Origin of the sequence: Clostridium phoceensis, from assembly GCF_001244495.1 — a bacterium.
In the GTDB taxonomy this organism is placed as follows: Bacteria; Bacillota; Clostridia; order Oscillospirales; family Oscillospiraceae; genus Lawsonibacter; species Lawsonibacter asaccharolyticus.
Genome location: NZ_LN866274.1, coordinates 1,568,619 through 1,683,961, shown reverse-complemented (window position 1 = coordinate 1,683,961; position 115,343 = coordinate 1,568,619). Strand labels below are relative to the sequence as shown.

Sequence of the window (115,343 nt, the reverse complement as noted above, 5' to 3'; positions counted from 1 at the left end):
GCCACCGGCCTCTACTGCGGATATGTAGACTTTATCGCCTGGGACATCCGGGCGGCTCTGGATAAGGCGAAAACCTTCTTCGGGGACAGTGACATCCCCTGGGCCAGCTTCCACACCTTCCGCCGGGAGGCTGGTACTGTGAGCCTGAAAACACCGCCCGAGGAGGAACCGGACGCTGAGGAGCAAGAGGATGAGCTGGACGAGGCGCTGACGGGCATGGACTATATCCCTTACACCCCGCAGAACGAAGAAGCATTTTTCCAGCAGCTGGAGCAGTGGAACGACGAGGACGAGTACACCCGCTGCATCCAGGCATTGAATGCCATCCCGGAGGACTGGCGGAACTACCGCACTTCCTACGCTCTGGCACGGGCGTTGGAGAACTATGCCATCATTGGGGACCACGACGAGGGTACTCCTAACTATAAGGGAGATAAGGCCCTGCGCCGAGCCATCGAAGTGCTGGAGTCTGTCCGGGAAGAGGGCCAGGACAAGGCGGAATGGAACATGCGCATTGCCTATGGCTATCAGTATCTCTATGGTCAGGAGGAAAAGGCCATCCCCTACGCCCAGCGGTGGGCGGAGCTGGACCCACAGGACGAGAACGCCCTGGCGGTGATTCAGGAGTGCCAGGAGGAGATCGCAAAGCGGGCCGAGGCAGAGGCCGAGGACGAGAGTGACCACACAGGCGTCTTCACCGGCTTTGTGCTGCTGTCCAAGGGAGAATGGGACAAAGAGCAGTTCATCCGGGACATGAAGGAAAAATGGGACATCACCGTGGATGAATACGACGCCAGTGAGGAGAAGGATGACGACGCACTGGTATTCGAGGTAGGTGATATACTCGCCGCTGTCAGTCTGGCGGCCTATCCCATTCCCAACGGCGAAGCGGAACTGAACGCAGAAAACAATTATATGTGGGAGGATGCGGTCCAAGTTGCCAAGGAACACCGCGCCCATATCATGGTGGCTATTCTGGGCAAAGAGGAAAAGATTCTGGAGAAGGGTAAGCTCTTCACCAAGCTGGTGGCCGCCTGCTGCCGCCAGAAATACGCCACTGGCATCTACACCAGCGGTGTGGTATTTGAGCCTCGTTTCTATGAGGGCTTTGCCGATATGCTCAAAGAGGACGAACTGCCCATCTTCAACTGGGTCTGGTTCGGCCTGTACCGGAGCGAGGGCGGCTTGAACGGCTACACCTACGGTATGGATGTGTTCGGCAAGGAGGAAATGGAGGTGCTGAACACCGACGCCGAGCCGGAGGAACTGCGGGACTTTTTGGCAAGCCTTGCCTCCTATGTGCTGGCGTGTGATGTGATGCTGAAGGATGGCGAGACTATCGGCTTTTCTGCAGACGATAAGCACACCATCACCCGCAGCCCCGGTGTCAGTCTGCCGGAGGAGCAGATGACCCTGAAGATCTCCTGGGCGTCATCGGACGGTGACCCTGACGATGACCCGGACGATGAAGCACCCGAGGATGAAGAAACCGGTGTTCCCGAGGTCTACACCGAGGAGGAGATGGAGGCCGTCGAGGGGCACATTGATCAGTATTTCGGCAATGTTGAGAATGTGTTCCACGAGCTGGTTTCCCCCGACATCCATGTGGACATCTGCGTTGTTCCGCCTTCGGAGGAACGGGACTACTACACTCTGGTCACCATGGGTATGGGCGCCCACCGGATGAATGTGCCGGAGGAACTGGCGGAATATAAGCTGGAGCGGGCGGAGCTTACCATCGCTCTGCCTGCGGACTGGAAGCTGGATCAGGAGTCCATGAAAGACGAAAAGTGGTACTGGCCCATCCGCCTGCTGAAATCCCTGGCCCGTCTGCCCATCAACTGTGACAGCTGGTTGGGGCATGGTCATACAGTGGAGAACCGGGAACCCTTTGCAGAAAACACTAAACTGTGCACTGCTATCCTGATCGATCCCCAGGGTACGGAGGACGGCAGCGAGTTCTGCACCCTGCCGGGCGGCGGGGAGGTCAACTTCTATCAGGTCATTCCTCTTTATGTGGATGAATTGGACTATAAACTGGAACATGATGCAGACGCTCTGCTGAACAAGATGAGGGGGATCAGTTTTGTCGTAAACCCCACTCGCCAGAATGCTATCACCCGTGGCACCCTTTCCAATGATGATTTTGACGGTGAGATGGACGACGCTTCCTATCACCTTGAGAGCATTGAGGAGAAGGAACTGCCTATTGACCCCATCAATGCTTATAACCACATGGCCATCTACCTGCGCTGGTGTATGGAGCACGACCTGATGGGCGAAGAATTCCTTGCCGAGTACAGTGATGTGGTAGAAAAGGTCAAGGCTGATCCGGCTGGCGTAGATCTGCGGGAGTTTATCCGGGATGAACTGGACGGGCAGTTGATAGGTCCGCTGTTCAATAAGATTGGCCGAGCATTTGCTTCCTACTATTATGGTGCATATTCCAATGGTCATGAAAGTCCATTCTTCCCCAGAGATATTGATGATTATGCCTTGGAATACTTCGGCTCAGAAAAATATCACTCCGATGAGTTCCAGGATGAAGCCTACCTGTTCATTCCCTTTGACGAGGACTACTATCAGGCTATGGCAGAGGTGATCGAAGAACGCTTCACCAACTGGCAGGGACAGGACTTCGATGAGGACACGCTGGAGCCTTCCCAGGCAGCTCAGGCCATCATGGAGTATCTGGACTGCGAGTGTACCTATTTCCCATCCATGGCAGATGATGACCCCATTATGTCGGCATACAGCTATGCCAAACGGGAAAGTGTCAAAGAAGGCTTTGTGCCGGTGCTCATCAAGGCGGATGATGAAACGCTGTTGGAGTGCCTGGTAATGAACGCCGACCCGGAGAATGATGCGGACTGCTATGAATTTGACCCCAAAGCTGTGGAGGAGTACCGGAAGAAGATGCTCTCCACCTCCGTCAAAGACGGAAAGGCGGTTTTGGAGGAATTGACCGGCCAGCGCAGGGAAGAAGCCGAGGACGACGATTTGGACTGGGAGGAGGAAGTCCTGGGCGAGATGGAGGGCGGCTATGACAATGACCGCTTCTCCTGCTATTGGGATTCGGACAGCCACATGACCTACCCCCTCATTTTGGCCAAGATCCCGGTAAAGAACCCCTGGGAGATCTTCGCCTACCTGCCCTTCGGCAACTGGAACGAGTGTCCTGACACCCCGGCCCTGATGGCAGTGGCGAAACACTGGTTCGAGCAGTATGGCGCCATCCCTGCCGCTATGAGCCACGATGAGCTGGAGTTCCTGCTCCCGGCTCCCGTTCTTGAGGAGAGGGCCATGGAAGCTGCCACAGAACAGTACGGCTTCTGTCCGGACATTGTGGATCAGGAGCAGGATGACCCCACTGTGGGCAATCTGGCGGATGTCCTGCGGCAGTCCACCGTCTGGTACTTCTGGTGGGATTGATGGGCTGTATTGGAATGACGGAACAGCAACGATAGGAGGAACGTTATGAAAAACTTGCAGATACTGATGATGTGCTGTTTCCTGGTACTGCTGACTGCCTGCGGGCGGGAGGGCGGCACGGCCCAAACCCCTGTTGCTTCAGAGGAGATCACAGAGAGCATCACGCAAATGCCGGATGAACAGGAGAGTGAAGCCATGCCGGAAAATATGGAATTGGGGCTGACAGTGAACGGTGTTTATTATCCAATCCCGATTTCTTTGAAGCAGTTGACCGACGATGGTTGGAAAATCAGCGGGCAGACGCCCTATTTCCTGGAGCCGTTCGTGGGTGAAGAGTATTACGAAACGCGGGCAGATTGGTCCCTATCCAAAGATGGGCAGGAGATTCTGCCGGGTGGGTCCATCATCCGGCTCCTGGAAAAAGACGGGGTGTTGTTAGAGGTGACCATTACAAACCAGGTGTCCACAGGGTCGGATACGCCATCTCAAAAAATCGAAGATGGTGTGGTAGATTCCATGGTGGTTTTTTATGATGAGAAACACACCAGCATCAAATTGGATAATCAGGAACTGAACCATGTAACCCAGGATTATTTGATTGAGAGGTATCCTTCCAGTGATGGTTGGACTCATCTTCCCAACACATACAGCGATCATCCAGAGTTTGGGATTTCCACAGAATATACCATCGAAAATGATCTGGATCAGTACAGCAGAAGTATCACGATCGATTTTGATCTGGAGAACAAACCGTTCAAAGTAAGTGTATGTAATGAGACTCCTCTGGACCGTGCGGAACCCTCCCCACAGACTTGATGAGCGGACTTGCGTTTCCCAGAAACAGTCCGCCGTCTGGTACTTCTGGTGGGATTGATGGGAGATTTTGACCATGAACGAATACCTGAAGCAATATATTGAACTCCAAAAGCAGTTTCGAGAGACAGAAGGAAATCCGGACAGTGTCCGCGCCCTCTATGCCTTCAAGGAGGACCTGGAACACGCCGAGGACCGGCAGGCCAAGGAAGTGCTGGTGGATGTGTATGATCTGCTGGACTTTAAGAAGGACGCCTACGAACTGCTCTGCCAAATTGGAAATCGTTCCGATAAAAAGACCCTCAAGCGGCTGGGTACGCTGAAGGACTATGCGGAGAACTGGGGCAACCACTATGCCCTCCCCAGGCCAAAAACGCCGGAGGAAAAACAGAAAGAGAAGGAGCGGCAGGCCCAGCTGGGCCTGCCCACCTTCCGGTATCACCCCACCCCTCTGGAAACCGGCGCTTTTGAGGAGTCCCCAGATGGCGTTGTCTGCGACTGCTGCGGCAAGACGACTCATATTTTCTATACAGCCCCCTTTTACGCTGTGAAGGACATTGAGCATCTGTGCCCGGAGTGTATCTCCAGCGGCGAGGCGGCCCGGAAATATGACGGCAGCTTCCAGGACGATTTCTCTGTGGATGATGGTGTGGACGATTCTGAAAAGCTGGACGAGCTCATCCACCGCACTCCCGGCTACTCCGGCTGGCAGCAGGAATACTGGCGCGCCCACTGCGGCGATTACTGCGCCTATCTGGGCCCTGTGGGTTCCAGAGAACTGCGGGCGCTGGGTGTGATGGAAGATGTGCTGGAAGATCCTATGTGGGACGAGGAGCAGAAGGAAATGATTCGGGAATCTGTCAATGGCGGGCACCTGCAATGCTATCTGTTCCAGTGTCTCCACTGCGGAAAACACCTGCTTTGGATGGATTTTGATTGAGAAGTTTTTAAAAGGTGGGATACAAACGATGACAACCAAAACACTGACCATTCAATTCAATGATGAACAACTGCCCATCCTACCGTTAGAACCGAAAGCCCACCTCTCCTTTGCCACCCATGATGATGGAAATGAATTGGAATTAACGGGAAACCGGGCGGGGCTGCTTCTATTGGCGAAAGCCGCTTTGGGTATGGCAGAAACCGTGCGTGAGGACGGATTCCACATCCATCTGGACGACTTGTATAGCATCAACGCCGAGGGAAAAAGCATCCTGATCCGAAAGGAGGAAAGGTCGAAGCCATGATTGAAAAAACCTTCCTCAACCCCGCCACAAATAAGAAGTGGCGGATCGAAATTGACGGACATATCATCCGAACCTGCTTGAATGGCGGGAAGGTCAAGGAGATCCTGTNCCCCCACAGCGGGGACGATGGGAAAACAAACACGGCAGGGGAAAAAACCACCCGGACCAAAAAGGAGAAAAGTCAGAGGCTATGGTAAAAAAACCCTCCCCCACCCCCGCCACAAATAAGAAGTGGCGGATCGAAATTGACGGACATATCATCCGAACCTGCTTGAATGGCGGGAAGGTCAAGGAGATCCTGTGTGACTCCGCCTTCCAGGTCAAGAGCAAGGCGGCCAGCGCCATGATGGGCCAGATGCGGAAAGGATTTGTCTATCAGAATCCGGATGCCGCCGTCGGGCAGGCGCGGTGCCACCGGTTTGTTGGAAAGGACAGCAACGGTTTTATGCCCCTGGCTGCCGCCCTCACACGGGACGACTTCTTCCTGACGAGGGTGGCCGGAGATTTTGAGGACGAGATCCTCTATTACTTCAATGGCAGCGGGGAGATCTTTGAAACGGTCTCTCTGGGTGCCAGGCGGATGACCTATGAGCAGGTCCTCTGCCCCAATGATACTCTGCTGCTGAACAACAGCTATCTTTTGGAGCAGTTTTCCCTCCGCACCCATGAAATCACGCCCTTTGCCAACAAGAAAAACAGCATGAAGGCCATGCTGGATGCCAGTGGTGACCTGGCCCTGTGGTACACAGGCGATGAGATTGTCGTCTTTGACTTTGTCAGCAACACGGAGGTGTGGCGGGAAACGGTAAAATGCAAGAAGTCAAAAGACCCGAATTTTGCCTATTACTGCTTCGGGATGCTCTCTCCCCGGCAGAGCAAAGCGGCCTACCGCGTCACCGAGGGTGAGTATGTGCTGGTCGATTTGAAGTCCGCCCAAAAAACAGTGATCTCCAATGAGGGCTGGCATCCCTTTTTCTCCCCGGATGACCAGTTTTTCTCGGTGGGCGGCAAGTTCTATCTGACCCAGACCGGAGAGGAGATAGCCAATCCTTTCCCGTTTTCTGTCCGACAGGGGCTGAATTTTTCAGATACCTGCGCGGTGAAGACAAGGGACAGCCTGATGGCTGTTCAGCAGGATCGTGGCAGCTCTCCCATAGAGCTGTGGGATACCAGCAGCGGCCAACTGCTGGCTGCCATTGACGACCCCTTTGTGGTGCGGCAGGTGAATTTTGCCTTTACCCAAAGCGGGCTTGTCCTGCACACCGATTACGGGGTCATGAGCATCTATTCCTGCGACCTCTGAAACGGAGAAATGAACTATATTTATTTTTCCCGTAAAAAATGGAGGGGGCACAATGAACTTTAACGAAGCAATGCAAATGCTTGGAAACAAGTTGCAAGGAAAGTACGGGCATTTAGGCTTTAAGTATAAAAAATCCGACAAAACACTTACGAGGCACAGTAAAAATTTCACATATATGATTGCGTTTTCCTCATTTGGCGGGAACACAAAGGATAGCATAAGCATAGAGGTTTGCTATATAATCAACACCCGTCCATACGACCCTTATGGTTACGCCAAACCGGACATCAACACACAACCACTGTTTTGCAGTTTAAGAGACAATGAAATATATCTTGATATAGGAAATGAAGAAAAAATTGACAATACCTTTGAGATTGTTTGTCAGTGGATGGATAAATTACTGATTCCAAAAATGAATGAGCTTTGTGCTTCCGAGTAATGTGGACGAGGATTTTATTCATTACACTTATATCAATGATGATGGCGAAGCCATAGAATCACAAGTATCGTGACAGCTGAGAAAGAGGGTATGTACCTATGAACAAAGAATCATTGACAGTAAAACTCTTGGACCTGGCCGAGGGGCGTGAAACGCCCGAAACCTGGCGGAGCTGGTGGGACAAGCATGAGTCCGAACTGGAAACCCTGCTCAATCGCGGTGAATTTCTGAAACTGAAACCTTGCCGGCATGACTTTCAGTGGGTCCCGGTGCTTACCAGCCAAAAGGGAGCCATCGCCATTCTGGAAAAGAGCGGCACAGCATTTAAGGCCAGTGATCTCTACCAGGAGCGGTATCTGGCGGAGCTGGATGCGTTCTGCGAGGAGCAGAAGCGAGAGCAGCGGAAAAAGCAAACGGAATTCAAGGCCAGTCACCCGGAGTGGTTTCATCGTTACCCCAAGTTCTCCAAGGCATTGGCAAAGGTGCTTAACCTCTTTGATGAGATCAAGCCCGCCGCCACAGAGGAGCAAATCGCAGGACGAGAAAGGGTGCTGGATTTCACGCTTCCGGCCCAGGTGCGGGAGTTCTTCCTGCTGACCGCAGGCATCAATGTATCCACAGGTGTAATCGTTGAACTCTCTGGAACATTTCATCTGACCATCCATGGAGAGCGGTATTGTGTGCTGGGCGAGTTCTGGAAAGAAGCGGACGGCGACCAGCTCCTGCTCCGTCCCGGAGAGGAAACCATCTGGTACTACGCCCATGAGCAGGATAAGGTAAAGCGCCTCTGCAATGATATGACGGAACTGCTGGAGAAGAAATTGGCGAGGTATCTCAATGAGCAATGAAAATATATTCAGGAGGAACCACCATGTCACAGATTGCGTCCTTTTATCTGATAAAAAATAACCAGCGGCAGGAGTTGTCCGACGGCGACTGCGAAGTCATCCAGTTCTTCCGGGGGTATCTTGAAAGCAACCTGTAAAAGACAGCGAAAGCCTATATGGAAAGGAATGAAAAGCTATGCGTACACCGCTTTCCTTTACACAAGCCGACCACATCCTGGCTAAATCCCGTCAGATGCCATTTCTGGAAGAGCTGAAAGAAGAAATGGATAATGAACTTCATCTTGTGATTCTGGGCGCAGCCATAGGGGAGGAAACAGCTTGTAACGATTCAGCCGAGAACCCGATTTTGGCAGAAATACTTGAGCAATGCAAACCTATTTTTCCCGATTCACACCAGAGATTTGATATAGTATTTGAGAACTATATCATCTACCAGGTTCGGAATGAATCGTATTGTGCTTTTTCTGAGATAGAAAAACGAATCGGAACCTATCTGTTGGAATACGAAAAATCCAGTCTCCTAAGCTATCTTTCCCTTGTCACAGATGCTTGCAGGCATGAAGATGGATCTTTCTATCCGGCACCCTGGAAGCATTATGGGATAAATACACAAAACCATATTGTGGACATCATCGCAATGGATGAGCCGAAAGTTTTCTATAGCGGCGATATAGACTAATCACAAGGAGGAACCACTATGTCACAGATCGCATCCTTTTATCTTCTCAAAGACAGTCAGCGACAGGAATTGTCCAACGGCGACTGCTCCGGCGCGGTCTATATGGCCATCTGGGACTGGTGTGAGAGCGAGCTGGATCTGGATGTCCGTTTTCCTGCTCCCCAGACGGAGGATACTCTGGACTGCACTCTGCTGGAGGGAGAGCTGGCGTCTAAACTGCTGGCAGCTCTGCGGGAGCAGGACCTCCCGGAGCTGGCCGCTGAAATTGCCCCAGACTGGGATCTGCCCACCGAGGCGGTGCAAAGCGGACTGGAAACGCTGCGCTCCCATCTGGAACTGGTGCAGGGCGACGCTGCCCTGCTGTATGAGATGACTTGACGGGGCCATGCCCCATAGAATATTGCGAGGAAATTATGATCGAAATTAAAGGAAAATACAATGAGGCCAAGATCTTCACCGATGTGGTGGACAGCGCCTCCATCGGACAGGTGCAAGCGCTGTGCAACCAGGAATTTACGGCGGGCAGCCGCATCCGCCTGATGCCCGACATCCACGCCGGGGCGGGCTGTACCATCGGCACCACCATGACCATCACCGACAAGGTGGTGCCCAATCTGGTGGGTGTGGACATCGGGTGCGGCATGGAGACCACCCGTATCCGGGAGAGACGGCTGGAGCTTCAAAAGCTGGACAAGCTGATCTATGAGAAAATCCCCTCCGGCTTCTCCATCCGGGATAAGGCCCACCGCTACCTCAATGAGATCGACCTGAGCGAACTGTGCTGTGCCCGCCATGTGGATCTCCTCCGGGCAGAAAAAAGCATCGGCACCCTGGGCGGCGGAAACCACTTCATCGAGGTGGACAAGGACGATGAGGGAAACCTCTACATTGTGGTCCACTCCGGCAGCCGTCATCTGGGCGTAGAGGTGGCCAGCTACTATCAGGAGGCAGGCTATAAGGTGCTCAACCGCACCGACGATGCCTCTCTCCATGCCCTGGTGGCCCAGATGAAGGCGGAGGGCCGGGAGAAGGAGATCCAGAAAGAGCTGAAGAAGCTGAAAAACCTCAAGCAGACCAGTATCCCCAAGGCCCTGGCCTATGTGTCCGGGGAACTGTTTGAGCAGTATATCCACGACATGAAGATCGTCCAGCACTTCGCCATGCTCAACCGGCAGGCCATGATGGATGAGATCGTCAAAGGCATGAAGCTCCATGTGGAGGAGCAGTTTACCACTATCCATAACTACATCGACACCGACGCCATGATCCTGCGGAAAGGGGCTGTGTCCGCCAAAGAGGGCGAGCAGCTGCTCATCCCCATCAATATGCGGGACGGGAGCCTGCTCTGCGTGGGTAAGGGAAACGAGGATTGGAACTGCTCCGCCCCCCACGGCGCCGGGCGGCTCATGAGCCGAGCGGACGCCAAGCAGTCTTTCACGGTGTCTGAATTCAAAAAGCAGATGGCAGAGGTCTACACCACCTCGGTGAGCAAGGCCACCCTGGACGAGTGCCCCATGGCCTACAAGGGGATGCAGGACATTCTGGACAATATCGGCCCCACAGCGGATGTGGTAAAGGTCATCCGCCCCATCTACAACTTCAAGGCCGGGGACGAGGAGTAAGAAACGGAGCAGAATACCATGGTGAGAGATGGACTTGTGTTCAAAGATGAGGATGGTCAGGTCATCTTCAACCAGTACAGCTTCTGCGAATTAGTGAAGCACCTGCTGGTGGAGCTGGTGGGGATCTCCTATGAGGAAGCCTCCCAGATAGTGGAACGCTCACCGCTGGCAGAGCCAGTGGCCGATGCCATGGGAGTGGCGATATTCAGCCATGACCTGCCTTATTACTGGGCTATGTTTTTCTACTATGGGAACGGTTATTGGCAAAAGGGTATTCCAGCGCAGCCAGAGGATATGGATGCCTATGAAGCCTTGGAAAATAAGATTATGGAGAAATATGACTTAAAAGAGCCCTTTGAGTGGTAATCTTGGAGGTGTACAATGCTGGCGAAGTATTTTGAAACCATGTTACATAATCTTGGCCTGGAGCGCCTGGAACACCCTCTGTTCTACCATGCGCCAGTCGCCATCCGGTTTGAGATTGGCGGGGAGGAACCAATCTATCTGGACAGGCGTGCGGCGAAGCTGAAAACCAACCCCGCTTATATTCAGGGGGCGCTGGACCGGGCCGCCGCGATCTATCGGGGCCTTCCGACGGTGCCGGAACTTCTGCGGATCGACGGGTATCCCGATGAAGAACCCGCCGAGTCCCTGCTGACCGTTATCCGGCAACGAGTGGGACTCCCAGTTCCCGATGAGCAACTTTCGGCCACAGAGCTGGATGAAGATGGGGATACCCATGCACAAGTGCAGTTTTACTGGGATCTCAGCAAGAGCTGCTTTCAACCAGAGCTGCTTCTTCGGGAAATCATTCTGGGGGACATCGGCGGCTGGAACGGCTTTGTGTCCAGCGTCTATCTGGCCGGGCCAGGGCCGTTTCTCTACCACCTGTATGATGACCGTGGGCTGGATGTGCTGGGCGGCTCACAGAAGCTGCTATTGCCGCTCTATCATCAATTTCATGACTGGATCTTGGAATACGATCTGGAGAAGATCGACCAGATGTTCGCTCCAGCAAAAGAATGACCACATAACAGAAAAGGAGGCATTGCTATGGGACTTGACATTTACGCCGGGACGCTGACCCGGTACTATTCTCACAACTGGAAAACCGCTGTTCAGCAGTGGGCGGAGGAAAACGGATACACCTTTAACCGGATCACGCCGGATGGAGAAGCTGCTGATAACGAGGAAGAAATGTCCCCAGCTGAAATCCAGGCGGCGGTGGAGAACTGGCGGGATCAGATCTTGAGCGCCATTTCTCAGCCGGGCCAGCTCCCCTGCACCCCCTGGCCTGAAGATAATGAGAAACCCTACTACACCGACAAGCCCGATTGGGACGCCTTCGGCGCTATGCTGCTGGTGGCCGCCTGCCATACGTACGATGAGCCGGTGCCCCCCACCGTGGAGAAGGACTGGAACTTCGGGGAGCATCCTCTGGTCGCCCGCCTTGCATCAGATGAGGAGCGGGTGTGGTCCCTGTTCCGGGGGACCACTTGGTGGCTCCCGCTGGAAGCCCCCCTCCTATTCAAGGCTCCCCTGCCCACCGACGATCCGGCTTTGATTGCCACTTTGGGCGGACTGCGGAAGGAGCTGGAGAAACTGAACCAGCTGGCGTGGCAGGCCGATGAGGACACCATCCTTGATTGGGCAGACACGGAGGGATACCCGGTAGACGGGACCGTGGGCCCGAATGGACAGTACAGCAAGGCGGACATCCCGGAGCACACCCAGTATGATACGGAATCTCTTGCCAAGTTCGCCTTCTCCATATTCTGGCGGGCTATGCGGTTTGCCGAGGAACAGCAGGTGCCCATTTTACTGGATTACTAAGGAGGAAGTGTATGGGATACGATGTGAGTTTTCACCCGATTTCGCCGGAAGAAATGCAGAAATGGTATTTTACCCCACTTACCTGGGTACAGCAGGGGCAGGAGGAAAAGGTGCTGGCCCTTGCCGCACAGCATGGGATAGAGGATTTCTATGCGGAAAAATATCTGGATACCCTGCGGGTCGGGGCAGGGACAGCACCAGACGAGCTGTTTGATAAGAGCCATGGCTTTTACATTGCGGTGATCCAGGGCTTTTTCCGGGATTACTATTACACCCGGGGGAGCGCATTTTCCTTTCTGGTGGAGGAGAAGCCGGAATATGCCCGGTATTTCACCCCGTGGGCACAGGTGGCACCAGCAGCCTTTCCCAATCCGGCAAAAAATCAGATTGTTGAAAACTACTGTGCCGGTGTGTACCTGTCTCCGAAGCAGGTGGTACAGCTTCTCCGGGATCTGGAGCAGGACCCAAAGGTGCTGGAGGATCTGGAGGGACTTTGGAGCAACGGACAGCTTGCTGTGCTGAAAAAGGCCCTCACTGCCGCGGCGGAGCTTGGTGCCGGCCTGCTGGAAGCCACTGAGGTGGTGGAGCCCAATCCCATCCACCCCAATGGGAGTACCAGCTATTCCAACCTGTACCACTGCGACCGGGACGGAGTGTATCTCTACATAGACACGGTTAGCGGTCAATTAGCAGATGCGATCAGGAACAGCGAGGCACAGACATAAGCAGTGGGGGAGGGGGATAGCTATGGAACAAAAACGCCCGGCGGACATCTTTGCGGAGGCTCTGGACTACCTATGGAACGGCCTGGGCCTGGAGAAAAAGGGCTGGAAACGGCTGGAAAAGGGCGACTTCAAAAAGAAAATGAAAAACGGGCTGACCTATCAGATCTGGTTTGAGCGGAGCCGCTACAACTACATAGACTACGAAATCGGCCATGGAAATGTGGAGGTAGGTTTCAGCTGTATCATTAAGCAGGGAGATGACTACCTCTACTCTTTCAGAATAGAATCGACAACAGGCGGTTCGTTCTTTCGGATGCTCACAGAAGATTTGCTGCTGAACACCGGGCTGCTGGACACCTTCCTGCCCCTGATTAAAGCCCACTACCTCGACTTTATCGACCGCTTTGAGGCGGACCCGGCAGAGGCGCTCCAGCCGGTCTGCACCCCCTTTACCCAGCCGGAGGACTACAGCTGGTGCATCTATGTGCGGGAGCAGATGGTGGAACGGTACGGAACGGCGGAACAGCTGGCGGAGTACCGCCGTCAGGCGGAATTGCGCGGAACGCCAGAACACAAGGCAAAGAACTGGATGGGTTCGATGTTGTTCCACCTCTCCTATACCAATGATGTGGATCACGCCTGGGCCTCAAGCCGCACCAGGGAGGAACTGGATCGGGTGGTGGAACCCTTTGTGCAGGCCAAGCGGCAGACAGGACAGTGGTCGCAGGAGGATGAGGCGGGCTATCAGCTCTACCGGCAGGAGACAGACCCGGAGAAGCGCACCTTTCGGGTATGGTATCTCATCGCCAACCCCCGGGGCCTGCCGAAAGAGTTTGTCCAGAAAGAACTGGAGTTCCGGTGGAAGCTGTTCGCTAACAGACCGAAAGAACGAAAATGAAGGAAATGAACGGTATAATTATTCTGATTTGCGGTTTTCTGCTTCTCATGGCCATAAAACTGCTGATAGAGCGTAATTTTATTGGACTGATTCTGTTTTGCGTGGCTCTTTTTTTAGTTTTTGGAGTAACTCCACACACAAAGCAGTGATTGTCCATTGCCGCATGATCTACTGCTATAAGGAGGAAATCGAATGAGCAATCAAGTGTTCCAGCAGAACCTGGATGACAAAAAAGGCCCCCAGCCCGGCGGCCCCTATCTCATTCAGATGCTGTTCAAAGAGCCGGTGGATATGCCGGACAAGGATGAGATGACCGCTGTGATGGAAAAGCACATCGGCGCCGTAGAGTGTTTCTGCCGTGATAAAAAGATGGCCGGCTTTGCCGCCCTGGGTCATATCGCGGAATTTCAGGATGGCAAATGCCCGGTGCAGCTGATGGTGATGAAATGCGACAAGTTCAAGGGCAAAGGCTTTGACGCCTTCCTGATGAGCCAGATGTGGGACTGCCAGGAGGACCGGGAGCGGATCTTCCGGGAATGCCGGTATCAGGTGGTAGCCACCGATATGCTGGCTGCGGCGCTTCCGGCTCTGGAGCGGGCCAACCTGGATGCCGACTTTCTGGAGGCTCTGGCGGAGCTGTATCCCACCTGTGAGGCGTTCTATTTCCAGAACTGCGGCAAACTGTTTCTGGCGGAGGATGTGCGTTCTCACCAGATCGAGGGGCCGGACCGTTTCATCCGCTTTGGGGTCAATGTCCGTTTCTTCAATATCCAAGGCACCGAGGATATGCTCATCGACACAGTGGGCATGAGCACCCTGTTCCTGCCGGACCTCCAGTACCACTTCCACGGAATGGACCCCAACTGGGTAGTGAACCACGCCTACAATGCGGCTTCCTACATTCTGGAGCATGACAACTCCATTCAGGACGGGGAAACCATAGACGGCATAGAGGACGGCCAGCTGAGCCGTCAGATCCAGTGGACGTGCCGGTATGAGGATGCCCTGATCCAGCCGCCCAGAGGGGTGCTGGACATACACATGGGCAAGTATGCTTCCGGAAAACGCTGATCAGATCCAAAACCGCCGGCAGAAGTGAAAGGCAGCTCTCTTCCGTGTGCATATCATGCATGAGAGGTAGGAGCTGCCTTGAAAATCCATTATCCATTCGAAAATAGGCCGCCGCCGTACGCTTATGACGCGTTGGGACCGTATATACATGAAAAGAGGATGCACCTGCGTTTCGTTGAGAAGCAAATAAAGATCGTCTTATATCCCGCTCATATGGGCATACTTAGTCCATTCCTCAAAGGAGGGCTGTAACATGCGTATGTCGGGACAAAAAGGTTTTGAGGGCTGGTATTTTAAGCATCAAAAAGGGGATGACATGGTAGCATTCATTCCCGGCCGGGCAGTGAGCGGCGATTTTATCCAACTGATCTCTCGAGAAGGTGCCCGACAATTTCAGGTGTCGGATCTGACCGTCTGTAACGGTATGATACAGGCGGACCGATGTTGGTTTTCGAGCCAGGGCTGCCATATTGAGCTGCCCGGCATCAGCGGTGAGATCGTGTACGGACCGCTTGCGCCGCTCTGTTCCGATATCATGGGGCCATTCCGTTTTTTCCCCATGGAGTGCCGGCACGGCGTTCTCAGCATGGCCCACACACTCCAAGGCAGCGTCCGAATGGATGGATATGTGCATAGCTTCGAAGGTGGTCTCGGCTATGTAGAGAAGGACAGCGGAACCTCTTTTCCCCGCTCCTACCTGTGGATGCAGTGCAACGATTTCCCGAGCGCATGTTCTATCATGATCTCGATCGCCCATATCCCCTTTTGCGGAAGTTCCTTCCGCGGATGCATCTGCGCGATCGTGTACCAAGGCAGGGAGTATCGTTTGGCAACCTACAAAGGCGTCAAAGTTCAAGCATTTACCCCGGAACATATCTGTCTGTCTCAAGGCAGCCTCCTGCTGGAGTTGGATATAACATCCCCACATACGGGCCACCCTCTTCGTGCGCCACAGTGCGGAAAGATGTCCAGCACCATTCGGGAAAGCTGTAATGTGCATTTGCAGGCAAGGCTGTGGGAAAGAGGAAAAGCAATATTTTCCCTTCAAAGCGACCATGCCGCCTATGAATTTGTACCAAATCATGGGACGTAAAAGAAAAGACATACTTTTCTCCTTTTAGACCACACTATCATCAGAATCATCATGGGGAGAAGTATATGAGATCACTACGGGAGCAAACTCGGAATCAGCCTAATTTTCAATCTTAGGAAAGAGATCGGAACACAAAGTAGTGAGCATCGGCAGCGGTGGCCCCGCAATGGGGGATCTGAAAAACTGAGGTGAGGATTTGAGCAATCATCTGAAATATCAGACAAGCCCATACCTTCTCCAGCATGCGGAAAACCCGGTAGACTGGTATCCCTGGGGCGAGGAAGCTTTTTGCAAAGCAAGAGCAGAGGATAAACCCATCTTTTTGAGCATTGGCTACAGCACCTGCCACTGGTGCCATGTAATGGCCCGTGAAAGCTTTGAGGATCTTGAAATCGCTGATATCTTAAACAAGTACTACGTGTCGGTCAAAGTAGATAAAGAAGAGCGCCCCGACATTGACAGCATTTATATGGCAGTCTGTCAGGCTTTCACCGGGAGGGGCGGCTGGCCTGTCAGCATCTTTATGACCGCAGAGCAGAAACCATTCTTCGCTGGGACCTATTTTCCTAAGACTGCCCGATACGGGGCCATAGGACTCAAAGAACTGCTGCTCATTATTCAGCAGAAATGGAAGAGCGAGCGGGACGCCCTTCTTCGCTCCGCAAACAAAATCACGGAGGCTCTCCATCAGCATCGTACTCCTGCGTCACAAGCAGATAAAACTTTACCGGACACTGCCCTGCAATGGTATCAGCAGAACTTTGATGCGTCATTTGGCGGTTTCGGCGGCGCACCGAAATTTCCAGCCCCCCACAATCTTCTGTTTCTGATGCAGCAATACGAAAAGCACGGGAACAGCCGCGCCTTAAACATGGCGGAAATAACCCTGCAAAAGATGTATGCAGGCGGACTGTTTGATCATATTGGGTACGGATTTTGCCGATATTCCACAGACCGGTATTATCTTGTTCCGCATTTTGAGAAGATGCTCTATGATAACGCTCTGCTGATCCTCGCCTACTGCAAAGCCTATGATCTCACGGATCAGTCATTTTATCTGGGAGTTGCAGAAAAGACAGCCTCTTATATTCTCAATGAAATGACCTCTCCCAGCGGCGGCTTTTACAGCGCCCAGGATGCGGACAGCGATGGCGAGGAGGGAAAATACTATGTATTCACTCCGCAGGAGATCATCGAGCTCCTGGGGCAAGCCGACGGCTCCGCCTTTTGTGAACGGTTCAGTATTACAAAAGCGGGGAACTTTGAGGGTAAGAGCATTCCCAATCTTCTCCACACAAAAAATTTGACAGATGCGCGTTTTGACCCTTTTCTGCCCACATTGCAGGAATACAGGCGGAGGCGCACCCGCCTGCATACAGATGACAAGGTTTTGACGGCATGGAATTCCCTTATGATCGCGGCGCTGTGCCGGCTGTACCGGTGCAGTCGGGATCCCAGATATCTGGACGCCGCAAAAAGGGCGCAAGGTTTTCTTGAGAACAGCCTGTGCGATCAGGATACGCTTTATGTAAGCATTCGGGGCGGCAAACTGGGAGCGCGCGGTTTTCTGGATGATTATGCAAGCTATATTTTTGCTCTGCTTTCTCTGTATGATGCCACACTGGAACGCACATTTCTTCGCCGTGCGGTACAGCTTATCAGGGAAACTGTCGCCCAGTATCACGATTCGCTCCATGGCGGCTTTTATCTCAGCGGCACAGAGAACGAAGCGCTGCTTTTTCACCCGAAAGAGTGCTATGACGGGGCGATCCCCAGTGGAAACTCCCTCCTAGCATATGTGCTTGTACGTGTGAATGCATTGCTGCCGGATCAGGGTATTGAGAACATTCTGAACAAACAGCTTGCCTATATGTCAGGAGAAGCGGAACGATATCCTGCCGGATATTCCATGTTTTTAATGGCTCTGTCAGATTTTTGGGAGCCGCCGCTTTTGATCACCGCAGTCCCGAACGGAGAGCACTTGAACGACCTTCCATTTGTGCTGCCATCTGATGCCATAGTCAAGGTTTTGGAACATCCATCGGAAGAATATAAGCTGTTGAACGAAGAAACCACGTTCTATGTGTGCCGGAATCACTCCTGTCTGCCACCGATGAACAAACGGCAGCTAATGACAGAGATACGAAAACAATATCAAACTTAGGAGGTATTTCTATGGATACCAAAAATGGTTTTACCATTACTAACCGGGACCATGTGCTCAGGGCCTGGCAAAATTCAACTGAACTTGTACGGGACTATCAGGCCTATGCCCATGAACTCGAGGAGGATAGCTCGGCGCTTGCCAAACTGTTTTCCGAGTTTGCGGAAGATGAAGCGGAACATGCCGCAGAACTGCTTGATCTTCTGCGCAGGTATGAAAAATAGGCATTTGGAAACTGTATAAATGGAGAACCCCATTGATAACCCGACTTCGGAGTTACAAATGGGGTTCTCCTCATAAATATGATTTTTATAAGGTTCAAAGCTCTTTATGTATGAGCCGCTTCCGTCTCTGCGATAAACTGCACATGGCCGGCATAGTACAAAAGATAGGTCCCGTCTTTGTGGTCATCATGATATCCTTACATCTGGCAAAGCTCCAATCGCCGCTGCTGTCTACCTGAGCCTTCGTCAGCGGCTCCTCCTACAGCCTGATGAAAACATCAGGCCGCCTCTTCGATCCGCATCCAGACAGCTCGATGATCTTGGTCCTCCATAGCCCGCTTTCTTTCCGGCCCTGAGCCTGTAAAAGTACCTTTCACCTGATAAGCACGATTTCTGCCCCTGCATATTGCGGACCATTTCGAATTTTATCGCACGTACCGGAAAACACAGCGCCATGCCGCAGGGCGGGGACTTCGTTCCCGTCCTTGTACTTTTCCTCCATTTCGTTTATAATAGCCGTACCCACGCTCAATGGACGATTTTCCCATTGGGACCAGTAGGTCCTCCCCTCCTTTTGTCATTCTTCAACCCGAGGTGCGTCATGGAGCTCCTTGTCTTCTCTCTGTTCGCAGCGGCGCTGCTGGTGTGCGTCATCTTCCATATCTCCCTCCTGTTCGCCCTGCTGCTGGGATATGTCATTTTTGCCCTGTACGCCATCCGAAAGGGCTTTTCTCTCCCGGAGGTGCTGGGTATGTCCGCTCAGGGGGTCCGGGCCGCTAAAAATATCCTGACTACCTTTGTCCTCATCGGCATCCTCACCTCTCTCTGGCGGGCGGGGGGCACCATCCCGGCCATTGTGTGCTATTCCGTCCGGGTAATGGAGCCCCGTCTGTTCCTGGTGTGCTCCTTTCTGCTCAACTGCCTGGTCTCCTTCCTCACTGGCACTGCTTTCGGCTCGGCGGCCACCATGGGCGCCGTCTGCATGACCATGGCCGCCGCCCTGGGGGCCGACCCGTTGATGACCGGTGGTGCCATCCTGTCCGGGGTCTACTTTGGAGACCGGTGTTCCCCCGTCTCCACCAGCGCCCTGCTGGTGGCCGACCTCACCGGGACCGACCTGTTTGGGAACATCCGGCAGATGCTGCGGACCTGCCTGGTCCCCTTCGCCCTCGCCGCCGGGCTGTATCTGCTCTTCGGCCTGTCTTCCCCCGCCGCCGGTCAGGCGGCGGACATCGCCCCCCTCTTCGCCCTGGAGTTCCGTCTGGGTCCCCTCCCCCTCATCCCGGCGGCTCTGATTTTGGTGCTCTCCGCCCTGCGGGTGCGGGTGAAGGCAGCCATGCTGGCCAGCATCGCCGCTGCCGCGGTGCTCTGCCTCGTCTATCAGGGCGCCGCCCCCCTGACCCTTTTGAAGGACGCCGTCCTGGGTTTCTCCGCCCAAAGCCCGGAGCTGGCCACCATGATCGACGGGGGCGGCATTGTCTCCATGCTCCAGGTGGGGGCCATCGTCTGCCTCTCCTCCTCCTACTCCGGCATTTTCCAGAGGACCGGGCTGCTGGAGCCCATCCGGAGACGCATCGAGGCGTGGGGTGCGGTCCTGTCCCCCTACGCCGCAGTGCTGGTCACCTCCGTCCTCGCCAGCGCCATCGCCTGCAACCAGACTCTGTCCATCATGCTCACCCACCAGTTGTGCGGCGGTCTGGAGAAAAGCCGGGAAAAGCTGGCCATCTATCTGGAAAACAGCGCCGTGGTGGTGGCCCCCCTCATCCCCTGGTCCATTGCCGGGGGTGTCCCCCTGGCCTCCGCCGGGGCCCCCGCCGCCTCCCTGCTGACGGCATTCTTCCTCTTTCTGCTCCCCCTCTGGCAGCTGGTCACCGCAGGCCGGGGCAGGCGCGCTACAGTGTAGTCTTCCCCTGTATCTGCTGTCCTTCGGCGCCTTTCACTTCAGCCAGACCATCGGCCTGAAGATCAAAAGATAGTCGGAGGCCGGATTTATCCGTCTGATTTGGCTGGCCAGCACCGCCCCCGGCGTGCCCTGCGGCACGCCGGGGGCCACTTGCGTGTGTCGGGCCTCATGCCGCACATCACCTCTCCCTTCTTTTTGGGGAAAGGAATTGAATTTTTCCCATTTCTGTGATACCTTGTTATTGAAATAGGCCCAAAGCGTGCAATGACAAGGTACGGTACAGCCAGATCAAAAGGAGGCACGGCATGCCATCAGAGGACTATCACAAGGCGATGCGCCAGGGACTCAAAGAGGTCAAAGCCGCCCAGGCCCTGGGGGAGGAGACGGGCCCCCGCACCCTGCCGGATGCCCCGGAGAAGCTGGCGGTGCGGCGGGAATCCCTGGGTCTGGCGGAGATCCCCGTGGAGCAGATCGACGGCACCTGCAACCACCTTCGGGGGGACGCTTTCTCCCGAGGGTTCTACCCTATCCTCCCGGCGGACACCGAGTTCGCCGCCAAGTGGAGCGCCCTGTGCCGCATCCACCTGGAGGAGGGCATCCGGGACCCTGTCAAGGTGGTGGAGTACCTCAACCACTTCTATGTGATGGAGGGCCACAAGCGGGTCAGCGTGCTGAAGTATTTCGGCGCTATTACTATCCCGGCCACTGTCACCCGCCTGCTGCCCAAGCCGTCTGACGACCCGGAGGTGGCCGCCTATTACGAGTTTCTGGACTTTTACAAGATGACGGGTTTGAACTTCATCGTCTTCCGCCAGCCCGGCGAGTACCCGGAACTGCTGGAAGCACTGGGCCGCTCCGACAGCGATGCCTGGAGTGCGGAAGACATCTACTCCTTCCGGGCCTTCTTTTATATGTTCCGGGACGCCTACCTCCGGGGGGATTGGGACTACACAGGCATCTCCCTGGCCTTTTTGACCTACATCAAGATCTTCGGCTATCAGGAGTCCTGCGGCAAGATGCCCTCCCAGATCTGTGAGGAGCTGTCCCGCATCCGGCCGGAGATCCAGAACCGGCTGGAAAATGCGGGGACTGCCCTGCTGCTGGAAGATGACGTGAAAAAGCCCCGCTTCTCCTTCTATACCCCGGGCCGGGTCTGCGCCGCCTTCATCCACGACAGCAGCGCCGCCGCCTCCAAATGGGTGTACAGCCACGAGTATGGCCGGCACATTCTGGAGAACTTCACCGACGGTCAGGTGCGCACCCTCTCCTACGAGAACGTCCGCACCGATGGGGAGGTAGACCAAGCCGTGGAGGATGCAGTGCGCAGGGGCGCCAACGTCATCTTCACCACCACCCCAAAGCTGCTGCTCTCCAGCGTCCGGCAGGCCGCTCTCCACCCGGATGTGAAGATCCTGAACTGCTCCCTGAACACCTCCTACCCCTCGGTGCGCACCTATTACCCCCGGCTGTACGGGGCCAAGTTTATCAAGGGGGCCATTGCCGGCACTCTGACCCGGGACGGCTGCATCGGCTATGTAGCCGACTACCCTACCTACGGCAGCATCGCCAGCATCAATGCCTTCGCCCAGGGAGCCCGGATGGTGAACGCCAACGCCCGCATCTATCTGGACTGGGCCCATCTCCGGGACGGCGGCGCGGTGGGACGTCTCCAGGCCCAGGGGATCGTCTATATCGACTACCTGGACCGGCTGGCCGCCAGCACGGGCACCCAGATGGGCAACCGGCATAACCTGGCCCTGATCCAGACCCACTGGGGCCGGCTGTACCAGAGCCTGGTCCGCCGGGTGATGGAAGGCAGCTGGAAGCAGGAGGACCAGGGCAGCAGTGCGGTCAACTACTGGTGGGGGATGGAGCAGGGCGTAGTCAGCGTGCTGTGCTCCCGACGGCTGCCCACCGGGCCCCGGCGGCTGGCCGGTGTACTGCGGGAGGCCCTGAAGGCTGACCGGCTGGACCCCTTCTACGGCGTACTGATGGATCAGAGCGGCCGGGTGGTCTATGGCGACGACGCCCCCATGCCCGCCGACCGCATTCTGTCCATGAACTGGCTGCTCACCTCGGTGGAGGGCCGCATCCCCCAATTTGAAGAATTTACAGAAAAAGCTCAGGAGCTCATCAAGCTCCAGGGTGTGGAGCGGCAGAGCGAGCCATGAAGATCTTAGCTATTTCTGACTGTGAATCCCGGGCACTCTGGGACTTCTATACCCCCGGCAAGCTGGAGGGACTGGACCTGATCCTCTCCTGCGGCGACCTGGACCCCCGCTATCTCTCCTTCCTGGCCACCTTCGCCAGCTGTCCCATCCTGTATGTCCACGGGAATCACGACGGCAAGTATCGGGAAACTCCACCCGCCGGCTGCTTGTGTGTGGAGGACCGCCTGTACGAGTATCAGGGGGTACGCATCCTGGGGCTGGGCGGCTCCATGCGGTACAGCAGGGGGCCCCACCAATATACTGAGCGTGAGATGTGTATGCGGGCTCTGAAGCTGGCCCCGAAGCTGCTCTGGAACCGGGGGTTCGACATCCTGCTGACCCACTCCCCAGGCTTTGGCATGGTGGACTGCCGGGATCTGGCCCATACCGGCTTTCAGACCTTCAACCGCCTGCTGGACCTCTTCCACCCAGCCCTGTTCCTTCATGGACACACCCACCTCTCCTACAACAGAGGCATCCGGCGGGAGGAGCAGTATGGGAGTACCCGGGTGGTCAATTGCTACGAGCGTTACCTTGTGGAGCTGTGAGACGGACAAGCCTGCGGGCATAGATAAAAACAGGAGCGCCTGGGGTCCCACAGCCCCAGGCGCTCCTGTTTTTTCGTGTATTCAGCCCCGCTCCTGCTTGATGGCGTTGATCAGCACAGGGACCATCTGCTTTTTCCGGCTGATCACCCCCGGCAGGACCGCCATCCCGTCCGTCACGGTGGTGTCAAAGGCCTTCTCCACCAGGGATTCAGCGCCCTTGCCCGCCATCAGCAGCTCAGTACTGGAGTTGCGCACATCGGTGAACATGTAGAAAATGTAGTCCAGCCCCTGCTTTTCCAGTGCGGTCTGGAGGTAGGGACCGATCAGGGCCTCGCTGGCCTTCCGGTTCTTCTCGGTCAAGTAGCTGCCCTGGCCCACGCCGAAGCGGACCTCCCCGCTGTTGAAGATCTTGTAGTCGGTGTTGAATACCTCCTCTGCGGTCCGGCCGGTGACGTCGCCTCCCGCCTCAAACATAGCATTGGCGTACTGTTCCAGGTCCACCCCGGTCAGTTTGGCCAGCTCCCGGCCCGCCTGCTCATCCAGGGGGGTGCAGGTGGGACTGCGGAACATGAGGGTGTCCGAAAGGATGGCGGAGAGCAGCAGCCCGGCGGTGGACCGGTCCAGCTCCACCCCGTTCTCCCGGTACATCTGATAGATGATGGTGCAGGTGCACCCAACCGGCACATTGCGGAAATAGACCGGGCCGTCTGTCTCCATGGAGCCGATGCGGTGGTGGTCGATGATCTCCAGGATCTCCGCCTGGTCGATCCCCTCCACCGCCTGGCCCTTTTCGTTGTGGTCCACCAGGATCAGCTGCTTTTTATGCAGGTTCATCATGTTTCTGCGGGAGACTACGCCGATGTAGTGCCCGTCGTCATCCAGCACCGGGAAGTAGCGGAATCGGACGGAGGCCATCACCTTGGTGGCGGACTCCACGGAGCTGTTCAGATTGAAGGTGAGCAGATCGTCCCGCACCATGTAGTGGCGGATGGGGGCGGCCTGGCTGATCATCTGTCCGGAGACATAGGTGCTGTTAGGGGTGCTGATGATCATACACCCCTGCTCCTCAGCCAGCATGCAGATGGTCCGGGACACCTTGCAGCCCGCGCACACCACCACGCAGCCCGCCCCCATCTCGATGGCGGTGAGCTGGCTCTCACTGCGGTTGGCCACGATGACGATGTCCCCTTTGGAGATGGACCGCTCCATCTGTTCCGCGCTTCCCGAGCCGATGACGATGCGCCCCTCCACCTTCTTGCCGGTGATGTCTCCCACCAGCACCTTGGCGTCCAGGATGTCCACGATGTTCTGATAGCTGGTCTCTGACTCCGCCAGGATGTAGGTGTCCAACACGTCCATGTTCGCCGTGGCCACGTCCTTCACGGTGATCAGGCCCTTCAGGTTCCGCTCCTTGTCCACCACGCACAGGGTGTCGATCTGCTGGTCCCGCATGGTGATCCAAGCCCGGCGCAGGCTCATCTCCCCATCCACGCCCTCCATCCGCCGGATGTCCACATCCCGGATCTGAGGGCTCACGTCCGTGTAGAGCTGGGGGTCTGGGACCTGAAAATAGTTCAGCACAAACTCCGTCTCCCGGTTCAGCAGTCCCGCCCGGCAGGGCTTGCAGGGGTGCTCTGGGTCCAGGGTGTTCTTCAGGCGGCTGTATGCAATGGCGGAACAGACCGAGTCCGTGTCCGGGTTCCGGTGTCCGATGACCTTGATAAAATGGGTATTCAGCTCTTGGTTATCCACAACTTACCTCACTTTCCTCCGCTCCGCTCCTCACGGATGTGGGCGGCTCTTGTCGTCTCTGGTCCCCATTATACCATATCCTGTCTCCGGGTGACAGGGGAAATTGTGATTTTTTCTGCCGCTCTCCCACCGGCATCTCCTGAATCTTCTAACAGCAAGGGCCGCGGAACCTCAGTTCCGCGGCCCTGCGCCTTTGTTATAGGGTGCCTCCTCCCCTCAGCGGTGCTGTCCACTTCTGTCTGTGTAGCAGGTATGGAGCAGCTGGTGGGCCCGCTGACTGCCGGGCTGGTCCAGATAGTGCTCATAGACCTCCTGGATCAGCGGGCTCTTGTGGCTCTTCCGCAGGGGCATCTCCTGGTCCTCCTGGTACAGGGCGCCGGCCCGCATAGCGGACACACTGCGGAAATTGCGGATCACAGAGGGCTGGAGGGGCTGGCCGCCGCCGTTCACGCACCCGCCTGGGCAGGCCATGATCTCGATGAAGTCATAGGCCCGCTTTCCACTTCGGATGTCCTCCAGCACCTGGCCCGCGTTGGCCGTTCCGCTGAGGACGCACACCCGGACAGTCCTGCCTGCGATCTCATAGGCCGCCTCCTTGATGCCGTGGGCGCCCCGCACCTCCTGGAACTCCACCTTCTCCAGCTCCTTGCCGGTGAGCAGCTCGCTGGCCGTGCGCAGTGCCGCTTCCATCACGCCGCCGGAGGCGCCGAAGATATGCCCCGCTCCGGTTGCGATGCCCAGGGCCGGGTCGAACTCCTCCTCCGGCAGCTCCGCGAACAGCAGTCCGGCCCGCTGGATCATCTGTCCCAGCTCCCGGGTGGTCAGGGCAACATCCACGTCCGGGATGCCCGCGCCGGCGCCGCACTCCCCCTCCCGGGTGATCTCGAACTTTTTCGCTGTGCAGGGCATCACCGACACCACAAAGATATCCTCCGGCCGCAGTCCCATCTTTTCGGCGTAATAGCTCTTGGCCATAGCGCCGAACATCTGCTGAGGGCTTTTGCAGGTGGACAGGTTGGGGATGAAGTCCGGGTGGAAGGTCTCACAGTACTTTACCCAGCCGGGGCAGCAGCTGGTGATCAGGGGCAGCGTGCCCCCGGACTGGACCCTGCGCAGGAATTCGGTGGCCTCCTCCATGATGGTCAGGTCGGCCGCGAAATCAGTGTCAAACACGCCGTCGAAACCCAGCCGCCGGAGGGCCGCCGCCAGCTTCCCCTCCACATTCGTCCCGATGGGCAGGCTGAACATCTCTCCCAGCCCCGCCCGGACACTGGGGGCCGTCTGTACCACCACATGCTTCTGGGGGTCACCCAGGGCGTTCCACACCAGGCCCGTGTTGTCCTTCTCATAGAGGGCACCGGTGGGGCAGGCGATGATGCACTGTCCGCAGTGGATGCACGCGGTCTCGCTCAGCGGGCTGTCAAAGCTGGGGCCGATGTGGGTGGCGAAGCCCCGGCCCGATGTGCCGATGCAGGCCACCCCCTGAGCCAGGCTGCACACAGCCTCGCACCGGCGGCACATGATGCATTTGGAGTTGTCTCGGACCATATGCACCGCGCTCGTGTCCGGCTCGTAGCAGATCTTCTCCCCCTCGAAGGCCATCTGGTTGTCCACCCCGTATTCCCGGCACAGGCGCTGGAGCTCACAGAGTCCGCTTCGGCTGCACGTCAGGCAGGTCTGATTGTGGATGGACAGGATCAGCTTCAGGTTGGTCCGCCGTGCCGCCTGGACCCGCTCGGTATTGGTGTACACCTCCATCCCATCGGCGATGGGATAGACGCAGGCAGGCACCAGGTTCTTGGCCCCCTTCACCTCCACCACGCAGATCCGGCAGGCGCCGATGGCGTTCAGCTCCTTCAGATAACACAGCGTAGGGATGGCGATCCCCGCTCCGTGGGCCGCCTCCAGGACGGTGGCGCCGGCGGGGGCGCGGCAGGCGATCCCGTTGATCTTGAGGTTCACCACATCCACTGTATTCACACTCACATGTTCCATTTTCACACTCCCCCTCATCCCCGGATCACCGCGCCGAACCGGCATTTTTCATAGCAGCTGCCGCACTTGATGCACTTGCTGGTGTCAATCTTGTGGGGATTCTTCACGCTCCCCTTGATGGCGTCGGCCGGACAGTTCTGAGCACAGATGGTACAGCCCCGGCACTTGACAGGATCAATGGAGTAGGTCAGCAGGTCCTTGCACACCCCGGCGGGGCAGCGCTTCTCCAGGATATGCTCCCGGTACTCCTCCCGGAAGTAGCGCAGGGTGGACAGCACTGGGTTGGGCGCCGTCTGCCCCAGGCCGCACAGGCTGTTGCTCTTAATGAAGGCCGCCAGCTCCTCGATCCGGTCCAGATCCTCCATGGTGCCCCGCCCCTCAGTGATCTTAGTCAGCAGCTCCAACAGGCGCTTGGTTCCCACCCGGCAGGGGGTGCACTTTCCGCAGCTCTCGTCCACCGTGAATTCCAGGAAGAATTTCGCGATGTCCACCATGCAGGTGTCCTCATCCATCACGATCAGGCCCCCGGAGCCCATCATGGTCCCGATGGCGGCCAGATTGTCGTAGTCGATAGGGGTGTCGATGTGCTCCGCGGGGATGCATCCGCCGGAGGGGCCGCCGGTCTGGGCGGCCTTGAATTTCTCCCCGTGGGGGATGCCGCCCCCGATCTCCTCCACGATAGTGCGCAGGGTGGTGCCCATGGGCACCTCCACCAGTCCGGTGTTCTGGATACGCCCGCCCAGGGCAAATACCTTGGTCCCCTTGCTCTTCTCGCTGCCGATGGAGGAGAACCACTCCGCCCCCCGCAGAATGATGGGGCAGATGTTGGCGTAGGTCTCCACGTTGTTTAGGATAGTGGGCCGCTGGAACAAGCCCTTCACCGCCGGGAAGGGCGGCCGGGGCCGGGGCTCTCCCCGTTTCCCTTCGATGGAGGTCATCAGGGCGGTCTCTTCCCCGCATACGAAAGCCCCCGCCCCCAGCTTGATCTCCAGGTCGAAGGAGAAGCCCGTCCCGAAGATATCCTCCCCCAGCAGTCCGTAGCTCCTGGCCTGCTCCAGAGCGATCTGGAGGTGCTTCACCGCGATGGGGTACTCCGCCCGGACGTAGATATAGCCCTGGCTGGCCCCGATGGCATAGCCCGCGATGGCCATGGCCTCGATGATACTGTGGGGGTCGCCCTCCAGCACGCTCCGGTCCATGAAGGCCCCGGGGTCGCCCTCGTCCGCGTTGCAGCAGACATATTTCTGTACCTGGCCCCGTTCCCCGCTGGCAAAGCGCCACTTCAGTCCGGTGGGGAAGCCTGCTCCGCCCCGGCCCCGCAGGCCGGAGTCCAGCACGATCTGGATCACCTCGTCCGGCGTCAGTTCGGTCAGGCACTTCTCCAGTGCCGCATAGCCGTCCCGGGCAATGTACTCGTCAATGTTCTGGGGGTCGATGACGCCGCAGTTGCGCAGGGCAATGCGCAGCTGCTTCTTGTAGAACTCTGTCTCCTCCAGGCTGCGGACTGTGCTGGTGGCCTCGTTCTCGTTGTAGAGCAGGCGGTCCACCCGGCCGCCCTTGAGCAGATGCTCACTGACGATCTCCGCCACGTCCTCCACATGGACATGGCTGTAGATCGTGCCCTCCGGGAACACTGCCACGTTGGGCCCGCTGGAGCACAGCCCCAGACAGCCGCCCCGCATCACCTGGACCTCTTTACGCAGACCTGCCAGCTTCAGCTGGACCTCGAATTCCTCCGCCAGCTTCTCCTGCCTGCCCGCCAGCAGGGTGCAGTTGGGCCCCCCGCATATCATCACATAGCTACGATACATCCCCTTCACCTCCCGCTTCTCACGGCCCCGATGGTGTACTCCGCCAGCGGGTTGCCGCCCCGAATGTGCTGCTGCACCACCCGCACGCCCTGCTCCGGCGTCATGTGCACATAGGTGGTGCGCACGCCTCCGGGCTGGTACACCTCCACCACAGGCTCAAACTGACAGATCCCTACACAGCCTACCGGCTCCAGGATCACGTCCTCCAGCCCCAGTCGGCGGATCTCCTCCGCCATGGCTTCATAGACCTGCCTGGCCCCCGCGGCTAGGCCGCAGGTGCCCATGCCCACCACGATCCGGGCTCCCCGCTCCACCTCCAGGAGGGGCCTGGTCCGTTCCCGGATGGCCTCCAGGTCCTTCCGGCTGCGGATCTTAATGTTTTTGTGTTCCGTCTGCCCCACGCTCAGTCCCTCCTTACTCATATTTCGCCAGAATGGCGTCCAGCTCGTCGCCGGTCAGGCTGCCGTACACGTCCTCGTTCACCATCATCACCGGCGCCATCCCGCAGCACCCCAGGCAGCGGCAGGCATCCAGGCTGAAGCGGCCGTCCTCGGTGCATCCCCCGTCTCCAATGCCCAGTTTCTCCTGGAGCAGCTGATAGATCCGCCCGCCGCCTTTGATGTAGCACGCGGTCCCCAGACACACGCTGATCCGGTTGCGCCCCTTGGGTTCCAGATTGAACTGGGAGTAAAAGGTGGACACCCCATAGATCTCCGTCAGCGGCTTGTGCAGGGCGTCCGCGATCAGCTGCTGGACCTCCCGGGGGACATAGCCGTATATCTCCTGCGCCTTCTGGAGGGCAGGCAGCGCCGCCCCCGGCTTCTCCCCGTTCTCCTTCAGCCATGCCTTCAGCTGCCTGGCCTGCGCCGCCGTCCCGGGCAGCGCCCCCTGTTTTGTCTCCTTCATCCGTTTGCTCCTCCTGTCTTGTCCCGCGGCAGTCCGCGTTTTTGCAAGTTTCCCTGCTTTTTTGAAGTGACGCATTTCCTGCATCCTCTGTTAAAAAATCTACACTTCCCCAAATAACACAGAAAGCGGTCCTGGTCCCTTTTCTGAACCAGCCCGCTTTCTGTATTTTCACCAATCCAGGCGAAATACGACACAGTTTATATGTTGATATTACCATATTCCATTGTCGATTGCAATCTCTTTTTTGTCCACTCCCGGCCCCCCCTTTTCCTCCAGGAAAAACAGCATCAGACTCAGGCAGAGCAGATCCGCGCACCCGCCCGGCTTCCGCGTGGCGGACATCTCATAGAGCAGGTCCTGCACCCCCAGGGCACCGCAAAGTGGGCGTTTAAGCTGCCCACACCGCTGCCGGTCAGCAACGGGGGCAGTGCGAATTGAAGCCGCTGGAGCGGCCCGGCCCATCTTCCGCGGAAAATCGATACAGCAAGGCCAGACTTTTTTGTTTCTGCGGTCGTAGACCTGTTTCGAATACAGGAGGGGCCCAGACTATGTAAAAACACAGTCTGGGCCCCTCCCCTTGTCTTACCTCTGTCCCTCCGCTTTTCCCGCGTTCCGGCACAGAACTTTTCTTTTTCTGCGGGTCTGCCCCTCCCGCTCCCTCCGGCAGGGAGCGTTTTTCTCCTTGAAAAAGCGGTCCAGCTGGCCCACCGCCCAGAATCCGACGGTCCAGACAAGCAGCGTCCCGCCCACCAGTACCAGAGCTTCCACAAGATCACTTCCTTAAAAAGGATTCTACTACAAGCCCTGTTTGTGTGAGATTTGCAAATCATCCGCCGTATTAAAATTGTATTAGGAGCCAATTGTCCTTCTTTCTTTTTATCTTTTTTATTTCTTTTTCTTAATGCAAGTTTAATTCTCCTGTGAATACGTTAACCGCCTGCTAATCCCCTGCGTGCTATAATACGTCCGTTCCGGAAACAGAACTTTGGAAAGGATGGTTTCTATGAAAGACGTCATCATGATCGCGGTCTTATTGGTCTGCTTCGGATCAGTAAAGCTGCTGGCTGACTGGTGTGAGCATCAGTTCCACGAGGAATGAGAGAAGGTATTGAGTATGGGTATGATTTTATTAGGTGCGATCATCGTGCTGATGGGCGGCTATCTGGTTTACGCCCTGGTACACCCTGAACGTTTCTGACCCCAAATGTGTCATTTGTAAAGCGAGTTTCGCACAGGAGGAACAACACATATGTTACAGCTTGTCCTAACAGTGATCATCTTCATGATCATTGTCATCCCAATCGGGAACTATCTGTATCATATTGCTTCCGGCCAGCGCACCTTCGCCGATCCGGTGTTCGACCGGGTGGACGGCGGGATCTTCAAGGTGTGCGGCATTCATCCCGACAAGGGCATGAACTGGAAGCAGTATGCGCTGGCTCTTCTGCTGACCAACGCCGTGATGGTGTTTGTCGGCTATCTGGTCCTGAGAATTCAGTTTCTTCCCATCTTCAACCCCAACGGCATCGGCGCGATGGAGGAGACCCTGTCCTTCAACACGATCATCTCCTTCATGACCAACACCAACTTACAGCACTACTCCGGTGAGTCCGGCCTGTCCTATCTCAGCCAGATGCTGGTCATCACTTACATGATGTTCGTGTCCGCCGCCACTGGCTACGCCGCCTGCATCGCCTTTGTCCGCGGACTGGCTGGCAAGAGCAAGGACAACGTGGGCAACTTCTATGCTGATTTGGTCAAGGTGACCACCCGCGTTCTGATCCCTCTTTCCATCATCGGCGGCATGCTCCTGATCTGGCAGGGCGTCCCCCAGAATTTCGATCCCAACGTGACGGTGACCACCATTGAGGGGACTCAGCAGGATATCGCCATGGGCCCCGTGGCCGCGCTGGAGATCATCAAGCACATCGGCACCAACGGCGGCGGCTTCCTGGGTGCCAACTCCTCTACTCCCATTGAGAACCCCACCATCATCAGCGATCTGGTGGAGCTCTACTCCATGATGATCCTGCCCGGCGCCTGCGTGATCATGTTCGGCAAGATGGTCAAAGACCGCCGCCGTAAGACCGCCAGCTCCAGTGAGCACAGCGCCACCACCCAGGATCTGGTCAAGACCAGCGAACTGGTGAGCAAGCCCAGCTTCACCGCGAAGCTCTACGGCTCCGAGGGCCGCACCATCTTCTTCGCCATGGGCATCATCTTCCTCATCGGCCTGAGTGTCTGCTACTGGTCTGAGAGCCAGGGCAACCCGGCCTTGGCCAAACTGGGGCTGGATCAGTCCATGGGCAGCATGGAGGGCAAGGAAGTCCGCTTCGGTATTGCCCAGTCCGCCATGTTCACCACCACTACCACCTCTTTTACTACCGGCACGGTCAACAACATGCATGATACTCTGACTCCCCTGGGCGGCATGATTCCCCTGCTGCACATGATGCTCAATGTGGTGTTCGGCGGCAAGGGCGTGGGCCTGATGAACATGATCATGTATGCTATTCTCGGCGTGTTCATCTTTGGCCTGATGATCGGCCGTACCCCGGAGTACCTGGGCAAGAAGATCGAGGGCCGGGAGATGAAGCTCACCGCTCTGTGCATCATTATCCACCCCTTCCTGATCCTGGCCTTCTCTGCCTTGGCGGTCTCTACCGAAGGCGGTCTGGCCGGCATCACCAACCCCGGCTTCCATGGCCTGTCCCAGGTCCTGTATGAGTACGCCTCTTCCGCTGCCAACAACGGTTCCGGCTTCGAGGGTCTGGCGGACAACTCCTACTTCTGGAACATCACCGCCGGTCTGGCCATGTTCTTCGGCCGCTATCTGTCCATCGTGATCCAGCTGGCCATTGCCGGTTCCCTGATGCGCAAGCAGTTCGTCAACGATTCCATTGGCACTCTGCGGACCGACAGCGCCACCTTCACCATCGGCCTGGTGTGCGTTGTTTACATCTTCGCTGCGCTGACCTTCTTCCCGGCGCTGGCGCTGGGCCCCATTGCAGAGCATCTGACTCTGTGGGCTTAAGGAGGGCTTTTGAACCATGAGTAAAAAGCAGAATACAAAATTTATCACCCCTGATATCCTGAAGGGTGCGGTGAAGGGTGCGTTTATCAAGCTGAACCCCCGCTACATGATGAAAAACCCGGTCATGTTCGTAGTGGAGATCGGATTCTTCATCACCCTGCTGCTCTCCTTCGTACCAGGTTTGTTCGGCGATGCCAATGCCGAGCAGCTGCGGATCTATGATATCATTGTCTGTGCGATCCTATTTGTCACTGTTCTGTTTGCCAACTTCGCGGAGGCCGTGGCTGAAGGCCGGGGCAAGGCCCAGGCGGCCTCTCTGAAAAAGACCCAGAAGGATACCCAGGCACACCTGCTCCACGAGGATGGCACTCAGACCATCGTCTCCTCCAGCGAGCTGAAGAAGGGCGATGTGGTCCTGGTCAGCGCCGGCGAGATCATTCCCAACGACGGCGAGGTCATTGAGGGCATCGCCTCGGTGGATGAGTCCGCCATCACCGGCGAGTCCGCCCCCGTGGTCCGTGAGAGCGGCGGCGACTTCTGCTCCGTCACCGGCGGCACCACCGTTGTGTCTGACTGGCTGAAGATCCGCATCACCTCTGAGCCGGGCAACAGCTTTCTGGACCGCATGATCGCTCTGGTAGAGGGTGCCTCCCGGAAGAAAACCCCCAACGAGATCGCTCTGAACACCCTTCTGGTGTCCCTGACCATCATCTTCCTGATCGTGGTGGTCACCATGTATCCCTTTGCGGTGTACAACAATGTTCAGATCCCCATCTCCACTTTGATTGCCCTGCTGGTCTGCCTGATCCCTACTACCATCGGCGGCCTGCTGTCCGCCATCGGTATCGCCGGCATGGACCGTGTCACCCGCTTCAATGTCATCGCCATGTCCGGTAAGGCGGTGGAAGCCTGCGGCGACGTGGACACTATGATCCTGGACAAGACGGGCACGATCACTTACGGCAACCGCCTGGCTGCTGATTTTTACCCCGTGGGCGGCGCCAGCAAGGAGGAGCTGATCCGCTGCGCGGTCCTCACCTCCCTGCGGGACGGCACTCCCGAGGGCAAGTCCACTGTAGAGCTGGGCCGTAAGCTGGGCTGCCAGGTGGAGGACGATCCCAAGTCCAGCTTCATTGAGTTCTCGGCGCAGACCCGCATGAGCGGTGTGGATCTCCCCGACGGCACCATCATCCGCAAAGGCGCGGCCGACGCCATCGAGAAGTACGTCACCGCCCAGGGCGGCAAAATTCCTGCCGAACTGCGCAAACGGGTGGACGAAGTCTCCTCTCTGGGCGGCACCCCCCTGACTGTTTGTGAAGGCAGCCGCATTCTGGGTGTCATCTATCTGAAGGATACCGTAAAGCCCGGCATGGTGGAACGCTTTGAGCGCCTGCGCGCCATCGGGATCAAGACCATCATGTGCACCGGCGACAACCCCCTGACTGCTGCCACCATCGCCAAGGAGGCCGGCGTGGACGGCTTCATTGCGGAGTGTAAGCCTGAGGACAAGATCACCGTCATCAAGCAGGAACAGGCCGAGGGCAAGATCGTCGCTATGACCGGCGACGGCACCAACGACGCCCCCGCTCTGGCCCAGGCCAACGTAGGTCTGGCGATGAACTCCGGCACCACCGCCGCCAAGGAAGCTGCCAATATGGTGGATCTGGATTCCGACCCCACCAAGATCCTGGAGGTGGTGGAGATCGGCAAACAGCTGCTGATCACCCGCGGATCTCTGACCACATTCTCCATTGCCAACGACATCGCCAAGTACTTCGCCATCATCCCGGCCATGTTCATGCTGGCCATTCCTGAGATGGGCGTGTTGAACATCATGGGACTGGCCTCGCCCACCAGCGCGATCCTGTCCGCTCTGATCTTCAACGCCATCATCATCCCCTGCCTGATCCCTCTGGCCATGAAAGGCGTCAAGTACCGTCCCATGTCCTCCAGCAAAATGCTGGTCCGTAACCTGATGATCTACGGCGTCGGCGGTATCATCACTCCCTTTGTCGGCATCAAGATCATCGACCTGATCATCAGTCCTCTGCTGGAAATGATCGGCTTCATCGGCTTCTAAGGAGGTTCTTCAATATGAGTACAAGCAAAGGCTCTGCGGCGGGCAGCATCCGCCAGGCAGTAGTGACCACTCTGGTCCTGCTGCTGATCTGCGGATTCCTCTTTCCTGTCCTGATGACCGGCCTGGGCAGCCTTATCTTCCCCTCACAGGCAGGAGGCAACTTGATCTATGTGGACGGTCAGCCGGTAGGCTCCCGCTTTGTGGGTCAGGAGTTCACCGATCCCCGGTTTATGAGGGGACGTCCCTCCCAGTACCACTACAATACCTACTATGTGGGTGAGGATGGCGTGAGCTACTACAATGACGGCAGCGAGTACGCCGGCCTGAGCTCTGGCTCCGCTAACTATGCCAACAGCAATCCCGCCCTGGCGGAGCGCGTGGAGGGCGACATCAACAATTTCCTGTCCGGCCACCCCAGCCTGACCGTAGGGGACATCCCCGGCGATCTGCTGACCGCCTCCGGCTCCGGCCTGGACCCCCACATCAGCCCCGCCTCTGCGGCGGTCCAGATCCCCGCGCTCGCTGAGAATACCGGTCTGAGCGAGGAGCGCCTGGAAGAGATCGTGGAAGCCAACACCACCCACAAGGTGCTGGGCATCTTCGGCGAGGAGGCTGTCAATGTTCTAGGCGTCAATCTGGCCATCGCCCAGGAGCTGGGCCTCATCGGCGAGGTCAGCAAATAACGAAGTACTCTGAGACAGGCGAGCTCTGCCGGCATCCACCCGGCCGGGGCTCGCCTGCCCGGGTATCAAAAGCTTGACAGCCTGCCTCTGCATACGCTGCAAATAGGAAGGAAAAAGGAGGAACATGACATGCTGTACCCCTATCAGACTGCGGAAGAACACCGCGCCCCGTTGCAGGAGCGCGCTCTGCTCCGTCAGCCGGCGGGACTTTTGGCACTGGAGCTGGTCTGCACCATCAACGATCTTTTTACTGCGGCCCCCTCTCTGCTGTATCAGGAGGGGACAAAAGGTCTCCTCCTGCTCTACCGGGACTCTGCATGTGATACCAGCTACCTGGAGGAGGAGTGCCGTGAGCTGATGGCCTGTCTCTCCTCCCATTGGGAGACCGCTCTGTATGGCACCGCCCCCGGCGGCGAGACCGGGGAGCTCACCTTCCATCTGGAGGAGGGGAACAGAATTCTCTGCCGTACCCGCTGTGTGTCGGGCAGGCCCTTTGACCAGCTCTCCGGCCTCTGTGTAAAGCTGGAGGCGGATTCGTCAGAACATGCAGCCCGCCTCAGAGATGTGCTCGGCCAGATCCGCTATAACGCCCGCTGCTGTGCTGTGGACCGCCGTGCCGGAGCTTTTCTGGACGAAAATGAGATTCTGGAGGATCAGGACGGTAGTCTGTACCGCTACCTCACCCTGGAGGGAGACCCCAGCCCCATCGACTATCTCCAGGCCCTCTCTTTAGAGCAGAAGCAGCATCTCTGGCGCATTTTTCTTCGGGACGGCGAACAGCCCATGGAGTTTGCCTGGCTCCACGAGTTTGCCCAGGAGGGAGCGGGATTCTGCATGATGGAGTGGGAGCTCACCCTTCAGCAGGTGCTGGATGAGCTGGAATTCCAAATCATCAACCAGCCGGGGCAGTTTTATATCCTGGACCCCTCCGGAAAACAGATCACTTTTGACTTTATCCGGGGCGGCCCTGCGGAAAAGGTATTTCTGAAGATCCTGTTTCCTGTTGTGATCCCTCACGGGAGGTGAGATGGTCTTGGAAGAACATCGACCAACTCCGGAAGAAATTCTGAAAAAAATTCGAATGATCGACCCCGACGAAACGCGGGTCCGGCAGGGCAGGCTCAAGATCTTTTTCGGCTATGCGGCTGGCGTGGGGAAAACCTATGCCATGCTGGAGATGGCCCACCAGATGAAAGATATGGGCGTGGACGTAGTGGCCGGGTATATTGAGCCCCATATCAGACCCGCCACCATGAAACTGGTGGAAGGTCTGGAGTGCCTTCCTCCCCTGGTCGTATCCTACAAGGGCATCACCCTGCGGGAATTCGATCTGGACGCCGCTCTGGCCCGCAAGCCCCAGCTCATCCTGGTAGATGAGCTGGCCCATTCCAATGCACAGGGTTGCCGCCATGTCAAGCGCTATCAGGACATTGAAGAGCTGCTGCGCGCCGGGATCGATGTGTACACCACCGTCAATGTTCAGCATCTGGAGAGCCTAAACGACCTCGTTTCCAGCTTGACCGGTGTAACGGTCAACGAGCGGATCCCAGACTGGGTATTTGACTCCGCCGACCAAGTCGAGGTGGTGGATGTGGAGCCGGACGACCTGATCGCCCGGCTCGAGGAGGGCAAGGTCTACCGGGCCGCCCAGGCTCAGCAAGCCCTGGGCCACTTCTTTTCCAAGCAGAACCTTGCCGCTTTGCGGGAGATCGCTCTGCGCCGGACCGCTGACCGCCTCAACCGCACCGCCCGAAAGCAACATCCGGAGGGCTTTCTCAACCCCAGCGACCATATCCTGGTCTGTCTGTCCAGCGCCCCCTCCAATGCAAAAGTCATCCGTACCGCCGCCCGAATGGCCGAGGCCTTTCAAGGAGATTTTACCGCTCTCTTCGTGGAGACTCCGGATACCAGGGAGCTCAGCGGTGAAAATCGGAAGCGCCTGAGGACCAATCTGAAGCTGGCGGAAGATCTGGGGGCGCGGATCGCCACAGTATATGGTGATGACCCCGCCGCCCAGATCGCAGACTACAGCAGGACCAGCGGCGTGACCAAAATCGTGCTCGGCCGCACCAACCACCGCCGGCGGCGCGGCTGGTGGAACAAGAAAGCCCTGGTAGACCGGCTCACCGAGCTGGCACCAAATCTGGATGTCTACATTATCCCGGACCGACAGCCTGCCTACCGCCCCAAATGGAAGATAGCCCCCTCGGAGCTCTCCTTCTCCTGGAAAGACACCGGAAAAATGCTGGGCATTTTGGCCGCAGCCACCCTTCTGGGGGAGCTGTTTTCCCGTCTGGGCTTCGGAGAGACCAATATTGTCACCGTCTATATTCTGGGGGTGCTTCTCACCGCCACCTGGACAGAGGGCCGCCTCTATGGCATTCTCTCCTCGTTGCTCAGTGTGCTTACCTTCAACTTTTTCTTTACGGAGCCCTATTTCAGCTTGGATGCTCATCCCAGCTATGTGATCACCTTTTTTATCATGTTCCTCTCCAGCTTTCTTACCAGCTCTCTGACCATCCGGATCAAGACGCAGGCCAGGATGGCGGTACAGAAAAACTACAGCACCGAGGTCCTTTTGGAGGCCACCCAGCTGCTCCAGCAGGCATCTGGCGAACATGAGGTGCTCGCCATCGCGGTCTCTCAGCTTGGAAAGCTGCTCGACAGGCCGATCCTCTACTACCCCATGGACCCGGACGGCCAGCTGATGCAGGCCCGCATTTATCCGGAAACAGAGTCCAATCTCCTCTCCCGCTATACGGGTGGGCAGGAGAAGGCGGTGGCCGACTGGGTGTGTAAAAACAACAAGCACGCCGGGGCAGGGACCCACACCCTGCCCAATTCCAGATGCCTTTACCTGGCAGTACGAAGCCATGGCGGGCCTCAGGCTGTTGTAGGCATCCCCTGCGATGACTATCCTCTCCCCGAGGCATTTGAGCAGAATCTGATCCGCGGGATCCTGAATCAGGCCGGCATCGTCCTGGAACAGCGCCTGTCTGACCTCCGGCGAGCGGATACACCGTCCCAGGGGGACAGCCTCTAGACAAGCGTCAGAATCATCAAAATACGACCGCATGACGCCGTGGCGCCATGCGGTCGTATTTTGCCGTCCCGCTCTCCACCTCATCCCCGGACAGGGACACACGCAGAGGGAGAAGTTTTTTATTTTGTCACAGTTCCGAAAACACTGGAAGCAGGGAGCTTTTGTGGGAACTCCCCTCCGCTGCGGACCAACAGAACTCCGGGGCCGGACCGGCCTCCCTGCCGCGTTCGGTATCGCTTGTCAGACATGCAGGAATCTCTGGATGTCCCGGTCATCCCCCAGGATCAGCAGGGTCTCATCCGACTGAAAGGTGTGATTGGGGCCTGGGAGGGGCTCCAGTGTGCCGCTGCGCTTGATGGCCAGAATGTTGATGCGGTACTTCTGCCTCACCGCCAGCTGGACCACAGTCCTTCCTACCCAGGATTCCGGCACCGCCGTCTCATAGATGGAATGGTCCGGTGTCAGCTTGATGTAGTCAAACACATGGTCAGAGCTGTACCGGACCGCGGCCCAAGAGGCCGTCTGCTTCTCCGGATAGATCACATCGTCCGCACCGTTGCGCAGCAGGAATTTGGCGTGGACGTCCCGGGCAGCCCGGGAGAGCACAAAAGGAGCGCCGTATTCCTTGAGCAGAGCGGTGGTCTCCAGGGAGCTCTGAAAGTCATCTCCAATCGCTACCACGCACAGGTCAAAGTTACTGACCCCCAGAGATGCAATGAACTGCTCACTGGTGCTGTCCCCGATCTGTGCGTTGGTCACAAAGGGCAGGGCGTCGTTGATCCGCTCTTCATTCCGGTCCACCGCCATTACCTCATGGTGCAGTTCCCGGAGCTTCTGGGCCATATGGCGGCCGAACCGTCCCAGCCCGATCAAAAGCACTGACTTCATGATTTGTTCCTCTCCGATCTCATCCTATGGTGACCCGCTCCTGGGGGAATTGGGACAGCTCCGGTGCGCCTTTGGCCGTGACCGCATAGATCATGGTCAGGCCGCCCACACGCCCGAAATACATCAAAAAAATCAGGATCATCCTGGACGCCCCGGAGAGCTCCGGCGTGATCCCAAGCGACAGGCCAACGGTACCAATGGCGGACGCCGCCTCAAACAGCGCCGCCATCAGGGGTACGCCATCTATGCAGCAGATCAGGATGCCCCCTGTCAGGAACAGGAGCAGATAAAGCAGGAAGATGGCAGAGGCGTTTCGGATCGACTCATCTGCGATGCGCCTTCCAAAGCACTGGGGCCGCTCCTTATGGCGGAAAACTGCCCGGATCCCCAGCAGCATCACCGCCAGCGTAGTGGTTTTGAAGCCGCCTGCTGTGGAACCCGGTGAACCGCCCACCAGCATCAGCAGGATGATCAGCAGCTGGGCGGGCTGGCTCAGGCCAGTCAGATCCACTGTGTTGAAGCCTGCGGTGCGCGGTGTCACGGACTGAAAAAACGCGGCGTTGATCCGCTCCCACAGGGACATGTCCACCCACTGCCCCTGTTCGAACTCATACAGCAGAAAGAACAGGAGCCCTGTCAGGATCAGGGCCAGCGTGGTGGTCAGGATCAGCTTGCTCTGCAGCCGGTAGCGTCGAAAGTGGAGCTTGTGCTCCCTGATGTCATTCCAGGTGAGGAAGCCGACGCCGCCAATTATGATCAGAAAAGCGATCACATTGCTCACCAAAGGATCGCCTACGTAGTCTGTGAGGGAAGAAAACGGGGAGTTTACTCCCATAAGATCAAAGCCCGCATTGCAGAACGCGGACACTGAGTGAAACACCGCGTACCAAAGTCCTCTTCCAAGACCAAATTGCGGGCAGAACCGCAGGGCCAGAAGCAGGGCCCCGACCCCTTCGATCAAAAAGGCGGTTTTTAGGATAAACCCCGTCATCCGCACGATGCCGCCCACCTGAGGGGCGGAAATGGACTCCTGCATCACCCACCGTTGCTTCAACCCGATCCGTTTGCCCGCAAACATGAAAATCGCCACCGCGATGGTGACCACTCCCATTCCGCCCACCTGGATCAGCAGAAGAATGACCAGCTGCCCAAAGGGTGACCAGTAAAGCGCCGTATCGTGGAGCACCAGTCCGGTCACACAGGTGGCGGAAGTGGCGGTGAACAGCGCATCCCCAAATGAGGCCCCTCCGGGCTCCTGGGTGGAAAAGGGCAGCATCAGCAGCACTGCCCCAGTAAAGATCAGCAGCAGGAATCCTAAAATAATGATTTGTGCCGGTGTGACACGGTCATGTTTGAAAGACGGCACAGAATCCCCCCGCAGCATGCATCATGCTCCTGTTCCCTTCTGATATGTTCCTATGCGGCTGTTCATCCAGGGCCCGGCTGTCCGCAGGGCGGGCAGCCGGGCCACGCGCTGTCCCGCATTTATTTTTTATTATATCACATCGGACATTAGCGCCAGATTAAGAGAATTTTCCGTGCATAAATACTGTATTAATAAAGATTCCTTAATGTAATCTTTACACCCCGTCAAAAATGCCAATGTTATGCTGATACCACCTGTGTTATACTATAATATACAAACGACCCAAGCAAGAGACGAGGTGATACCTTGCGTTCTGATCCTCAGCCCCGCCCTGACGGGCTGACTCCTGGGGACCACACTTTGGAACAGGAGTCCTCCGGCCGACTGAAGATCTTTTTTGGCTACGCCGCCGGAGTGGGGAAGACCTACGCTATGCTGGACGCCGCCCTCCGCGCAAAAGAGGCGGGCACGGACGTTGTGCTGGGCTTTCTGGCACCCGCCGCCTATCCTGATACCCTGGCACTGGCCGGAGGATTGGAACGGCTCCCGCCCCTCATCCCTCCCGGTGGAGGGCAGGGCGAATTTGACCTGGACGGCGCCCTCCGCCGCCGTCCCCAGCTGATCCTAGTGGATGAGCTGGCCCACTCCAACAATAAGGGAGCCCGCCACGCCAAGCGCTACCAGGATATTGCCGAGCTGCTTCGCGCGGGCATTGACGTCTATTCCACCATGGATGTGCAGCAGCTGGAAAGCCTGAGCGATGTGGTCTCCTCCATCACCGGCTTCTCCGCCCCGGAACGCGTCCCGGACCAGGTCTTTGACTCTGCTGACCAGGTGGAGATCGTCGATCTGGAGCCCTCCGACCTTCTGGCGCGCCTGCGGGCCGGGACCATCGGCGGAGGGGAAGGGCACCTTTTGACCGAGCAGACCTTGGCCGCCCTGCGGGAGCTCTCCCTGCGCAGGACCGCTGACCGCCTGGAGCGGAAGCCCTCCGGTGGGGACAGATATCCCCCCAGGGCCCGGGAACACATTCTCATCTGCCTGTCCGGCTCTCCCTCCAACGAGAAGGTCATCCGCACTGCTGCCAGGATGGCAGAGGCATTTCACGGCGCCTTTACCGCGCTTTTCGTGGAGACTCCTTCCTTTCAGGGCCAGAGCGACAAGGGACGCCGGCAGCTACGGAACAATCTGCATCTTGCAGAGGAGCTGGGCGCCCGGATCAGCACGGTCTACGGGGATGACCCCGCCATTCAGATCGCGGAATACGCTAAAGTCAGCGGGATCTCCAAGATCGTGCTGGGCCGCAGTCCCCAGAAACGCGGCCCCCTCCTGGGCGCCAAGAGTCTGATGGACCGTCTGGGAGAGCTGGCTCCTGACCTGGATATCTACATCATCCCGGACCAGGTCCAGCGGCCCGCCCGCCACTCCTGGCAGCCCTATCTTCTCCAGGAGCGCTTCTCCGTCCGGGATCTTTTCAAGGCCCTCCTGATCCTGGCTGCCTGCACCGCCGTGGGCTTTCTCTTCCAGCGAGCGGACTTTTCCACTGAAAATGTGATCATGGTCTATATCTTGGGCGTCCTCACCATCTCCATGGCCACCACGGGGCACAGCTACAGCCTGCTGGCATCCCTGTGCTCCGTCTTCATCTTCAATTACTTTTTTACCTACCCCTATTTTACTTTGATGAGCGACCCCAGCTATATCGCCACCTTTGCCGTCATGCTGACCGTAGCACTGCTGGGCAGCTCTCTTACCACCCGTGTCAAACGGCAGGCCATCCAGAGCGCCCAAAAGGCATACCGCACTGAGATCCTGCTGGAGACCAGCCAGAAGCTCCAGAAGGCGGAGGGGAGCCGGGAGATCCTGGCGGTCACGGCCACCCAGTTGAAAAAGCTGCTGGAGCGGGACGTCCTGATCTATTCCGCCGACGAGGACGGACTGGAGCAGGAGGCCATGCTGTTCCCTGTTTCCAAAGGCGGGGATATGTCTGCATATCTCACTTCCTCAGAGCGGGCGGTGGCGGAGTGGGTCTGGAACAACAACAAGCACGCCGGCGCTACCACCCACACCCTTCCCAGCTCCAAATGCCTCTACATTGCGGTCCGCGGCTCTGACAAGGTGCTGGCGGTGGTTGGCATTGCCATCCCCAATGCTCAGAAGGTGGACTCCTTTGAAAAAAATCTGACAGTAGCCATCCTGGACGAGTGCGGACTGGCGCTGGAAAAGGAGCTGACGGCGCGCGCCAAGCAGCAGATCGAGGAGCTGGCCCATCAGGAGACCCTGCGCGCCAATCTGCTGCGGGCCATCTCCCACGACCTGCGCACCCCACTGACCAGTATATCCGGGAACGCCGGCATCCTGATGGAGAACGGGGCCGTGCTGGATGAGGAGAAGCGGCGCTACCTGTACCGCTCCATCTACGATGACTCTATGTGGCTCATCAACCTGGTGGAAAATCTGCTCTCCCTCACCCGGATGGGCAACGGCTCTGTTTCTCTGAACATCCGCCCGGAGCTTCTGGATGAGGTCTTTCATGAAGCCCTGTCCCATCTGGACCGCAATGCGGAGCAGCACCATATCTCTGTAGAACTGGAGGACGATTTGTTGATGGCGGATATGGACGCCCGGCTCATCGTCCAGGTGGTCATCAATCTGGTCAACAACGCCATCAAGTACACCCCTGCCGGTTCCCACATCTCCTTGTCCGCTGTCCGGGCCGGTCCTTTTGTGCAGGTCGAGGTCTCCGATGACGGTCCAGGTATTGCGGACAGCGCCAAGCAGAAAATATTTGATATGTTTTATACCGCGGACAACTCCCGCGGAGATGGCCGGCGGGGGCTGGGCCTGGGGCTCTCCCTGTGCAGGTCCATCATCACCGCTCACGGCGGTGAGATATCAGTTCAGGATCATCAGCCCCACGGGTCAGTATTTCGTTTCACCCTGAGGGCCTCGGAGGTAAAAATGTATGAATAAGCCGCACATTCTTATGGTAGAAGACGACGCAGCGGTGGGAAACCTCATCGCCACCACTCTGGAGACCCAGAACTATCAGTTCCATCGGGCCAAGACAGGGGCCAGTGCTCTGGTGGACGCCCTCTCTTACCGCCCGGACGTCATGCTGCTGGACCTGGGCCTGCCCGACATGGACGGGGTAGACATCATCAAAAAGGTCCGCACCTGGAGCAACCTGCCCATCATCGTCATCTCCGCCCGGAGCGAGGACAGCGACAAGGTGGCCGCGCTGGACGCCGGCGCCGATGACTATCTGACTAAACCTTTCTCCGTGGACGAGCTCCTGGCCCGGCTCCGGGTCGCCCTGCGCCGGGTCCGCTATGACAGCCAGAAGGTAAGTGAGGAAGCCAGCCTCTACGAGAACGGGAACCTGAAGATTGACTATGCTGCCGGCTGTGCCTATCGAGATGGGGTGGAGATCCATCTCACCCCCATCGAGTACAAGTTGCTCTGCCTTTTGGCCCGAAATACCGGGAAGGTCCTCACCCACAATTTTATCCTCAACGAGATTTGGGGCAGCTCCGCCTTTTCGGATACCCCCTCTCTCCGCGTCTTCATGGCCACTCTGCGCAAAAAGCTGGAGGTGGACCCCAGCCACCCCCAGTATATCCAGACCCACATCGGCGTGGGCTACCGCATGATCCGCCAGAAGCAGGAGGACGAGGCCTGACCTCTGCACCTGCGTCCCTGACTGTCCGTTCCCTGCGTCTTGCAGGGGGCGGGCAGTCTTTTTCTTCCCAGCGGGCGGTGGGTCCCTGCCTGAACTAACACACTCTTAATTCCAGAGGCAGAATCCTAGGGTCACATTAACTGAAATTCTGTTACGATACCGCCATAACAAAGAAGGGATCGTGAGACACGCTTATGATTGAGTTTCAAAATGTGTCTATGGCGTACAAAGATAGGCCCGTTCTGAACCACGTGGATCTTACCATTCAGGACAGTGAATTTTTTGTTCTCATCGGCTCCAGCGGCTGTGGAAAAACCACTCTTCTCAAGAGCATCAACAAGCTGCTCAATGTGCAGAAGGGCAAGCTGCTCATCAATGGGACGCCGGTGGACCGCATCAAAACAAATCAGCTGCCCAACCTGGTGGGCTATGTCGTTCAGGCCGGCGGCCTCTTCCCCCATCTGACCGTGGAGGAAAATATTACGCTGGTCATGCGCATCGCCGGCTACCCCAGCGAGCGGATCTCTGAGCGGGTGACTGAGATGCTCCGAATGGTCGATCTGGACCCGGACACCTACCGCAACCAATACCCCTCTCAGCTGTCCGGCGGGCAGCAGCAGCGCGTGGGAGTAGCCCGGGCCTTTGCGGTGGACCCCCCCATCGTTCTGATGGATGAGCCCTTCTCCGCTCTGGATCCCATGACCCGGGCCGAGCTGCAGGACGAGATCCATACGCTCCAGAAAAAAACAAAAAAGACTGTCGTATTCGTCACCCACGACATGGACGAGGCGATCAAGCTGGCCGACCGCATCTGCATTATCCAGGAAGGGCACATCGTCCAGTGCGACACCCCGGAGCGGATCCTGAAAGCTCCCGCCAATCAGTATGTCACGGACTTTATTGGTGCCAACCGTCTGTGGGCCAACCCCGAGTATATCCGGGCCCGGGACATTATGCGCCGCCGTCCCATCACCATCTCCAGGGGGCGGACCGTGCTCCAGGCTCTGCAGATCATGCGCCAGAGCGGCGTGGACAGCCTGCTGGTGGTAGACGGCCGGGACCGTCTGCTGGGGGTCCTCTGGCTGGAGGAGCTGATGTCGGAGAAAGACGGCTCTGGCTCCGCCGAGACCTACCTCTCCGATGACTACGTCGCGGTGGAGGGGGATACCACTCTCAAAGAGATCATCTCCACCATCGACTACGATGTGTCCGGCATTATACCCGTGATCGAGCACGACCGGACTCTTGTGGGATTTTTGACCAAGAGCAGTCTGCTGGCCACTATGAGCAGGCAGTTCGTCCCTGAGCATACTGCGGGAGAAAGGAGCGGAGTTATATGGGCAGCAGCAGCGCATTGATAGAGTCCCCCGCATCGTGGTGGGACAGTCTGGCGGAGAATTTCCTTCCCTATCTGACGATCTATGCAGAGGAGTGGGACAGTCTGGTGGAGGAATTCCTGCGCCACCTGGCCATGACCTGCTTCGCCGTGGTTCTGGCCCTCATCATTGCCGTCCCCCTGGGTATCTTCATCACCAGAAGCAAAAAGGTCTCCAGCGTGGTCATCGGCATCGCCAATGTGATGCAGTCCATCCCCTGTATGGCCCTGCTTGCCATGGGGATCCCCTTTCTGGGCGTCGGTGAGACACTGGCTATCTTCATGGTGTTTGTCTATGCGTTCCTCCCCATTCTGAAAAACACCTACACCGGGATCTCCAGCATCTCTCCTGTCTCCCTCGAGGTGGCACGGGGCATCGGACTGACCCGCATGCAGCAGCTGGGCCGAGTGGAGCTGCCCATGGCCACGCCCTATATCATGTCCGGCATCCGTATCGCTGCCGTGGGTGCGGTAGGCACCATGACCATCGCCGCTTTCGCCGGAGCCAACGGACTGGGCTGGTTCATTATGCTGGGTATGAACTCCCTCAATTATCCTATGACTGTCATGGGGGCGGTCGCCTCCGCTGTGATGGCCCTCACTCTGGATTACCTCCTGGGCCGCGTGGAACGGGCCCTCACCAGCGAGGGGCTGCTGCCTCAGGACCAGATCAAAAACCTCAGCAAAGCTGTCCGGACCCGCCGCAAGGCAGTGGCAGGCGGGCTGTGCTTTGCCCTGGTCGCTGTCTCCGCGGCATCCTATGCCGCCATCATTGCCTGAGCCTATCTGGGCTGATCTCTTGATTTTAAAATTCAAAATAAGAAAAAGGAGTTTCTTGCGTCATGAAAAACCTGAAAAAAATCACCTGCGCTCTCACAGCGGCTGCGCTGTCCCTCTCCCTTGCCGCCTGCGGCTCTTCCGGCAGCGGAAGCGGGTCTGTTTCTTCTGCCCCCTCCAGTACCGGAAGCGGCGACAAGACCATCGTGGTAGGCACCTCCAACTTTACTGAGGTCAATATTCTGGGTGAGCTCTATACCGAGCTGATCGAGGCCAACACCGATTACACGGTGGATCAGCGCTTCGGTCTGGCCGGGGCCGCCGTCTGCTTTGACGCCTTGGAACAGGGAAGCATCGATATGTTCGTGGAGTACACCGGGACCGCCCTGATGAATCTGCTGGCCCAGCCCATGAATACCGATAAAGACGTAGTTTGGCAGACTGTCAGCGATATGATGATGAAAGACCACAACATCTATACCTCCGCTCCTCTGGGCTTCAATAACACCTATGTGATGAGCGTCAAGCCCGAGACCGCCGAGGCCTATGGCCTGACCACTCTGTCTGATCTGATCGAGAAGTCCCCTGAGCTTCGGCTGGGATGCACCGTAGAGTTTATCCAGCGCGAGGACTGTCTGCCTCTTCTGGAAAGCCAGTACAACGCCGAGTTCAAGGATGTCACCGGACTGGATGCCAGCCTGCGCTACACTGCCATTGAAAACGACGAGGTGGACGTGGTGGACGCCTTTGCCACAGATGCTCTGCTCTCCAAGCTGGGGCTGACCACTCTGGAGGACGACCTGGGCTTCTTCCCCCCCTACTACGCTGTAAACTTCGTAAATGCCGATCTGATCCAGTCTGATCCCGCTCTGGCCGAGGTCCTCTCCAAGCTGGACGGTGCCATTGACGAGGCTACCATGGCTGCCATGAACGCTCAGGTAGATGTGGACGGCATGAGCGCCAAGGAGGTCGCCCATCAGTTCCTGGTGGACAACGGCCTGATTCCCGCCTGATCGTCCGCTTTCCTACAGATTTGCTCCCGGAATATCCCTTTGGGGTATTCCGGGACCATTTCATAAATTGGATTGATAAGGGTGGGACTGTATGGTACAATATAAGCAGGCGATGGGACTTCGGCGGCACAGCGGCCAGATTGTCAAAGATATGTCCCTCATTGTTGTCGGCTCCCTGCTGTTTTCCGTATCCATGAACTGTATTATTCTGCCTTCCGGAATGTACAGCGGCGGATTTTTAGGGATCGCACAGCTTCTGCGCATGGTTTTGCTCTCTGTTTTCCCGTCTCTCCAGTCTGTGGGGGACGTGGCCGGCATCATTTACTTTCTGCTCAATGTCCCCCTGCTCATTCTGGCCTGGTCCAGATTTGGACATCTTTTTTTTGCAAAGACCGCCCTGTGTGTGGCCTGTTACAGTATTTTTCTGGCCCTGATCCCTATTCCTCAGTCTGGTCTGTTCGATGAGCATCTCACCGCCTGTGTCATCGGCGGCCTCGCCTGCGGCGCTGGCGCCGGCCTGACCCTCACCTCTGGCTGCTCTGGAGGCGGAGAAGAGATCCTGGGGCTGCTCTGCCTTCAGAAGCACCCCCTTCTGAGCGTTGGCCGTATCTCCATGGCCCTGAACTTTGCAGTTTATGGGGTCGGTTTTCTGTTTTTTGACCGGCAGGTGGTGGTGTACAGCATTCTGTTCACCTGCGTTACTTTTCTCTGCTTGGACCGGGCGCACCTGCAAAATGTGATGGTCACTATGCTTATCATCACCAAAAAGCCGGAGATGGAGCAGCTGGTCTTTGAATATGTGGGCCGCGGCGTTACAAAATGGGAGGGAGAAGGGGCGTACAGCGGAGAGCAGACGGAGATGCTTCTCACAGTGGTCTCCAAAAAGGAAGCTCTTCAGCTTCGTAAGGCGCTGCAGAAGCAGGACCCAAACATCTTTGTCATTCTGGATGACAACATCTCAGTGGTAGGGAATTTTCAAAAGCGGGTCTGACCTGGTCTGGCCCTGCGGGAACAAACAAGGAGGTCTTACATGGAACAGCACAGTGGGAAATTGGTTTTGGCTATCCTCCAGGGGGAAGATTACGAGGATACGGTCTACGAGCTGAATCAAAACGGCTTTTTTGTTACGATGCTCAGCTCCACCGGAGGATTTCTAAAAAAGCACAGCACCACCATCATGATCGGCGTTGAAGAGCCCCGTCTGGATGAGGTGCTGGACATTCTGAAGCGCCGGGCGGGTCAACGGAAAGCCACGGTCTACCAAAGCTTTTCTATCCCCATGGGGCACCCCTACCCTCCTCTCATGCCCGCCACCCCTGTTGTGCAGGATGTGGGCGGTGTGGTCGTCTTTGTAATGGATCTTCAGCATATGGAAAAGTTTTGACTCTCCCTGCTCCCAGCGCAGCGGCCGTCTTCCCTGCAACATCGGTCGGATTTTAGGGCATACTGTGCCAGGGGTGATCTTTATGGCAAAGCGCAGAGCACGCAGGCCGTCCCATATGGAGGACCTGCGCCTCAATCCTCAGCTCCGCCTGTGTGCCAAATTCGACGAGACCAGCATTGCCAAATTTCCTGTTGCCGCACCCAAGGAGATGGGGATGCGTGTGCTGGACAACTGCGCCGAAGAGCATATCATGTGACCTTGCCGCGCCCTGAGGCGCAGTCTGCCCGCCGTTTCCCCCCGCGCCAGGCGCCGGGGCGGAGCGGCGGGCAGTTCTCTTTCCCCCGATTGCGTCCCGCTTCTCCAAGTGATATTCTCAGGCATAACAAAGCCTCCATGTTTTCTACTCATGTGCTCATGAGCGGTATAACATGGAGGTTTCTTCGACAAATTGATAAAAAGAAAAGCTACATTTCGGCCTCGTTTATAAGATCAAAATATAGCTTTTAACTTGGAATATGTGGACAAAAAAGATGCAGTGGCTACAGGTCTGTGCCAAAAACCAAACCGAACCCGCTACGCTGGGCTTCGGTTTGGAAGCGAGGAGCAGCAAAGTGAGTGCGCGATAAGTTTTGTAATGAAACGAAAAAACTCGTCGCAAGCGATACGACGCTTGCGACGAGTGGTACGGCTGAAGGGATTCGAACCCCCGACCTTTTGGTTCGTAGCCAAACACTCTATCCAACTGAGCTACAGCCGCATACCGCAGGAGAAGTATCTCTCGCTGACAGCTTATAAATAATAGCACATATTTTTCGATTTGGCAAGTACTATTTTTATTTTTTTCAAATTTTTTCTTCCTTCCTCCTCTCCCCTGTTCTGCCCAGCTTTTTTCCGCCTTTTCCCCCTCGATGCCCCCTCTTTTCTCTCCGCCGCATCTCTTTTCCTGCACGGAAAAAGCACTCGGCACACCGGTCTGCACCGGTGTGCCGAGCACCTGTTTGAAACTGTAATCGCTTTAAATCAGCCGCCGAAGACCTTGATCATAAATCCAGCGGCACAAGCGGAACCGATGACGCCAGCCACATTGGGTCCCATAGCGTGCATCAGCAGGAAGTTGGAGGGGTTCTCCTTCTGTCCCACCACCTGGGACACACGGGCCGCCATAGGCACGGCGGACACGCCGGCAGAGCCGATCAGCGGATTGACCTTGCCACCAGTCAGAACATACATCAAATCGCCCAGCAGCAGGCCGCCAGCAGTGGACAGCAGGAAAGCCGTCAGACCCAGAGCGATAATGGACAGGGTCTCAACAGTCAGGAAGCTACTGGCCGTAGCCTTAAAGCCCACGGACAGGCCCAGCGGAATCGTCACGATATTGATCAGAGCGTTCTGAGCGGTATCAGACAGACGCTCCGTGACACCACACTCACGGAACAGGTTGCCCAGCATGAGCATACCAATCAGAGGTGCAGTATCGGGGATCAGCAGCACTACGAAGATGGTCACGGCAATGGGGAAGATGATCTTCTCAGTTTTGGAGACCACACGCAGCTGACTCATCTTGACCTGACGCATTTTCTTAGTGGTCATCAGCTTCATCAGCGGGGGCTGGATCATGGGGATCAGGGCCATGTAAGAGTATGCCGCGATGGCAATAGCCGGCAACAGCTCTACCGCCAATTTTGATGCCGTCAGGATAGCAGTGGGGCCGTCTGCGCCGCCGATGACGCCGATGGCGGCAGCCTCAGCGGGAGTAAAGCCCAGGACCAGCGCCATCAGGAACGCTGCGAAGATGCCCAGCTGCGCAGCAGCGCCCAGCAGCAGGGACATGGGGTTAGCCAGCAGAGGACCAAAGTCGGTCATGGCACCGATGCCCATAAAGATGATGGACGGGTAAATGGCGTATTGGACACCCTGATAGAGTACCCACATAAAGCCTACTGTTCCACTATGGGTAGCGGCATCATAGACGGGCTCGGCAAACAAGCCGGTAATGGGCAGGTTGGCCAGCAGCATACCGAATGCGATGGGGACCAGCAGCAGGGGCTCAAAGCCCTTGCCGATACCCATGTACAGCAGGATACAGGCAATGACGAGCATGACCACGGTCTTCCAGTCCAGAGCGGCAAAGCCAGAACCGCCAGCAATCGCAAAAATGACTTCTTTCAGAAATTCCATACTTCACCCCTCCTCTCAACCGATGGTGACCAGCAGGTCATCGGTGTTCACAGCAGTACCCACAACGGCAGAGACGGCCTTCACAGTTCCGTCTACGGGAGCGGAGACCTCGATTTCCATCTTCATGGCCTCCAGCACCACCAGCACATCGCCGGCCTTTACAGCCTGGCCCACAGAGCACTCCACCTTGAAGATGTTTCCGGGCATGGGGCTGTTGACGGCCGTCTCTCCGGCGGCCACAGCGGCGGGAGCCGCAGCAGGCGCGGGGGCGGCAGCGGGAGCAGGTGCGGGGGCCGCAGCAGGAGCAGCAACAGGGGCGGGGGCAGCGGCGGCAGGAGCCGCACTGATGTTGGTGACCTGGAAGGAGTTGGGGGACATCCCGGACTCCTCAGCCACAGCGGCCATCATCACCGCAACCAGCTCACCCTCATCCACCGCAGGGGCGGCGGGGGCTGCCGCCGGTTTGGCGGCAGGGGCAGCGGACTTGGGGGCGGGTGCGGCAGGAGCCTTTCCCTTACCCTCGATAGCGCCCACGATCTTGGAGATCACCAAAATGACCGCCATCAGCATGGCAAGCATCACAAAGACGACCAGCAGACCGGACACGGCTACCAGCAGGGCCTCACCGACATCCAGAGGTTCAAACGGGTTAATAATTGCTTTATCAACACTAGGCATGTATCTGTACCCCCTACTTTTAACCCAGGGTGACCAGCAGATCGTCAGTGTTGACAGCGGTGCCCACAGTGGCGGCCACGGCCTTCACGGTGCCGTCCACGGGGGCGGAGACCTCGATCTCCATCTTCATGGCCTCCAGCACNCCATGGGAGCGACAGCGGCAGGAGCGGCGGCTCCAGTCTTTTCCACAGTCACGCTGTAAACTTTTCCATTTACAGTTACGTTGTAGTTCATAGTCTATCTTTCCCCTTCTTTGATTATTTTATGGTCACCGGCTTGGGCCGGGCGCAGGCCCCTCCCAAGCGGACGTCCATTTTCCCGGACTCCCCCTGTTCCCAGGACGGGACACAGGGGGAGAAACCCGAAATTGGTGGCATTATATCACTTCAGCGGGAATTTTTCAAGGGTTTCGGCCCAGAAGACCGATTTTCTGCATGGGATCTTTACAGCACGTCGGCAAATGCCTGGATGGCGGTGCTGGCCTGCCCGAAGTCCCGCATCTGCTGGTCCACACCCAGCTTGATGTGGGGCACGCCGGCCTCGTCCAGCGCCTTCTTCAGATAGGGGTACTCCATCTCTTCGGGGTCGCAGAACTGCTGCATGAACAGGACCACGCCCTGGGCACCGCTGTCCTTGGCCAGCTGGGCCACGAACTCGCCCCTGCGGTTCTGGCTGGAGTGCTCATCGTAGAGCAGGACATCATAGTCCTGATCAGCGAACTGCTGGGCCAGGGCCATCATGGGATCGCCCTCCTCGCTGGCGTCCACCCGGAAAGCGCGGCTCTCTTGGGCCACGTCGTCGGCGGCGATGGCGATGTTGTTGTCGTCAAAAATCTGGAGCAGCTTGGGGTTGTCGCAGATGATGCCGGAGGTGACGATCTTTCTGCCCTTCCAGTTGGCTGCGGGCAGCTGGGCCAGCTCGGCGTTCAGGGCCTCCAGCTTCTCGGCGTAGACGGCGGGCTCCATGAACCAGGCGGAGCGCAGCACGGCGGAGCGGCTGACGGCGGAGATGACATCACAGTGCTCGCTGGCCAGCTTGACGAAAGCCCGGCGGGCGGCGCGGCTGCGGTTCATCACCTTGATAGCGGCCCGCAGGTCGTCATCGGTGATCTCCTTGCCGGCGATCTTCTCCAGCTCAGACTTGACGTGCATGTACTGGTCCACCGTGAACTGCAGGCCGAAAGCGGGCTTGCGGTACTGGGGATGGGCCAGGAAGATGCAGGGCAGCTTGTCGCTCATGGCCACGCGGATGTTCTGGCTCATGGGCCGCAGGGTATCACAGATGGTGGGGGTGATGACGCCGTCCAGCTGATCCAGGGTGCCGTCCAGCAGCATCTCCAGCGCCAGCTGGGCGATGGTGCAGTAGAAGGTGGCGCAGTACTCCTTAGCCAGAGCAATGGTCTTCTTGTTGCTTCCCCAGATGCCCATGGGCACCATGCCGGCGGCCACCACCAGCTCGGCAGGGGCATAGTAGGGCAGCATTCCGATCACCTTTTTGCCCTGCTTCTTGTACTCGCTCAGCACACGGTAGGGGTGCTCGGAATACTCCTTGAACTCGTTCAGCAAAACCTCGGTGCTCATTTCGCCTCGGCCTCCTTCTTCGCTTGATTGGCCTCCATGGCCTCCACCAGGCCCTGGACACGGGTCTCATACTGGGCCTCGTTGAAGTTCCGGGGGTCAGCCTGGTCTCCGTCAAAACCGGCACAGGGGACACCCAGATCCTTGGTAAAGCGGCGCTGCATCTCGGCCATGTAGCCGGACCAGGGCTTGCAGGAGCGGTTATAGTGGACCAGCACGCCGTCCACCTTGTTGTCCCGGCAGATGCCTTCGCGCCAATCCACGCCCTGCTCGATACACACGGAGTTGGGGGCCTTGTAGTAGGCGCGGACCATCTCGTCCATATTATTGTACACAAAGCCGAAAGCGGGGGCATACACCACGGCGGTGACGTTGACGCCATGCTCCTTCAGAGGCTTGAACAGATTGGGCAGCTTGGGCCAGCAGGGAATGCCCTCGAACATGACACGGTACTTCTCAGGGAAGGGGGTGGTGGAGGTGCCGTTCTTGACGGCCTCCTCCAGGTCCTTCTCCAGCAGCTCAAAGGCCTCGGCGGCGGCCACCTTGCCGCGGGCAGTCACTACGTCGGCCATGTGGTTGAACAGATCGAAGCCGCTGTAAGGGGAGGGTTTGTACTGCAGGTAATCGCACACCCGCAGCCAGGCCTGGGCGGTGCGGTTGGCATTGGCGCAGGCCTGCTCAAACTTCTTCTCGTCGAACTTCTTGCCGGTCAGCTCCTCCAGCTGCTTGATGGCGGAGTCGAACTGGGCGCGGACATAGGCCACATTGGTGTCATGGACATCAACAGTGTTGTTGTAGGGGATATCGATCATGATCAGGGGGATGTTGCGCATGCGGGCGATGTTCTCATACCACTTGGTCATGCAGTTGCAGATGTTGTTGCAGCAGAGCATGAAGTCGGGCTGAGGCATCTGCATCTGGCGGTAGGGCTTGATAGCCGCCTTCCGCAGCTCCTTCTCCCGGCCCTCAGGCAGGGCCTCGATCTCATAGATGTCGTCCAGCACCGTGTAGGGCTGCATGGTCTTGGGGTCCTTCTTGGGCTTGCCGGTCTCGGGGTCAATGACCACGTTGCCGTTCTCGTCCTTCAGGGGTTTGCCGCTGTTGGGGTTGATGACATACTCACCGGTCTCCAGGTCCACCTTGCGGGAAGCACGCTTGCCGGCGGCGTAGGCCAGACTGATGCGGGCGTAGCCGCAGATGTCGTTGTCAAAGCCCAAGTCCTCGGCAGCCTTGCACATGATCTCGCCGTCCCGGTTGGCGGCAATGCCGGCAGCCTGGTTCTCGGGGTACATGACGTTCAGATCAAAGGCCTCGGCCAGCTCACAGGGGAACTTGGAGCTGGACCAGCCCACCAGCTTGCCCTCGGCCTTGGCCTTGCGGGCGTCGGCGTACACATCCTCGACGACCTTGCGCAGCGCCTGAACGCCGGGGCTTACAGTTTTAGCCATTGTTCTTCTCCTCCTCACTAGATTCACTAGAAAAATCAATGTTTCAATGTTGCGGGGCCGCTGGGAAAACAGCCCGAAATGGATCATTTCTCCCTGGTAAACGCGCCGATCCCGGCAATCACCAGTCCGATGGCCGCGACAAGGACGGCAAACTCCGTTCTATCCATCAGGTCACTTATGACTGGCAGCCATATCCCTGACAACAGCAGTACTACGGCGAACAGGATCAGTGCGATACCGAACAGGACTTTTTTCATCCCTTTTGTTCCTTCTGATACCTCTGATAGGCGAACAGCGCCGCCCCCAGAGCCCCGTTGTACTGGGTCAGGGGCGAGGTATAGATGATGTGGCCCAGTTCCTCCTCCAGCGCCTTGACCACGCCGGTGTTCTGTGCCACGCCGCCGGTCATGACCACCTGATCCCGGACGCCTACCCGGTGGGCAAGGCCTGCCACCCGGCTGGCCACGGAGTGGTGGATGCCGTTGATGATATCCCGTTTGTCAGTATCCAGAGACAGCTGGCTGATGACCTCGCTCTCGGCAAAGACAGTGCAGGTAGAGCTGATGGACACGTTCTTGGTGGACTGCGCCCCCAGCGTCCCCAGGTCCTCCACCTTCACCTCCAGCACCCGGGCCATCACGTCCAGGAACCGGCCGGTGCCGGCAGCACACTTGTCGTTCATGACAAAGTTGGTCATGACCCCGTTCTCGATCTGGAGCACCTTCACATCCTGGCCCCCGATGTCGATGACGGTGTGGACTTCAGGAAAAAGGAAGCTGGCTCCTCTGGCGTGGCAGCTCAGCTCGCTCATCTGCTGGTCTGCGATCTCCAGCATGGAGTTGCGACCGTAACCTGTGGCCAGGACATAGCCCATGTCCTCCCGCTTCAGCCCGGCGTTCTCCAGTACGTCGCTGATGGCCCGCTGGGGGCCGCTGGTCCCCGCTCCCACGGGGATGAGGGACTTGCTGACCAGCTCCTTGCCATCCGCCAGGATGACGCACTTAGAGGCGGTGGAGCCGATATCGATGCCCAGCGTGTAAATTTTATCCATGGTTTCGCTCCAATGTCAGAAATTGTGTGGTCCCGCCGGAGACTGCTTTCTCCAGGACCCCCGGCGCTGTCACACCTGCGCCGGGCCGCTGCTCTCCCCCTCCGCTGGGACCGGCTGTGGCCCGGGCGGAGGGGGCGCATTTGTGTGGGAAAGGCCCTTACTTCTTCAGGTTGTCGTAGTCCCGGATGGTACGGGGCAGCAGCATCTGATGGAAGGGGCAGATGGACTCGGGGTTCTGATAGACAGCATCAGTGAAGGCCACGATGTAGTTGCGCATCATGGGCATGTCCACGATCTCGTCCACCAGGCCGGCCTGGGCGCAGAACAGAGGCTTGGACTTCACATCGTAGTCGTCGATCAGGGCGTTCATCTTGTCGATGGTGGGCTGGAGATCCTTGCCCGCCTTCTGATCCTTGGCCAGACGGCCGGTGTACATGGCGTTGGCGGCGGTCTTGCCATTCATGACATTGATCTCAGTGGCGGCGGTGCCCAGGGAGAAGGCGTTGTTGTCGTTGCCCTGGGGGCCGCCCAGCACATAGTGAGCGGCGGCAGTGCCGCGGCGCAGGGTGATCTCCATCATGGGCAGCTTGCTGGTCTGGATGGAGTAGATCAGGGACTGGCCCAGACCCAGCAGCTCGGCGACCTCGGCGTCATCGCCTACGTCAATGCCAGTGGTGTCCTGGATCCAAATCATGGGGATGCGGTCGCGGGCGCACAGGGTGACGAACTCGTTCATCTTGATCAGTCCCTGGCGGTACAGCTTGCCGCCGGCGCCCATGGACTGGCCGTACTTCTCCATCTTGTACTCAGGGTAGTTGGGGAACACGCCCTGCTGGTTGGCTACCACGCCCACCAACAGGCCGTCCACCTTGGCCAGACCGGTGATCATCTCGGGGCCGTAGCCCTTCTTGTACTCCATGAACTGGCTGCCGTCGAACAGGCGGGCGATGACGGAGTACATGTCATAAGGACGGTTCTTGTTGTTGAGCACCAGGTCGTACAGCTCCTCGTCGGAGACGGCGGGAGACTGGGGCGCATCCACGCGGAAGAACTCCAGGTCATAGCTGGGCAGCATATCCACATACTTCTTGATGCCGGCGATGACGCCCTCCTGGGTGTTGTACACCTCGCGGAAGAAGCCGGTCTGTCCGAAGTGGATGGAGACAGATCCGGGAGGATCGGCCCGCAGGCCCTTGGTGGCCTCGATCTGGGCCAGAGCGGCCTCCATGTCCACGTGGGGCTTGGGGTTCATGCCGCCCACGATGCCGGCGCCGCCCACGGCCATGTTGGCCTTCTCATGGGCCACCAGGACGGTGGGGCTGATGGAGTGGTAGCCGCCGCCGGCGGGGTTGGTGCCGTGGATGCCCACGATGACGGGGATGCCCATCTGGTTGAGCTCGGAGTTGCGATAGAAGGGGGTGCCGCCGCCCCGGCGGTTGGGGTACACCTTCTCCTGCTGGTCCAGCTCCACGCCGGCGCACTCCAGCAGATAGATCAGGGGGATGCGCAGCCGCTTGGCGGTGTCGCTGCCCCGCAGCAGGTTGTCAGCCTGGCCGGGCACCCAGGTGCCGGCGTGCTTCTTGTTGTCGGAGGCGATGATGACGCACCACTTGCCGTTGACACGGCCCAGGCCCTTGACGATGGAGGTGGTGCCGGTCTTGTTCTTCTCGGGGTTGTACAGGCTGTTCAGGGGGCACCAGGTGCCGGGGTCCACCAGCAGGGACACCCGCTGCATGGCGGTGAGCTGGCCCTTGGCATTCATGTCCGCGTCGGCCTTGCCGTTCTCCAGGCCCTTCACGATCTGGGCGTGGATCTCCTCCTCGATGGCCTTCAGCTCAGCCACGTTTTCCGCGTTGGCGCGGACGGGCTTGCCCACCACGGGCATGTTCTGGAAGTATCGGGGCATAGAATAGTTACCCAATGTCAATTCCTCCTATGTTGGTAGTATGGTGTTCCGGAGCGGGATCTCTTATTCCTTGGGGACCTTGATAAAGGCCTGGCCGGGGTCGATCTCCTCGCGGATGACCCGGATGATCTCAGGAGAGGGGCCCTCGAAGAGCTGGGCGCGGGACACGTCCACCTCGAAGCCGGTGTTCTCCTGGACCATCTCAGGGGAGGAGAAGGGATAGTAGTAAGCCAGATACATCCGCTTGGTCTCCTCGTCGAACTTCATGATGCCCAGGTCGGTGACGACCATCTGGGGACCGCGGTTGCCGGGCAGGCCGGCGCGCTCACGGCCGCCGGGGCCGTCCATCCAGCCGCAGGAGGTGATGTAGTCGATCTTCTCCATGAAGCGGCGCTTCTGGTGCTGCATCATGATGATGGTATTGCAGAAGGTGGCGATGCCGTTGGCGCCGCCGGAGCCGGTGAACCGGGTCTGGGGCTTGACATAGTCGCCCTTGCCATAGATGCAGGTGGAGTTCACGTTGCCGTAAGGATCGATCTGGGCGCCGCCGATGAAGGCGATGAGCCGGTCAGCGTCGTGCAGCCACTCGTTGGCCTCAAAGCCGATGAAGCGGATGTTGGGCCACTGAACGGCGCAGTGAGCCATGAAGCGGTTATCGCCCACAGAACGGGGGACCTCCACGGGGGAGCAGTCCATCAGGCCGCTCTCCACGATGGGGTGGCAGGAGGGGCAGACCACCCGCTTGGCCAGAGAGGCGCCGATCAGAGGAAGGCCGGTGCCCACGATGACGATCTGATTCTCCTTGATGTTCTTCGCGATGGCATAGGCCTGCATTTCCTGCTTGGTGTACTTCGTATAATCAGCCATTGTCGTAAACCTCCCAACTCTTAGTGTCTGGTGGAATAACCCAGATGGGGCTCGTTCTTCAGGCGCATCAGACGGGCGCCGCCGATCTTGTCCAGCAGCTCGTCGTGGTCCTTCACACTGTACACCCACTTGTCCAGGTAGTCCTTGAAGGTCTCGGGGACGGCCACGCCGGCGGCGGCGTCATCGGCAGCCTTCTTGGCCCGGGCAGCGGCCTCGGCCAGCTTCTCGTCCNATAACCCAGATGGGGCTCGTTCTTCAGGCGCATCAGACGGGCGCCGCCGATCTTGTCCAGCAGCTCGTCGTGGTCCTTCACACTGTACACCCACTTGTCCAGGTAGTCCTTGAAGGTCTCGGGGACGGCCACGCCGGCGGCGGCGTCATCGGCAGCCTTCTTGGCCCGGGCAGCGGCCTCGGCCAGCTTCTCGTCCTCGGGCTTGGCCGCGGCGGCCTTCTCAGCCTTGGCGGCAGCCTTGGCCAGCTGGGCCTTGGCGTCCTCGGCGTCCTGATACTTGGAGGCCTTGTCGTACTCCTTCAGAGCGTGGGAGTCGTTGTCGTAGTAGTTGTAGCACTGGGAGGGCCAGGCACCATAGGGGCAGTGGACCACAGCGTCCACGCACTCGCCGAAGATGCGGGTCAGGGTGGGATCGCGGCGGATGTACTCGTCGCTCACCAGCTCGTCACAGGTGACGATGACCTTGCGGGCAGCCACAGCGATGTCCACGTCATGGAACTCGTCGCCCTCGATGATGCAGGTGCCGTCGGGGCTGGCCTTCTGCACGTGGATGATGGCGGTGTCCAGCTTGGGCACGGGGACGGCCACGATCTTCTCGCCGGGGTTGAAGGGGTTGTCCATCTCCACATACTTCAGGTCGTCCACCTTGTCCAGGGTCTTGCGCTGCTCCTCGCTGATGCCCCAGTACTTGGTCAGGCCGGAGCCCTGCATCAGACGGACAGGCAGGAAGGGAAGGCCCAGGGAGGCAGCATGGAGGGCCAGCATGACCACGTCCTGAGAGTAGTCCTCATAGGCCAGCTCGCCCTTCTCAATGGCGGCGCGGAAGCGGCGGGAGACATTGGTATAGCCGGAGTTGGCGGTGTAGCAGTTGATGTAGGCCTTGACGCGGCCCTCTCCGATCATCATGTCCCAGTCGCCGCCGGCAGGACCAGCCCAGACGGTGAAGTCGCCCTGCCCCTGGCGCAGGATCTCTGCCACGGCAGCATAGGGCTTGCGGTTGGTCGTGAAGCCGCCGAAGGAGATGCAGTCTCCAGTCTCGACGTATTTCGCGATCGCATCGTGCAAGGTGTACACTTTGTTCATGGTAATACCCCCATTACAAAAGATTTGGAATGTACGGTCTCGCTTGCTTTCTTTGCTCTTCTTCCTGTTGTGAAAATTGCAATCTGCCTCATTTTCATCGTAGGCCAGTTTATCACAGGCTCCGATGGATTTCCTTTGCTAATTTGGCAAAAAGTTTGCATATCTTCACTACGTATGTTATAATACCACAACAAAGGAAGTTGGGCAAGCCAAACCCTCTGCAATTTTACCAGAAACTTCACTTTTTTAAGGGTATTTGAGGTAGTTTCATGACCAATGTTGAATTTCATTTACAGCTGAATCACAATGTGACCTGGAACATGAGCCGCCTCCATTTCCACGACCACTACGAGCTCCTGCTCCCCCTGACCAGCCCGGGAAACATCTTCGTCAACGACCAGGTCTATCCCCTCCAGCGGGGCACCTTGTACCTCATCGGGGAGAACACCCTCCACCGCACCATCGCCACCGGCTTCCACGCCCGGTATATCCTCCATATCGGCCGGAAGGCCCTTGCCGAGCTGTCCACCCCCCAGACCGACCTGACCCAGCTGACCCACGACAGCTTCCGCCGTGCCGCCCTGTCCACCGATGAGATGACCGAGATCATCGAGCTGTTTCAGGCCCTGGAGCGCAACAAAAACGACGGCTCCTTCGGCAGCGACATCCACCAGACCATTGCCCTGCTCAACCTGCTGATCCGCGTCGCCCCTGTCCTCAACGCCTCCACCGCCGGCGAGGCCATCCGCAACAAGGACTTTCTGCGGGTGGCGCCCATCCTGGACTATATCCGGGACAACCTGGCTGAGCCCCTGACCCTGGATCAGATCGCAGGCAGGTTCTTCATCAGCAAGCACTATCTGTGCCGCATCTTCAAGTCGGCCACCGGCTTTTCCGTCATGGAGTATATCATTTACAGCCGCATCCTCCGGGCCCGGCAACTGCTCCAGGAGGGGGTCAGCGTCCAGCAGGCGGGGGAGCTGTCCGGTTTCTCCGACAACTCCCATTTCATCCGCACCTTTGGTCATCTCACCGGCACCTCCCCCGGCCGCTACGCCAAGGAGTACCAGGCCGGCGACCAGGTCCTGCTCCGGGACCCCGACCACTCTCACGGCTGACTCTCCCACCAGTGCGCGGCCTGCTGTAAATATCAATATCCGCAAACCGCCCTTCGGAAAAAGAGGGGCGGTTTTTCCATTTTCCCGTCTCTTTTCCCTCCGCATCTCCTTCTGAGACGGGAAATGCCCCGGCAGGGCTTCCTCCCCGCCGGGGCCTTTCCTTGCTCACCGGTCCAGCGTCTGCCGGATAGCACCGATGACCAGCCTCATGGCCTTGATCCGGGCATACCGCTTGTCCACCGACTCCAGGATATGCCACGGCGCCCGCTCCGTGCTGGTCCTGGCCAGCATCTCGTCCACCGCTTCCTCATAGGCGTCCCACTTCTCCCGGTTCCGCCAGTCCTCCTCCGTGATCTTCCACTGCTTCTCCGGGGTGTTCTGCCGCTCCCGGAACCGGGCCAGCTGGGTGTCCTTGTCGATCTGCACCCAGAATTTCACCACCACCGTCCCGGCATCGGTGAGCTCCCGCTCAAACTCGTTGATCTCGTCATAGGCCCGCTGCCACTCTGCCTCCGAACAGAAGCCCTCCAGCCGCTCCACCATCACCCGCCCGTACCAGCTGCGGTCAAAGATGGCGATGTGGCCCGTCTTTGGCAGGCGCTCCCAGAACCGCCACAGGTAATGCCTGGCCAGCTCGTCGTGGGTGGGGGCGGCGATGGGGATGACCTCATAGCCCCGGGGGTCCAGGGCGGAGGCCAGGCGCTTGATGTTGCCTCCCTTCCCTGCGGCGTCCCACCCCTCGTAGACGATGACCACCGGCACCTTTTTCCGGTAGAGCTCATTGTGAAGCTCCGCCAGCTCCTTCCGGCACTTCTTCAGCTGCTTCCGGTACTCCTTCTCCCCCAGGGCCTGATCCAATCTCACCTGGGACAGGGGTTCCATGGGCAGCAGGGGCCACTCCCTCTTCGGCTGCTCCGCTGCGGGCCGGCAGTCCAGGGCGGTGCAGATCTGGTGGTACAGCCAGTCCGCCGCTTCCAGCTGCGCCCGGACGGCATGGGAGCCGTCGATCACCTTCCAGCGGGCCCAGGGTGCGTCAGTGGCAGACATAAAATCCTGGAAAGCATCCAGCGTCCGCCCATAGTTCTTGTTCTGCCGCCAGTCATTTTCCCCTGCCCTCCAGGCCGTGTCCTTGTGGCTGGCTAACTTCTTCAGCCGTTTCCGCTGGCGCTCCCTGTCGATGTGGAGGAACAGCTTCACCAGCAGATAGCCGCCTGCCGCCAGCTGCCGCTCCATCATCCTCACGCTCTCCAGCCTCCGGGCATACTCCCGCTCGGACAGGCCGCCCCGCAGCCGTTCCCGCACCGTCTCATCCATCCATCCCGAGTCCAGGAAGAGGACCTTTCCCGCCTCCGGGATGCTCTGAACGTAGCGCTTCAGGAAGGGCCAGCGGCGTTCCTCCTCTGTGGGCATGGAGACACTGATCACCTTGAAAAACCGGGGGTCCAGCTCCCGGATCAGGGAGCGGATCACGCTCCCCTTTCCGGCCGCTCCCCACCCCTCCACCAATACGATCACCGGCAGCCCTGCCTGCTTCAGCCGCTGCTGGAGGCCCGCCAAATCTGCTCTTCTCTGTTTCAGCTCTGCCTTGTGCACCTCTTCTGGCTCTGTTGTCCGTTCAAATCTCCACTCACGCAGCATTTTATGCCCTCCCCACCCTATTTCTGGCCCTAGTTTACGCCCTATTCCCTGGAAATACAAGTCAGAGGGGTGAACTCCCCGTGTCATTTTAGCTGTTGTGCCCAGCGTTTCCGGCCTGCGGGGCCGTTTTCTGCTTCCTCCCACTCCTGTGCGGGGGCGTGTTGCCCCGTGCCCGGATGCTCTGTGATCGCAGCGCCTCATTCTCAAGTTCCCTTTCTTTGAGGGGGTCTGGTAAAAAAGCCCCGTCTGTTTGAGACAGACGGGGCTCTCTGATTTGAATACAGGCTATTATGGAAAATGCACTCATTTTGTTCCGGACAGCACATCCAGATTCTTGATGAAATACTCCACCCCGGAGTAGATGGTGGTCAGCACGATGACCGCCACGCACAGGGAGCTGATCTCCCGAGCCACGGGGGGGATGAGCATGAGCACGATGCACACCATGGTAGAGGCAGTCTTCACCTTCCCCGACCAGCCGGCGGCGATGACCCGCCCCTTGTCGGCGGCCACCATCCGCAGGCCGCTGACGGCAAACTCCCGGATGACTACAATGAGCACCGCCCAGGCCGGCATCTGGCCGATCTCCACGAACCACAGCATGGCAGCCACCACCAGGCACTTGTCCGCCAGGGGGTCCATGAACTTACCGAAGTCCGTCACCTGGTTGTAATGCCGGGCGATATAGCCGTCCAGGGTGTCGGTAAGGCTGGCTGCCACGAAGATGGCCAGGGCCCAGTAGCTGGCGCCGGGCACGTCCAGATAGAGCACCAGCAGGAACGCGGGGATCATGACCACCCGCAGCAGGGTCAGCTTGTTGGCGGTATTCATCCGTTACTATCTCCTTTATCCGTTTCCCCTTCGGGAAAATACTCTATGATGTCGCCCGGCTGGCAGTGGAGATATTCACACAGCGCCTCAATCGTCCGGGTGTCTATATGTCCCTCATTTTTACGCATTTTTCCCAGTGCAGACATGCCAATGATCTTGTCCTTTCGCAGATCATACTTCCGTAATCCCTGCTCCTTCAGCCGGATAGACAGTTTATCACAAACCAAAGGCATCGTCTACCCTCCCATGTCTTTTTCGGTAAAACACACCTCACGCCGTGTAAAATCGCATCATTCCTCGATCTCGCCCGTCAAGTCCCCGTCGGACATGCCGGTGATGCGCACGTTGACGAAGGTGCCCGCCGGGATCACTCCGGCGGCGGTGAAGAGCACCCTCCCGTCAATGTCCGGGGAGTCGGCGTAGGTCCGGCCCGTGTAGCACCCCTCCGCGCTGTCGAAGCCCTCGCACAGCACCTCCATCACGGTGCCCAGCCGCTCCTCATTGTACTCGTCCATGACCCGGGATTGGAGATCCACCACCAGTTCCACCCGCCGGGCGGCGGTGTCCGGGTCCACTTGGCCCTCCATGGCGGCGGCCAGGGTCCCCTCCTCAGGGGAGAACTGGAAGACGCCGGCCCGCTGGATGCGCTGCTCCCGCAGGAAGTGGCACAGCTCCTCAAACTCCGCCTCCCCCTCGCCGGGCAGTCCGCAGATCAGGGAGGTGCGCAGCACCACGTCAGGCATGGCCTTCCGCAGCTTGGCGAACAGCGCCTCGATCTCCGCCCTGGTGTTCCGGCGGCGCATAGCCTTCAGGATGGCGTCGTTGCAGTGCTGGATGGGGATATCCAGATAGTGGAGGATCTTGGGCTGGCGGGCGATGGTCTCGATCAGCTCGTCCGTCACCGCCTCGGGGTAGAGGTAGTGGAGCCTGATCCAGTGGAAGTCCAGCTCACACAGCCTGTCCAGCAGCTTGGCCAGGGTGGAGCCGTCCTTCCGGTCCAGCCCATACCGGGTGATGTCCTGAGCAACGACGATGAGCTCCTTCACGCCGGAGGCGGCCAACCCCCGGGCCTCCTCCACCAGGGCCTCCATAGAGCGGCTGCGGTAGCGCCCCCGGAGCTTGGGAATGATGCAGAAAGCGCAGCCGTTGCTGCACCCCTCCGCGATCTTCAAAAAGGCGGTGTAGGGCGGGGTGGTGACCATCCGCTCCCCGTCCTCATAGGTGCGGTGGATATCGCCAAAGTGCTCCGGCCGCTCCCCCTCCATCAGCTCCGCCACGGCGGAGGCCACATCGGTATAGCTGCCGGTGCCCAGCATCCCGTCCACCTCGGGCAGCTCCGTGCGGATCTCCTCACGGTAGCGCTGGGTCAGGCAACCCGCCACCAGCAGCTTCTTCAGCTTACCTGCCTTTTTCAGCTCCGCCAGCTCCAGGATGCTGTTGATGGCCTCGCTCTTGGCCGACTCGATGAAGCCGCAGGTGTTCAGCACTGCCACGTCGGCCCCCTCCGTTTCACCCGTGACGTCGTACCCCGCTCTCCGGCACAGGGCCATCATCTGCTCGGTGTTCACCAGATTTTTGGCGCAGCCCAAGGATACAAAGGCTACTTTGTATGGCATGATGTATCGCTCCAATATTTCTTAATTTTATATCAGAAATTCTGCCACCTTTTGGGCGGTAAGATGTCTCATTGTCTCTTTGGCCCCTTCGAGTGACATTATTCGGCCCGCCCATTGGATGCCTTATTTCCCCCGCCAGGAGGGATCGTCTGTAATTCCCAATAGGTAATCAGACGATACTTTGGTGCTGATTGCCTTGGTGAGACAGCCCGACTACATCTCCCAGCTGTTTTTGACTCAGGCCATCCTTTCGCCACATCTGAAAGATCCGTTCCCCAAATATTTTTGTGCCACACATAATATTCTCCTTGACATTTACCTTTGAGCAGGCCCATTTTCTGGCCTTTGCATGGCAGGAACAAACCGCTTTTCTGGCAGGGCTGCGGCTGGGCGTGCAAGTGATGACGGCCGCTCTGCCTATTCATCTGATTCTGCCTCAGCCCCGTAGCGGCGCAGGCCCTCGACGATGTCGGACCAGGAGTAGCCCCGGCGGGCCAGGGCATCAGAGGCCTTTTTCAGCTCCCGTGGATCATCGGGGAGCGTGCCCCTCCACTTTTTCCGCAGAAACTCCTCAATGGCGGCGGAGGGGTCCGCGGCCCCCTCCAGGGCCTCGTCCCACAGCTCCCGGGGAATCCCCCGGCGGTACAGTTCGTCCCGCAGCTTCCGCTCCCCGTATCCCTTCGCGGAGTAATAGCGGACCACCTGGGCGGCATAGGCGGCGTCGTTGAGGAAGCCCAGCTCCTCCATCCGGTCAGCGATGGCGGCTGCCTCCTCCTCCCCCGCCTCCCAGCTTCGGAGCTTCTGCTCCAGCTCCCGGCGGGACATGGGTTTGGAGGTCAGCAGGTTGAGGGCTTTCTGGCGCAGTCCGCTCCGGCGTGCCGCCTGGGTAAGGGCCTCGGCCTCCCCCTCCGACAGCTCCTTGCCGGCATAGAGGGCGAAGTCCACCACCTCGCCCTCCCCCAGCCGGAGGATGGAGCCGTCCTCCAGCACCGCCAGCCAGCGGCCCTCCACACGCCGGGAGGGCTTCAGATCCTGGATGACCACGGCTTACTGCCCGTCCGCCCCGTCCTCAAAGTCGTCGGCGGACACGTCCACCGCCCGGCCTGCGGCCCTGGCGGCGATCTGGGACTGTTTGCTCATCAGCTTGAAGGAGTTGGCCCGCACCTCGGCCTCGATGCGGTCGGCCAGCTCCGGGTTATTTTTCAGGTACTCCTTCACAGCATCCCGGCCCTGGCCCAGGCGGGTCTCCCCCATGGAGAACCATGAGCCGGACTTCTGAAGAATATCCAGCTTGACGGCCAGATCCACCAGCTCGCCCCACTTGGAGATGCCCTCGCCGTACATGATGTCGAACTCCGCCTCCCGGAAGGGGGGGGACACCTTGTTCTTCACGATCTTGGCCCGGGTGCGGTTGCCGATGACCTCGCCGCCGTTCTTCAGTGCCTCCACCCGGCGCACGTCGATGCGCACCGAGGCGTAGAACTTCAGCGCCCGGCCGCCGGTGGTCACCTCCGGATTGCCGTACATGACCCCTACCTTTTCCCGCAGCTGGTTGATGAAGATGACGATGCAGTTGGTCTTGGCGATGGAGCCGGCCAGCTTCCGCAGGGCCTGGCTCATCAGCCGGGCCAGCAGGCCTACATGGCTGTCCCCCATGTCCCCCTCGATCTCCGCCCGGGGCACCAGGGCGGCTACCGAGTCCACCACCACCACGTCGATGGCACCGGACCGGACCAGGGCCTCACAGATCTCCAGACCCTGCTCGCCGGTGTCTGGCTGGGAGATGAGCATGGAGTCGATGTCCACCCCCAGGGCGCGGGCATAGGAGGGGTCCAGGGCGTGCTCCGCGTCGATGAAGGCCACCTCGCCCCCGCGCTTCTGGGCCTCCGCCACGATGTGCAGGGCCAGGGTGGTCTTACCGGAGGACTCCGGCCCGTAGATCTCAATGATGCGCCCCTTGGGCACGCCGCCGATCCCCAGGGCGATGTCCAGGGACAGGGAGCCGGTGGGGATGGCGTCCACCACCACCCCTGCGTTCTCTCCCAGGCGCATGATGGAGCCCTTGCCATAGGCCCGCTCGATCTGGGCCATGGCGGTCTCCAGAGCCTTCTTCTTATCAGAGGCGGGGGAGGCAGACTCCACGCTCTTTTTCTTTTCAGCCATTCTGATCGATCCTTTCCATCCCCGGGGGCGGCGCAGCCGTCTCCGGGCCCACTTTTCTCTTAAGGTTCACAGCGCCTTGTCCTCTGCGGGCAGCAGATCCAGCGCCACCAGCTCAGGGGGATTGAACACCCGGGGCAGCAGGTTCCGGCAGAGCCCCCGGCTCACCACCAGGGTGGTGCTCCCCAGGGCGTAGAGCCCGCCGGCGTAGTCCGGGAAGGCCCCCTGGTGCGGGGCGAACAGGCCGTTGATCATCCCTGGCAGGCGGACCTGCCCGCCATGGGCATGGCCCGACACCACCAGATCGAATCCACTGTCCCGGTAACATTCCGTCCGCTCCGGCCGGTGGGAGAGCAGCACTGTGTACCGGCTGTCCCCCGTCAGCGCCTGGCAGGCCCGGAACTGCTCCAGCCACCCCGACTCGCCGGCAAAGGCGGAGGGGTCGTCCACCCCGCAGATCCGGAGTGTGCCCCCCGGCGTCGCCAACAGAGTGCCGCTGCCCTCCAGCACGGTGATCCCCCAGCTCCGGAAGCGCCTCTTCAGCGCCTCCAAACAGCCGGTGCGCACCTCATGGTTGCCCGACACATAGCAGCAGGGATATGCCCCACCCAGGGCGGACATCAGGGCATCCACCCCGGCGTCGCCCCGGGAGTCGTCTGCCATGTCCCCCGCCAGGAGGACGGCGTCGGGCGTCTGGGCCTGGATGGCGGAGAGCAGCCCCCGCTGCGCCCGTCCATAAAATGTGCTGTGCAGGTCGGTGAGCAGCAGCAGGCGCACTGGGGCGGAAAGCTTGTCCGTATGCAAGGCGTAGCGGCGCAGAGTCAGTCCCTGCCACAGGGCGGCCGTCAGGACCGCGGTCCCCGCCAGCGCCGCCCCGCCTATCATCCATTTCTTCGTCTTTCCATATGCCATTAACGGTTCACGGTCCCCTCTACCACCCGCCAGATCCCCTGGGTGTCTGCGGTGGTCTGTATGCCTTCAAAGCCGTTTCGGGCCAGGATGTCCTCCACGCTGGGGGCCTGTCCGATGCCCACCTCAAAGATCAGGCTACCCCCCAGCCGCAGGGCGCTTTTCCACTTCTGGGTCACGGCCCGGTAAAAATCCAGGCCGTCCGCCCCGCCGTCCAGGGCCATATGGGGCTCATAGTCCCGCACGGAGACATCCAGGCCCGGGATGTCTCCAGTGGGGATATAGGGTGGGTTGCAGGCGATGATGTCAAAGTCCCACAGGGCAGAGGCCGGGGGCTCCAGGGCGTTGACGCTGACACAGGTGACCCGGGCGTTCAGGCTGTTGCGGCGGACGTTCTGCTTGCACACCCGCAAGGCTCCTTCCGACAGCTCCCCCAGCACCACCCGGCAGGCGGGCACATTGGCGGCCACCGCCAGCCCCACGCAGCCGCTGCCGGCGCACAGGTCCAGCACCCGGCCTCCCTCGCCTGCCGATCTGGCACGGAGGATGGCCCGTTCGGCCAGCACCTCTGTGTCACTTCTGGGGATGAGCACGTCGCTGGAGATATCCAGAGGGAGGCNCCTCACGACGCTTAAGGTTGTGAAAAAGAGCAGGTCGGGCCCCCCCGCCCCCCCGCCGGGCGGCCCCGGCCCCCCCCCCCCCCCCCGCCGCTCCAGCTCCGCCGAAACATAGAGGGACATGTCCCGGTACAGCTGTTCCCGGCTCTTGTCAGAGGCATAGCACAGCAGTTCCCGGGCCTCCAGCTGGGCGGCGTCGATGCCTGCCTTTCTCAGCCGCGCCCGGGTGTCCAGGTATAGGTTGTTATAGGTCGTCGCCATTCAGCTCCCCCCATTTTTTCAATTAGGAATGAGGAATTATTTTGTCCAGCTCCGCCGCACACGGTCCGGTCCTGATTCCCCGCCACGCTCTCCAAGGCTCCCGCAGCAGGACCCCCCCCCTCCAGCTGGAAGGCTCCCCACAACAGCTAAAATTCCTAATTCAACCAAGCGCCTCCGGTGCCTTACCAAGCGTCCTCGCCCTGCTTCTCCGGCAGGACCAGCTCCAGCGCTTTGATGCCCACTTCCATCATGGAGTCGTCCGGCTCAAAGGTAGTGAAGTTCTGCAGCCACAGGCCCGGGGCCACCAGGATGCGGGTGATGGGGCCGTCGTGCCGTCCGGCCCAGCGGTTGAACTCGTAGCTGATGCCCACGATCAGGGGCAGCATGGCCAGATGGGCCAGGAAGCGCAGGATCGGGTTGTGCACCGGCCAGATGGCGAACACCACGGTGGACACCAAGATGGAGATGGCGATCACCATGAACAGGAAGCTGGTGCCGCATCGGGGATGGTGCCTGGGCTGCCTGCGCACGTTCTCCACCGTCAGGGGCAGGCCCGCCTCATAGCAGAAGATAGTCTTGTGTTCCGCCCCGTGGTACTGGAACACCCGGTGGATGTCTTTCATCCGGGAGCAGAGTACCAGATAGCCCACAAAAATCACGATCTTCAGCAGGCTCTCCGCCACGTTGCGCACCAGCATGGAGTCTGTGAACAGGGTCACGGCAGTGCCCAGCAGGGTGGGCAGGAGGAAAAACAAGCCGATGGACATGCCCACGCCCAAGATGACCGCAAGAGTCAGGAAAAAGGAGGCCGCCTTCTCGCTGCCCAGCCTGCTCTCCAGCCATACCTCGAACTTGGAGGGCTCCTCCTCTTCCGCCTCCCCGTCCTCGGGGAAAAATTCCGCGGAGTACATCAGCGCCTTGACGCCGCTGTACATAGAGCCGCCGAAGTTGACTACTCCCCGGATCAGGGGCCAGCCCAGCACCGGATAGCGGTCCCGGATGAATCTGAGCTCCCTCTCCTGGATCTCCAGTCCGCCGTCAGGGCGGCGGACCACTACGGACTCCTTTTTCGGGCCCCGCATCATGATGCCCTCGATGAGGGCCTGGCCGCCGCACATGGTCTTGAAGCCCTTGGAGCAGCTGCCCCGGGCACAGTTCTGCTGTGTTTCTTCTTGCTTTTCTTGCATGGATCTTGGTTCTCCTTTTCATTGAAGGACAGGCTCAGCACTATTCTACCAAATCAGGGCCGGAATAGCAAGGGGGAATAGAACTTATGTTTCAATCGGCAGCCGGATGGTCACCAGGCAGCCGCCGCCCTCCGCGTTTCCGATGTCCAGGGTGCCCTCGTGCCGGGTGATGATCTCCTCACACACCGCCAGACCAATGCCGGAACCCCGGGCTTTTGAGCTGCCCTTATAGAATTTGTACTTTACATGGGGGAGCTCCTCCGGCGGGATGCCGGGGCCGTAGTCCCGGATGCGGATGACGCCCTCTCCCCCCTCCTGGGCGATGGACACGTCGATACGCTTTCCGCTGCCGCCGTGCTTGGCCGCATTGTCCAGCAGATTGCAGAACACCTGACGCAGCCGCCCTGGGTCTCCGGAGATGGGGATCATCTCCTCCGGGCACTCGGTGTACTCCAGAGCGATGCCCTCCTTGCGGAAGAACTCCCTGTAGGTGTACACCGCGTCCTCCAGTTCCGCCTTCAGGTCCAGCGGCTCCACCGACAGGGTGAAGCGGCCGTCCTCAATGCGGGAGAACTCCAGCAGCTCCTCCACCATGTTGGTCAGCCGGTGGGCCTCCGACACGATGATGTCCATCCCTTTGCGCACGTCGCCCGGGTCCTTCAGCTCACCGCTCTGAATCGTCTCCGCCCAGCCGGTGATGGCAGTGAGAGGGGTGCGCAGCTCGTGGGAGACGGAAGAAATAAACTCCGATTGGGTCTTTTCCGACTGCTTAATCTTCAGAGACATGTCATTGATGGTGTCTGTGAGCTCTCCGATCTCGTCATCGAACTTCTTCTCGATCTGGATGCCGTAGCTGCCGTCCGCAATGAGGCGGGCCGTCTCGTTGATGCTGGCCAGCGGCTCCACGATGGAACGCACGAAATACAGGTTAGAGAAATACACCATAGTCAAAATGGCGATCCCGATCAGGGTGCATACACCGATGGACAGGAACAGCTGCCGGTCCACCGCCGCCATAGAGGTGACGAACCGGATCACGCCCACTGTGGTCCCCTGGTAGATGATCGGGGCGGACACGGCCATGATCCGCTCCCCTGTCTGGGGGTCCTGTCCCGTCCAAGGCTTCACATCGCCGCTCTCCATGGCGCCGGTGATGTCCGGCGTCCCCGGCATCGTGCCCGAGGTGGTCAGGCCGTAGCTGGTACACAGCAGCGAACCGTCTGTCTCGATGAACTGCACCTCCAACTTCTGCTTATCGGGAAATTTTGCTACATAGTCCTGGGCTGCCGTCCGGTACTCCCGCCGGGTGTAGACGCTGAAGCTCCGGGCCGTGTCAGAGGCCCGGGAGGAGAGGTTGTCCCGCATGGACCCCTCATAGTACGCCCACAGGGACAAGGTAAGCGTTCCCATGGCCAGCAGCAGGATCAGGGTCACCACGCCCATGCTGTTCACCAGCCAGCGCTTCCGGATGCCCCGGATCTTCACCCGGTCCTGGATCACTGTCTTCTTCGCCACCGTATCCCTCCTCTCCGTTCAGGGGCCTATCCCCGCTGTTTTCTTCGCTTTATCCGCCCCACTTGTACCCATATCCCCACACGGTGGTGATATAAACCGGGTTCGTGGCGTCGTCCTCTATCTTGATGCGGAGGCGGCGGATGTTCACATCCACGATCTTCAGCTCTCCAAAGTAGTCCCGCCCCCACACCGCGTCCAGGATCTCTTCCCGGGACAGTGCCTTGCCCGGGTTCTCCATGAACAGCTTCACGATGCCGTACTCCACCTGAGTCAGCTTCACCCGCTGTCCGTTTTTCTCCAGGGTCCGGTTGCGGGTATTCAGCCGGAAGGGGGGCTGGACCACCTCGTCATCTGCCTCCAGCTCCTCATCCCCTCCAGTGCGGCGGAACAGGGCATCCACCCGGGCGGTGAGCTCCGCCGGGGAGAAAGGCTTAGTCACATAGTCGTCCGCCCCGGTCATCAGGCCGGTCACCTTGTCCATCTCCTGGGTCCGGGCCGTCAGCATGATGATCCCGATCTTATTGTCCATGGCCCGGATGCGCCGGCACACCTCAAAGCCGTCGATATCGGGCAGCATGATGTCCAGCAGGGCCACCCTGATGCCAGGGTTCTGCTTCAGCTGGGCCAGGGCCTCCTCTCCGGTGCCCGCCTCCACAGTCTCGTAGCCCGCCCGCTTCAGGTTGATGACCACAAAGCTGCGGATATTCTCTTCGTCCTCCAACACCAGGATCTTTTTCATTTCCGTTCCTCCTGTGGATCGCTCCGGTCAGTCTCCGGCCCAGTTGCTCAGGATCAGGCGGAAGCTGTCCCGCACGCCGGCCTCATCCAATCCGCAGTTCCAGCCGCTCTCAAAAAATTCTGCCGCATAGATGGCGTCGCCGTCCTCCGCCAGAATAAAGCGCCCCTCCTTGGCGGCCTGACTGCTGCTGTTGATGCCGGTCAGCTTGTAGATGGCCAAAAACGGGGTGGGAGCCTTCTTCTGCCCGTTCCAGAGGGAGAAGATGACCGCACGTATGCCGCTGCTGTCGCTTCGGGAGATGGTGATCTGGTCCACCCACTCCTCTGGGATGATCAGATACCACTGATCGGACATATTGTGATAAGTGGTAAAGACTGGGGCCGCCCTCCCCCCCACGTCGTACTGGCTCCAGTCGATGAGCCAGAAGTCGCTGGACAAGTTCTCCCCGTAGGTGGGCAGCAGGTGGGGGCGGGGCATCTCCAGGATGGTGTCGCTGTTCACATCCATAGGGCGGATATCACCATAGCCCCGGATGGTCTCCACGCTCACGCCTGTCTCCTGGTTCATGGTCAGGTTGACCAGCGAGCCGTCCCGCATGGCCACGATGTCAGTGGCCTGTCCTCCGTCCGTCAGGGTGCTGGTGATATAGAGGGCGGGGATCACCCCGGTGAGGTAGTTGATCCGCACGCCGTTGGAGGCCAGGGCCGTGATGCCGGCGGAGAGCCGGGCGGTCCCCAGCCGATCCAGCATCCCATTCTGCCAGCCGTAGACCTCCACCGTGCTGTCCACGCCCGCCGGGTCCAGGCGGATCACCGCCAGCTCCGTCCGGGTATCCCGGTCGATGTCCAGCAGGCTGTATCCGCTGTATCCGGTCATCAGGAGCTGGGAGGCCACCGGAACGGTCTCATTGCTCTCCAGCTCGTCCAGGGAGTAGACGCCCAGCTGGTTGACGCCCTCGATGGTGCGCCAGCTGACCACCACTTCCTTTTTGCCGCTGCCGCTGAGCTCCACATAATCGATGGCGTTGATTCCGGTGCCGTCCCCCTCCACCACCGCGCTGATCTCATAGCGCTCGGTGTCTCCCTGGGTGGTGAGGAAATAGACCCGCAGGGAGCGCTCCGCCCCCGGGATGCGGAAGGAGATGACCGCAGTCTCCTGGGAGCCGTCGCCGTCCATATCCTGAAACTGGATCACAGAGGTGTTGTCGCCGGAGTAGATGACCGCAGTCTCCACCGTGGTCCCATACTCCATCTCCAGGCCGGCCTGGATCTCACTGCGCTTGCCGGTCAGGTCCTCATAGCCTGGAAAGCGCTCCGGAAGGGCGTACAGATCCTCTGTGGAGCGGAACAGGCAGCCGGTCAGCAGGACAGACAGCGCCGCCGTCAGCAGCGCCAGCCCGATATGTCTTCTCATGTGCCGTTCCCTCCTCTCGGCCGGCTCTGCCGGCTGGAAAATCACCCTTTTGTCATCATACCATAAATCTTTGCGCTTGGGTATTCTTTTTTCAAAATCTGAAAGAACTTTTCGGCCTGCGTCCCTGTGGCTCGATTTCTCGCTCAGGGGGACCCATGTCCCATCGGACCGCATCCCGGCACCGGGCCGGGAGGGGAGGACCACCCCGGAGGCCGGGCAGCCGCAAGTCAGAAGGGGCCGGCGGAGATCCCGCCGGCCCCTGTGCCTATTCTGTTCCCTCTTCTGCCTGCTCCGGGGCGGGCATTTTCTCCTCCAGCCGGCGGTGCACATCCCGCTTCAACAGGGTGTACAGCACCGACGCCGCCGGCACGCTGAGCAGCACGCCCAGCAGGCCGAACAGGCCGCCGCCCACCGTCACCGCAGCCAGCACCCAGATACCGGGCAGGCCGATGGAGGTGCCCACCACTCTGGGATAGATCACATTGCCCTCGATCTGCTGGAGGATGCCCAGGAATACCAGAAACGCCAATGCACGCCACGGGTCCACCATCAGCAGCAGAAAGGCGGGCAGAACCGCCCCGATATAAGCCCCCATCACCGGGATCAGGGCCGTGGTGCCCACGATCACCCCCACCAGGGCGGCGTAGTCGGACTGGATGAACAGCATCCCCAGGGCGCACAGCACCCCCAGGATGCAGGCCTCGGTGAGCTGGCCCGAGACAAAATTGGTGAAGGTGTCCGCGGAGAGCTGGACCACGCTCTGCACCCGGTCCGCCCAGGAGCCGGGCAGGTAGGCCCGCATCACCCGGCGGCACTGCGAGAGCAGCTTCTCCCGCCCGGAGAGCATGTAGACGGAGAACACGATGGCCAGCACCAGCGTCACCCCCATGGAGATGACCCCGCTGGTGATGACCAGCACATGGGAGGCCGCGTTGGTGGCTGTGTTCAGCACCCCCTCCAGCACCCGCCGCAGATATTCGTTCAGGCTGGAGAAATCCACGCCCTCCCGGTCGAACAGAGCGAACACCTCGTCCGCCAGGGCCTGGAGGTTGGCCATATAGCCGGACAGACTGCTGACGAACAGACGGATGCTGTCCGCCACCTGGGGGAGCACAAAGGAGAACAGGGCGGTGACCACCACCACCAGAGCCACATAGGCGGACAGCACTGCCAGCGGACGGCTGAAGCGGTCCAGCTTCCGCCCCGCCAGCCCCCCGTGGTACAGTTGGAAAAAGAAGGTGCAGGGCCGGTTGAGCACGAATGCGATGGCGAACCCGAGGAACAGGGGCTTCAGCGCCCCCAGGATCTGAGCCGCCACGGCCCATATCAGGTCGATCTTCACCAGTACCAGCACCAGCACCACCGAGTAGGTGATGATCAAAAGGATGCTTCTCAGCAGATTTTTGTTCAAAGGTGCCCCTCCCTGCGGAACAGGATCTGTTCCATGGCAAAGATCCCGCCTGTTTTTTTCCACTATATCATGCCCAGGCGCCCCCGTCAACATCCCAGTTGCCCCTCCCCCCAAAAAGGAGGAGGCCCACAGCCGCGCGTGTGATCGCGGCTGTGGGCTGTTTCCCAAACGGGATGCCTGTCCATTCGGGGATTCTGGTGGCTGGAGGATTCAGGCCGGAACAAGTGTGGGGAAGAAAGCAGGGAGGTGTGAGGAGAATCCCGGCCAGATAGTTTCCTCTAACCGCGTTTATATTAGCATATGCTAACCACGTTTGTCAATGGTTTTTTGAAAAAATTTTTATTTCCCCGTCGAGAGCGGGACAGGATATATTTCCGTGCCCTTCCCAGGGGACTCCGCCCCGGAGTCCGGAGCAAGAAGAGCATGCCCCGCCTATCCTGTGGATTTTTGCCGTACGGAAGGACGCCCCCTCATCCGTCACGGCCTGCGCCGTGACACCTTCCCCCCAATGGGAAGGCGTTGGGGAGCACGTAAAAACCGCCCCGGCCTGCGGCCGGGGCGGTCCCTGACGCCCGAGCCGGGCGGGGCTTCACTTTTCCGGGGAGCGGCCGCTTCAGCCGCCCAGCTTCCCGATAGCCGCCTTGGCGGCCATCTGCTCGGCCTCCTTTTTGCTGCGGCCCTGCCCGCTGCCCACCGGGGTGCCGTTCAGGTCCACCTCCACAAAAAAGCGCTTGTCGTGGTCCGGACCCTCCTCGCCCACCAGCTGGTAGGCCAGCACCTGCCCGCTCTCCCGCTGGACCAGCTCCTGGAGGGCGGTCTTATAGTCCCGGGGCTTGGTCAGGCCGGCCACCTCCCGGCTGAGGATGAATTTCTGTATGATCTTCCGGGCCGAGCCGATGCCGCCGTCCAGATAGACCGCAGCCAGCACCGCCTCTACGGCGTCTGCCTGGATGGAGGGCCGGTGGCGGCCGCCGCCGGCCTCCTCCCCCTTGCCCAGCTTCAGATACTCTCCCAGCCCCAGGGCCTGGGCCACCTCCACCAGGCTCTCCTCGCACACCAGGGCGGAGCGGGTGCGGGTCAGCTCCCCCTCCGGCAGGTCCGGGTGGTTCCGGTACAGGTGGTCTGCCACCACCATCCCCAGAATGGAGTCGCCCAGAAATTCCAGCCGTTCGTTGCTCTGCAGCTTTCCCCGGCTCTCGTTGGCGCAGGAGCTGTGGGTCAGCGCGTTTTCCAGCAGTTCCGGGCTCTGAAAGGTGTAGCCCAGCTTTTCCTCTAATGTGGTCATGTTCCTGTGTCTCCTCCCGGGGCGCGGGGCTGGCCCGCGCCGGTCTTGGTCCCGCTAAGGCAAAGCTCCGCCTCTCCGGCGGAGCTTTGAATCTTGTCTTTTGTGCCTTTAGTCGATCTTGCTCTGGATCAGGCGGACCAGGTCGCCCACGGTGGTGATGGAGGTAGCCTCCGCCTCCCCCAGCTCCTCAATGCCGAATTCCTCCTCCAGGGCCATGGAGAGATCCACGATGTCCACGGAATCCGCGTTCAGGTCGTCCTCAAAGGAGGTGTCCATGGTGATGGTGTCGGGGTCCACGTTGAACTGCTCGGCGATCAGTGCACTCAGCTTTTCAAAAATCATAACTAGCCTGCTCCTTTTGCTGTGCTCCAGCACTTTTTCTGTCCCTACTATATGCACAAACAGGGTGGCTGTCAATAGGGAGTTTCCATTTTTTCGAAAAACGTCATTCCTTTTCCGGCGCGTCCAGACGCATCAGGTCGATGTTGGCGGTGATGTTCTCGATCAGACCGGAGGAGACGGACTGGCTGGCCTGGCGGATGGCGTTCTGGAAGGCGTAGGCGTTGGAGGAGCCGTGGGCCTTGATGACGGTCTTGGAGATGCCCACCAGAGCGGTGCCGCCCACCTCGCTGGAATCCATCAGCTTCTTGAACCGCTTGAGCCCGCCGGAGACCATCACCGCCGCCAGCTTGGTCAGCAGGTTCTGCTTGAATATCTTCTTGATCTCCCGGGCCAGGAAGAGACCGGTGCCCTCCATGGTCTTGAGGAAGATATTTCCGGAGTAGCCGTCGGCCACGATGACGTCCACGCTGCCCTCCACGGCCTCCCGGGCCTCAATGTTGCCCACAAAGCGGATGCGGCCCTCCTGGTCAGCCTTCTGGAGCATGGGGTAGACGGTGCGCTGCAGCTCAGTGCCCTTGGAGGGCTCCACGCCGATGTTCAGCAGGCCCACCCGGGGCTCCGGGCGGCCCAGCACGTGCTCGGCGTAGTAGGAGCCCATATAGGCGAACTGCATCAGATACTCAGGGGGACACTCGGCGTTGGCGCCGCAGTCGATGAGCACCGCGCCGCCGTTCCCCGTGGGCACCACAGGGGCCAGGGCGGCCCGGCGGATGCCCCGGATGCGCTTGACCAGCAGGGTGGCGGCGGCCAGCAGGGCGCCGGTGGAGCCGGCGGAGACAAAGGCGTCCCCGCTGCCGTCCTTGAGCAGGTTGAGCCCCACTGTCAGGGAGGAGTCCTTCTTCTCCCGGAAGGCGGTGGCCGGGTTGTCGCACATCTCCACCACCTCGCTGGCGTGGGCGATCTCCACGCCGGCGGGCAGCTCCTGGATGCCGTTTTCCTCCAGCACCTTCAGGATGGCCTCCCCCCGCCCCACCAGGATGATATCCACACCATACTCCCGGTTGGCCTGGACGGCCCCCATCACCGGAGCCTGGGGCGCGTTGTCTCCTCCCATGGCGTCCACTATGATCTTCATTCCATTAACCTTCTTTCTCTTGCTGTACCAGCGGCCTGGGCTCGTCGGTCAGCCCCAGCAGATAGTCCGCCGAGACGTTGTAATGCCGACAAATCAGAGCCAGCTTTTCCAATGTGGTGGTCTTTCGCCCGTTCTCCATTTCCATGATCTGATTGGGCTTCACGCCCAAAACTGCCGCCAAATCTGCCTGTCTCTCCCCAGACAGATTTCTCAATTTTTTCAAGCGGAGCCCATATAGATCTTTATGAAACATATTTCCCCCTTGACAACCACACTAAAAGAATATATATTGAATACATCCTTTTAGTGTGGTGATGTTGCAATGGAAGTCCAGCTCCAAGAACTCTATTTTTCCGAGGTAGACTCTGGGCGGCTGATGTATGAGGACGACCCAGAGTATGAGCGCCGCCGTCAGGCCCTCTCCAGCTGTCTGGACCGCCTGGAGGTCATCCGTGACCCAGAGGCCCGAGACCTTCTCTGGGACGCCGTCCTACGTTTCACTGACCAGAGCGATTTGGTCTCCTTCGCCCACGGCCTCCGTCTGGGACTTCGGCTGGCCCTAGGGGACGGAAAGGTCTGAACCGGCCTCTTCCTCAGCTCCGGTCCCGTCCCGAGGTCTCAAGCGGTCCCGTCAGGAGAGCTCCAGCTCCCCCAGCGCCTCCAGCGCCCGCTTGGACAGCTCGGCGTTCTTGTTGCGCTTGCCCTTGACCCGGTAGCCCAGGGGCGGGATCAGGCCGAAATTCACATTCATCGGTTGAAAGTTTACCACACTCTGGTCGCTGATGTAAAGGGCCATTGCGCCCATGGCGGTCTCCCGGGGGAAATTGATGGGCTCCTTCCCCTCCAGCCGCCGGGCCAGCTCCATAGCCGCCAGCGCGCCGGAGGCGGTGGACTCCACATATCCCTCCACGCCGGTGATCTGTCCCGCGAACATGATCCGCTCCTGCCCCCGCACCCGGTAGTACCGGTCCAGCAGGCGGGGGGAGTCCAGATAGGTGTTCCGGTGCATCACCCCATAGCGGACGAACTCCGCCCGCTCCAGCCCGGGGATCATGGAGAACACCCGCTTCTGCTCCGGCCATTTCAGGTGGGTCTGGAAGCCCACGATATTATAGATGGAGCCCTGAGCGTTGTCCCGGCGGAGCTGGACCACCGCAAAGGGCTCCCGCCCCGTCCTGGGGTCCTTCAGGCCCACCGGCTTCAGCGGGCCGTAACACAGGGTGTCCCGCCCCCGGCGGGCCATTACCTCCACAGGCATGCACCCCTCAAAGACGCCGGAGTCCTCAAAGCCGTGGACCTCCGCCTCCTGGGCGGTGGTGAGGGCCTCCCAGAAGGCCTGGTACTCCTCCTCCTCCATGGGACAGTTGATGTAATCCGGTGTCCCCCGGTCGTACCGGGAGGCAAACCAGGCCCGCTCCATATTCACGCTCTCAAAGGTGACCAGGGGGGCCGCCGCGTCGAAGAAATTCAGGTAGCGGCTGTCCGGGAACAGGCGGGAGATCTCCTCCGTCAGGGCGTCGGAGGCCAGCGGGCCGGCGGCGANCCCTCCCCCCCCCTCCCCCACGGGGACGGCGGGGTGGGAGCGGATGGCCTGGGTCACTGCCTGTGAGAAGGCGCGGCGGTCCACCGCCAGGGCGCCCCCCGCCTCCACCCGGTGGGCATCCGCACAGGACATGATGAGAGAGCCGCAGCGGCGCAGCTCCTCCTTCAGCAGTCCCACCGCGTTCTCCAGCTGGTCGGAGCGCAGGGAGTTGGAGCACACCAGCTCCGCAAACTCCGGGCTGTGGTGGGCGGGGGTCATCTTCTCCGGCTTCATCTCGTGCAGCTCCACCGGGATGCCCCGCTGGGCCAGCTGCCAGGCCGCCTCGCAGCCCGCCAGACCGGCGCCGATGATCTTCACTGGTTCCATAGCTCTCCTCCTCGAGATCCGCCCGCCCTGCCAGAGGGCGGCGATGAAGTGTTTTGGGGGTTCCGCCCTGCGGCCAGAGGCGGGCGGAGGACCGCCCTCTCATCCGTCGCGGCATACGCCGCGACACCTTCCCCCCAGGAGGGGGAAGGCTTTTGGGGGGATGCGGCATCCGTCGGGCACCTCTTTCCCGAGGGGAAAGGCTTTGGGCAGCGGTGTGCCGGGCCGCTGCGCCCTATACGCAGTACCGTTATGTTTCCTCGTCCGTGCGCCCAACCAGAAAGTCGATGGTCACCCCGTAAAAATCCGCCAATGTCACCAATGCGGCAATATTGGGCTCATTGTTCTCGCTCTCGTAGAACTGATATCCACGGATGCTGATCCCCAGCAGCTCCGCAAGGTCTTTCTGCGGAATCTTCCGTTCTTTTCTCAAAAATTTTAATCGTTCTCCATACATCTCTTTACTTCCTCTTGACACGAATAATCTATACGTGTTATAACATGTATAAATTATTCGTGTTTGGAGTTGATCACAATGACCGATCTTATGGAAGCTCTCTTTGAGTACATCAACAAAGTTACCCTTCAAAATTACCTGGCTGTGGACTCCGATTACCGGATCAGCAGCACCCGGCGGGATACCTGGTCCCTGGAGATCCTCGATCATCTGGATGAAGAGGGGCGCACCCTGTTCGACCGCTATGAAAAGGCCGCCTTTCAGGAGAACTCCTGCCTGCTGGAGGCCATGTTCCTGGCCACCGTGGACCTGTGCCGGGAGCTGAACGGAAGGCTGACCGCCTGAGCGTTCAGCCCCCGCCGGTCATCCCTCCTCCGTCTTCTTGGCGGCGGTCTTTTTCCCGGCGGTCTTCTTAGCCGTGGGCTTTTTCGCCGCGGATGCCTTTTTTGAGGCCGCGGCTTTGGCGGCAGGCTTCTTGGCCGCCGCCTTCGCGGTGGTCTTTTTGGCGGCCGGAGCCTTCTTCTCGGCGGTCTTGCCCTCCTCCGCCGCCTCCTGGGCAGGGGCCTCCTCCCCGCTCTCCTCCGTCTTTTTCCGCCAGCCGCCCCGCTTCTCCTCCGGGGTGAAGTTGGAGCATGCCTCGTTGATGCAGAAGGGCTTTTTCGCCCCCCGGCCCGCCTTCTTGAACATGGTCCAGCCGCAGACGGGACAGTTGTCCTTCACCGGGACGTCCCAGGTCATGAAGTCGCATCGCTTGGACTCGTCCTTGCTGTTGAGGTGCTCACAGCAGTAATAGGTGTACTGCTTGTTGGTCTTTTTGCTCTTGCCCGTGCGCTTGAACAGACGCCCTCCGCACTTGGGGCACTTGCCCGGCATCTCCACCACCAGCGGCATGGTGAAGTCGCACTCCGGCCAGCCGGGACAGGCCAGGAAGCGGCCGAACCGGCCGGACTTGATGACCAGGTTCCGCCCGCACTGGGGACAGATCTCCTCCGAAACCTCGTCTGGCACCTTGATGCGCTCCCCGTCCAGGTCCTGCTCCGCCTGGTGGAGCTCTGCCTCAAAGCCGCCGTAGAAGTCAGAGAGCACCTTCTTCCAGTTGGCCTCTCCCTCCTCCACCTTGTCCAGCCGCTCCTCCATCTGGGCGGTGAAGGCGTAGTCCACGATATCGTTGAATTTGTCCTTCATCAGGCCGGTGACCACCTCGCCCAGAGGGGTGGTGCGGAGGTACTTCCCCTCCTTCACCACGTACTCCCGGTTCAGGATGGTGGAGATGGTGGGGGCGTAGGTGGAGGGGCGTCCGATCCCCTTCTCTTCCAGAGCCTTGATGAGGGTGGCCTCGGTGTACCGGGTGGGGGGCTGGGTGAAGTGCTGGTCCTGCTTCAGCCCCTTCCGGTCCAGCGGCTCCCCCTCCCGCAGGTCGGGGAGGGGGGACTGGGGTGCCTCGTCGTCCTCGTCCCGGCCCTCCTCATACACGGCGGTAAAGCCGGAGAATTTCAGCTCCGAGTGGCTGGCCCGGAAGGTGTAGCCGGCGGACTGGGCCTCGATGGATACGCTGTCATAGACCGCGCTTGCCATCTGGCAGGCCAGGAACCGGCCCCAGATCAGCCGGTAGAGGCGGTACTGCTCCGAGGTCAGGTCCTTCTTCACGTCCTCCGGGGTGAGGGTCACGTCGGAGGGACGGATGGCCTCGTGGGCGTCCTGGGCATTGCCCTTGGTCTTGTAGCGTCGGGCCTGGGCGGGGTAGTACTCCTTGCCGTAGCGGCTCTCGATAAAGCCCTTGGCGGCGGCGATGGCCTCCTCGGACAGGCGCAGAGAGTCAGTACGCATATAGGTGATCAGGCCCACAGTGCCCTCCCCGGTGATGTCCACGCCCTCATAGAGCTGCTGGGCGATGGACATGGTGCGGGCGGGGGTCATGTTCAGCTTGCGGCTGGCCTCCTGCTGGAGGGTGGAGGTCGTGAAGGGGGGCGCCGGATTGCGCAGCTTGTCCTGCCGCTTCACCCTGGTCACGGAGAAGGGGGCGGCGGACACCGCCCGGACCACCTCCTCCGCCTCCTCCCGGCTGCGGAGCTCCATCTTCTTCTCCCGGCCGTAGAACTGGGCCTTGAAGCCCCCCAGATTGGGGCGCACCCGCTCCAGCTCCGCCTCGATGGTCCAGTACTCCTGGGGGACAAAGACCCGGATCTCCTCCTCCCGCTCCGCCACCAGCCGGGTGGCCACCGACTGGACCCGCCCGGCGGACAGGCCCCGCCGGATCTTCCGCCACAGCAGGGGGGAGAGTTCATAGCCCACGATGCGGTCCAGGATGCGCCGTGCCTGCTGGGCGTCCACCAGGTTCTGGTCGATGGCCCGGGGGGCGGCAATAGAGTCGTTGACCACCTTCTTGGTAATCTCGTTGAAGGTGACCCGATAGGTCTTGTCGTCCGGGATATCCAGCAGCTCCTTCAGATGCCAGGAGATGGCCTCCCCCTCCCGGTCCGGGTCGGTGGCCAGATAGACCCGGCCGCTCTTCTTGGCTGCCTTCTTCAGGTCGCTGATCACGTCCTCTTTGCCCTTGATGGGCTGGTACTGGGGGACAAAGCCTCCCTCGATGTCCACGCCGATCTTGCTCTTAGGCAGGTCCCGGACGTGGCCCATGGACGCCTTCACCTCATAGCCCGGCCCCAGGTACTTCCCAATGGTCTTGGCCTTGGACGGAGACTCTACGATCACCAAATCGGTCTTTGCTGCCATCAAATAACCTCCAAAATCGAAGATAAGAAAAAAGTATAAGTCAAAACGCAGCTGCGGAGCGTCCCCGCGCGCGTCTGTCAAGAGTCTATTCCTCCAGCTCCACCAGGGCGGAGAAGCGGCGGTCCGGCCCCTCTTCCACCGCCCCCTGCACCTGGAGCATGGTCAGGGCAGAGAGCACCCGGCGGGCCGGGATCTGTGCGGCCTCCACCAGCTCGTCGGCGGAGCGGCGCCGGCCGCCCAAGGCGGCGATCAGCGCCAGCTCGTCGTCGGTAAAGCGGTCCCGCTGCTCCGCGGCGGGGATGCGCTCCCGCCCGGGTGCCGCCGGTGCCTCCTCCCGCTCCGCCGGGGCAGGGGCCGGACAGGCCGCTGTCTCCAGCCGGGCGGCGGCCGCCGCCGGGCTGAGGGGNGCGTGGCGGGGGGGGCGGGGGCGGGGGGGGTCAGGACCGGGAGGCCGGGGCGGCCCCACCCCACCAGGGCGCCCCCCGCCCCGCCGGTGTCCTTGTCCAGCAGGGCGCGCCGGGCCGCCGGGGTCAGGTCCTCCACCAGGGCGTACTCCTCCGGGTCGGCGTAGAAGGCCCGCTCCGGGGTGACAAAGTGGTCCAGCACCCGCAGGGCGCCGGCATTCCCCAGCCCCCTGCGACCGGTGAGCCACAGCCAGTATTTCAGCGTCGCCAATTTTCTTCCCTCCGTCCCGCTCCTCCGGTAAAATCCCCCTTTACAAACGTCCCCGCCTCCTGTATGGTAGGAGATAGGAATAAGGAGGTGCTGTTCCCATGGTCTCCCTTCGGCGGCCCCATTACGCCTGGATCATCTGTCTGGGCGGCGCCCTGTCCCTGTTCGCGGTCATGGGGATGGGCATCAACGTGTTCTCCGTGTATCAGCCCTACATCATCCAGCTCAACGGCTTTTCCAACGCCCAGGGCTCCTGGATCACCACCACGCGCAGCCTCTTCACCCTGGCCGCCATGCTGACAGTGAATCAGCTGTGCGCCCGGATCGGACTGCGTCTGGTGATGACCCTGGGGGTAGTGCTGCTGGCCCTGTCCTGCTTCTGCTTCGGCCTGGCCGACAGTTTCCCCCTCTACTGTGCCGCGGGGGCCCTCACCGGTCTGGCCTACGGCTACGGCGGCATGGTCCCCCTCTCCCTGGCGGTGGGCCACTGGTTCCGGGACCGGCGGGGCCTGGCTCTGGGGCTGGCCGCCGCGGGCAGCGGCGTGTCCACCATCTTTGTCCCCACGCTNGGGACGCCTCCGCCCCCCAGGCTGTCTCTGAGACCCACCTGGATGTGTATAAGAGCCAGCCCCGCGCCGGCGGGCATGACCCCCGCCCTCCGGCTGTCCCTGCTGCTGGCTGTCTTTCTCATCGGCGGCCCCGGCGGGCCCGGTTTCTCCCACCTCACGGTGCTCTACACCACCGCCGGCTATGACAGCGCCTCCGCCGCTCTGCTCATCTCTTACCTGGGGCTGGTCATCTGCGTATCCAAGATCCTCTGCGGCCAGATCTATGACCGCTTTGGTAGCCGGGCGGGCAACTGGTACGTCCATTTGGTCTTTCTGGCCGGACTGCTCCTGTGCTGTCTGGCCCACCTGGGCGGGATGCTCCCCGCTTTTGCGGCCATGACCCTGTTCGGCCTGGGCCTGCCCATCTCGGCGGTGACCTTTGCCATCTGGTCTGCCGACCTGTTCGGGGACGCCCAGTACGAGGGTGCGGTGCGCTCCCTCACTGTGTCCTACGCTCTGGGGATGCTCCTCTTCGGCCCCATCCCGGGCCTGCTGGCCGACCGCTTCCACAGCTATGTTCCGGCCTATGCCCTGTTCGCCCTGTGTCTGGCCGTCTCACTGGTCATCATCCAGCGGGCCTACCGAAAGCTGGACGCAGGACACCGGCCCCGCCGGGATTAGCGGCCCATTTCCCAGAGCACCACCGCGGCGGCCGCGGCGGCGTTCAGGGACTCACACCGCTCCCGCATAGGGATCTTCAGGGCCCGCTGGCTCATAGCGAGCAGTTCCGGCGAGACCCCGCGCCCCTCGCTCCCGATCACCACGGCGGACCGGCTCAGGTCCGCCGTTTTGATATCCTCCGTATCCTCCCGCAGGGCGGTGGCGTACAGCGCCAGTCCTGACCGCTCCAGCAGGCCCGCCAGCCTCTCCGGGCCGGTCTCCCACACCGGGAGCCGGAAACAGGCCCCCATGGTGGCCCGCACCACCTTGGGGCCGAAGGGGTCCGCACATCCGTGGACCAGGAGCAGGCCGTCCGCCTCCAGGGCATCGGCGGTGCGCCAGATAGTGCCTACGTTCCCCGGGTCCTGGAGACCGTCCAGCACCAGATAGCGCCCGCCCTCCAGGCGGGGCGGCGGGGCGGTGTCCCACATCCGGCACAGGAACAGCGCCCCCTGGGGGGACTCCATGGGGGAGATGGAGGCCATCACATCCTCCGGCACCCGGACCGTCCGCACCTCCGGCGGGAGCTCCGGCCCGTCCAGCCCCTCCGAGTACACCACCGTCTCCAGGGGCGCTCCCCACTTCAGGGCCTCCTCCAGCAGCTTGACGCCGTCCCCCAGGAACATCCCCGCTGAGCGCCGGGCGCCGCGGCTGGAGGCCAGGCGGCGGATCTGGACCAGGAGAGGGTTCTTCCGGCTGGTGATCCACTCCTCTCTCACAGCCGCTCCACCTCTCTGATATCCTCGTTCCGTCCCAGCACCACCAGCTCGTCCTCCTCCTGAAGGGCGTACTCACCTCCGGGGGAGATGGTCATGCCGCCCCCCCGGCGGATAGCGATGATGTTCAGGCGGTGTCTGGCCCGCACGTCCAGTTCCCGGATGCTCTTCCCCTGCCACTGGCGGGGACAGCGGCACTCCATGATGGAGTACTCCTCCGACAGCTCGATAAAGTTGAGGATGTCCCCGTTGGCCAGGTTCCGGGCCAGGCGCAGGGCCATCTCCTGCTCCGGAAAGACCACCCGGTCGGCGCCGATCTTCTCCAGCACCCGGTGGTGGACGGCGCTGCGGGCCTTGCCCACCACCTGGGGCACTCCCAGCTCCTTCAGGTTGAGGACGATGAGGGCGCTGGTGCCCACGTCGTCCCCTGCGGACACCACAGCACAGTCAAAGTTCCTGGCTCCCAGGGCCCGGAGGACCTCCGGGTCCCGGGCATCTCCGGCGGCGGCGTGGGTCACAGAGCCCGCCACCTCCTGGACCCGCTCCTCCCGCAGATCCACCGCCATCACTTCGTGGCCCAGGGCACACAGCTCACAGGCCAGCGATGTGCCGAATCTGCCCAGTCCGATCACCAAAAAGCTTTTCATAGACATCTCCTTCAGCCGATCATCACATCCACACTGGGGTAGCGGATCTTATTCTCTCCCCGGTCCCGGATCAGGAACGCAATGGAGAAGGACAGCACGCCCACCCGGCCCAGGAACATCATCGCGATGATGATTCCCTGGCTCAGCGGGGACAAGCCGGTGGTGATCCCCATGGTCAGCCCCACGGTCCCCATGGCCGAGGCCACTTCGAAGGCGGCAGCCAGGTAGGGGACCCCGTCCGCCAATGTCAGGGCGATGGACCCGGCCAGGAACAGGCAGGTCACCACCAGGGTCAGGGTCATGGCATTGAGCACCCGGGCCTGGGGGATGGTCCTCCGCCGGAGCACCACCTGGTCTCTCCCCCGCAGGCCCGCCCACAGTGAGATCAGCAGCACGCCGGCGGTGGCCGTCTTGATGCCGCCGGCGGTGGAGCCGGAGGAGCCCCCGATCAGCATCAGCACCACGGACAGGGCAGCCGCCCCTTCCCGCAGGGCCCCCTGGTCCAGAACGCTGTACCCTGCTGTGCGCAGGGTCACCGACTGAAAGAGGGCATTGCCCACCTTCTCTCCCGCCGTCATACCACCCAGGGTCTCCAGATTGTTCCACTCTGCCCCCAGAAAGAACAGCCAGCCCCCCAGGATCAGCGCCCCGGTGACGGCAAGCACCATTCTCGAGTAGAAGGACAGCCGCCGCCAGCTCCGATGCTCCAGGCAGTCCTCCCAAACAAAAAAGCCCAGGCCGCCCAGCACGATCAGGCACCCGATGGTGCCCAGCACCACCGGGTCCTCCCGGAAGCCCGCAAGGCTGGAGAAGGCCCCGGTGTGCTCCCCCATCAGGTCGAATCCGGCATTGCAGAAAGCGGACACGCTGTGAAAGATGGAGTACCACAGCCCCCGCCCCCAGCCGAAGAGAGGGACGAAGCGAGTAGCCAGCAGGATCGCACCACAGCCCTCCAGCAGAAAGGTGCCCATGAGGGCGTGGCGCACCACCCGCACTACCCCGGACATCCCATTCAGATTAAATGCGGAGGCGATGGCCAGCCGCTGGGACAGGCCGATGCGCCGCCGCAGCAGCAGAGGGATCAGGCTGATCAATGAGACAAATCCCAGCCCGCCCAGCTGGATCATGGCCAGGATCACCCCCTGACCGAAGGGAGTCCAGTGGAGCGCGCTGTCCACCAGGACCAGACCAGTGACGCAGGTGGCGGAGGTGGCGGTGAACAGGCAGGTCAGCCAGGGGGTGAACTGCCCGTCCCGGGCGGAGATAGGCAGGTGGAGCAGAAAAGTCCCCAGCAGGATGATGGCCCCGAAGCTCACCACGATCAGGCGGGTAGGGTTAAAATTCTGATTGGACAACAGGCGCAGCACGCTGCCTCCCCCTTCTGCCGGGGCCGGAGCCCCCGGCTCCCCTGTCCCGATGCAGAACAGCATACCGGCAGTTCCCCCTGTCAGTATGCTGTGCGGCCCGGGCCCTCCGTGGATTCATACAAAGTTGAGTATAGCATACCCTCCCAGGATATTCAAGTCAACGATTTTTCTCCCCCGCCCCGCATTTTCATACCTTATATATAAAAAGGAGTGTCCGGTGCCGGAGGTTGGGCTGCAAATTGAACAGCCTTCCTCCTTTTCTTCCCCTAGGTTTCGGATAAACGCCCCCCGTTTCCGGTAAAATAGTACCACACTGGAAGAAAAGGGGAGTTTTTGTATGAAAGATCACCATGTGCCCCAGGAACATCTGTCTGCCTTTGCCCGGAGGCTGGCGGAGGAGGAGCGGAGCGCGGGGACAGTGGAGAAGTACCTGCGGGACGCAGGGGCCTTTCTGGAGTGGCTGGCGGGGGCGCCGGTGAACCGGGAGGCAGTCACGGGCTGGAAGGCCCACTTGGTCCGCTCCGGCTACCGCCCCGCCACCATCAACTCCATGCTGGCCGCCCTCAACACCTTTCTCCGTTTCATCGGCCTGGAGGACTGCCGTGTCCGCGCCCTGCGGGTGCAGCGCAGACTCTTTCAGAGCGAGGAGCGGGAGCTGAGCCGCCAGGAGTACCAGCGCCTGCTGGACACCGCCCGCACCTTGGGCCGGGACCGCCTGGCCCTGGTCATGGAGACCATCTGCGCCGCCGGCATCCGGGTCAGCGAGATGCGCTATATCACTGTGGAGGCCGCCCGTTCCGGTCAGGCGGATATCGCCCTCAAGGGCAAGGTCCGCACCATCCTCCTCCCCGGCAAGCTGTGCCGCAAGCTGCTCAAGTACGCCAGACAGCAAAAAACCGCTTCCGGCGAGATCTTCCTCACCAAAAGCGGCAAGCCTCTGTCCAGGCGGCAGATCTGGGCGGAGATGAAGCGCCTGTGCCTCCGGGCCGGGGTGGCCCCCACCAAGGTCTTCCCTCACAACCTGCGCCATCTCTTTGCGCGCACCTTCTATCAGGCCACCCGGGACGTGGCCAAGCTGGCCGATGTCCTGGGGCACTCCAGCATTGAGACCACCCGCATCTATCTCATCTCCACCGGTGCCCAGCACCGCCGGGATCTGGACCGCCTGCGCCTCGTCCGCTAGACAAAATCAATATTTTGCATCCAGCGACCAGGAAAGGCCGCAGGAGGCTACATAGATTTCTGGTAGATTATAGCACAGGCCGATGGAAAATTCAAGCTGGAGCTGCTAAATTTGCGCAAAGACCAGCCATATGAGCCCAAATTGCTCATACGGCTCAATCTTCACGCCCTTTTTCCCTCAGGAGCGCCGCCGGCGCTCTTTTTTTCTGCCCGAACAGCTCCTTCCCCGGGATAGAACGCGGCAAAATATTGATTTTGCCTACAACTGGGGGGCGAGAGGGGAGAACGGCATGGAACTGGTGATGGAACAGGAGGCCCCGGCAGGAGAGGTATGCCTCACGCCGGAGGCCATGGACGCCTATCTGGACACCCTGCGCCAGCAGGGCCGGAGCGCAGACACCCTGGCGGCGTACCGGCGGAGCATCTATGGGCTGTACCGGTCGCTGCCGCCGGACAAGCGGGTAGGCCGCGGGACACTGGACCGTTGGCGGGAGACGCTGGAGGACCAGGGGTATCTTCCCCGGACTATCAATGTGCGGCTGGCGGCGGCCAACGGCCTGATGACCTATCTGGGCCACCGGGAACTCCAGGCCACCGCCGCCCTCCCGCCCCCGGCGGAGGGGGAGCGGCCGGAGCTGACCCGCGGGGAGTATCTGCGTCTGCTGTCCACCGCCCGGGTTCTGGAGAAGGAGCGGCTCTACCTGCTGGTGAAGGTATTCGGAAGCACGGGCCTGTCGGTGGGGGAGCTGCCCCGGCTGACGGCGGAGGCGCTGGACGGGCGGGGACCCAGCCCCGTGCGTCTGCCGCCGCCGCTGGCGGAGGAGCTGCGGGGCTATGCGGCCCGGCAGGGCATCACCGCAGGACCGGTGTTCCGCAGCCGGAACGGGCAGCCCATACGGCGGACCCAGGTGACGGGCGAGATCCGGTCCCTGTGCCGGGACGCCCGGGTGCCGGAGGAAAAAGGGAACCCACGCTGTCTGCGCCGGCTGTGGCAGGAGACCCAGGATGCCATCCGGGTCAGTGTGGACCAGCTGGTGGTCCAGGCCTTCGACCAGATGATGGAGGCGGAACAGTTCTCCGTGGGCTGGGATGCCGGAAAGGGGGTGGGGATGATGTGACCACACCCCCCAGCTCTCGATTGCGCTGGCATGAATATCAGCTACTAAGGAGGAAAGAAATGACATGAAAAAGCGATTCTTGGCCGTATTGCTGACCCTGTGCATGGTGCTGTCCCTGCTTCCGGTGTCCGCCTTTGCGGCGCCGGGAGGGTCAGAGTATGAGATAGGAGATACGTTTGAAACGACCGACCCCGATCAAAAGCCGCCGGAAAACATTCCGGATGGGACAGAGTGGGTAGGGCCCGACGCTGAGCGGGGAGATCTTACCTGCAAAGAGGAGGAACACGCCCACTCTCTGGACAGCTGCTACAGCCATGACTGTGTACATGAGCACAATGACGACTGCTATCCCACACAGTGGGTGAAGTGTACGAAGGAGGACAATCCGGACCATTATAATAGGCTCGGGTTCCATAAAGACGATACAGGGTGCACGTGGCACTCCTTCAGCATCCTAGATTGGGCATGGGGATACCAAGTAATTGACAAAACCGAAGGCCCCACCGAGTGCAGGCACGAATGTTCTCTCAAAACCGGATGTTACACATTGACCTGCAGCAAGGAGGAGCACCAGCATGGTGATGCCTGCTACCAGTGGGCCTATACCTGGACGCTGGAGGAAAAGACCGATGAGAATAACCAGAGGGACCAGTGGCGCAACTGGTGGCCCGTGTATTGGAGCTTTGACGAATATTACGGATTGGGGAATGAAGAGATCACGGACCCCTCTCTGGTAACGGTGTCCGCCGGGGCGAAGGATGTCACTTATACAGGGAAAGAAGTATCCCCTCAGGATGCCCTGGATGATTCGGAGGCGGCCAACGCGGGCCAGCTGATCCGCAGCGACCTGGACATCCGGGTGGCGGAGGGCTACTATCTCTCCTCCTACCGTCTGGTGTGCGGAAACTATACCGGGTGCGGTGTGGTCGAATATGGTGACGCTGTCACCATCGAGCCGGACGAAAACGGGGATTATTCCGCTGTAACGCACGTTTCCATTGACGAAAATGATTTTGATCATTGGCGCAATGTCGGCGGCTTAGGCCGAAACTATCCCACCTCAAAACCTAGTGAAGCCAACTGGAGCAACAGCTATCTAGGCGGGAACACCATTTATCCCTTCTATCTGCTGCTGGAGTTAAAGGAAGATGAGAACACCTATCAGATCCAGTATGATTGGGGCGACCAAAGCGAGGCACTGACTGAGTACGATGTTCCTGAAACTCAGACCGGTCTGAAGCGCAATGAGGAAGTCCAAGCCGCCATTCCTTCTGACGAGGCGGTCCAGGCCGCGCTGGCTACGGGCTATGTCTTCGACGGCTGGACCATTTCCGGAACAGGATATGAGGACGGCTCCAAGGTGGACGCAGGCGGAAAGGTCGTCATCCGCGGCAGCGATCTGACCCTGACCGCCAAGTGGGTGGAGGCCGGGACGCCTGAATTTCTGAACAGCATCAAAGTCACCGTGAGCTGCACCAACCAGGCCGCGGGCCATGCAGGTTCTCAGCCGATGACCTTGACGGCAGGGGATTATACCACATCCTCCCGGGTGGTGGACCGCCATCTGGAATATACGGTCACCATTTCCTCTGAGCGCTTCGTGACGGCGTATAATGAGACCACCAGTGCGACTCACACCCCCGCGAAAGATACGGCCACAGTCACTTATGTGTATCACAACGGCTGGAAGCTGAAAAGCGGGAGCAAAGAGGCGGTCACGTTCCAGGTGGCCTGTGAGGACCAGTACACGGTGACCGTCAAGTATGTGATGGATGATGCGAATCAAACGGAGATCCAAACTTCTTATGTCAGCGAAGAGATGTCCAAGGGGTCTCCCTATGATGTGAGCGGCCAGATCCCTGACTCGATCACATATAAAGGTCAGAGCTATGCCAAAGACACGGTGAAGGGGGCGACCTCCGGCACGCTCACCGGCAATGTGGAGATCACGGCGGTTTACAGCCTGGATGAAGTCGGCGGCGAGAATGGCGGCGGCGACGGTGTCCCGGACAAGTACCAGAAGAAAGTGACCTTCCAGGTGGTAAACGGGACCTGGGAGGATGGCACCAGCGCCGCCAAAGTCACCTATGTGACGCTGATGAAGGACGGCAAGTGGGACATGAACGGCAGCGCCTACCTGACAGCCCCCACCGGAATGAAGCCGGACGCTGGCTATGGTGGCACGGACGGAACGCAGGGCGGCTGGGATACCACGCCTCCTGCCACAGTTTCCGGGACCGATGATGTGACGTACACCTATACCTTTGCCAAAAGCACCACCCCCATTGTCCCCGGCAATGTTCTGTATGTCGTGGAGCACTACAAGGCAAACGACGATGGAACTTATCCTGTGTCCGCGACGGAGACGGAGCGCTTCTCCGGGGCGATCGGGGCAGAGGTAACGGCCACCCCAAAAGTGTATGAGGGGTACTGTCTGGACCCTGCGCTCTCCAATACGACCGGTACGCTGACCAAAATTGAGAAGCCGGAAGATATCGTGACGCTGAAGCTGTATTACGCCGTGGACAAAGTCGGCGGCGAAGATGGCGGCGACGGTACCCCGGATCAGTACCAGGCCCAAGTGATCTATCAGGTCGTGGGGGGCACCTGGGCAAACGGAAGCACGGAAATTGAACAGGTCTATCATTTGTCGGAATATGATGAGACCTCTGACAAATGGGTCGAGGTCAGTCCCGCGCCGACTTTGACGAATATTCCTGACACCACAAAAGTTGAGCCTGATGCAGCGCACATCCTGAGCGGCGCGTGGGATGATGAGTCCCCCGTGGCCGGGGCGGCATTGACGGCGGGGACCAGCACCACCTACACCTACAGACTTACTGCGGCGGCACCCGCCATGACGGTGGAGAAAACAGCTCAGGAGGCATCTGTCCGTGTGGGAGAGCAGATCCACTACACGATCACAGTGCGCAATACCGGCAATGCGCCCCTGACTGATGTGACGATCGAAGACACCTTGTGGAGCGCCGGCACGGTGATCCGGGTAGGGGACATCGATCATACCCTCAGCGACAGCAGCTACACCATCTCCAGCATTGGAGTGGGCGACAAGGTCATCATCACCTATGCCTATACCGCGGCGCAGACAGACGTGGCGGCAGGCGTGACGAATACCGCTGCCGTGACCGCAGATGAGATCGAGGACGCAGTTACAGATACGACTGATCCGGTGCCGGTGACCGCTTACTCCCTGACCTATGACGCCAACGGCGGCCGCATCGCCGGGGAGACCACATTCGTAGTCCCGGACCTGGCCCAGCAGACTGGTTATGAACTGGGGGAAGAAGATGACTACACCGCCCCCACCCATACTGACACCGAGGGTGCAGCGGTCCTCTTCCTGGGCTGGACCACCACCGACAACCATGAGAAGATCTATGACGCGGGCGAACAGCTGCCCACTCTGGTATCCGAAGTCAACATCCCGGCGGTGGCCACGGTCTACGCCGTGTGGGCCTATGACCGGAACGGCGACGGTACCCCCGACGCCCGGCAGATCATGATCCAGCCCGCCGATATCACCATCTACACCGGCGGCAGCAGCTATGAGAGCGTGGTCAACGGCAGCGGAAACGAGATCGGCGCCACCGACAACGGACTGCCCGTGCCAGGCTTCTACATCACCCTGCCCAGTGATTTGAATGCGTGGCTGATCGAACACGCAGATCCCGCCGATGTTGTCACCAATGAAAATGGACAGCAGGTGGTGGACCTGTCCAAATATCTGACCTTTACTTACAACTTCGGCGGAGAACAGCGGATCTGGAAGCTGGAGCGGTACGACAACAATCCCGGCAACACCAGCATGGCCTATGACCGCTACATCTACCGCATCCTGCCCGCTGAGACCCCCAATGGCGAGGTCCCCATCCGCCTCCAGTTCACCGATCAGGACGACCCTGATTCCTTCATGACCAGTGACGACTTTACTGTCCAGGTGAACAGCGTGTTCCGGCAGTATGACATGACCATCTATGCCGGAGATCTGGAGCAGCAGCGGGTCAAGGCCGAGCTTACGGTAGGCGCAGACACGGAGCAGTACAGCGCGGCGGTGGGATCCGGTACGCTGACCATCCGGGGCGTGACTGATCTCGACACCGCCACCACCCCTGTGGTCAATGAGCCCCCCACCAATGAGGTGAACAGCATCACCGCCCATATCCCCGCAGACGCCGCTCTCTACATCAATGAGAGCAGGCTGGAGGTCGCTGATCCTGATGCTGTGCATCTGCTGGTGGACAGCATCGTCCCCGACCAGGGCAATACCCTGCACAACAGCGCGGTGGATGGATTCAACTCCATCACCGAGGACCACAGTGCGGAGCTGCGCTACCTGGACCTGGTGGACACCAGCAACGGCAACGCCTATGTCACCACCGACGGGGAGATCACCCTCTACTGGCCCTACCCCGATGGAACGGATCGGAACAGCGAGTTCCAGCTGGTCCACTATGCGGGCCTGGACCGCAACAGCAACACCGACCTGGAGCAAGGCAACTACACCATGGAGCTCTACTCCACTGAGGACGGCACCCTGGTGGCCACGGATGAAGGCATCCGCTTCACTGTGGACTCCTTCTCCCCCTTCGCCCTGTTCTGGGAGGATGAGGATGACGATGACGACCGGGATGATGACGATGATGACGATGACGACGACCGCGGGCACGGCGGCTCCGGCGGAACACCTCAGCTGAACAAGGAGGACCACTTCGCCTACGTCTCCGGCTACCCCGACGGCACCGTCCAGCCCAACGACCCCATCACCCGTGAGGAAGTGGCCACCATCTTCTTCCGCCTGCTCACCGACGCGTCCCGGGCGGACTACATTACCGAGCGGAACCCCTTCCCTGATGTGGAGTCCAGCCGCTGGTCCTTCTACTCCATCACCACCCTGAACAACGGCGGCATCATGACCGGCCGCACCGGCGGCGACTTTGACCCCGGCGCCTACATCACCCGTGCCGAGTTCGCTGTGGTGGCCGCCCAGTTCTCCGACGCCCGGTACTCCGGCCCGGACAAGTTCAGCGATATCTCCGGCCACTGGGCCCGGGAGTACATCAACCGCGCCGCCGCTGAGGGCTGGATCGCCGGTTATCCCGACGGCACCTACGGCCCCGACCGGAGCATCACCCGCGCTGAGGTCATGGCCCTCATCAATGAGGTGCTGGACCGCGCCCCCGACGCCGATCACATGCTGGACGACATGATCCACTGGCCGGACAACCCGGAGGACGCCTGGTACTATGAAGACGTACAGGAGGCCACCAACTGCCACACCTACCGCTGGAGCGGCAGTCTGGAGCGGTGGATCCAGATCACTGACATGCGCACCTATGCTGACCTGGTCCGGGACGCCCTGCGCAGCGCACGATAATCCCCTGATCTGGCTGGAGCCCGGCTCCGGCGGCTCCTTTCCAGCGCCTCCGGGGCCCTTTCCCCCGCAAAAGGCCCGCCGCTGCGACAAATTCGCAGCGGCGGGCCTTCTATTCTTATTCTAATTTTGCGTAAATCATCAGTCCAGGGTTTTCATTGCGTGGGGATTGAAAAATGCAGTTTCGTCATACGCCATCATGTATCGCAAATCAATCATTTTGAAACGCTGTGTTCTGATCGAAAATTTCCGCTCCGGCGTCATAGACCAGCTGGGAAACTTTTTCGAGGCCAGTGCCCCTGGAAACACCTATCCCAAGAAAAGGTAATGATCAGCGCCGGACAAGCCAGCGCCTGGCCGAAATTCGCCCACATTCTGGGGCATGACGAGTGGATCGACATACCGGAGTTCCAGCGTGTGGAGGACCGCGTCAAAAACCGCGTGCTGCTGGCCCCCATGATTGCGGAGGAGACCTCAAAATTCGAAAAAAACGTGCTTCTGGAGCGGCTGGCAGAGGCCAAAATTGCGGCGGCGCCGGTCATGACAGTGGCCGATGTGGCCAATGACCCCCATTTCAGGGATGAGCGAAGCATGTACACAGAGGTCACCCACCCCCAGCTGGGTCCTGTCAGGATCACGAATCAGGCCGTCAAGATGTCAGAGACGAACCCCTATGTGAGGGGCTGCGCTCCCCTGCTGGGCGAGCACAACGATGAGGTCTACCAGTTCCTCGGCTTTACACCGGAGGAGATCTCCGCATGGCGGGAAAAGGGCGTTATCTGAACTTCCTCTCCCTCCAGATCTCCGCCTGCCCCCGCCCTGGGTCGTGGGACGGCACCGGCCAAAACAGAACAGGCAGCGCGGCACTCCGGGATGCACTCCCGGGTCCGCTCTGCCTCTTTTTGTGTTCCTTTTCAGCTCTGCACCGGTCCCGCCCTCTGCTCGCACAGGAGGCTGTTGGACAGGATGGACAGGAACTGCGCCGCGCAGGGGCGCTGAAGCAGCGGACGGCGGGCCAGTCCCTCCAGCATGGCACGGTTCTGCTCCCACACCACGGTGATCACGGTTCGGATGTTCCGCTCCACCGCCTTCCAGTTTGTCCCATACCGCTTCGCTACATCCGGATAGAGCCATTTGGTGACCAGCAGGAGCCGGTCCTGCTGCTGGACACAGAGCAGCACTGCATAGGCGGTGTAGGAGAACCCCCTGTAATTTGCCGTGGCGCCCAGCCGGCACAGCATGTCACATACCTCCGCCGTCCCGATCTCCGTTCTATACTGTGCCATTTTGGTCCGCCTGCTCCACTGTCTGACGAAATTTCTGTATCAGCTCCTCCACCCCGGGACTTTCCAAGAAGAGCAGGAAGAACATCAGAGACGGTGCGGACAGGCAGTAGCGCTCCTTTTCCAGATCCGCATAGGAACGTGGCTCGATGCGCAGGCGTTCCGACATCTCTTCCTTAGACATGCCCCGCTGTTCCCGTGTCTCGGCCATGTACCCATTCAGAAACTTTTTGACCAGCTTGGTATATGCATGCATTTCATTTCCCTCCAAATTTCGACAATACTGTAAGCAGAATCCTACCATCATTGGATGCATACTTCCATGAGGTGCACCTCATTCAGATAAAAAAGAATAAAAATATTCTTAATTTTATGTGGTGTATGCTTCTGTACGGTCCCGTCATGCCTTATGCCTATCTTGTTTCCCCTCGGCATATTTGCTATAATAGCTCTGAAAAAGGAGGCGTCCCTTATGGAACTGGTCCAACGGCAGACTCAACAGCTCACCCAGCAGACGCTCCAGAGCCTCGCGCTCCTTCAGATGAGCACAGTGGAATTGGAGGCTTATGTTCAGGAGCTCGCCCAGGAGAACCCTATCATCGATCTGGAGCCGCCCCGCTCCGAGCAGGAAGCTCCCCGGGATCAGGAGCTCTTCCGCCGTGTGAAGTGGCTGGAGGACAGCGACCGTCAAAATCGCTATTACCAGCGCTTGGACGCCGAGGAATTGGACCCGCTGGCCCAGGTGGGGACGGATGGCGGTCTGGAGGAATCCCTCTCCAATTTTCTCTTCCGCCAGATCCAGCAGCTCGATCTGGATGAGTCTGCCAAGCAGCTTCTGTGCTACCTGTCCGCCTGTCTGGACGAGGATGGGTATTTCCGCATCCCACTGGACGAGCTCTCCCGGACTTCTGGCATCTCCCAAAGGCGGCTCGCCCGCACTCTGGAGCTACTGCGCTCCCTGGAACCCGCAGGTGTGGGGGCTTCCTCCCTCTCCCAGTGTCTGGAGCTTCAGTTGCTCCGCATCCATGAGGAGGGCCCCGCCCTTGCCATTGTTCGGGACTGCCTGGAGGAGCTGGCCAAAAAACATTATCATGCCATCTCCGCCCGCCTCTCCATCTCTCAGGAGGAGGTCCGGTCCGCCGAACGGCTGATCCGAGAGCTGAATCCCCGTCCCGGTTCCATCTTCGCGCTCCCCAGCGAGATCTCCTATATTCAGCCGGATATTTTGATCGAAGAGATAGACGGACATTTCACTGCCCGCCTGCGGAACAGTGACCGTCCCTACTTCCAGATCAACTCCTATTACCGCAGTCTCCTGACCCAGTCCGATGACGCCCAGGTGCGGGAATATCTTACCTTGAAGCTCCGCCAGGCCGAAAACGTGCTCTGGGCCATTGGTCAGCGGGAGACCACGCTTCTCCGGTGTGCCCAGGCTATCGCCGGCCGCCAGCAGGACTTCTTCCGGTCGGGGCCCAGCGCCCTGCGGCCCCTGCGCCTGTCCGACATCGCCCAAGAGCTGGAGATCCATGAATCCACGGTCAGCCGCGCCATTCGGGACAAATATGTCCAGTGTCCCCGGGGGGTCTTTCCCCTCCGTCATTTTCTCTCCCGCCGGGCCGCCGGGGAGAGCGGTGCCGAGGTCGGCAGCTGTGCCGCCAAGGAACTGCTCCGCCGCCTGATTCGGGAGGAGGACAGCACCAAGCCTCTCTCCGACCAGAAGCTATGCACCCTGCTGACGGAGCAGGGCTGCCCCATCTCCCGCCGTACCGTGGCCAAATACCGCGAGGAGCTGAACATCCCCAGTGCCTCTGGGAGAAAGCGGCCGTAGCCCGGCACTGTTCAGGCCCGGGCCAGTCCGTCCACCCGGAGGACCACGCCGGTGATATAGGATGCCTGCTCCGAGGCCAGGAATACGAAGGCCTCCGCGACCTCCCCCGGCTGCCCCACACGCCCCAGGGGGATCTGGGCCTCTAGAGGAGCCAGCACCTCCCGCGGCACTGCCCGCAGCATGTCCGTCTCGATGATGCCCGGGGCCACCGCATTGACCCGTATCCCCTTCGGCGCCAGCTCCCGGGCCAGGGACAGGGTGAAGCCGTTGACCGCGAACTTGGAGACCGGATAGGCGACGCCGGCGGGCTGTCCATAGAAGCTCACCATGGAGGAGGTGTTCAAGATCACGCCTCTGCCCTGCCTCTCCATCCAGGGCACCGCCCCACGGGCACAGTGGAACATTCCCTTTACGTTCAGGTCCATCACCCGATCAAAGAGCTCCCCGGTGTACGCCCCAAAGGGCGTGCTCTCTGAGACCCCCGCGTTGTTGACCAGGATGTCGATCCGCCCATGCTCCGCCCCGATCCGGTCAAAGGCCGTCCGGACCTGCTCCGGGTCCTCCAGGCTGGGCCAGATGCCCCATACCCGGGCCTCCGGCAGCTCCGCCTTCAGCTTGGATACCGCCCGCTCCGCCGTCTCGCTCCGGCTGGCGCACAGCACCACTTCCGCCCCCTCCTTCAGGAAGGCTCTCACCACCGCATATCCGATCCCCCGGCTCCCGCCGGTCACCACCGCGATCTGATCCTTCAGTTTCATGGCCCTCTTCCCCTTTCTTCTGTACGTTCCAATTCCGTTTTTTGGGCCCGGGGAAACGCTTCCCCTGCCGTTCCAGCCCCCTACGGGATGAGGACTCACCAACGGATCGGGACTTTTGGTATCATGCCCCCTATGCCTCCCTTTCATCCCTTCCCGGACGCAAGAGGAGCGGCGCGCTTCCCCCACAGGAAGTGCGCCGCTCCTCTCTTCATAATATCTGATCCGGGCACCGATCTGGCCCTCACGCCTCGAACTCCCGCTGCACCTCCCCTTCAATCTTCTCCAGCAGTGCCTGCTCTTCCAGGCTGAGCCGGACGTCCGCCCGGGTCAGGAAGCCATATTCATAGTCCATGGACGCGGGCCGGATGGGCACCGCCGCCAGCTCATTCCGCGCCATGATCTTGGAGTGGATGTGACAGGAGATCATCACCAGGTGGTCCATGGACTCCAGCATATCCAGGTTGCCCGCCCGGCCCACGCCGTGGCAGATCCCTTTGGCCGGGGGCAGCGGGGAGCGCTCCGGCTGAAAATGCACCCCTATGGGGTCGAAATAGGTCACATTCAGCATCAAAAGGGCCTCATCGTACCGGATGGACGGCGGGACCGTCTCCGGGTGGTAGAGGCTGCTGGTCCGGCGGACCACCCCGTAGGCCGGGCTCTGGGCCAGGGGGTGGTAGCGCAGGTTCCGCCGGGCAAAGTAGGCGAAAAGCTCTTCCCGCATCTCTGTTCCAAAGGTGAGAAAGGCGGCCAGGGATGCCCCCTTTCCCACCCGGTCAAAGAGCTCCCGGCAATCATAGTACTCCTCACACTGGATGGACCAGTCCGGCAGGCCCCGGGCCGTCTCCAGCACCGTGTTGACAAACAGGGAGGAGGGGACACAGGCAAAGTGGACCCGGCGCCGGCTCTCCTGACGGCACTCCCGCGCCAGGTCGGAAAGCCGGTCCAGCAGCGTCTCCGCCTCCGTCAGGAACCGCTCCCCCTGGGGCGTCAGGCTCATACCCTGTCTGGTACGGAGGAACAGGGGAAAGCCCAGGGACTGCTCCAGCTCCCCGATGGCCCGGCTCAAGTTGGGCTGGGCCAGGTACAGGGCCCGGGCCGCCTGGGTCACAGAGCCATAGCGAACTACGGCTAAGGCGTATTGCAGGTATTTCAGATCCAGTTCTTCCAATGCGATCCCCTCCCGGCTCTCTCTTTTCCGGCTCCCGATCTTTGTGTGTATTTTCCGTCCCCTCAGGCAGAAGCGCCAGGCTCCCCTTGTCCCGGAGACACAAAACGAGATCATGTCGTTAAATTATATCATTTTTGATATGGAAAGCAAATGCATTTTATATTTTTCAAGCCGGCTCCGCCATGATAGTATAATTTACAACAAAACAGCTGTATTTGGAAAAAAATCTGGCTATCTGCCAAGGGAGGAACACCATGGGTTATTTTGATGTGGCAAATTCCCCGCTCCTCTACGTCCTGGTCGCCGCCGGGGTCCTGTATATCGTGGGGCTGTCCGCCGTCTTTCTGCGCAAGTCCTGGAGGCGGTGTCTGGAGCTTGGGATCTCCAAGGAAAAGCTGAGCGCCGTGGCCCGCAGCTCGGCGGTCTTCACCATCGTCCCCTCTGTCTCCATCGTCATCGGGCTGTTCACCCTGTCCACTGTACTGGGCATCCCATGGCCCTGGTATCGGCTGTCGGTGGTGGGCTCGGTGAGCTATGAGCTGATGGCGGCAGACATGGTGGCCGACGGCATGGGCTACGGCTCCGTAGGCGAGATGGCCGCCCAGGCCGACCACACCGTCTTCGGCGCGGTCATGTTCGTAATGAGCATCTGTATCCTGGCCGGCATCATCATCAACATCTTCGCGGTGGAAAAGATCCAGACTGGGATGAGCACCCTGAAGAAAAAGCGGGGCGACTGGGGCACCATCGTCAACTCCTGCTTCTTCCTGGGGATCGTGGCCGCCTTCACGCCGCTGATCTTCGCCTCCGGAACAGTTTACGCCCTGACCTTCCTCATCAGCATGGGAGTGGCGGCCCTGTGCGCTTTGTGCATGAGGCGCTTTCATCTCAAGTCGCTGGGGAGCTTCATCATGTCCATCTCTCTGATCGTCAGCATGGCCGCGTCCGTCCTGCTGGAACAGATATTTTAAAAGGAGGCTCGTTCTCACATGAAGCAGTCTGACAGCTACGACCGCTCCATCCACCGCACGGGCCGGCTGGGCAGCATCCTGGCCATCGCCTGGATGCTGGGCATCCCTGCGGTGATGTGCACCGTCTATCACATGTTCCCTTCCATCCCGGACCTGCTGCTGTTCGGCAGCGGCCTGCTGGCCCTGTATGTCCCCACCGCCATCTCAGAGGTCATCACCTACGTCCCCATGCTGGGCTCCGCCTCTTACATCACCTTCATCACCGGGAACATCTCCAACCTGAAGCTCCCCTGCGCCCTGAACGCCCTGGAGATGGCGGATGTGGAGCAGAATACCGACGCCGGAGACGCGGTGGCCACGGTGGCGGTGGCCGTCTCCTCTATCGTGACCACCGTTATCATCGTACTGGGCGTCCTCCTTCTGGTCCCTCTCCAGCCCATTCTGGAGAGCGAGCCGGTGAAGATCGCCGGAAGCTATATGCTCCCGGCGCTTTATGGGTGCCTGTTCCTCAGCCAGATGACCAGCAAGGCGGGCGGCACTATCATCAAGGGCAAGCTCAAGGCCGCCGTCCTCCCCGGCGTGCTGGTCTTTCTAATCCACGTGTTCGTCACACCAGTCAACCGCGGCATCGCCATCCTGGCCTGCATCCCCCTGTGCATCCTGTGCGCCTGGGTGCTGTACCGGATGGGGCAGATCCGGGTGGTCCATCTTCCCCAGGGTGGGGACCGGTGACCGGAAAGGAGAGTACATCGTATGAATTATCTTCAGAGCGCTCAGGCGCTGTATGAACAGATGGTCCGGGACCGCCGGCACCTCCACCAGCATCCCGAGGTGGGGATGGACCTGCCCGAGACCTGTTCCTATGTCATGGCACGGCTGACCGAGATGGGCTATCAGCCCCGGCGGCTGGGAGGGGGCGTCACCGCCACCGTGACCGGAAAGCCCGACGGGAAGGTGTTCCTGCTCCGGGCCGATATGGACGCTCTGCCCATGCGTGAGGAGAGCGGGCTCCCCTTCGCCTCTCAGCGCAGCTGTGCCCACACCTGCGGCCACGACATGCACACCGCCATGCTGCTGGGGGCGGCCCAGCTGCTCCGGGACCGGGCAGCAGAGCTCAACGGCACTGTCAAGTTCATGTTCCAGCCCGGCGAGGAGGTCCTGTCAGGGGCCAGATCCATGATTGAGGCCGGCATCCTGGAAGATCCCCATGTGGATGCGGCCATGGGTGCCCACATGATCCCCATGATTCCAGCGGGCCTGGGCGGCTACGGCACCGGCGTGGTCTCCGCCTCCAGTGACCACCTGGTCATCCGGGTGGAGGGCCGCGGAGGCCACGGCGCCCATCCCCAGTCCACCGTGGACCCTATCAACATCGGCGTCCACATCCATCTGGCGCTCCAGGAGCTGCTGAGCCGGGAGGCGGACCCCGCTGAGCTGGTGGTCCTCACCTTCGGGAAGTTCCAGGGGGGCGACGCGGCCAACATTATCCCCTCCTCTGCGGTGCTGGAGGGCACCCTGCGCACCTTCAGCGAGCCGCTGCGCACCCACCTGCTGGAACGGATCGACACCATCTGCACCTGCACAGCGGAGGCCTTCCGGGGCAGAGCCCAAGTCACCGATCTCTGCTCCACCTGCTCCCTCCAGATCGACGGGGATACTGCCGCCGCCGTCGCCCAGGGGTGGCAGCGGGAGGGACTGAAAATGCTCCAGCGGGGTGAGAAAATGAGCGGTTCCGAGGACTTCGCCGAGATCGCCGCCCGCGTCCCCTCCACCTTCTTCGTGGTGGGAGGCGGCACCGCCCAGGACGGCTGCGGTGTCAGCCTCCACAATCCCAAGATCCGCTTCCGGGAGGAGGCGCTCATCTACGGTGCCGCCGCCTACGCCTCCGGTGCAGCCATGTGGCTGGAGCTGCACTGAGGGACGTCATGGACGCGCTGCTGGAAAAGCTGGTGGAGGAAAATCGCCCCTTCACCCGGGAGGGCCGGGTGGCTGGCTACATCCCGGAGCTGGCCAAGGCGGACCGGGACGAGCTGGGCATCTGCGTGGTGTCCAGCGACGGACGTATCAGCTCCGCGGGGGAGTACGGGCGGACCTTCACCATTCAAAGCATCATCAAGCCCATCCTGCTCCTCCTGGCGCTGATGGACAACGGGGAGGACACGGTCCGCGCCCGGGTGGGAGTGGAGGCCACAGGCAAACCCTTTGACGCCATCAACTATACGGACCAGGCTCTGCTCAGCGAGCATCTCAATCCCATGGTCAACATGGGAGCCATCCTGCTGTGCACCCTGATCCATGGGACGAGCTATCCCCAGCGGCTGGAGCGGCTGTTGGAGCTGACCCGTCGGCTGGCTGGAAATCCCAGCCTGTCGGTGGACGAGGCGGTCTACCGCTCGGAAAAACAGACCGGCAGCCGCAACCGGGCCATGGCCTTCCTGCTGGAGAGCTGCGGACTGCTTCATGACGACCCGGAGGAGGTGCTGGACTGTTATTTCCGGGCCTGCTCCATCCGGGTGGACTGCCGAGACCTGGCCCATATCGCCTGCACCTTCGCCGTCCGGGGCCGCCGCCCCCCCTCCGGCGAGCAGCTGTTCCCCGCCCGATATGCCCACTATGTCAACGCCGTGCTGATGACCTGCGGCATGTACAACGGCTCGGGGGACTTCGCCGTCAAAGTGGGACTGCCAGCCAAAAGCGGCGTGGGGGGCGGCATCATGGCGGTCTCCCCTGCCCGTATGGGCATCGGCATCTATTCCCCCGGGCTGGACGAAAAGGGAAACAGTCTGGCTGGCATCCGGCTGCTGGAACAGCTGGGCCGCCGGCTCAGCCTGAGCATATTCTGACCCCGCATCTCCGCCATTCAGGCGAAAAACGGTCTCCAGAGGCAGCTCCGGAGGCCGTTTTTCCTCTTTCCATCCGCTCTGCCGCCGTCTTTCCTCCATTTCCCAGAAAAAAATTAGATGAGAGTATTTGACAAAGGGTTTCAAATGTGTTACAATTCGGTTACAACATTAAAATTTCCTTAAGGAGGCAGACCATGGCGTCTGAAAAGATCCCTCTTTCCTATAAGGGCCATCCCCTGCGCCGGAAAGACAACCTCATCTACTACGGCACGATGGCCGAAAAGTACATCATCATGCTCCAGATCCTGGACACTAAGAAGGTGGACGATCTGGATGTGGCCACAAAGGTAGCCGTTCAGCTCCAGTTGACCGATCCCGACCTGAAGAGCCGGGACCGGGTGGTCAAAAAGACAGAGAAGGACAGCTTGTACACCGCGATGGACGTGGCCACGGTCTGGCTGGACCGGGCACTGAGCACGAAGTAAAGAGCCGCCCGCGCTCCAGAAACAGAGATATGACGATCAGGAGGACTTCCGCCATGCACTTTTCTCAGTCTTTTGCTGCCAAGCTGACCGCCGGCCTGCTGGCTGTCACCGGTATGATCGCTCCGGCTTTTGCTGTGTCCGGCACAGTGGACGCCGAGGGCGGTCTTCGTCTGCGCAACGCTTCCAGCACCGACGCCGCCGTTCTGGAGACCATCCCCGACGGCTCCCAGATTGAGGTGTCTGGTATTACCGAAAGCGGCTGGTACCAGGTCTCCTTCCAGGATACTCAGGGCTATGTCTCCACCGATTATGTAGTGCTGTCTGAGACTGTAGAACTGCCCACTGTGGCGGAGCCCGTCTACGGCAAGGTCACGGAGGGCCCCTTGAATGTCCGCTCCGCCCCCAGCACCGACAGTGAGAAGGTGGACTCCTTCTCTACTGGCAAGGTCCTCACCATTCTGGAGACCCTGGACGGCTGGTACAAGGTGGAAGAGGGCTATGTGTCCGCGGACTATGTGACCATTATCGACGCGGCCGAGGCCGCCTCTTCCGGCTCCGCCTCCGAGGTGGTGGATCTGGCCATGCAGTATCTGGGCTATCCCTACTGTTACGGCGGCTCCTCCCCCAGCGGTTTTGACTGCTCCGGCTTTGTCCGCTATGTCTACTCTCAGTTTGGCTGCTCCCTCAACCGCACTGCTTCCGCTCAGATGAGCAACGGCACCTCCGTCTCTATGAGTGAGCTCCAGCCCGGCGATCTGGTCTTCTTCCTGAAGTCGGGCAGCGGTGCCAGCCGTGCCTCCCACGTGGGTATCTACATCGGCGGGGGCCAGTTCATCCACGCCTCCACCTCCAGCACCGGCGTCATCATCAGCGACATGGACAGTGCCTACTACACCACCGGCTTCGTGGGCGGCCGCCGGATCCTCTGATTTTCTTCCCCTACGTTATACCGGACAGGCAGCCCCTGCGGGGCCTGCCTGTCCTTTTTCTGTTTGTGTATTTTTTCTGCTTTTCGGGCATACTGTGCTCAGATACGCCCCGCGGCATCCGCTGGCCGGGGAGGAAAGGAGCACATCATGAACGCTACTGTCAATTCCAACTGCATCGGCTGCGGTCTGTGCGTCAGCATCTGTCCGGAGGTCTTTGAGATCGGAGACGACGGACTGGCTCAGCCCATTCAGGAGGTCACTGAGACCCTGGAGAAGACCGCCTCCCAGGCCAGGGAATCCTGCCCTGTCAATGCCATCGACCTGGAGTGAGCACTTCCGCCCCCTTTCCCTCCGGCAGCGGTCCTTCCGCCGTCCGGAGGGCTCTGTTGTATGCTCGCCTTGTTGTATCTTTCATAACGGCCACGGCTGCCAATTCTTCCGGCGGCCGTGGCTATTTTTGTTCCCCGCATCTGTGGCGCGGGATGCTGTTTCTCGACAGTCAGTATATGCTGGTACCACGGCGGCGGGCGTAGATAGGACAAGTATAGGGCGAGGTCCCACCCACACGACGTATCCCCTTGGAGACATCTTACAGCCGGAGTCTGGGGAAAATTTTCCTCCCTGCGGCAGCCCAGCGCCTCTGCAGTGGTGAGAAAACGAACGTGACCAGGTTTTCTTTGCCTTTTTTCCAAGCGTGTGCTATAATTAAAAAAGTGTTACCCGGCATGGCCCGCATGGCCCCTGCCGGTTTTCTCGTGTTCCGGCGGTATTTTTTGAAAAGGGGCGTCTTTCCATGGAAAAACACAGCGCTGTCCGCGACTCCTGGGGGTCTAAATGGGGGTTCATCCTGGCCTGCATCGGCTCTGCGGTGGGGATGGGCAACATCTGGCTCTTCCCCGCCCGTGTCTCCCAGTACGGCGGGGCCACCTTTCTCATCCCGTACCTCATTTTTGTGGTCATCATCGGCTCTACCGGGGTGATCGGGGAGATGGCCTTTGGACGGGCCACCCGCTCCGGCCCCATCGGTGCCTTCGGCTATGCCACCAAGCTGCGCTTCGGCCATGAGCGGCCCGGCCGCCTGCTGGGCCTGATCCCGGTGCTGGGCTCCCTGGCCTTGGCGATCGGCTACTCGGTCGTCACCGGCTGGATCTTCAAGTACACCGCCGACGCTCTCACCGGCACCCTGTCCCGCATGTCCAGCCTGGACGCTTTCGCCGCCCACTTCAATGCCACTGCTGCTGGAAATGTTCCCTGGCAGCTCGTCGGCATGGCGGTGACCATCGCCATTCTGGCTTTCGGCATTGGCCGTGGGATCGAACTGGCCAACAAAGTCATGACCCCCCTGTTCTATGTCCTCTTCGTCGGGCTGGCCATCTATCTGTTCACCCTGCCCGCTTCCGGAGCGGGCTATCAGTACATCTTCGTCCTGGACCCCAAGGGGCTGCTGGACCCAGTGGTGTGGATCTATGCCCTGGGGCAGGCCTTCTTTTCCCTTTCGGTAGCGGGAAACGGCACCCTGATCTACGGCTCCTACCTCAGCCGCAGCTCCAATGTTCCCTCTGACGCCAGGATGGTGGCCGTCTTTGACACTGTGGCCGCTCTGCTGGCCGCCCTGGTCATCATCCCCGCCATGGCGGTGGCCGGCCAGCAGCTGGACCAGAGCGGCCCCGGCCTCATGTTCATCTATCTGCCCAACGTGCTCAGCACCATCCCCGGCGGCTGGCTGATCCTGATCCTTTTCTTTGCTGCGGTGATCTTCGCGGCCCTCACTTCTCTGGTCAACCTGTTCGAGGCGCCTACCGCCACTCTCCAGGAGCTGTTCCACCTGAAGCGCCCCGCCGCCGCAGCCATCACCGGGGGAGCAGGCATCCTGGTTGGGCTGGTCATCGCCCCCATCGTGGACCCCTGGATGAACATTTGCTCCATCTACATCTGTCCCCTGGGTGCGCTGCTGGCGGCGGTCATGTTCTTCTGGATCTGCGGCAGGCAGTTCGTGGAGGAGCAGGTGAACCTGTCCCGGACCAGGCCCTTGGGCCCCTGGTTCTATCCCCTGGGAAAGTACCTGTTCTGCGGGGTCACCCTGGCAGTGCTCATTCTGGGCTCCGTGATGGGCGGCATCGGCTGACTGCTGCATCCCTCTCCACTGTTCCGGTAACGGCCGGACCCGTTAGAACGGGTCCGGCCGTTTTCTGCCTATTTTGCCCCAAACATTAAGATTGTATTAAGATATCTCCCTTTTTGGTTGAGCCAGCCGCAAAACCATGGTAAACTGTTATCAAAGTGCATAAAATAATTTATATTTTTGCTCAGTTCCACTTTGTACCCCTGGGCCGAAATTTCCCCTTTCTGCTCCCGGCCCCACAGGGAGATTGGCGCCCACAAAGGAATTGGGACGATATTCTCTATCGAGGTGATGATTTTGCTCCGGGAACATATGCAAAATTGGAGGGATCAGATGGGCCAGAGCAAGACCATCCTTCTGGAAAAGCTGCGGGAGGCCCTCTCCTCCGTACTCCCCATCGTGCTGATCGTTTTGGTCCTGTGCTTTTCCATCGCTCCCATCCCCACCGCCACCCTAATGACTTTCCTCATCGGGGCGGTGCTGCTGATCGGTGGGATGGGGCTGTTCACTCTGGGGGCCGATCAGGCCATGACCCCCATTGGCGAGCGGGTAGGCGCGGCCATGACCCGCTCCCGCAAGCTGTGGATCGTGGTGTCGGTAAGCTTCCTCATTGGAGTCATCGTCACCGTGTCCGAGCCCGACCTCCAGGTCCTGGCCACCCAGGTCCCCGGCGTGCCCAACCCGGTGCTCATCGGGGCGGTGGCCGTAGGGGTGGGGATCTTCCTTGTCATCGCCCTGCTGCGCATCCTGTTCCGGGTCCCCCTGAACCGTCTCTTGGTGGGCTTCTATCTGGTCGTGTTCACCCTTGCCGCCTTTATCCCCGGGGACTTTCTCGCCATCGCCTTTGACTCTGGAGGCGTCACCACCGGCCCCATGACCGTCCCCTTCATCATGGCCCTGGGCCTGGGCGTCTCCTCCATCCGCAGCGACGCCGACGCCTCTCAGGACAGCTTCGGCCTGGTGGCTCTGTGCTCCATCGGCCCCATCCTGGCCGTGATGGTCCTCTCCCTGCTCTACCCCGCCTCTGGGGCCTACACCCCTGTCTCCATCCCAGAGGTGCCGGACAGCCGTGCCCTCTGGAAGCTGTTTGAGGAGGGTCTCCCCGAGTACATCGCAGAGGTGGCCCTGTGTCTGGCCCCCATCGCCGCCTTTTTTGTCGTGTTTCAGGTGGTATCCCTGAAATTAAAAAAGAAAAAGGTCTTGAAAATCGTAGTCGGTATTTTATATACTTATATTGGGCTGGTACTGTTCCTCACCGGCGTCAATGTGGGCTTCATGCCCGCCGGCAACTATCTGGGCTATCAGATCGCCACCCTGCCCTATCGCTGGGTCCTGATCCCAATCGGCATGCTGATGGGCTGGTTCATCGTCCAGGCGGAGCCGGCGGTCCACGTGCTCAACAAGCAGGTGGAGGAGATCACCTCCGGTGCCATCCCCGGCCGGGCCATGAGCACCAGTCTGTCCATCGGCGTGGCGATGTCGATTGGACTGTCCATGGTGCGGGTGCTCACCGGGATCTCCATCTTCTGGCTGCTGATCCCCGGCTACCTGGCCGCTATCACCATGTCCTTTTTCACGCCGAAGATCTTCACCGCCATTGCCTTCGACTCTGGCGGCGTAGCCTCCGGCCCTATGACCGCCACCTTTCTGCTCCCCTTTGCCATGGGAGCCTGCGACGCCATCGGCGGAAGCATCATCACCGACGCCTTCGGCGTGGTGGCCATGGTGGCCATGACGCCGCTGATCACCATCCAGATGCTGGGACTGCTCTATCAGTACCGCCTGAAGAAGAATGGCACCAGCGGAGAGCAGACCGCCCCGGCGGATGATGACATCATCGAGCTCTGAGGGCGCTGCCGCCCCCACGACGCGAGGAGGAGTGACCGCTATGAGCGGATTGGATCTTATCATCACCATCACTGACCGGTCCAAGTGTGAGTTGTTTATCAACTGGTTCCGCGGCCGTGACATCCCGCTGGTTCTCACCGCGCTGGGACAGGGGACCGCCACCACGGAGATCCTGGACTGTCTCGGGCTGGAGGCCTCGGAAAAATCGGTCCTGTTCTGCCTTGCCCCCCATTCCCGGTGTATGGTGCGCAGGGCGGCCCGGGACCTGTGGCTGGACGTGCCGGGCAACGGCGTACTGATGACGGTGCCCGTGTCCAGCATCGGCGGCACGTCCGTCAAGGAATATCTGACCCAGAATCAGGAGGGGGAGGAACCCATGGAGAGAGAGATCGCCCATGAGCTGATCTTGGTGATCGCCAATCAGGGGCATACAGACCAGGTCATGGAGGCCGCCCGCGGCGCGGGCGCCACTGGCGGGACCACAATCCACGCCAAGGGGACCGGTATGGAACTGGCCAAAAAGTTTTTCGGCGTCTCTATCGCCTCTGAGCGGGAGTTGGTCTTTATCCTGACCCGCTCCCAGGACAAGAAGAACATCATGAAGGCCATCATGGCCCAGGCCGGCATCCAGACGCCCGCCCAGGCTATGGTCTTCTCCGTTCCGGTGAGCGACATCGCCGGCTTGCGTCATTTGGACCAAGCAGAGTCCTGAACCGAACCAGACAAATAGCAAGCCCTCCGGCGCCGCGGCGCCGGGGGGCTTGCTCTGTCCCCGCCTTCTGTCTCCGCTGTCCCCAGAGGCTCAGTTTCCCCCATCCAGGGGCAGGCAGACCGTCAGCTGGAAGCGCCCGCCCTCCGCCTTTGCCTCCAGGGAGCCGCCCCGGCGGCGGGCGATCTCTTCCATCCCCGCCAGGCCAAAGCCGTGGGCCTCCCGCTCCCTCTTCGTTGTCACAAAGGCTCCGTCCGGTCCCCGCTTTACGGGACGTCCCAAGGCATTCTCCACCCGCAGCATCAGCAGCCCCTTGTCCGCCCGGGCCCTCAGCCGCACCGTCCGGTCCTCCGCCCCCGCTGCCCCCTCGATGGCGTTATCCAGGGCATTTCCCAGCAGGGCACACAGCTCCAGCGCCGGGATATCCATCTGCTCAGGCAGGCTGACCTGAAATTCCCCCGTCAGCCCCGCCTCCTCCAGGGCGGCGGCCTTGGAGGCAAGGACCACATCCACGGTCTCATTACCGCAGAAGCGCCTGTGTCCGGTGAGGGCTGGGGAACCGCCCAGCTGCCGCAGATACCGCTCCGCCTCCTCCCAGCTGCCCCGCTCCAGCAGACCTAGCAGGGCGGACAGGTGGTTGCGCATGTCATGGCGCAGGGCGCGCACCTGGGCCTGCTCCTGCCGGAGCCCCTGGTAGTACACCTCCCGCAGTCCGGCCAGCCGGTTCTCCTCCTCCAACTCCTCGTGCCGGGAGAGCACGGCCAGGGCTGCCAGCAGGGCCAGGGCGGACAGGGAGGCAAAGGGCAGGATGGTATAGGCGATCCCCTCCACGAAGTGATCCACCAGCTCGTCTCCCACCATTCCCGTCCCCCATAGGGAGAAGGACAGGGTGGCCATCAGGGGGGCCAGCGTCAGTCCGCCCAGCAGCTTCCACAGGCGGGAGGACAGGCGCACAGGTCTCCGCACCAGCTTCCAGATCACCGGCACCAGCACCGCCCAGCATACCAGCTTCACCAGATTGCTCCCCATCCTCTCCCCGTTGTGCGACACACTGTTGATTGCCTGTTTGAGCACTGTATCCGCCATCATCCCAATGGGGACCAGCAGCGTATAAAAGATGCCTCCAGCCACCAGCCGGGCCTGAGGGCGTCCCCCGCCGCACAGGAGGAATACCGTCAGGAAGGGGAGGAACAGAAGGATGGGGTTGTGGTCCCCCACCCAGGCGGGCAGCCCCAGGGTGAACCCAAGCAGCAGATACAGCGCCCCCCGGCGCGGCCAGCTCTGGCACAGCCCCAGCACCCGCTCCACTGTCGAGCCCATGGCTGCGCCTCCCAGCAAGAGCGGCCCCCATTGCAGCAGCTCCTTCCATACAGGCAGAACGATCATTTCCATTTCCTCCCTACTCCAGCGCCGCCCGTGTCAAGGCAAGCAGCGCCTCCCGCTGGCAGGAGCGGCTGATGGGCAGGATCTCCTCCCCTACCCACACCTCGCTCCCTGTCACCCGGTCCACCGCCCCCGCCCGGACCAGATATCGCTGGTGGATGCGGACGAACTCCGCCCCCAGCTGGGCAGCCACCTGGTCCAGCTTCCCGTAAAAAATGTAGGCACGCCTGGGGGTGACGCAGGTCACCTGCCTCCGGTCTGAGCGGAAGTACAGGATGGCGTCCCGCCGGATGCGGTAGAACACCTCACCGCTGCGGCAGAAGAAGAGCTCCTCCTCCTGCCGCTGAAGGGCGGTCAGCGCTCGGGTGAGGACCTTCTCCAGTTCCTCCGCCCCGGCGGGCTTGAGCAGGTATCCCAAGGCTCCCACCTCATAGCCGTCAAACACATAGTCACTGTACCCTGTGACAAATACCAGCTGGAGGCTCTGGTCTGCCTCCCGCAGGGCCCTGGCCGTGTCCATGCCGTTGGTCCCCTCCATCTCGATGTCCAGGAACACCAGATCCAGCTCCCCCGCGTGCCGGTCCATCCAGCCCAGCAGCGCATCTCCGGAGGAGAACTCCAGCAGCCGCGCCGGCGCGGACCGCCCCTCCAGCGCCCGCTCCAGCAGCACCCGCAGCTGGAAGCGGGATTCCCGTGCGTCGTCGCAGATCCCGATCTGAAGCAAACCGTCCACCTCCCATGGCCTTGTGCCGCGCCTCCCCGCCGGGGCGGCCCCTGTTTTCCCGGAATTTTTCTCCCTCTCAGTGTACAGAGAGTATGATACCACATTTCTGCTTCCCTTCCAAACCAAGTTTGACAGCAGAGCGGTCAAATATGACATCCCATCCCCAAAATTTTCACCCGGCCCGCCGTCTGTGACAGGGGCAGTTGCTTCCCATCCACCTCCCCTGCTATGCTGGGAGCAGAAAGGAAGGATCACTATGCTCTCTGTACAAGATCTGCACAAAAGCTATCAGGTAGGCAAGACCACCTATGAGGTGCTCAAGGGCGTGTCCCTGGAGGTGGCAAAGGGGGAATTTGTGGCCGTAATGGGCCCCTCCGGCTCGGGTAAGACCACCCTGCTCAACTGCATCTCCTGCTACATCCCCGCCGACTCGGGCAGCATCCGCCTGGGCAGCCAGGAGCTGGCCCGGCTGGACGAGGACACCCTGGCCGCAGTGCGCAACAAGAAGCTGGGCTTCGTGTTCCAGGACTTCCTGCTGCTGGACGGCCTCACGGTCCGGGACAACATCCTCCTGCCCCGCATCATCGCCGGGGAGACCGGAGGCGACATGGAGCAGGCCGCCGACCGCCTGTGCGGCATCTTCGGCATCGGTGCCATCCGGGACAAGTATCCGGCGGAGATCTCCGGCGGCGAGAAGCAGCGCACCGCCGTGGCCCGTGCCCTCATCAACCACCCCATGCTCCTGCTGGCCGACGAGCCCACCGGAAATCTGGATTCCCGCTCCTCCCGGGCGGTGATCGACGCCTTTCTCCAGGCCAAGGCGGACCTGGAGGCCACCATCTTCATGGTGACCCACGACTCCTTTGCCGCCTCCTTCTGCGACCGGGTGATCATCCTGCGGGACGGGGGGGTGTGGCGCACCCTGGCCCGCGGCGAGAAGGACCGACGCACCTTCCAGGACGAGCTGCTGGACGCGGTGCGGGAGATGGGGGAGGCGAGCGCCCAATGACACGTTTCTCCCAAGTGACCGCCGCCCTGCGGCGGAAGAGCCTGGGGCAGTATGCCCTGCTCACCCTGTGCTGTTTCGTCTCCGTGCTCCTCATCACCGCTTACGCCTCCATGATGGGTTCCCCCACGGTGCTCTCCGTCTTTCCCGAGGGGGGCGACAGCCGCAAGCAGATGACCATGATCTTCGTGCTGGCTGTCCTGGGCTGCGGCGTATTCACCACCTACGCCTCCGGCCTGTTCTTCCGCCACAAGTCCCGGGATGTGGGCATCCTGCTGGCCCTGGGTGCCTCCAAGGACCAGCTGCGCCGGGTGCTGGCGGGGGAGCTGGCTCTGATGTCCCTGTCCGCCTGTGCCCTGGGCGCCCTGCTGGGCACCCCGCTGGCCTGGTTCATCTGGCAGGGGTTCCGGCTCCTGCTGGTGGACTCAGAGGAGATGGCCCTGGCCTTTGACCCCCATGCCTATCTGCTGGCCCTGGCCTTCTCCCTCTTTGTGGTTGTCATGCTGGGCGTTATGCTGGGCCGCTTTTTGCGGCGGACCAACATCCTGGACGTGGTCAACGAGTCCCGGAAGTCTGAGCCCATCCGTGCGGTCCCCCGGTGGTACGGTCCTCTGGGCATCATCCTGCTGGCGGCGGGCGGCTTTCTGGGCTATATGGCCCCCAAATTTTTTATTTTGGTCTTCCACTGGTACGCCCCCGACGCCCTGACGGCCCTGTTCTATCTGCCCGCCCTGGCCGGCCTCTACATGATCCTCCTCCACACGGTAGTCAACGGCTGGCGGCGGGGCAGCAGCCGCTACAGGGACCTGATCACCTCCAGCATGATGCAGTTCCAGGGACGCCAGACCGTGCGGAATATGGTGGTGGTGACGGTGCTGGCCGCCGGGGCCTACTTTGCCGCTTTCTATATCCCTATGCTGAGCAGCGGCACCTCGTCCACAACGGAGGACCGGGAATTCGATTACCTGTTCCACTACCGGGCTGACCAGGACATGCCCGGCCGGGAGGAGGTGCTCCATCTGGCAGAGGAGATGGGAGTGACTGTCACCCGCTACGCCCAGCAGTCCGGTGCGGTGCTCGCCTACGACGGCTACGCCGATGTTGTATCGGAGGGCCCCCTGGGCGCCACCTACGATGTGGTCTACTGTGAGGAAACTGCCTCTGATGTGTTCCTGTCGGAGAGCGCCTGGAACATCCTTACCGGGGATGACCTGGATCTGGAACCCGGTACAGCGGCCACAGTCTATGACCGCAACGGGGATAGCAGCGGCGCCGGGAACAGCATCTCCCTGGTCACCAACCACCTCACCGGGGAACAGCTGGCCGTCACGCCGGCCGAGCCCCTGCGCAGCACCTCCCTTCTGGGATACCGGGTGCTGGACGACGGGGATTATGCCCGCATCATCCAGGGCCTGCCCGATGAATGGCGGGAGGTGGTGGCCGTCTTTGACGTGGAGGACGAGGAGGACACCTACTTCTTTGCAAGGGCCCTGTTCGACGAGATCGTGGACCGCTCCGGCCCCGAGGTGGCTCTCTTCGACGGTTGGGACCCGGTGGTCCGGGACCGTTATCTGGCAGAGAAGGGCTACTACTTCCTGGACCCGGCCCATCTGGAACCCAATGGATTTTCTCCCATTGAATATGACCAGCGGGATTCCAGCAACTTCCGGAATTCCTGGAAATACATGCCCCGCTTCCGGGTGCTGGACCAGGCGGACTTTACCACTACCATGGCGGTCTTTCTGATGCTGTTCGTCTTTGTTTCCATCGTCTGCTTTGCCGCTATG

General features: G+C 60.1%; 105 protein-coding genes and 1 tRNA gene (2 of these 106 cut by a window edge). 57 read left to right on the top strand and 49 right to left on the bottom strand.

From position 1 onward, the window contains the following. The 22 genes from BN1969_RS08890 to BN1969_RS08780 form a co-directional block, all read left to right on the top strand. Nucleotides 1-3,432 carry the 3' portion of an immunity protein Imm33 domain-containing protein gene (locus BN1969_RS08890; protein ID WP_050623982.1) on the top strand. 2,169 nt of this gene lie to the left of the window's left edge, so only the last 3,432 of its 5,601 coding nucleotides appear in the window; the start codon falls outside the window, past its left edge; the stop codon is at nt 3,430-3,432. Between the two features lie 45 nt (nt 3,433-3,477). Next, nucleotides 3,478-4,248, top strand: a complete 771-nt coding sequence (locus BN1969_RS08885; RefSeq protein WP_050623981.1) for a hypothetical protein — start codon at nt 3,478-3,480, stop codon at nt 4,246-4,248. 73 nt (nt 4,249-4,321) lie between these two features. Then, nucleotides 4,322-5,185 (top strand): CbrC family protein, encoded by an 864-nt coding sequence (locus tag BN1969_RS08880; protein WP_050623980.1) that lies wholly within the window; start codon nt 4,322-4,324, stop codon nt 5,183-5,185. A 28-nt stretch (nt 5,186-5,213) separates the two neighbouring features. Continuing rightward, a complete protein-coding gene (locus BN1969_RS08875) occupies nt 5,214-5,492 on the top strand; it encodes an Imm32 family immunity protein (protein ID WP_050623979.1) in 279 nt (92 codons plus the stop codon). A gap of 190 nt (nt 5,493-5,682) precedes the next feature. Then, nucleotides 5,683-6,795 (top strand): hypothetical protein, encoded by a 1,113-nt coding sequence (locus BN1969_RS08865; RefSeq protein ID WP_050623977.1) that lies wholly within the window; start codon nt 5,683-5,685, stop codon nt 6,793-6,795. 52 nt (nt 6,796-6,847) lie between these two features. After that, nucleotides 6,848-7,237 carry a hypothetical protein gene (locus tag BN1969_RS08860; protein ID WP_050623976.1) on the top strand — a complete coding sequence of 130 codons (390 nt, stop codon included), beginning with the start codon at nt 6,848-6,850 and terminating at the stop codon, nt 7,235-7,237. A 98-nt stretch (nt 7,238-7,335) separates the two neighbouring features. Continuing rightward, nucleotides 7,336-8,085, top strand: a complete 750-nt coding sequence (locus BN1969_RS08855; RefSeq protein ID WP_050623975.1) for an SMI1/KNR4 family protein — start codon at nt 7,336-7,338, stop codon at nt 8,083-8,085. Between the two features lie 175 nt (nt 8,086-8,260). After that, the gene (locus BN1969_RS08850) at nt 8,261-8,764 is read left to right on the top strand and encodes a hypothetical protein (RefSeq protein ID WP_050623974.1); all 504 of its coding nucleotides are present in this window, start codon (nt 8,261-8,263) and stop codon (nt 8,762-8,764) included. Between the two features lie 18 nt (nt 8,765-8,782). After that, the gene (locus BN1969_RS08845; RefSeq protein ID WP_050623973.1) at nt 8,783-9,142 is read left to right on the top strand and encodes a hypothetical protein; all 360 of its coding nucleotides are present in this window, start codon (nt 8,783-8,785) and stop codon (nt 9,140-9,142) included. 35 nt (nt 9,143-9,177) lie between these two features. Continuing rightward, the gene (locus BN1969_RS08840) at nt 9,178-10,386 is read left to right on the top strand and encodes an RNA-splicing ligase RtcB (protein WP_050623972.1); all 1,209 of its coding nucleotides are present in this window, start codon (nt 9,178-9,180) and stop codon (nt 10,384-10,386) included. Between the two features lie 18 nt (nt 10,387-10,404). Continuing rightward, nucleotides 10,405-10,752, top strand: a complete 348-nt coding sequence (locus tag BN1969_RS08835) for a hypothetical protein (protein ID WP_050623971.1) — start codon at nt 10,405-10,407, stop codon at nt 10,750-10,752. A gap of 15 nt (nt 10,753-10,767) precedes the next feature. Beyond that, nucleotides 10,768-11,412, top strand: coding sequence for a DUF3885 domain-containing protein (locus BN1969_RS08830; RefSeq protein ID WP_050623970.1), 645 nt, complete (start codon nt 10,768-10,770; stop codon nt 11,410-11,412). Between the two features lie 27 nt (nt 11,413-11,439). Next, nucleotides 11,440-12,219: a hypothetical protein gene (locus BN1969_RS08825; RefSeq protein ID WP_050623969.1), complete on the top strand. Its 780-nt coding sequence runs from the start codon at nt 11,440-11,442 to the stop codon at nt 12,217-12,219. An 11-nt stretch (nt 12,220-12,230) separates the two neighbouring features. Next, nucleotides 12,231-12,944, top strand: coding sequence for a YjfB family protein (locus tag BN1969_RS08820; protein ID WP_050623968.1), 714 nt, complete (start codon nt 12,231-12,233; stop codon nt 12,942-12,944). A 22-nt stretch (nt 12,945-12,966) separates the two neighbouring features. Then, the gene (locus tag BN1969_RS08815; protein ID WP_050623967.1) at nt 12,967-13,842 is read left to right on the top strand and encodes a hypothetical protein; all 876 of its coding nucleotides are present in this window, start codon (nt 12,967-12,969) and stop codon (nt 13,840-13,842) included. Nucleotides 13,843-14,034: 192 nt separating this feature from the next. After that, the gene (locus BN1969_RS08810; RefSeq protein ID WP_050623966.1) at nt 14,035-14,913 is read left to right on the top strand and encodes a DUF4261 domain-containing protein; all 879 of its coding nucleotides are present in this window, start codon (nt 14,035-14,037) and stop codon (nt 14,911-14,913) included. A gap of 253 nt (nt 14,914-15,166) precedes the next feature. Further along, entirely contained in the window at nt 15,167-16,006 is an 840-nt protein-coding gene (locus tag BN1969_RS08805) for a tocopherol cyclase family protein (RefSeq protein WP_050623965.1), read from the top strand. A 196-nt stretch (nt 16,007-16,202) separates the two neighbouring features. Continuing rightward, nucleotides 16,203-18,170: a thioredoxin domain-containing protein gene (locus BN1969_RS08800; protein WP_050623964.1), complete on the top strand. Its 1,968-nt coding sequence runs from the start codon at nt 16,203-16,205 to the stop codon at nt 18,168-18,170. 11 nt (nt 18,171-18,181) lie between these two features. Further along, on the top strand, nt 18,182-18,394 hold the full coding sequence (locus BN1969_RS17110) for a ferritin family protein (protein ID WP_077138737.1): 213 nt from the start codon (nt 18,182-18,184) through the stop codon (nt 18,392-18,394). Between the two features lie 601 nt (nt 18,395-18,995). Next, nucleotides 18,996-20,297 carry a Na+/H+ antiporter NhaC family protein gene (locus BN1969_RS08790; protein WP_050623962.1) on the top strand — a complete coding sequence of 434 codons (1,302 nt, stop codon included), beginning with the start codon at nt 18,996-18,998 and terminating at the stop codon, nt 20,295-20,297. Nucleotides 20,298-20,602: 305 nt separating this feature from the next. Then, entirely contained in the window at nt 20,603-22,468 is a 1,866-nt protein-coding gene (locus tag BN1969_RS08785; protein WP_050623961.1) for a BMP family ABC transporter substrate-binding protein, read from the top strand. Continuing rightward, nucleotides 22,465-23,055: a metallophosphoesterase family protein gene (locus tag BN1969_RS08780; protein ID WP_050623960.1), complete on the top strand. Its 591-nt coding sequence runs from the start codon at nt 22,465-22,467 to the stop codon at nt 23,053-23,055. Before BN1969_RS08785 ends, BN1969_RS08780 begins: the two co-directional genes overlap by 4 nt. A gap of 81 nt (nt 23,056-23,136) precedes the next feature. On the opposite strand, the gene BN1969_RS08775 is transcribed toward BN1969_RS08780, so the two are convergent. From BN1969_RS08775 to BN1969_RS08750, 6 genes are all read right to left on the bottom strand, one after another. Further along, the gene (locus tag BN1969_RS08775) at nt 23,137-24,807 is read right to left on the bottom strand and encodes a putative manganese-dependent inorganic diphosphatase (protein ID WP_082203553.1); all 1,671 of its coding nucleotides are present in this window, start codon (nt 24,805-24,807) and stop codon (nt 23,137-23,139) included. A gap of 216 nt (nt 24,808-25,023) precedes the next feature. Then, nucleotides 25,024-26,802 carry an NADH-dependent [FeFe] hydrogenase, group A6 gene (locus BN1969_RS08770; protein WP_242850308.1) on the bottom strand — a complete coding sequence of 593 codons (1,779 nt, stop codon included), beginning with the start codon at nt 26,800-26,802 and terminating at the stop codon, nt 25,024-25,026. A gap of 14 nt (nt 26,803-26,816) precedes the next feature. Continuing rightward, complete coding sequence (gene nuoF / locus BN1969_RS08765; protein WP_050623959.1) at nt 26,817-28,613, bottom strand: NADH-quinone oxidoreductase subunit NuoF; 1,797 nt, start codon at nt 28,611-28,613, stop codon at nt 26,817-26,819. Between the two features lie 5 nt (nt 28,614-28,618). Then, the gene (locus BN1969_RS08760; protein WP_050623958.1) at nt 28,619-29,014 is read right to left on the bottom strand and encodes a (2Fe-2S) ferredoxin domain-containing protein; all 396 of its coding nucleotides are present in this window, start codon (nt 29,012-29,014) and stop codon (nt 28,619-28,621) included. 13 nt (nt 29,015-29,027) lie between these two features. Then, nucleotides 29,028-29,519: an NADH-quinone oxidoreductase subunit NuoE family protein gene (locus BN1969_RS08755; protein ID WP_050623957.1), complete on the bottom strand. Its 492-nt coding sequence runs from the start codon at nt 29,517-29,519 to the stop codon at nt 29,028-29,030. Nucleotides 29,520-30,101: 582 nt separating this feature from the next. After that, a complete protein-coding gene (locus tag BN1969_RS08750; RefSeq protein WP_050623956.1) occupies nt 30,102-30,287 on the bottom strand; it encodes a hypothetical protein in 186 nt (61 codons plus the stop codon). 346 nt (nt 30,288-30,633) lie between these two features. Between BN1969_RS08750 and kdpF the strand changes: the two genes are divergently transcribed. The 6 genes from kdpF to BN1969_RS08725 all read left to right on the top strand — a co-directional run bounded on the left by kdpF (nt 30,634) and on the right by BN1969_RS08725 (nt 38,359). Continuing rightward, on the top strand, nt 30,634-30,717 hold the full coding sequence (kdpF, locus tag BN1969_RS19085; RefSeq protein ID WP_077138735.1) for a K(+)-transporting ATPase subunit F: 84 nt from the start codon (nt 30,634-30,636) through the stop codon (nt 30,715-30,717). 51 nt (nt 30,718-30,768) lie between these two features. Next, a complete protein-coding gene (locus BN1969_RS08745) occupies nt 30,769-32,553 on the top strand; it encodes a potassium-transporting ATPase subunit KdpA (protein ID WP_050623955.1) in 1,785 nt (594 codons plus the stop codon). Between the two features lie 16 nt (nt 32,554-32,569). After that, a complete protein-coding gene (gene kdpB / locus BN1969_RS08740) occupies nt 32,570-34,633 on the top strand; it encodes a potassium-transporting ATPase subunit KdpB (RefSeq protein ID WP_050623954.1) in 2,064 nt (687 codons plus the stop codon). A 14-nt stretch (nt 34,634-34,647) separates the two neighbouring features. Next, nucleotides 34,648-35,316 (top strand): potassium-transporting ATPase subunit KdpC, encoded by a 669-nt coding sequence (kdpC, locus tag BN1969_RS08735; RefSeq protein ID WP_050623953.1) that lies wholly within the window; start codon nt 34,648-34,650, stop codon nt 35,314-35,316. Between the two features lie 129 nt (nt 35,317-35,445). Then, on the top strand, nt 35,446-36,342 hold the full coding sequence (locus BN1969_RS08730) for a hypothetical protein (RefSeq protein ID WP_050623952.1): 897 nt from the start codon (nt 35,446-35,448) through the stop codon (nt 36,340-36,342). 7 nt (nt 36,343-36,349) lie between these two features. Beyond that, nucleotides 36,350-38,359: a DUF4118 domain-containing protein gene (locus BN1969_RS08725; protein ID WP_082203664.1), complete on the top strand. Its 2,010-nt coding sequence runs from the start codon at nt 36,350-36,352 to the stop codon at nt 38,357-38,359. A 240-nt stretch (nt 38,360-38,599) separates the two neighbouring features. Here the strand turns inward: BN1969_RS08725 and BN1969_RS08720 are convergent, their stop codons facing one another. Next, nucleotides 38,600-39,247, bottom strand: a complete 648-nt coding sequence (locus BN1969_RS08720) for a potassium channel family protein (RefSeq protein ID WP_050623950.1) — start codon at nt 39,245-39,247, stop codon at nt 38,600-38,602. Nucleotides 39,248-39,266: 19 nt separating this feature from the next. Beyond that, nucleotides 39,267-40,631, bottom strand: coding sequence for a TrkH family potassium uptake protein (locus BN1969_RS08715; RefSeq protein ID WP_050623949.1), 1,365 nt, complete (start codon nt 40,629-40,631; stop codon nt 39,267-39,269). Nucleotides 40,632-40,919: 288 nt separating this feature from the next. Between BN1969_RS08715 and BN1969_RS08710 the strand changes: the two genes are divergently transcribed. The 8 genes from BN1969_RS08710 to BN1969_RS18240 all read left to right on the top strand — a co-directional run bounded on the left by BN1969_RS08710 (nt 40,920) and on the right by BN1969_RS18240 (nt 49,100). Continuing rightward, complete coding sequence (locus BN1969_RS08710; protein WP_050623948.1) at nt 40,920-43,586, top strand: ATP-binding protein; 2,667 nt, start codon at nt 40,920-40,922, stop codon at nt 43,584-43,586. Then, entirely contained in the window at nt 43,579-44,295 is a 717-nt protein-coding gene (locus BN1969_RS08705) for a response regulator (RefSeq protein WP_050623947.1), read from the top strand. Before BN1969_RS08710 ends, BN1969_RS08705 begins: the two co-directional genes overlap by 8 nt. Nucleotides 44,296-44,489: 194 nt before the next feature. Then, the gene (locus BN1969_RS08700; protein ID WP_050623946.1) at nt 44,490-45,653 is read left to right on the top strand and encodes a betaine/proline/choline family ABC transporter ATP-binding protein; all 1,164 of its coding nucleotides are present in this window, start codon (nt 44,490-44,492) and stop codon (nt 45,651-45,653) included. Then, entirely contained in the window at nt 45,632-46,450 is an 819-nt protein-coding gene (locus BN1969_RS08695) for an ABC transporter permease (protein ID WP_082203552.1), read from the top strand. Before BN1969_RS08700 ends, BN1969_RS08695 begins: the two co-directional genes overlap by 22 nt. Nucleotides 46,451-46,512: 62 nt before the next feature. Next, nucleotides 46,513-47,460, top strand: a complete 948-nt coding sequence (locus tag BN1969_RS08690) for a glycine betaine ABC transporter substrate-binding protein (protein WP_050623945.1) — start codon at nt 46,513-46,515, stop codon at nt 47,458-47,460. Nucleotides 47,461-47,551: 91 nt separating this feature from the next. Further along, a complete protein-coding gene (locus BN1969_RS08685; RefSeq protein WP_050623944.1) occupies nt 47,552-48,451 on the top strand; it encodes a YitT family protein in 900 nt (299 codons plus the stop codon). A gap of 39 nt (nt 48,452-48,490) precedes the next feature. Further along, nucleotides 48,491-48,844, top strand: coding sequence for a cyclic-di-AMP receptor (locus BN1969_RS08680; RefSeq protein ID WP_050623943.1), 354 nt, complete (start codon nt 48,491-48,493; stop codon nt 48,842-48,844). A gap of 82 nt (nt 48,845-48,926) precedes the next feature. Further along, the gene (locus tag BN1969_RS18240; protein ID WP_170116224.1) at nt 48,927-49,100 is read left to right on the top strand and encodes a hypothetical protein; all 174 of its coding nucleotides are present in this window, start codon (nt 48,927-48,929) and stop codon (nt 49,098-49,100) included. Nucleotides 49,101-49,524: 424 nt separating this feature from the next. Here the strand turns inward: BN1969_RS18240 and BN1969_RS08675 are convergent. The 11 genes from BN1969_RS08675 to BN1969_RS08635 form a co-directional block, all read right to left on the bottom strand. Continuing rightward, nucleotides 49,525-49,601 (bottom strand) — tRNA-Arg (locus tag BN1969_RS08675). Between the two features lie 263 nt (nt 49,602-49,864). Beyond that, nucleotides 49,865-51,022 (bottom strand): sodium ion-translocating decarboxylase subunit beta, encoded by a 1,158-nt coding sequence (locus BN1969_RS08670; protein ID WP_050623942.1) that lies wholly within the window; start codon nt 51,020-51,022, stop codon nt 49,865-49,867. 15 nt (nt 51,023-51,037) lie between these two features. After that, nucleotides 51,038-51,700, bottom strand: coding sequence for an OadG family transporter subunit (locus tag BN1969_RS18985; protein ID WP_077138734.1), 663 nt, complete (start codon nt 51,698-51,700; stop codon nt 51,038-51,040). Between the two features lie 19 nt (nt 51,701-51,719). Then, nucleotides 51,720-51,824 carry a biotin/lipoyl-containing protein gene (locus tag BN1969_RS19080; RefSeq protein ID WP_419185503.1) on the bottom strand — a complete coding sequence of 35 codons (105 nt, stop codon included), beginning with the start codon at nt 51,822-51,824 and terminating at the stop codon, nt 51,720-51,722. A 319-nt stretch (nt 51,825-52,143) separates the two neighbouring features. Then, complete coding sequence (gene hgdB, locus BN1969_RS08660) at nt 52,144-53,280, bottom strand: (R)-2-hydroxyglutaryl-CoA dehydratase subunit beta (protein ID WP_050623941.1); 1,137 nt, start codon at nt 53,278-53,280, stop codon at nt 52,144-52,146. Beyond that, nucleotides 53,277-54,725, bottom strand: coding sequence for a (R)-2-hydroxyglutaryl-CoA dehydratase subunit alpha (hgdA, locus tag BN1969_RS08655; protein ID WP_050623940.1), 1,449 nt, complete (start codon nt 54,723-54,725; stop codon nt 53,277-53,279). Before hgdA ends, hgdB begins: the two co-directional genes overlap by 4 nt. An 83-nt stretch (nt 54,726-54,808) precedes the next feature. After that, nucleotides 54,809-54,982 carry a hypothetical protein gene (locus BN1969_RS18230; RefSeq protein ID WP_187120338.1) on the bottom strand — a complete coding sequence of 58 codons (174 nt, stop codon included), beginning with the start codon at nt 54,980-54,982 and terminating at the stop codon, nt 54,809-54,811. Then, nucleotides 54,979-55,776: a (R)-2-hydroxyglutaryl-CoA dehydratase activase HgdC gene (gene hgdC, locus BN1969_RS08650; protein ID WP_050623939.1), complete on the bottom strand. Its 798-nt coding sequence runs from the start codon at nt 55,774-55,776 to the stop codon at nt 54,979-54,981. The genes BN1969_RS18230 and hgdC overlap by 4 nt, the downstream gene beginning before the upstream one ends. A gap of 157 nt (nt 55,777-55,933) precedes the next feature. Next, nucleotides 55,934-57,682: an acyl-CoA carboxylase subunit beta gene (locus tag BN1969_RS08645; protein WP_336454718.1), complete on the bottom strand. Its 1,749-nt coding sequence runs from the start codon at nt 57,680-57,682 to the stop codon at nt 55,934-55,936. Nucleotides 57,683-57,745: 63 nt separating this feature from the next. Further along, nucleotides 57,746-58,549, bottom strand: a complete 804-nt coding sequence (gene gctB / locus BN1969_RS08640) for a glutaconate CoA-transferase subunit B (protein WP_050623937.1) — start codon at nt 58,547-58,549, stop codon at nt 57,746-57,748. Nucleotides 58,550-58,661: 112 nt separating this feature from the next. Beyond that, the gene (locus BN1969_RS08635; protein ID WP_336454704.1) at nt 58,662-59,864 is read right to left on the bottom strand and encodes a CoA transferase subunit A; all 1,203 of its coding nucleotides are present in this window, start codon (nt 59,862-59,864) and stop codon (nt 58,662-58,664) included. A gap of 269 nt (nt 59,865-60,133) precedes the next feature. Between BN1969_RS08635 and BN1969_RS08630 the strand changes: the two genes are divergently transcribed. Further along, entirely contained in the window at nt 60,134-60,982 is an 849-nt protein-coding gene (locus tag BN1969_RS08630) for a helix-turn-helix transcriptional regulator (RefSeq protein WP_050623936.1), read from the top strand. A gap of 165 nt (nt 60,983-61,147) precedes the next feature. Here BN1969_RS08630 and pap read toward each other — a convergent pair whose 3' ends face one another. From pap to BN1969_RS08545, 17 genes are all read right to left on the bottom strand, one after another. Then, a complete protein-coding gene (gene pap, locus BN1969_RS08625) occupies nt 61,148-62,620 on the bottom strand; it encodes a polyphosphate:AMP phosphotransferase (protein WP_050623935.1) in 1,473 nt (490 codons plus the stop codon). A 303-nt stretch (nt 62,621-62,923) separates the two neighbouring features. Beyond that, on the bottom strand, nt 62,924-63,451 hold the full coding sequence (pgsA, locus tag BN1969_RS08620) for a CDP-diacylglycerol--glycerol-3-phosphate 3-phosphatidyltransferase (RefSeq protein WP_050623934.1): 528 nt from the start codon (nt 63,449-63,451) through the stop codon (nt 62,924-62,926). Continuing rightward, complete coding sequence (locus tag BN1969_RS08615) at nt 63,448-63,684, bottom strand: helix-turn-helix domain-containing protein (protein WP_050623933.1); 237 nt, start codon at nt 63,682-63,684, stop codon at nt 63,448-63,450. The genes pgsA and BN1969_RS08615 overlap by 4 nt, the downstream gene beginning before the upstream one ends. Nucleotides 63,685-63,741: 57 nt before the next feature. Continuing rightward, complete coding sequence (gene rimO, locus BN1969_RS08610) at nt 63,742-65,067, bottom strand: 30S ribosomal protein S12 methylthiotransferase RimO (protein ID WP_050623932.1); 1,326 nt, start codon at nt 65,065-65,067, stop codon at nt 63,742-63,744. Nucleotides 65,068-65,484: 417 nt separating this feature from the next. Then, entirely contained in the window at nt 65,485-66,111 is a 627-nt protein-coding gene (locus BN1969_RS08605) for a regulatory protein RecX (RefSeq protein WP_050623931.1), read from the bottom strand. Between the two features lie 3 nt (nt 66,112-66,114). Further along, the gene (gene recA / locus BN1969_RS08600) at nt 66,115-67,230 is read right to left on the bottom strand and encodes a recombinase RecA (protein WP_050623930.1); all 1,116 of its coding nucleotides are present in this window, start codon (nt 67,228-67,230) and stop codon (nt 66,115-66,117) included. Between the two features lie 66 nt (nt 67,231-67,296). Continuing rightward, on the bottom strand, nt 67,297-68,139 hold the full coding sequence (locus BN1969_RS18880) for a metallophosphoesterase (protein ID WP_272867225.1): 843 nt from the start codon (nt 68,137-68,139) through the stop codon (nt 67,297-67,299). Beyond that, nucleotides 68,139-69,014 (bottom strand): N5-glutamine methyltransferase family protein, encoded by an 876-nt coding sequence (locus BN1969_RS08590; protein ID WP_050623929.1) that lies wholly within the window; start codon nt 69,012-69,014, stop codon nt 68,139-68,141. Before BN1969_RS08590 ends, BN1969_RS18880 begins: the two co-directional genes overlap by 1 nt. Nucleotides 69,015-69,196: 182 nt before the next feature. Then, nucleotides 69,197-70,201 carry a DUF1385 domain-containing protein gene (locus BN1969_RS08585; RefSeq protein ID WP_242850307.1) on the bottom strand — a complete coding sequence of 335 codons (1,005 nt, stop codon included), beginning with the start codon at nt 70,199-70,201 and terminating at the stop codon, nt 69,197-69,199. A gap of 84 nt (nt 70,202-70,285) precedes the next feature. Further along, nucleotides 70,286-71,716: a sensor histidine kinase gene (locus BN1969_RS08580; protein WP_050623928.1), complete on the bottom strand. Its 1,431-nt coding sequence runs from the start codon at nt 71,714-71,716 to the stop codon at nt 70,286-70,288. 49 nt (nt 71,717-71,765) lie between these two features. Next, nucleotides 71,766-72,455, bottom strand: a complete 690-nt coding sequence (locus tag BN1969_RS08575) for a response regulator transcription factor (RefSeq protein WP_050623927.1) — start codon at nt 72,453-72,455, stop codon at nt 71,766-71,768. Between the two features lie 27 nt (nt 72,456-72,482). Continuing rightward, nucleotides 72,483-73,868 carry a hypothetical protein gene (locus BN1969_RS08570; protein WP_050623926.1) on the bottom strand — a complete coding sequence of 462 codons (1,386 nt, stop codon included), beginning with the start codon at nt 73,866-73,868 and terminating at the stop codon, nt 72,483-72,485. A gap of 265 nt (nt 73,869-74,133) precedes the next feature. After that, the gene (locus BN1969_RS08565; RefSeq protein ID WP_077138733.1) at nt 74,134-75,279 is read right to left on the bottom strand and encodes an AI-2E family transporter; all 1,146 of its coding nucleotides are present in this window, start codon (nt 75,277-75,279) and stop codon (nt 74,134-74,136) included. Nucleotides 75,280-75,892: 613 nt separating this feature from the next. Further along, nucleotides 75,893-76,564 carry a ribonuclease III gene (gene rnc / locus BN1969_RS08560; RefSeq protein ID WP_050623925.1) on the bottom strand — a complete coding sequence of 224 codons (672 nt, stop codon included), beginning with the start codon at nt 76,562-76,564 and terminating at the stop codon, nt 75,893-75,895. A gap of 108 nt (nt 76,565-76,672) precedes the next feature. Then, nucleotides 76,673-76,906: an acyl carrier protein gene (gene acpP, locus BN1969_RS08555; RefSeq protein ID WP_050623924.1), complete on the bottom strand. Its 234-nt coding sequence runs from the start codon at nt 76,904-76,906 to the stop codon at nt 76,673-76,675. A gap of 103 nt (nt 76,907-77,009) precedes the next feature. Next, nucleotides 77,010-78,041, bottom strand: coding sequence for a phosphate acyltransferase PlsX (gene plsX, locus BN1969_RS08550; RefSeq protein ID WP_050623923.1), 1,032 nt, complete (start codon nt 78,039-78,041; stop codon nt 77,010-77,012). Between the two features lie 4 nt (nt 78,042-78,045). Next, nucleotides 78,046-78,294, bottom strand: coding sequence for a helix-turn-helix domain-containing protein (locus BN1969_RS08545; RefSeq protein WP_050623922.1), 249 nt, complete (start codon nt 78,292-78,294; stop codon nt 78,046-78,048). Between the two features lie 69 nt (nt 78,295-78,363). Here BN1969_RS08545 and BN1969_RS08540 point away from each other — a divergent pair, with 69 nt between their 5' ends. After that, entirely contained in the window at nt 78,364-78,621 is a 258-nt protein-coding gene (locus BN1969_RS08540; protein WP_050623921.1) for a hypothetical protein, read from the top strand. A 51-nt stretch (nt 78,622-78,672) separates the two neighbouring features. Here the strand turns inward: BN1969_RS08540 and trmFO are convergent, their stop codons facing one another. Continuing rightward, nucleotides 78,673-79,950, bottom strand: coding sequence for a methylenetetrahydrofolate--tRNA-(uracil(54)-C(5))-methyltransferase (FADH(2)-oxidizing) TrmFO (gene trmFO, locus BN1969_RS08535; protein WP_050623920.1), 1,278 nt, complete (start codon nt 79,948-79,950; stop codon nt 78,673-78,675). A gap of 247 nt (nt 79,951-80,197) precedes the next feature. Beyond that, entirely contained in the window at nt 80,198-80,404 is a 207-nt protein-coding gene (locus BN1969_RS08530; protein ID WP_050623919.1) for a helix-turn-helix domain-containing protein, read from the bottom strand. Nucleotides 80,405-80,482: 78 nt separating this feature from the next. Here BN1969_RS08530 and BN1969_RS08525 point away from each other — a divergent pair, with 78 nt between their 5' ends. Further along, complete coding sequence (locus tag BN1969_RS08525; protein WP_050623918.1) at nt 80,483-80,749, top strand: hypothetical protein; 267 nt, start codon at nt 80,483-80,485, stop codon at nt 80,747-80,749. 18 nt (nt 80,750-80,767) lie between these two features. Here BN1969_RS08525 and topA read toward each other — a convergent pair whose 3' ends face one another. Beyond that, nucleotides 80,768-83,137, bottom strand: a complete 2,370-nt coding sequence (topA, locus tag BN1969_RS08520) for a type I DNA topoisomerase (RefSeq protein WP_050623917.1) — start codon at nt 83,135-83,137, stop codon at nt 80,768-80,770. Nucleotides 83,138-83,222: 85 nt separating this feature from the next. Further along, nucleotides 83,223-83,378, bottom strand: coding sequence for a DprA-like winged helix domain-containing protein (locus tag BN1969_RS18560; protein ID WP_154669731.1), 156 nt, complete (start codon nt 83,376-83,378; stop codon nt 83,223-83,225). 532 nt (nt 83,379-83,910) lie between these two features. Between BN1969_RS18560 and BN1969_RS08510 the strand changes: the two genes are divergently transcribed. Next, a complete protein-coding gene (locus BN1969_RS08510; RefSeq protein ID WP_050623915.1) occupies nt 83,911-85,038 on the top strand; it encodes an MFS transporter in 1,128 nt (375 codons plus the stop codon). Here BN1969_RS08510 and BN1969_RS08505 read toward each other — a convergent pair. Genes BN1969_RS08505 through BN1969_RS08495 form a run of 3 tightly spaced genes read right to left on the bottom strand, consistent with a single transcriptional unit; the run spans nt 85,035 to nt 87,870 of the window. Beyond that, the gene (locus BN1969_RS08505) at nt 85,035-85,796 is read right to left on the bottom strand and encodes a TrmH family RNA methyltransferase (RefSeq protein ID WP_050623914.1); all 762 of its coding nucleotides are present in this window, start codon (nt 85,794-85,796) and stop codon (nt 85,035-85,037) included. The two genes, BN1969_RS08510 and BN1969_RS08505, sit on opposite strands and share 4 nt — an antisense overlap. Next, nucleotides 85,793-86,440, bottom strand: coding sequence for a potassium channel family protein (locus BN1969_RS08500; protein ID WP_050623913.1), 648 nt, complete (start codon nt 86,438-86,440; stop codon nt 85,793-85,795). The genes BN1969_RS08505 and BN1969_RS08500 overlap by 4 nt, the downstream gene beginning before the upstream one ends. 11 nt (nt 86,441-86,451) lie before the next feature. Then, nucleotides 86,452-87,870, bottom strand: coding sequence for a TrkH family potassium uptake protein (locus tag BN1969_RS08495; protein ID WP_082203550.1), 1,419 nt, complete (start codon nt 87,868-87,870; stop codon nt 86,452-86,454). Nucleotides 87,871-88,144: 274 nt separating this feature from the next. On the opposite strand from BN1969_RS08495, the gene BN1969_RS08490 reads away from it, so the two are divergent. From BN1969_RS08490 to BN1969_RS08470, 4 genes are all read left to right on the top strand, one after another. Further along, nucleotides 88,145-88,990 carry a tyrosine-type recombinase/integrase gene (locus BN1969_RS08490; protein ID WP_050623912.1) on the top strand — a complete coding sequence of 282 codons (846 nt, stop codon included), beginning with the start codon at nt 88,145-88,147 and terminating at the stop codon, nt 88,988-88,990. A gap of 289 nt (nt 88,991-89,279) precedes the next feature. Continuing rightward, nucleotides 89,280-90,107 carry a tyrosine-type recombinase/integrase gene (locus BN1969_RS08485; protein WP_050623911.1) on the top strand — a complete coding sequence of 276 codons (828 nt, stop codon included), beginning with the start codon at nt 89,280-89,282 and terminating at the stop codon, nt 90,105-90,107. A 64-nt stretch (nt 90,108-90,171) separates the two neighbouring features. After that, nucleotides 90,172-95,502: an S-layer homology domain-containing protein gene (locus tag BN1969_RS08475; RefSeq protein ID WP_082203549.1), complete on the top strand. Its 5,331-nt coding sequence runs from the start codon at nt 90,172-90,174 to the stop codon at nt 95,500-95,502. A 324-nt stretch (nt 95,503-95,826) separates the two neighbouring features. Next, nucleotides 95,827-96,282, top strand: a complete 456-nt coding sequence (locus BN1969_RS08470) for a CoA transferase (protein WP_050623908.1) — start codon at nt 95,827-95,829, stop codon at nt 96,280-96,282. Between the two features lie 131 nt (nt 96,283-96,413). On the opposite strand, the gene BN1969_RS08465 is transcribed toward BN1969_RS08470, so the two are convergent. Beyond that, a complete protein-coding gene (locus tag BN1969_RS08465; RefSeq protein ID WP_050623907.1) occupies nt 96,414-96,785 on the bottom strand; it encodes a sporulation initiation factor Spo0A C-terminal domain-containing protein in 372 nt (123 codons plus the stop codon). Continuing rightward, entirely contained in the window at nt 96,772-97,038 is a 267-nt protein-coding gene (locus BN1969_RS08460) for a helix-turn-helix domain-containing protein (protein ID WP_050623906.1), read from the bottom strand. Before BN1969_RS08460 ends, BN1969_RS08465 begins: the two co-directional genes overlap by 14 nt. A gap of 216 nt (nt 97,039-97,254) precedes the next feature. On the opposite strand from BN1969_RS08460, the gene rpoN reads away from it, so the two are divergent. Next, nucleotides 97,255-98,610 carry an RNA polymerase factor sigma-54 gene (gene rpoN / locus BN1969_RS08455; protein ID WP_050623905.1) on the top strand — a complete coding sequence of 452 codons (1,356 nt, stop codon included), beginning with the start codon at nt 97,255-97,257 and terminating at the stop codon, nt 98,608-98,610. Between the two features lie 11 nt (nt 98,611-98,621). On the opposite strand, the gene BN1969_RS08450 is transcribed toward rpoN, so the two are convergent. Next, nucleotides 98,622-99,368, bottom strand: coding sequence for an SDR family NAD(P)-dependent oxidoreductase (locus BN1969_RS08450; RefSeq protein ID WP_050623904.1), 747 nt, complete (start codon nt 99,366-99,368; stop codon nt 98,622-98,624). Nucleotides 99,369-99,609: 241 nt separating this feature from the next. Beyond that, nucleotides 99,610-100,536 (bottom strand): LysR family transcriptional regulator, encoded by a 927-nt coding sequence (locus tag BN1969_RS08445; protein WP_050623903.1) that lies wholly within the window; start codon nt 100,534-100,536, stop codon nt 99,610-99,612. 254 nt (nt 100,537-100,790) lie between these two features. Here BN1969_RS08445 and BN1969_RS08440 point away from each other — a divergent pair, with 254 nt between their 5' ends. From BN1969_RS08440 to BN1969_RS08395, 10 genes are all read left to right on the top strand, one after another. Continuing rightward, a complete protein-coding gene (locus tag BN1969_RS08440) occupies nt 100,791-101,507 on the top strand; it encodes a DUF5058 family protein (RefSeq protein WP_050623902.1) in 717 nt (238 codons plus the stop codon). A gap of 18 nt (nt 101,508-101,525) precedes the next feature. Beyond that, entirely contained in the window at nt 101,526-102,239 is a 714-nt protein-coding gene (locus tag BN1969_RS08435) for a hypothetical protein (protein ID WP_050623901.1), read from the top strand. Nucleotides 102,240-102,260: 21 nt separating this feature from the next. Further along, nucleotides 102,261-103,424 (top strand): M20 metallopeptidase family protein, encoded by a 1,164-nt coding sequence (locus tag BN1969_RS08430; protein ID WP_050623900.1) that lies wholly within the window; start codon nt 102,261-102,263, stop codon nt 103,422-103,424. Nucleotides 103,425-103,432: 8 nt separating this feature from the next. After that, entirely contained in the window at nt 103,433-104,350 is a 918-nt protein-coding gene (glsA, locus tag BN1969_RS08425) for a glutaminase A (RefSeq protein ID WP_050623899.1), read from the top strand. Nucleotides 104,351-104,544: 194 nt separating this feature from the next. Beyond that, entirely contained in the window at nt 104,545-104,835 is a 291-nt protein-coding gene (locus BN1969_RS08420) for a hypothetical protein (RefSeq protein ID WP_050623898.1), read from the top strand. Nucleotides 104,836-104,888: 53 nt separating this feature from the next. After that, nucleotides 104,889-105,764, top strand: coding sequence for a C40 family peptidase (locus BN1969_RS08415; protein WP_050623897.1), 876 nt, complete (start codon nt 104,889-104,891; stop codon nt 105,762-105,764). 147 nt (nt 105,765-105,911) lie between these two features. Continuing rightward, the gene (locus BN1969_RS18980; RefSeq protein ID WP_050623896.1) at nt 105,912-106,094 is read left to right on the top strand and encodes a ferredoxin; all 183 of its coding nucleotides are present in this window, start codon (nt 105,912-105,914) and stop codon (nt 106,092-106,094) included. 463 nt (nt 106,095-106,557) lie between these two features. Next, nucleotides 106,558-107,889 carry a sodium-dependent transporter gene (locus tag BN1969_RS08405; protein WP_050623895.1) on the top strand — a complete coding sequence of 444 codons (1,332 nt, stop codon included), beginning with the start codon at nt 106,558-106,560 and terminating at the stop codon, nt 107,887-107,889. A gap of 330 nt (nt 107,890-108,219) precedes the next feature. Continuing rightward, a complete protein-coding gene (locus BN1969_RS08400) occupies nt 108,220-109,734 on the top strand; it encodes a DUF1538 domain-containing protein (protein WP_050623894.1) in 1,515 nt (504 codons plus the stop codon). A gap of 40 nt (nt 109,735-109,774) precedes the next feature. After that, nucleotides 109,775-110,446, top strand: a complete 672-nt coding sequence (locus BN1969_RS08395; protein ID WP_050623893.1) for a P-II family nitrogen regulator — start codon at nt 109,775-109,777, stop codon at nt 110,444-110,446. A gap of 90 nt (nt 110,447-110,536) precedes the next feature. Here BN1969_RS08395 and BN1969_RS18875 read toward each other — a convergent pair whose 3' ends face one another. After that, nucleotides 110,537-111,829, bottom strand: a complete 1,293-nt coding sequence (locus BN1969_RS18875; RefSeq protein ID WP_050623892.1) for a sensor histidine kinase — start codon at nt 111,827-111,829, stop codon at nt 110,537-110,539. A 13-nt stretch (nt 111,830-111,842) separates the two neighbouring features. Continuing rightward, complete coding sequence (locus tag BN1969_RS08385; RefSeq protein ID WP_050623891.1) at nt 111,843-112,550, bottom strand: LytR/AlgR family response regulator transcription factor; 708 nt, start codon at nt 112,548-112,550, stop codon at nt 111,843-111,845. 256 nt (nt 112,551-112,806) lie between these two features. Here BN1969_RS08385 and BN1969_RS08380 point away from each other — a divergent pair, with 256 nt between their 5' ends. Further along, a complete protein-coding gene (locus tag BN1969_RS08380) occupies nt 112,807-113,559 on the top strand; it encodes an ABC transporter ATP-binding protein (protein ID WP_050623890.1) in 753 nt (250 codons plus the stop codon). After that, nucleotides 113,556-115,343, top strand: partial view of an ABC transporter permease gene (locus BN1969_RS08375; protein WP_050623889.1) — the 5' portion only. Its footprint extends 351 nt past the window's final position; 1,788 of the gene's 2,139 nt are visible here — the first part of the coding sequence; its start codon is at nt 113,556-113,558; its stop codon lies off the right edge, out of view. Before BN1969_RS08380 ends, BN1969_RS08375 begins: the two co-directional genes overlap by 4 nt.

Bases quoted from the DNA above. Each gene is read 5' to 3' on its own strand.
- BN1969_RS08885 (WP_050623981.1), top strand. From the start codon at position 3,478: ATGAAAAACTTGCAGATACTGATGATGTGCTGTTTCCTGGTACTGCTG.
- BN1969_RS08880 (WP_050623980.1), top strand. From the start codon at position 4,322: ATGAACGAATACCTGAAGCAATATATTGAACTCCAAAAGCAGTTTCGA.
- BN1969_RS08875 (WP_050623979.1), top strand. From the start codon at position 5,214: ATGACAACCAAAACACTGACCATTCAATTCAATGATGAACAACTGCCC.
- BN1969_RS08865 (WP_050623977.1), top strand. From the start codon at position 5,683: ATGGTAAAAAAACCCTCCCCCACCCCCGCCACAAATAAGAAGTGGCGG.
- BN1969_RS08860 (WP_050623976.1), top strand. From the start codon at position 6,848: ATGAACTTTAACGAAGCAATGCAAATGCTTGGAAACAAGTTGCAAGGA.
- BN1969_RS08855 (WP_050623975.1), top strand. From the start codon at position 7,336: ATGAACAAAGAATCATTGACAGTAAAACTCTTGGACCTGGCCGAGGGG.
- BN1969_RS08850 (WP_050623974.1), top strand. From the start codon at position 8,261: ATGCGTACACCGCTTTCCTTTACACAAGCCGACCACATCCTGGCTAAA.
- BN1969_RS08845 (WP_050623973.1), top strand. From the start codon at position 8,783: ATGTCACAGATCGCATCCTTTTATCTTCTCAAAGACAGTCAGCGACAG.
- BN1969_RS08840 (WP_050623972.1), top strand. From the start codon at position 9,178: ATGATCGAAATTAAAGGAAAATACAATGAGGCCAAGATCTTCACCGAT.
- BN1969_RS08835 (WP_050623971.1), top strand. From the start codon at position 10,405: ATGGTGAGAGATGGACTTGTGTTCAAAGATGAGGATGGTCAGGTCATC.
- BN1969_RS08830 (WP_050623970.1), top strand. From the start codon at position 10,768: ATGCTGGCGAAGTATTTTGAAACCATGTTACATAATCTTGGCCTGGAG.
- BN1969_RS08825 (WP_050623969.1), top strand. From the start codon at position 11,440: ATGGGACTTGACATTTACGCCGGGACGCTGACCCGGTACTATTCTCAC.
- BN1969_RS08820 (WP_050623968.1), top strand. From the start codon at position 12,231: ATGGGATACGATGTGAGTTTTCACCCGATTTCGCCGGAAGAAATGCAG.
- BN1969_RS08815 (WP_050623967.1), top strand. From the start codon at position 12,967: ATGGAACAAAAACGCCCGGCGGACATCTTTGCGGAGGCTCTGGACTAC.
- BN1969_RS08810 (WP_050623966.1), top strand. From the start codon at position 14,035: ATGAGCAATCAAGTGTTCCAGCAGAACCTGGATGACAAAAAAGGCCCC.
- BN1969_RS08805 (WP_050623965.1), top strand. From the start codon at position 15,167: ATGCGTATGTCGGGACAAAAAGGTTTTGAGGGCTGGTATTTTAAGCAT.
- BN1969_RS17110 (WP_077138737.1), top strand. From the start codon at position 18,182: ATGGATACCAAAAATGGTTTTACCATTACTAACCGGGACCATGTGCTC.
- BN1969_RS08790 (WP_050623962.1), top strand. From the start codon at position 18,996: ATGGAGCTCCTTGTCTTCTCTCTGTTCGCAGCGGCGCTGCTGGTGTGC.
- BN1969_RS08785 (WP_050623961.1), top strand. From the start codon at position 20,603: ATGCCATCAGAGGACTATCACAAGGCGATGCGCCAGGGACTCAAAGAG.
- BN1969_RS08780 (WP_050623960.1), top strand. From the start codon at position 22,465: ATGAAGATCTTAGCTATTTCTGACTGTGAATCCCGGGCACTCTGGGAC.
- BN1969_RS08770 (WP_242850308.1), bottom strand. From the start codon at position 26,802: ATGGAACATGTGAGTGTGAATACAGTGGATGTGGTGAACCTCAAGATC.
- nuoF (WP_050623959.1), bottom strand. From the start codon at position 28,613: ATGTATCGTAGCTATGTGATGATATGCGGGGGGCCCAACTGCACCCTG.
- BN1969_RS08755 (WP_050623957.1), bottom strand. From the start codon at position 29,519: ATGAAGGAGACAAAACAGGGGGCGCTGCCCGGGACGGCGGCGCAGGCC.
- kdpF (WP_077138735.1), top strand. From the start codon at position 30,634: ATGGGTATGATTTTATTAGGTGCGATCATCGTGCTGATGGGCGGCTAT.
- BN1969_RS08745 (WP_050623955.1), top strand. From the start codon at position 30,769: ATGTTACAGCTTGTCCTAACAGTGATCATCTTCATGATCATTGTCATC.
- kdpB (WP_050623954.1), top strand. From the start codon at position 32,570: ATGAGTAAAAAGCAGAATACAAAATTTATCACCCCTGATATCCTGAAG.
- kdpC (WP_050623953.1), top strand. From the start codon at position 34,648: ATGAGTACAAGCAAAGGCTCTGCGGCGGGCAGCATCCGCCAGGCAGTA.
- BN1969_RS08730 (WP_050623952.1), top strand. From the start codon at position 35,446: ATGCTGTACCCCTATCAGACTGCGGAAGAACACCGCGCCCCGTTGCAG.
- BN1969_RS08720 (WP_050623950.1), bottom strand. From the start codon at position 39,247: ATGAAGTCAGTGCTTTTGATCGGGCTGGGACGGTTCGGCCGCCATATG.
- BN1969_RS08715 (WP_050623949.1), bottom strand. From the start codon at position 40,631: ATGCTGCGGGGGGATTCTGTGCCGTCTTTCAAACATGACCGTGTCACA.
- BN1969_RS08705 (WP_050623947.1), top strand. From the start codon at position 43,579: ATGAATAAGCCGCACATTCTTATGGTAGAAGACGACGCAGCGGTGGGA.
- BN1969_RS08700 (WP_050623946.1), top strand. From the start codon at position 44,490: ATGATTGAGTTTCAAAATGTGTCTATGGCGTACAAAGATAGGCCCGTT.
- BN1969_RS08695 (WP_082203552.1), top strand. From the start codon at position 45,632: ATGGGCAGCAGCAGCGCATTGATAGAGTCCCCCGCATCGTGGTGGGAC.
- BN1969_RS08690 (WP_050623945.1), top strand. From the start codon at position 46,513: ATGAAAAACCTGAAAAAAATCACCTGCGCTCTCACAGCGGCTGCGCTG.
- BN1969_RS08685 (WP_050623944.1), top strand. From the start codon at position 47,552: ATGGTACAATATAAGCAGGCGATGGGACTTCGGCGGCACAGCGGCCAG.
- BN1969_RS08680 (WP_050623943.1), top strand. From the start codon at position 48,491: ATGGAACAGCACAGTGGGAAATTGGTTTTGGCTATCCTCCAGGGGGAA.
- BN1969_RS18240 (WP_170116224.1), top strand. From the start codon at position 48,927: ATGGCAAAGCGCAGAGCACGCAGGCCGTCCCATATGGAGGACCTGCGC.
- BN1969_RS08670 (WP_050623942.1), bottom strand. From the start codon at position 51,022: ATGGAATTTCTGAAAGAAGTCATTTTTGCGATTGCTGGCGGTTCTGGC.
- BN1969_RS18985 (WP_077138734.1), bottom strand. From the start codon at position 51,700: ATGCCTAGTGTTGATAAAGCAATTATTAACCCGTTTGAACCTCTGGAT.
- BN1969_RS19080 (WP_419185503.1), bottom strand. From the start codon at position 51,824: ATGGAGATCGAGGTCTCCGCCCCCGTGGACGGCACCGTGAAGGCCGTG.
- hgdB (WP_050623941.1), bottom strand. From the start codon at position 53,280: ATGAGCACCGAGGTTTTGCTGAACGAGTTCAAGGAGTATTCCGAGCAC.
- hgdA (WP_050623940.1), bottom strand. From the start codon at position 54,725: ATGGCTAAAACTGTAAGCCCCGGCGTTCAGGCGCTGCGCAAGGTCGTC.
- BN1969_RS18230 (WP_187120338.1), bottom strand. From the start codon at position 54,982: ATGAAAAAAGTCCTGTTCGGTATCGCACTGATCCTGTTCGCCGTAGTA.
- hgdC (WP_050623939.1), bottom strand. From the start codon at position 55,776: ATGGATAAAATTTACACGCTGGGCATCGATATCGGCTCCACCGCCTCT.
- BN1969_RS08645 (WP_336454718.1), bottom strand. From the start codon at position 57,682: ATGCCCCGATACTTCCAGAACATGCCCGTGGTGGGCAAGCCCGTCCGC.
- gctB (WP_050623937.1), bottom strand. From the start codon at position 58,549: ATGGCTGATTATACGAAGTACACCAAGCAGGAAATGCAGGCCTATGCC.
- BN1969_RS08630 (WP_050623936.1), top strand. From the start codon at position 60,134: ATGACCAATGTTGAATTTCATTTACAGCTGAATCACAATGTGACCTGG.
- pap (WP_050623935.1), bottom strand. From the start codon at position 62,620: ATGCTGCGTGAGTGGAGATTTGAACGGACAACAGAGCCAGAAGAGGTG.
- pgsA (WP_050623934.1), bottom strand. From the start codon at position 63,451: ATGAATACCGCCAACAAGCTGACCCTGCTGCGGGTGGTCATGATCCCC.
- BN1969_RS08615 (WP_050623933.1), bottom strand. From the start codon at position 63,684: ATGCCTTTGGTTTGTGATAAACTGTCTATCCGGCTGAAGGAGCAGGGA.
- rimO (WP_050623932.1), bottom strand. From the start codon at position 65,067: ATGCCATACAAAGTAGCCTTTGTATCCTTGGGCTGCGCCAAAAATCTG.
- recA (WP_050623930.1), bottom strand. From the start codon at position 67,230: ATGGCTGAAAAGAAAAAGAGCGTGGAGTCTGCCTCCCCCGCCTCTGAT.
- BN1969_RS18880 (WP_272867225.1), bottom strand. From the start codon at position 68,139: ATGGCATATGGAAAGACGAAGAAATGGATGATAGGCGGGGCGGCGCTG.
- BN1969_RS08585 (WP_242850307.1), bottom strand. From the start codon at position 70,201: ATGCAAGAAAAGCAAGAAGAAACACAGCAGAACTGTGCCCGGGGCAGC.
- BN1969_RS08575 (WP_050623927.1), bottom strand. From the start codon at position 72,455: ATGAAAAAGATCCTGGTGTTGGAGGACGAAGAGAATATCCGCAGCTTT.
- BN1969_RS08570 (WP_050623926.1), bottom strand. From the start codon at position 73,868: ATGAGAAGACATATCGGGCTGGCGCTGCTGACGGCGGCGCTGTCTGTC.
- rnc (WP_050623925.1), bottom strand. From the start codon at position 76,564: ATGACCACATTAGAGGAAAAGCTGGGCTACACCTTTCAGAGCCCGGAA.
- acpP (WP_050623924.1), bottom strand. From the start codon at position 76,906: ATGATTTTTGAAAAGCTGAGTGCACTGATCGCCGAGCAGTTCAACGTG.
- plsX (WP_050623923.1), bottom strand. From the start codon at position 78,041: ATGAAGATCATAGTGGACGCCATGGGAGGAGACAACGCGCCCCAGGCT.
- BN1969_RS08545 (WP_050623922.1), bottom strand. From the start codon at position 78,294: ATGTTTCATAAAGATCTATATGGGCTCCGCTTGAAAAAATTGAGAAAT.
- BN1969_RS08540 (WP_050623921.1), top strand. From the start codon at position 78,364: ATGGAAGTCCAGCTCCAAGAACTCTATTTTTCCGAGGTAGACTCTGGG.
- BN1969_RS08530 (WP_050623919.1), bottom strand. From the start codon at position 80,404: ATGTATGGAGAACGATTAAAATTTTTGAGAAAAGAACGGAAGATTCCG.
- BN1969_RS08525 (WP_050623918.1), top strand. From the start codon at position 80,483: ATGACCGATCTTATGGAAGCTCTCTTTGAGTACATCAACAAAGTTACC.
- topA (WP_050623917.1), bottom strand. From the start codon at position 83,137: ATGGCAGCAAAGACCGATTTGGTGATCGTAGAGTCTCCGTCCAAGGCC.
- BN1969_RS08500 (WP_050623913.1), bottom strand. From the start codon at position 86,440: ATGAAAAGCTTTTTGGTGATCGGACTGGGCAGATTCGGCACATCGCTG.
- BN1969_RS08495 (WP_082203550.1), bottom strand. From the start codon at position 87,870: ATGCTGTTCTGCATCGGGACAGGGGAGCCGGGGGCTCCGGCCCCGGCA.
- BN1969_RS08490 (WP_050623912.1), top strand. From the start codon at position 88,145: ATGAAAGATCACCATGTGCCCCAGGAACATCTGTCTGCCTTTGCCCGG.
- BN1969_RS08485 (WP_050623911.1), top strand. From the start codon at position 89,280: ATGGAACTGGTGATGGAACAGGAGGCCCCGGCAGGAGAGGTATGCCTC.
- BN1969_RS08475 (WP_082203549.1), top strand. From the start codon at position 90,172: ATGAAAAAGCGATTCTTGGCCGTATTGCTGACCCTGTGCATGGTGCTG.
- BN1969_RS08470 (WP_050623908.1), top strand. From the start codon at position 95,827: ATGATCAGCGCCGGACAAGCCAGCGCCTGGCCGAAATTCGCCCACATT.
- BN1969_RS08465 (WP_050623907.1), bottom strand. From the start codon at position 96,785: ATGGCACAGTATAGAACGGAGATCGGGACGGCGGAGGTATGTGACATG.
- BN1969_RS08460 (WP_050623906.1), bottom strand. From the start codon at position 97,038: ATGCATGCATATACCAAGCTGGTCAAAAAGTTTCTGAATGGGTACATG.
- rpoN (WP_050623905.1), top strand. From the start codon at position 97,255: ATGGAACTGGTCCAACGGCAGACTCAACAGCTCACCCAGCAGACGCTC.
- BN1969_RS08450 (WP_050623904.1), bottom strand. From the start codon at position 99,368: ATGAAACTGAAGGATCAGATCGCGGTGGTGACCGGCGGGAGCCGGGGG.
- BN1969_RS08440 (WP_050623902.1), top strand. From the start codon at position 100,791: ATGGGTTATTTTGATGTGGCAAATTCCCCGCTCCTCTACGTCCTGGTC.
- BN1969_RS08435 (WP_050623901.1), top strand. From the start codon at position 101,526: ATGAAGCAGTCTGACAGCTACGACCGCTCCATCCACCGCACGGGCCGG.
- BN1969_RS08430 (WP_050623900.1), top strand. From the start codon at position 102,261: ATGAATTATCTTCAGAGCGCTCAGGCGCTGTATGAACAGATGGTCCGG.
- glsA (WP_050623899.1), top strand. From the start codon at position 103,433: ATGGACGCGCTGCTGGAAAAGCTGGTGGAGGAAAATCGCCCCTTCACC.
- BN1969_RS08420 (WP_050623898.1), top strand. From the start codon at position 104,545: ATGGCGTCTGAAAAGATCCCTCTTTCCTATAAGGGCCATCCCCTGCGC.
- BN1969_RS08415 (WP_050623897.1), top strand. From the start codon at position 104,889: ATGCACTTTTCTCAGTCTTTTGCTGCCAAGCTGACCGCCGGCCTGCTG.
- BN1969_RS18980 (WP_050623896.1), top strand. From the start codon at position 105,912: ATGAACGCTACTGTCAATTCCAACTGCATCGGCTGCGGTCTGTGCGTC.
- BN1969_RS08405 (WP_050623895.1), top strand. From the start codon at position 106,558: ATGGAAAAACACAGCGCTGTCCGCGACTCCTGGGGGTCTAAATGGGGG.
- BN1969_RS08400 (WP_050623894.1), top strand. From the start codon at position 108,220: ATGGGCCAGAGCAAGACCATCCTTCTGGAAAAGCTGCGGGAGGCCCTC.
- BN1969_RS08395 (WP_050623893.1), top strand. From the start codon at position 109,775: ATGAGCGGATTGGATCTTATCATCACCATCACTGACCGGTCCAAGTGT.
- BN1969_RS18875 (WP_050623892.1), bottom strand. From the start codon at position 111,829: ATGATCGTTCTGCCTGTATGGAAGGAGCTGCTGCAATGGGGGCCGCTC.
- BN1969_RS08380 (WP_050623890.1), top strand. From the start codon at position 112,807: ATGCTCTCTGTACAAGATCTGCACAAAAGCTATCAGGTAGGCAAGACC.